Source organism: Primorskyibacter flagellatus, from assembly GCF_014638275.1.
In the GTDB taxonomy this organism is placed as follows: Bacteria; Pseudomonadota; Alphaproteobacteria; order Rhodobacterales; family Rhodobacteraceae; genus Pseudooceanicola; species Pseudooceanicola flagellatus_A.
In genome coordinates, this window is sequence record NZ_BMFJ01000001.1 from 2316425 (window position 1) to 2431767 (window position 115343).

General features: G+C 67.0%; 100 protein-coding genes and 1 riboswitch (2 of these 101 running past the window's edge). Of the genes, 54 read left to right on the forward strand and 46 right to left on the reverse strand.

The genetic code is table 11. The features are described from left to right. From IEV87_RS11515 to proS, 3 genes are all read right to left on the reverse strand, one after another. Positions 1-380, reverse strand: partial view of a DUF2937 family protein gene (locus tag IEV87_RS11515; RefSeq protein WP_188477816.1) — the 5' portion only. Its footprint begins 220 nt before the window's first position; 380 of the gene's 600 nt are visible here — the first part of the coding sequence; its start codon is at positions 378-380; its stop codon lies off the left edge, out of view. A gap of 89 nt (positions 381-469) precedes the next feature. After that, complete coding sequence (locus IEV87_RS11520) at positions 470-1432, reverse strand: serine hydrolase domain-containing protein (protein WP_188477817.1); 963 nt, start codon at positions 1430-1432, stop codon at positions 470-472. Beyond that, a complete protein-coding gene (proS, locus tag IEV87_RS11525; protein ID WP_188477818.1) occupies positions 1432-2769 on the reverse strand; it encodes a proline--tRNA ligase in 1338 nt (445 codons plus the stop codon). The genes IEV87_RS11520 and proS overlap by 1 nt, the downstream gene beginning before the upstream one ends. A gap of 465 nt (positions 2770-3234) precedes the next feature. Between proS and IEV87_RS11530 the strand changes: the two genes are divergently transcribed. The 4 genes from IEV87_RS11530 to IEV87_RS11545 all read left to right on the forward strand — a co-directional run bounded on the left by IEV87_RS11530 (position 3235) and on the right by IEV87_RS11545 (position 7803). Then, positions 3235-4308 (forward strand): AI-2E family transporter, encoded by a 1074-nt coding sequence (locus tag IEV87_RS11530; protein WP_188477819.1) that lies wholly within the window; start codon positions 3235-3237, stop codon positions 4306-4308. A 3-nt stretch (positions 4309-4311) separates the two neighbouring features. Then, positions 4312-4992 (forward strand): HdaA/DnaA family protein, encoded by a 681-nt coding sequence (locus IEV87_RS11535; RefSeq protein WP_188477820.1) that lies wholly within the window; start codon positions 4312-4314, stop codon positions 4990-4992. 58 nt (positions 4993-5050) lie between these two features. Next, positions 5051-7225 carry an RNA degradosome polyphosphate kinase gene (locus IEV87_RS11540; RefSeq protein ID WP_188477821.1) on the forward strand — a complete coding sequence of 725 codons (2175 nt, stop codon included), beginning with the start codon at positions 5051-5053 and terminating at the stop codon, positions 7223-7225. Between the two features lie 137 nt (positions 7226-7362). Beyond that, on the forward strand, positions 7363-7803 hold the full coding sequence (locus IEV87_RS11545; protein WP_188477822.1) for a GFA family protein: 441 nt from the start codon (positions 7363-7365) through the stop codon (positions 7801-7803). A 12-nt stretch (positions 7804-7815) separates the two neighbouring features. Here IEV87_RS11545 and IEV87_RS11550 read toward each other — a convergent pair whose 3' ends face one another. Beyond that, positions 7816-8244, reverse strand: coding sequence for a VOC family protein (locus tag IEV87_RS11550; RefSeq protein WP_188477823.1), 429 nt, complete (start codon positions 8242-8244; stop codon positions 7816-7818). A 156-nt stretch (positions 8245-8400) separates the two neighbouring features. Between IEV87_RS11550 and IEV87_RS11555 the strand changes: the two genes are divergently transcribed. Continuing rightward, entirely contained in the window at positions 8401-9954 is a 1554-nt protein-coding gene (locus tag IEV87_RS11555) for a Ppx/GppA family phosphatase (RefSeq protein WP_188477824.1), read from the forward strand. Here IEV87_RS11555 and IEV87_RS11560 read toward each other — a convergent pair. The 6 genes from IEV87_RS11560 to IEV87_RS11585 form a co-directional block, all read right to left on the reverse strand. Further along, positions 9951-10325, reverse strand: a complete 375-nt coding sequence (locus IEV87_RS11560) for a hypothetical protein (RefSeq protein ID WP_188477825.1) — start codon at positions 10323-10325, stop codon at positions 9951-9953. The genes IEV87_RS11555 and IEV87_RS11560 overlap by 4 nt on opposite strands. 36 nt (positions 10326-10361) lie before the next feature. Continuing rightward, the gene (locus tag IEV87_RS11565) at positions 10362-11372 is read right to left on the reverse strand and encodes an endonuclease/exonuclease/phosphatase family protein (RefSeq protein WP_188477826.1); all 1011 of its coding nucleotides are present in this window, start codon (positions 11370-11372) and stop codon (positions 10362-10364) included. A 12-nt stretch (positions 11373-11384) separates the two neighbouring features. Next, complete coding sequence (locus tag IEV87_RS11570; RefSeq protein WP_188477827.1) at positions 11385-12086, reverse strand: molecular chaperone DjiA; 702 nt, start codon at positions 12084-12086, stop codon at positions 11385-11387. Positions 12087-12117: 31 nt separating this feature from the next. Continuing rightward, on the reverse strand, positions 12118-12603 hold the full coding sequence (locus IEV87_RS11575; protein ID WP_188477828.1) for a GNAT family N-acetyltransferase: 486 nt from the start codon (positions 12601-12603) through the stop codon (positions 12118-12120). A 164-nt stretch (positions 12604-12767) separates the two neighbouring features. Beyond that, a complete protein-coding gene (gene scpA / locus IEV87_RS11580; protein ID WP_188477829.1) occupies positions 12768-14900 on the reverse strand; it encodes a methylmalonyl-CoA mutase in 2133 nt (710 codons plus the stop codon). Beyond that, a complete protein-coding gene (locus IEV87_RS11585) occupies positions 14863-15873 on the reverse strand; it encodes a hypothetical protein (RefSeq protein WP_229737542.1) in 1011 nt (336 codons plus the stop codon). Before IEV87_RS11585 ends, scpA begins: the two co-directional genes overlap by 38 nt. Before the next feature lie 120 nt (positions 15874-15993). Here IEV87_RS11585 and IEV87_RS11590 point away from each other — a divergent pair, with 120 nt between their 5' ends. After that, positions 15994-16494 carry a DUF4174 domain-containing protein gene (locus IEV87_RS11590; protein WP_188477830.1) on the forward strand — a complete coding sequence of 167 codons (501 nt, stop codon included), beginning with the start codon at positions 15994-15996 and terminating at the stop codon, positions 16492-16494. A 106-nt stretch (positions 16495-16600) separates the two neighbouring features. Here IEV87_RS11590 and IEV87_RS11595 read toward each other — a convergent pair whose 3' ends face one another. From IEV87_RS11595 to IEV87_RS11625, 7 genes are all read right to left on the reverse strand, one after another. Next, the gene (locus tag IEV87_RS11595; RefSeq protein WP_188477831.1) at positions 16601-17266 is read right to left on the reverse strand and encodes a hypothetical protein; all 666 of its coding nucleotides are present in this window, start codon (positions 17264-17266) and stop codon (positions 16601-16603) included. A gap of 4 nt (positions 17267-17270) precedes the next feature. Then, positions 17271-19316, reverse strand: coding sequence for an acetyl-CoA carboxylase biotin carboxylase subunit (locus IEV87_RS11600; RefSeq protein ID WP_188477832.1), 2046 nt, complete (start codon positions 19314-19316; stop codon positions 17271-17273). Positions 19317-19459: 143 nt separating this feature from the next. Beyond that, complete coding sequence (locus tag IEV87_RS11605) at positions 19460-19678, reverse strand: hypothetical protein (RefSeq protein WP_188477833.1); 219 nt, start codon at positions 19676-19678, stop codon at positions 19460-19462. Positions 19679-20066: 388 nt separating this feature from the next. Beyond that, entirely contained in the window at positions 20067-20462 is a 396-nt protein-coding gene (locus IEV87_RS11610) for a hypothetical protein (RefSeq protein WP_188477834.1), read from the reverse strand. A gap of 81 nt (positions 20463-20543) precedes the next feature. After that, positions 20544-20684, reverse strand: coding sequence for a hypothetical protein (locus tag IEV87_RS11615; RefSeq protein WP_188477835.1), 141 nt, complete (start codon positions 20682-20684; stop codon positions 20544-20546). 211 nt (positions 20685-20895) lie between these two features. Then, a complete protein-coding gene (locus IEV87_RS11620) occupies positions 20896-21636 on the reverse strand; it encodes a DUF6497 family protein (RefSeq protein WP_188477836.1) in 741 nt (246 codons plus the stop codon). Between the two features lie 7 nt (positions 21637-21643). Beyond that, positions 21644-23176 (reverse strand): acyl-CoA carboxylase subunit beta, encoded by a 1533-nt coding sequence (locus IEV87_RS11625; RefSeq protein ID WP_188477837.1) that lies wholly within the window; start codon positions 23174-23176, stop codon positions 21644-21646. Between the two features lie 273 nt (positions 23177-23449). Here IEV87_RS11625 and IEV87_RS11630 point away from each other — a divergent pair, with 273 nt between their 5' ends. Further along, positions 23450-24661, forward strand: a complete 1212-nt coding sequence (locus tag IEV87_RS11630; RefSeq protein ID WP_229737543.1) for a multidrug effflux MFS transporter — start codon at positions 23450-23452, stop codon at positions 24659-24661. 86 nt (positions 24662-24747) lie between these two features. Continuing rightward, the gene (locus tag IEV87_RS11635; protein ID WP_188477839.1) at positions 24748-26148 is read left to right on the forward strand and encodes a helix-turn-helix domain-containing protein; all 1401 of its coding nucleotides are present in this window, start codon (positions 24748-24750) and stop codon (positions 26146-26148) included. On the opposite strand, the gene IEV87_RS11640 is transcribed toward IEV87_RS11635, so the two are convergent. Continuing rightward, positions 26133-26384, reverse strand: a complete 252-nt coding sequence (locus IEV87_RS11640; RefSeq protein WP_188477840.1) for a YdcH family protein — start codon at positions 26382-26384, stop codon at positions 26133-26135. The genes IEV87_RS11635 and IEV87_RS11640 overlap by 16 nt on opposite strands. Positions 26385-26556: 172 nt before the next feature. Further along, positions 26557-26659: riboswitch (guanidine-I (ykkC/yxkD leader) on the forward strand. Between the two features lie 92 nt (positions 26660-26751). Between IEV87_RS11640 and IEV87_RS11645 the strand changes: the two genes are divergently transcribed. From IEV87_RS11645 to IEV87_RS11665, 5 genes are all read left to right on the forward strand, one after another. Beyond that, the gene (locus tag IEV87_RS11645; RefSeq protein WP_188477841.1) at positions 26752-27810 is read left to right on the forward strand and encodes a putative urea ABC transporter substrate-binding protein; all 1059 of its coding nucleotides are present in this window, start codon (positions 26752-26754) and stop codon (positions 27808-27810) included. 50 nt (positions 27811-27860) lie between these two features. Continuing rightward, the gene (locus tag IEV87_RS11650) at positions 27861-28673 is read left to right on the forward strand and encodes an ABC transporter permease (protein WP_188477842.1); all 813 of its coding nucleotides are present in this window, start codon (positions 27861-27863) and stop codon (positions 28671-28673) included. Between the two features lie 142 nt (positions 28674-28815). Beyond that, positions 28816-29661 (forward strand): ATP-binding cassette domain-containing protein, encoded by an 846-nt coding sequence (locus tag IEV87_RS11655; protein WP_188477843.1) that lies wholly within the window; start codon positions 28816-28818, stop codon positions 29659-29661. A gap of 9 nt (positions 29662-29670) precedes the next feature. After that, positions 29671-30915, forward strand: coding sequence for an agmatinase family protein (locus IEV87_RS11660; protein WP_188477844.1), 1245 nt, complete (start codon positions 29671-29673; stop codon positions 30913-30915). Between the two features lie 101 nt (positions 30916-31016). After that, complete coding sequence (locus IEV87_RS11665) at positions 31017-31454, forward strand: hypothetical protein (RefSeq protein ID WP_188477845.1); 438 nt, start codon at positions 31017-31019, stop codon at positions 31452-31454. 322 nt (positions 31455-31776) lie between these two features. Here IEV87_RS11665 and IEV87_RS11670 read toward each other — a convergent pair whose 3' ends face one another. Continuing rightward, entirely contained in the window at positions 31777-32538 is a 762-nt protein-coding gene (locus tag IEV87_RS11670; RefSeq protein ID WP_188477846.1) for a DeoR/GlpR family DNA-binding transcription regulator, read from the reverse strand. A 193-nt stretch (positions 32539-32731) separates the two neighbouring features. Between IEV87_RS11670 and glpD the strand changes: the two genes are divergently transcribed. From glpD to IEV87_RS11735, 13 genes are all read left to right on the forward strand, one after another. Beyond that, on the forward strand, positions 32732-34360 hold the full coding sequence (glpD, locus tag IEV87_RS11675) for a glycerol-3-phosphate dehydrogenase (protein WP_188477847.1): 1629 nt from the start codon (positions 32732-32734) through the stop codon (positions 34358-34360). Then, positions 34357-35448 (forward strand): ABC transporter ATP-binding protein, encoded by a 1092-nt coding sequence (locus tag IEV87_RS11680; RefSeq protein ID WP_188477848.1) that lies wholly within the window; start codon positions 34357-34359, stop codon positions 35446-35448. Before glpD ends, IEV87_RS11680 begins: the two co-directional genes overlap by 4 nt. Positions 35449-35457: 9 nt before the next feature. Then, a complete protein-coding gene (locus IEV87_RS11685) occupies positions 35458-36540 on the forward strand; it encodes an ABC transporter ATP-binding protein (RefSeq protein WP_188477849.1) in 1083 nt (360 codons plus the stop codon). A gap of 490 nt (positions 36541-37030) precedes the next feature. Then, positions 37031-37903, forward strand: a complete 873-nt coding sequence (locus tag IEV87_RS11690; protein ID WP_188477850.1) for a carbohydrate ABC transporter permease — start codon at positions 37031-37033, stop codon at positions 37901-37903. Positions 37904-37917: 14 nt separating this feature from the next. Further along, entirely contained in the window at positions 37918-38775 is an 858-nt protein-coding gene (locus IEV87_RS11695) for a carbohydrate ABC transporter permease (RefSeq protein ID WP_373284053.1), read from the forward strand. A gap of 159 nt (positions 38776-38934) precedes the next feature. Next, positions 38935-39240, forward strand: a complete 306-nt coding sequence (locus tag IEV87_RS11700; protein ID WP_188477852.1) for a GIY-YIG nuclease family protein — start codon at positions 38935-38937, stop codon at positions 39238-39240. A 187-nt stretch (positions 39241-39427) separates the two neighbouring features. Continuing rightward, entirely contained in the window at positions 39428-39700 is a 273-nt protein-coding gene (locus IEV87_RS11705) for a DUF2160 domain-containing protein (RefSeq protein WP_188477853.1), read from the forward strand. Between the two features lie 58 nt (positions 39701-39758). Further along, entirely contained in the window at positions 39759-41477 is a 1719-nt protein-coding gene (locus IEV87_RS11710) for an ABC transporter substrate-binding protein (RefSeq protein WP_188477854.1), read from the forward strand. 134 nt (positions 41478-41611) lie between these two features. Next, positions 41612-43102, forward strand: coding sequence for a glycerol kinase GlpK (gene glpK, locus IEV87_RS11715; RefSeq protein ID WP_188477855.1), 1491 nt, complete (start codon positions 41612-41614; stop codon positions 43100-43102). 3 nt (positions 43103-43105) lie between these two features. Continuing rightward, positions 43106-44236, forward strand: a complete 1131-nt coding sequence (locus tag IEV87_RS11720) for an iron-containing alcohol dehydrogenase (protein WP_188477856.1) — start codon at positions 43106-43108, stop codon at positions 44234-44236. A 68-nt stretch (positions 44237-44304) separates the two neighbouring features. After that, a complete protein-coding gene (locus IEV87_RS11725) occupies positions 44305-45096 on the forward strand; it encodes an SDR family oxidoreductase (protein ID WP_188477857.1) in 792 nt (263 codons plus the stop codon). A 154-nt stretch (positions 45097-45250) separates the two neighbouring features. Then, entirely contained in the window at positions 45251-45949 is a 699-nt protein-coding gene (locus tag IEV87_RS11730) for a dimethylsulfonioproprionate lyase family protein (protein WP_188478422.1), read from the forward strand. 47 nt (positions 45950-45996) lie between these two features. Then, complete coding sequence (locus IEV87_RS11735) at positions 45997-46710, forward strand: hypothetical protein (protein WP_188477858.1); 714 nt, start codon at positions 45997-45999, stop codon at positions 46708-46710. On the opposite strand, the gene IEV87_RS11740 is transcribed toward IEV87_RS11735, so the two are convergent. After that, positions 46707-47399, reverse strand: coding sequence for a helix-turn-helix transcriptional regulator (locus tag IEV87_RS11740; protein ID WP_188477859.1), 693 nt, complete (start codon positions 47397-47399; stop codon positions 46707-46709). The two genes, IEV87_RS11735 and IEV87_RS11740, sit on opposite strands and share 4 nt — an antisense overlap. A gap of 69 nt (positions 47400-47468) precedes the next feature. On the opposite strand from IEV87_RS11740, the gene IEV87_RS11745 reads away from it, so the two are divergent. Continuing rightward, positions 47469-48071, forward strand: a complete 603-nt coding sequence (locus IEV87_RS11745; RefSeq protein ID WP_188477860.1) for a glutathione S-transferase family protein — start codon at positions 47469-47471, stop codon at positions 48069-48071. Positions 48072-48088: 17 nt separating this feature from the next. Here IEV87_RS11745 and IEV87_RS11750 read toward each other — a convergent pair whose 3' ends face one another. The 3 genes from IEV87_RS11750 to IEV87_RS11760 form a co-directional block, all read right to left on the reverse strand. Then, positions 48089-48670 carry a hemerythrin domain-containing protein gene (locus tag IEV87_RS11750; RefSeq protein ID WP_229737544.1) on the reverse strand — a complete coding sequence of 194 codons (582 nt, stop codon included), beginning with the start codon at positions 48668-48670 and terminating at the stop codon, positions 48089-48091. Positions 48671-48690: 20 nt separating this feature from the next. Further along, positions 48691-49599 (reverse strand): DMT family transporter, encoded by a 909-nt coding sequence (locus tag IEV87_RS11755; protein WP_188477861.1) that lies wholly within the window; start codon positions 49597-49599, stop codon positions 48691-48693. 71 nt (positions 49600-49670) lie between these two features. Next, positions 49671-50279 carry a LysE/ArgO family amino acid transporter gene (locus IEV87_RS11760; RefSeq protein WP_188477862.1) on the reverse strand — a complete coding sequence of 203 codons (609 nt, stop codon included), beginning with the start codon at positions 50277-50279 and terminating at the stop codon, positions 49671-49673. An 83-nt stretch (positions 50280-50362) separates the two neighbouring features. Here IEV87_RS11760 and IEV87_RS11765 point away from each other — a divergent pair, with 83 nt between their 5' ends. Continuing rightward, positions 50363-51244 (forward strand): LysR family transcriptional regulator ArgP, encoded by an 882-nt coding sequence (locus tag IEV87_RS11765; protein ID WP_373284054.1) that lies wholly within the window; start codon positions 50363-50365, stop codon positions 51242-51244. 76 nt (positions 51245-51320) lie between these two features. Then, the gene (locus tag IEV87_RS11770) at positions 51321-52028 is read left to right on the forward strand and encodes a dienelactone hydrolase family protein (protein ID WP_188477864.1); all 708 of its coding nucleotides are present in this window, start codon (positions 51321-51323) and stop codon (positions 52026-52028) included. A 200-nt stretch (positions 52029-52228) separates the two neighbouring features. Here IEV87_RS11770 and IEV87_RS11775 read toward each other — a convergent pair whose 3' ends face one another. Continuing rightward, positions 52229-52969 carry a YebC/PmpR family DNA-binding transcriptional regulator gene (locus tag IEV87_RS11775; RefSeq protein WP_188477865.1) on the reverse strand — a complete coding sequence of 247 codons (741 nt, stop codon included), beginning with the start codon at positions 52967-52969 and terminating at the stop codon, positions 52229-52231. A gap of 205 nt (positions 52970-53174) precedes the next feature. On the opposite strand from IEV87_RS11775, the gene IEV87_RS11780 reads away from it, so the two are divergent. Both IEV87_RS11780 and IEV87_RS11785 read left to right on the forward strand, forming a co-directional pair. Beyond that, positions 53175-53780 (forward strand): MarC family protein, encoded by a 606-nt coding sequence (locus IEV87_RS11780; protein WP_188477866.1) that lies wholly within the window; start codon positions 53175-53177, stop codon positions 53778-53780. Positions 53781-53825: 45 nt separating this feature from the next. Then, entirely contained in the window at positions 53826-55598 is a 1773-nt protein-coding gene (locus IEV87_RS11785) for an SLC13 family permease (RefSeq protein ID WP_188477867.1), read from the forward strand. A gap of 132 nt (positions 55599-55730) precedes the next feature. Here IEV87_RS11785 and IEV87_RS11790 read toward each other — a convergent pair whose 3' ends face one another. The 5 genes from IEV87_RS11790 to IEV87_RS11810 form a co-directional block, all read right to left on the reverse strand. After that, positions 55731-57476 (reverse strand): SLC13 family permease, encoded by a 1746-nt coding sequence (locus tag IEV87_RS11790; protein WP_373284055.1) that lies wholly within the window; start codon positions 57474-57476, stop codon positions 55731-55733. A gap of 83 nt (positions 57477-57559) precedes the next feature. Next, complete coding sequence (locus IEV87_RS11795) at positions 57560-58492, reverse strand: DMT family transporter (protein ID WP_188477868.1); 933 nt, start codon at positions 58490-58492, stop codon at positions 57560-57562. Between the two features lie 10 nt (positions 58493-58502). After that, the gene (locus IEV87_RS11800) at positions 58503-59324 is read right to left on the reverse strand and encodes a TIGR00282 family metallophosphoesterase (RefSeq protein WP_188477869.1); all 822 of its coding nucleotides are present in this window, start codon (positions 59322-59324) and stop codon (positions 58503-58505) included. A gap of 290 nt (positions 59325-59614) precedes the next feature. After that, positions 59615-60415 carry an SseB family protein gene (locus IEV87_RS11805; protein WP_188477870.1) on the reverse strand — a complete coding sequence of 267 codons (801 nt, stop codon included), beginning with the start codon at positions 60413-60415 and terminating at the stop codon, positions 59615-59617. Then, entirely contained in the window at positions 60408-60995 is a 588-nt protein-coding gene (locus IEV87_RS11810; RefSeq protein WP_188477871.1) for a uracil-DNA glycosylase family protein, read from the reverse strand. The genes IEV87_RS11805 and IEV87_RS11810 overlap by 8 nt, the downstream gene beginning before the upstream one ends. A gap of 105 nt (positions 60996-61100) precedes the next feature. Between IEV87_RS11810 and IEV87_RS11815 the strand changes: the two genes are divergently transcribed. From IEV87_RS11815 to IEV87_RS11845, 7 genes are all read left to right on the forward strand, one after another. Next, a complete protein-coding gene (locus IEV87_RS11815) occupies positions 61101-61451 on the forward strand; it encodes an ArsR/SmtB family transcription factor (protein WP_188477872.1) in 351 nt (116 codons plus the stop codon). Continuing rightward, on the forward strand, positions 61444-62490 hold the full coding sequence (locus IEV87_RS11820; protein ID WP_188477873.1) for a permease: 1047 nt from the start codon (positions 61444-61446) through the stop codon (positions 62488-62490). The genes IEV87_RS11815 and IEV87_RS11820 overlap by 8 nt, the downstream gene beginning before the upstream one ends. A 71-nt stretch (positions 62491-62561) precedes the next feature. Further along, positions 62562-63719, forward strand: a complete 1158-nt coding sequence (locus tag IEV87_RS11825) for a Hint domain-containing protein (RefSeq protein ID WP_188477874.1) — start codon at positions 62562-62564, stop codon at positions 63717-63719. Between the two features lie 64 nt (positions 63720-63783). Beyond that, entirely contained in the window at positions 63784-65031 is a 1248-nt protein-coding gene (locus tag IEV87_RS11830; RefSeq protein WP_188477875.1) for a Na+/H+ antiporter NhaA, read from the forward strand. 183 nt (positions 65032-65214) lie between these two features. Continuing rightward, complete coding sequence (locus tag IEV87_RS11835) at positions 65215-65874, forward strand: ABC transporter ATP-binding protein (RefSeq protein WP_188477876.1); 660 nt, start codon at positions 65215-65217, stop codon at positions 65872-65874. Then, the gene (locus IEV87_RS11840; protein ID WP_188477877.1) at positions 65852-67651 is read left to right on the forward strand and encodes a capsule biosynthesis protein; all 1800 of its coding nucleotides are present in this window, start codon (positions 65852-65854) and stop codon (positions 67649-67651) included. The genes IEV87_RS11835 and IEV87_RS11840 overlap by 23 nt, the downstream gene beginning before the upstream one ends. Positions 67652-67888: 237 nt before the next feature. Then, entirely contained in the window at positions 67889-69328 is a 1440-nt protein-coding gene (locus tag IEV87_RS11845; protein ID WP_373284056.1) for a phosphomannomutase/phosphoglucomutase, read from the forward strand. Positions 69329-69442: 114 nt separating this feature from the next. On the opposite strand, the gene IEV87_RS11850 is transcribed toward IEV87_RS11845, so the two are convergent. Further along, positions 69443-69892: a nucleoside deaminase gene (locus tag IEV87_RS11850; protein WP_188477879.1), complete on the reverse strand. Its 450-nt coding sequence runs from the start codon at positions 69890-69892 to the stop codon at positions 69443-69445. A 63-nt stretch (positions 69893-69955) separates the two neighbouring features. Between IEV87_RS11850 and IEV87_RS11855 the strand changes: the two genes are divergently transcribed. The 10 genes from IEV87_RS11855 to IEV87_RS11900 all read left to right on the forward strand — a co-directional run bounded on the left by IEV87_RS11855 (position 69956) and on the right by IEV87_RS11900 (position 78849). Further along, positions 69956-70915, forward strand: a complete 960-nt coding sequence (locus IEV87_RS11855; RefSeq protein WP_188477880.1) for a pseudouridine synthase — start codon at positions 69956-69958, stop codon at positions 70913-70915. 159 nt (positions 70916-71074) lie between these two features. Then, entirely contained in the window at positions 71075-71962 is an 888-nt protein-coding gene (locus tag IEV87_RS11860) for a 5-bromo-4-chloroindolyl phosphate hydrolysis family protein (RefSeq protein ID WP_188477881.1), read from the forward strand. Between the two features lie 26 nt (positions 71963-71988). Continuing rightward, entirely contained in the window at positions 71989-73188 is a 1200-nt protein-coding gene (locus IEV87_RS11865) for a toxic anion resistance protein (RefSeq protein ID WP_188477882.1), read from the forward strand. 24 nt (positions 73189-73212) lie between these two features. Further along, on the forward strand, positions 73213-74169 hold the full coding sequence (locus IEV87_RS11870; protein WP_188477883.1) for a DUF2927 domain-containing protein: 957 nt from the start codon (positions 73213-73215) through the stop codon (positions 74167-74169). 28 nt (positions 74170-74197) lie between these two features. Beyond that, positions 74198-75328: an SPFH domain-containing protein gene (locus tag IEV87_RS11875; RefSeq protein ID WP_188477884.1), complete on the forward strand. Its 1131-nt coding sequence runs from the start codon at positions 74198-74200 to the stop codon at positions 75326-75328. Continuing rightward, positions 75325-75708 carry a nuclear transport factor 2 family protein gene (locus IEV87_RS11880; RefSeq protein WP_188477885.1) on the forward strand — a complete coding sequence of 128 codons (384 nt, stop codon included), beginning with the start codon at positions 75325-75327 and terminating at the stop codon, positions 75706-75708. Before IEV87_RS11875 ends, IEV87_RS11880 begins: the two co-directional genes overlap by 4 nt. A 229-nt stretch (positions 75709-75937) precedes the next feature. Next, positions 75938-77023: a TFIIB-type zinc finger domain-containing protein gene (locus IEV87_RS11885; protein ID WP_188477886.1), complete on the forward strand. Its 1086-nt coding sequence runs from the start codon at positions 75938-75940 to the stop codon at positions 77021-77023. Positions 77024-77030: 7 nt separating this feature from the next. Next, the gene (locus tag IEV87_RS11890; RefSeq protein WP_188477887.1) at positions 77031-77702 is read left to right on the forward strand and encodes a nitroreductase; all 672 of its coding nucleotides are present in this window, start codon (positions 77031-77033) and stop codon (positions 77700-77702) included. After that, positions 77702-78148 (forward strand): D-aminoacyl-tRNA deacylase, encoded by a 447-nt coding sequence (dtd, locus tag IEV87_RS11895; protein ID WP_188477888.1) that lies wholly within the window; start codon positions 77702-77704, stop codon positions 78146-78148. The genes IEV87_RS11890 and dtd overlap by 1 nt, the downstream gene beginning before the upstream one ends. 152 nt (positions 78149-78300) lie before the next feature. Further along, the gene (locus IEV87_RS11900; RefSeq protein ID WP_188477889.1) at positions 78301-78849 is read left to right on the forward strand and encodes a VPLPA-CTERM sorting domain-containing protein; all 549 of its coding nucleotides are present in this window, start codon (positions 78301-78303) and stop codon (positions 78847-78849) included. Positions 78850-79481: 632 nt separating this feature from the next. Here IEV87_RS11900 and urtE read toward each other — a convergent pair. The 6 genes from urtE to IEV87_RS11930 form a co-directional block, all read right to left on the reverse strand. Then, the gene (gene urtE, locus IEV87_RS11905; RefSeq protein WP_188477890.1) at positions 79482-80177 is read right to left on the reverse strand and encodes an urea ABC transporter ATP-binding subunit UrtE; all 696 of its coding nucleotides are present in this window, start codon (positions 80175-80177) and stop codon (positions 79482-79484) included. 3 nt (positions 80178-80180) lie between these two features. Next, complete coding sequence (gene urtD, locus IEV87_RS11910; RefSeq protein WP_188477891.1) at positions 80181-80921, reverse strand: urea ABC transporter ATP-binding protein UrtD; 741 nt, start codon at positions 80919-80921, stop codon at positions 80181-80183. Continuing rightward, positions 80921-82147 carry an urea ABC transporter permease subunit UrtC gene (gene urtC, locus IEV87_RS11915; RefSeq protein ID WP_188477892.1) on the reverse strand — a complete coding sequence of 409 codons (1227 nt, stop codon included), beginning with the start codon at positions 82145-82147 and terminating at the stop codon, positions 80921-80923. Before urtC ends, urtD begins: the two co-directional genes overlap by 1 nt. A gap of 214 nt (positions 82148-82361) precedes the next feature. Then, complete coding sequence (urtB, locus tag IEV87_RS11920) at positions 82362-84320, reverse strand: urea ABC transporter permease subunit UrtB (RefSeq protein WP_188477893.1); 1959 nt, start codon at positions 84318-84320, stop codon at positions 82362-82364. A gap of 83 nt (positions 84321-84403) precedes the next feature. Then, positions 84404-85663: an urea ABC transporter substrate-binding protein gene (urtA, locus tag IEV87_RS11925; protein ID WP_229737627.1), complete on the reverse strand. Its 1260-nt coding sequence runs from the start codon at positions 85661-85663 to the stop codon at positions 84404-84406. Positions 85664-86028: 365 nt separating this feature from the next. Beyond that, a complete protein-coding gene (locus IEV87_RS11930) occupies positions 86029-86958 on the reverse strand; it encodes an alpha/beta hydrolase (RefSeq protein ID WP_188477895.1) in 930 nt (309 codons plus the stop codon). Between the two features lie 221 nt (positions 86959-87179). On the opposite strand from IEV87_RS11930, the gene IEV87_RS11935 reads away from it, so the two are divergent. Together IEV87_RS11935 and IEV87_RS11940 are read left to right on the forward strand one after the other, a co-directional pair. Then, a complete protein-coding gene (locus tag IEV87_RS11935; protein ID WP_188477896.1) occupies positions 87180-88484 on the forward strand; it encodes a M24 family metallopeptidase in 1305 nt (434 codons plus the stop codon). Then, the gene (locus IEV87_RS11940; RefSeq protein ID WP_229737545.1) at positions 88468-89163 is read left to right on the forward strand and encodes an isochorismatase family protein; all 696 of its coding nucleotides are present in this window, start codon (positions 88468-88470) and stop codon (positions 89161-89163) included. Before IEV87_RS11935 ends, IEV87_RS11940 begins: the two co-directional genes overlap by 17 nt. 25 nt (positions 89164-89188) lie before the next feature. Here the strand turns inward: IEV87_RS11940 and IEV87_RS11945 are convergent, their stop codons facing one another. After that, positions 89189-89650 (reverse strand): SRPBCC domain-containing protein, encoded by a 462-nt coding sequence (locus IEV87_RS11945; protein ID WP_188477897.1) that lies wholly within the window; start codon positions 89648-89650, stop codon positions 89189-89191. 168 nt (positions 89651-89818) lie between these two features. On the opposite strand from IEV87_RS11945, the gene IEV87_RS11950 reads away from it, so the two are divergent. Then, a complete protein-coding gene (locus tag IEV87_RS11950) occupies positions 89819-91051 on the forward strand; it encodes a ferredoxin reductase family protein (protein ID WP_188477898.1) in 1233 nt (410 codons plus the stop codon). 137 nt (positions 91052-91188) lie between these two features. Here the strand turns inward: IEV87_RS11950 and IEV87_RS11955 are convergent, their stop codons facing one another. From IEV87_RS11955 to IEV87_RS11970, 4 genes are read right to left on the reverse strand one after another with little or no spacing between them, the layout of a single operon-like run. After that, the gene (locus IEV87_RS11955; RefSeq protein WP_188477899.1) at positions 91189-92496 is read right to left on the reverse strand and encodes a hypothetical protein; all 1308 of its coding nucleotides are present in this window, start codon (positions 92494-92496) and stop codon (positions 91189-91191) included. Between the two features lie 20 nt (positions 92497-92516). Beyond that, positions 92517-95093: a caspase family protein gene (locus IEV87_RS11960; protein WP_188477900.1), complete on the reverse strand. Its 2577-nt coding sequence runs from the start codon at positions 95091-95093 to the stop codon at positions 92517-92519. A gap of 34 nt (positions 95094-95127) precedes the next feature. Further along, positions 95128-97407 carry a caspase family protein gene (locus IEV87_RS11965; RefSeq protein WP_188477901.1) on the reverse strand — a complete coding sequence of 760 codons (2280 nt, stop codon included), beginning with the start codon at positions 97405-97407 and terminating at the stop codon, positions 95128-95130. 9 nt (positions 97408-97416) lie between these two features. Beyond that, a complete protein-coding gene (locus IEV87_RS11970) occupies positions 97417-100737 on the reverse strand; it encodes a c-type cytochrome (protein WP_188477902.1) in 3321 nt (1106 codons plus the stop codon). Positions 100738-100975: 238 nt separating this feature from the next. Between IEV87_RS11970 and IEV87_RS11975 the strand changes: the two genes are divergently transcribed. Then, positions 100976-102769 carry an autotransporter assembly complex protein TamA gene (locus IEV87_RS11975; protein WP_188477903.1) on the forward strand — a complete coding sequence of 598 codons (1794 nt, stop codon included), beginning with the start codon at positions 100976-100978 and terminating at the stop codon, positions 102767-102769. Further along, the gene (locus IEV87_RS11980; protein WP_188477904.1) at positions 102766-106872 is read left to right on the forward strand and encodes a translocation/assembly module TamB domain-containing protein; all 4107 of its coding nucleotides are present in this window, start codon (positions 102766-102768) and stop codon (positions 106870-106872) included. Before IEV87_RS11975 ends, IEV87_RS11980 begins: the two co-directional genes overlap by 4 nt. 8 nt (positions 106873-106880) lie before the next feature. Here the strand turns inward: IEV87_RS11980 and IEV87_RS11985 are convergent, their stop codons facing one another. Next, the gene (locus IEV87_RS11985) at positions 106881-108293 is read right to left on the reverse strand and encodes an amidase (RefSeq protein WP_188477905.1); all 1413 of its coding nucleotides are present in this window, start codon (positions 108291-108293) and stop codon (positions 106881-106883) included. Positions 108294-108533: 240 nt separating this feature from the next. On the opposite strand from IEV87_RS11985, the gene IEV87_RS11990 reads away from it, so the two are divergent. After that, on the forward strand, positions 108534-109328 hold the full coding sequence (locus IEV87_RS11990) for a lytic murein transglycosylase (protein WP_188477906.1): 795 nt from the start codon (positions 108534-108536) through the stop codon (positions 109326-109328). 21 nt (positions 109329-109349) lie between these two features. Here the strand turns inward: IEV87_RS11990 and IEV87_RS11995 are convergent, their stop codons facing one another. The 4 genes from IEV87_RS11995 to IEV87_RS12010 all read right to left on the reverse strand — a co-directional run. Beyond that, the gene (locus IEV87_RS11995) at positions 109350-111344 is read right to left on the reverse strand and encodes a TRAP transporter permease (RefSeq protein ID WP_188477907.1); all 1995 of its coding nucleotides are present in this window, start codon (positions 111342-111344) and stop codon (positions 109350-109352) included. Positions 111345-111464: 120 nt separating this feature from the next. Next, positions 111465-112619: a TAXI family TRAP transporter solute-binding subunit gene (locus tag IEV87_RS12000; RefSeq protein WP_229737546.1), complete on the reverse strand. Its 1155-nt coding sequence runs from the start codon at positions 112617-112619 to the stop codon at positions 111465-111467. Between the two features lie 96 nt (positions 112620-112715). Continuing rightward, positions 112716-113840 (reverse strand): peptide chain release factor 2, encoded by a 1125-nt coding sequence (gene prfB / locus IEV87_RS12005; protein ID WP_188477909.1) that lies wholly within the window; start codon positions 113838-113840, stop codon positions 112716-112718. A gap of 128 nt (positions 113841-113968) precedes the next feature. Continuing rightward, positions 113969-115343, reverse strand: partial view of a penicillin-binding protein 1A gene (locus tag IEV87_RS12010; protein ID WP_188477910.1) — the 3' portion only. It continues 1142 nt past the right edge of the window; only the last 1375 of its 2517 coding nucleotides appear in the window; the start codon falls outside the window, past its right edge; the stop codon is at positions 113969-113971.

Sequence of the window (115343 nt, forward strand, 5' to 3'; positions counted from 1 at the left end):
GGCAGGGCGGGCCGGAAATCCGCGGCGGTGGCCTGCAGCAGGTCCGCATCGCCGAAACGCGCGGGATGCAGCGCGCGGGTGAAGGGACCGGCGGCGCGCAGGGCGGCGAGGTCGGCCTCAAGCCGGGCATGACGGGCGATGGTGCGGGCCATGTCGCCGCGGCGCCGGTCGACAAAGGCGGTGCCGGTCATCTCGGCCAGGGCGGCATCGCGGGTCAGCCCTTCGGCCGCGGCGGAGGCGTCGAAATCCGCCACCACCCGCGCCAGTTCGTCCACCGCCCCGCCGAGGCGCTGCGTGTATTGCTGTGAGAATTCCGGGAACTGGGACAGACCCGCCGCGCCGGTCAGCGCCCCGGCCAGGGTCAGCATGCGTGCGATCATCGCGCACCTTTCGTTGTCTGCTCTGCCGGACAGTCTAGCCGATCCGGCGCGCGGAACCTAGCGGGAGCTGATCACGAGAGGGACACCGGTCATTCCGGCGCATAGGCGACGCGAACCATGGCCTGATCCAGTGCGATCATCCCCGCCCCTTCAAGGCAGGCGTCGTACCAGGCGGTCACGGTCCAGCCGATCCGCCAGTGAACCGCGTAGGTGCCAAAGTTCGGACCGTCCTCGAAACAGAGCGATCCGAAATGCCAGACGTTCACCCCCGGTGACATGTCGCGCTGCACCATGCCGAGCCCGTAATGCACCGGTCCTTCGATCCTGACGCGCGGCAGGTGGCGCAGGCGGCCGCCAAGCACCCCGTCGTTGCCGTAGTAGTGGTCCAGGAACCCGGCGTAATCCGCCATGGTCATCCGCCAGCCGCCCCAGGGCAGGTAGGCCGCGAAGGACGGATCCGCCGTCGCGCGCACCCCTGCCGGGGTCAGAACCCGGTCCCGGCAGGCGGTTGCGTAGTCCTGCCCGGTGACCCTTTCGATGACGGAGCCGAGAACGGCGTAGTTTTCGTTGGAATAATAGTATTCCGCCGCGCCGGTCGTCATTCGGGCGGGGTCGAGCGCGGCCTCTGTCAGTTCCGGCCAGCGCGGCGTCGGATCGTCCCGCCACCAGGACATCGCGCCCTGCGTACGGTCATGTTCAAGGCCCGTTGCGTGGTTCAGCAGGGCGGCCACGGTAACGGGCGCTGCGGCAGGCAGGCCAAGGACATCGCGTGCCTCCGTGTCATAGGTCAGCGCGCCGCTGCGGATCAGTTCGGATACGCAGACAGCCGTGATCGCCTTGGACAGCGAGGCGAGGGGCAGCGCCGCGTCCCCGGCCACGCCGGTGGACCAGACCGACACCGGCACGCCGTCGCGCCGGATCGCCAGTACGCCGCGGGTCGCGCCGCGGTCCTTCAGCCAGTCGGCAAAGGCGGCGCGGAAGCGTTCCGGCTTGGTGCCCTCCGCCGCCACCGGCAGGGCCAGGAGGCAGAGCAGGAGGACCAGCAGCCGCATCAGAGAGACGCGTAGATTGCCGCGACCTTCTTCACGGCATCCTCGGGCGGCAGTTCCTCGCTTTCGCCGGTACGGCGGGAGGTCAGTTCGACCACACCGTTCTTCAGGCCGCGCGGCCCGACGGTGATCCGCCAGGGCAGGCCGATCAGGTCCATCGTGGCGAACTTGCCCCCTGCCCGTTCGTCCCGGTCGTCGTAGAGCGGGTCGAGGCCAAGCGCGACAAAGCTGTCGTGCAGGGCGTCACAGGCCGCGTCGGCCTCCGCATCGCCCTGCTTGAGGTTGACGATGCCGACGTGGAACGGGGTCACGCCCTCGGGCCAGATGATGCCCTTGTCGTCATGAGAGGCCTCGATGATCGCGCCAAGCAGGCGGGACACGCCGATGCCATGCGATCCCATATGGACCGGGACCTGCGCGCCCTCGGCATTCTGGACCGTCGCGCCCATGGGTTCGGAATACTTGGTGCCGAAATAGAAGATCTGGCCGACTTCGATGCCACGGGCGGAGCGGCGGCGCTCCTCGGGGATCTGGTTGAACAGCGCCTCGTCGTGCGTTTCGTCGGTGCGCGCGTAGCGGGAGGTGAACTCCTCGAGCACGGCCTGGCACTGTTCGACGGAATCATAGTCGATCTCGCGGTCGCCGAACTTCAGGTCGGTGATCTCGCTGTCGTAGAATACCTCCGACTCGCCGGTGTCGGCCAGCACGAGGAATTCATGCGTGTCGTCGCCGCCGATCGGGCCGGAGTCCGCGCGCATCGGGATCGCCTGAAGCCCCATGCGTTCGTAGGTCCGCAGGTAGCTGACGAGGTGGCGGTTGTAGGCGTGCAGCGCGTCCTCTTTCGTGAGGTCGAAGTTGTAGCCGTCCTTCATCAGGAATTCGCGGCCCCGCATCACGCCAAAGCGCGGGCGCATCTCGTCCCGGAACTTCCACTGGATGTGGTAGAGCGTCAGCGGCAGGTCCTTGTAGCTGCGGATATAGGACCGGAAGATGTCGGTAATCATGTCCTCGTTCGTCGGACCGTAAAGCATTTCGCGCCCCTGACGGTCCTTGATGCGCAGCATTTCGTCCCCGTAGGCGTCGTAGCGGCCGGATTCGCGCCAGAGGTCGGCGGACTGGATCGTCGGCATCAGCAGCGGGATGTGACCCGCGCGCTGCTGTTCCTCGTGCACGATGGTCTCGATCTTCTTCAGCACCTTGTAGCCGAGCGGCAGCCAGGAATAGATCCCGGCGGAGGCCTGCTTGATCATCCCGGCCCGCAGCATGTAGCGGTGGCTGACGATCTGGGCTTCGGCGGGGGTTTCCCGGAGAATGGGCAGGAAATAGCGGCTGAGGCGCATGTCGGGTCCTTCGGAAGGGCGTTCCCGAAGCGGTTTACTGGCGTGGCCGGGGCGAGACAAGAGCAGGTCGCTGGCCGCGCCTGCTTCGGCGGCGGCAGTCCGGCCTGACACGCGCGAAACGACGGGATTCACGGGAAAAAGGCCTGCGCCGCCCCGTAGGTTGGGGATGAGGGCGGCGCAGGTGGCCGCGCTGCATCGGGACAGACGCATGCGGCGGGACACTCACCCGACGCGGTCCGCAAATGCCGGGACGCCGGGGGCGTTGCACGCTCCGCCGGGCCAAGCCCCGCGGCCGGGACGGACCCGGACAGCAGCAACGCTTTCAGATAGCCGCGGGACGCAGGGTCGCGACAGTCAGGAATTCCCTACCTGAAAGTATAGGGCGCTGGCAAGGCTGCGCCGCGTACCCCACTTGAAGAACACCGCAAGAACAGGGACACTGCCGCCCGCAGACAGGAGAACGCCATGGCCCTGCCCGTACGGGAACAGCTGAAATACTGGGGCATCGCCACGGCGGTGTTCCTGATCGCGCTCTGGTGGCTGGGCGACGTGATCCTGCCTTTCGTGCTGGGCGGAGCGGTGGCGTATTTCCTGGACCCGGTGGCCGACCGGCTCGAATCCATGGGGGCAAGCCGGGCGCTGGCCACGGCCGTGATCACATTGGTGGCGATCCTGATCTTCGTGCTGCTGGCGCTGCTGGTGATCCCGACGCTCATCAACCAGACAGTTGCCCTGTTCGATGTGGCGCCGAAGGTGTTTCAGAACCTTCAGACATTCCTGACAAGCCGGTTTCCCGACCTGCTGGACCAGGATTCCACGCTGCGCCAGTCGCTGACGGCCGTCGGTGAGACGATTCAGTCCAAGGGCGGGCAACTGCTGCAGACGGCGCTGACCTCGGTCGGGTCGATCCTGAACGTGGTGGTGCTGTTCGTCATCGTGCCGGTGGTCGCCTTCTACCTGCTTTACGACTGGGACCGCATGGTGGCAGAGGTGGACAGCCTGCTGCCCCGCGAACACGCACCGACGATCCGCCGGCTCGCGCGTGAGATCGACGCGACGCTGGCCGCCTTCATCCGGGGCATGGGCACGGTCTGCCTGATCCTCGGGACCTATTACGCCGTGGCGCTGATGCTGGTCGGGCTGCAGTTCGGGCTGGTGGTCGGGGCCTTCGCGGGGCTTATCACCTTCATTCCCTACGTCGGCGCGCTGCTTGGCGGGGCGCTGGCGATCGGGCTGGCGCTGTTCCAGTTCTGGGGTGACTGGGTCTCCATCGGGCTGGTCGCGGGCATCTTCGTGCTGGGACAGGTGGTGGAAGGCAACGCGCTCACGCCCAAGCTGGTCGGGGATTCCGTCGGGCTGCACCCGGTCTGGCTGATCTTCGCGCTGTCGGTCTTCGGGTCGCTCTTCGGATTCGTCGGGATGCTGGTCGCGGTGCCGGTCGCGGCGGCCATCGGGGTGCTGATGCGCTTTGTCGTGTCGCGCTACCGGGACAGCCGGCTGTATCGCGGAACAGACACCGACGCCGCAGGCCGGCGCTGATCCATGTCCGCCCCGCTGCCGCTCGACCATCCCCGGAAAGAGGGACTGAGCCGCGATGATTTCGTCGTCGCGCCCGGCAATGCGGTGGCGCTGGCCATGATCGAGGGTTGGCGTGCCTGGCCGGACGGGAAGCTGGTGCTCACCGGTCCCTCGGGGTCGGGCAAGACGCATCTGGCGCATGTCTGGGCCGGGATGACGGGCGGGCGGATCGTTTCTGCCCGCGATCTTTCCGGGGCCGACATACCCGCGCTGGCCGCCGCGCCACTGGCCGTGGAGGACGTGGACCGTATCGCCGCGCGTGAGACCGAGGACGCGCTGTTCCACCTGCACAACCTCATGCGGGCGGAACGCCTGCCGCTGCTTCTGACCGGCGCGCGGGTCGTCGCCGCCTGGCCGCTGACGCTGCCGGACCTGAGAAGCCGGTTGCAGGGCGCACAGTCGGCGGTGCTGGAAAGCCCGGACGACACACTGCTCGTGGCGCTTCTGGTCAAGCTGTTCGCAGAGCGCCAGCTGCAGGTCGCGCCGCAGGTGATCGACTATCTCGTAAAGCGCATGGACCGGTCGTTTTCCGCCGCCCGGAAGGTCGTGGCGGATCTGGATGCGGCAAGTCTGGCGGAACGGCGCGCGATCACGGTGCGGCTGGCGGCCGAGGTTCTGGACAAGTTTCCGGCCCCCGGGTCATAAAAGCTTCTTACTTCCCGCCTAGCCCTCACCCACCCTCAGCCCCCGCGTGGACCCGTAAATGACCAGTGCCGATTTTCTCCATTCCGACATTCCAGAAGCGCAGGACCTGCCCGGAACGGACCTGACCGGCCCCGGCCGCTTCGTGAACCGGGAACTCAGCTGGCTCGGCTTCAACTGGCGGGTGCTGGAGGAGGCGGACAATCCCCGGGTTCCCCTGCTGGAACGGCTGCGGTTCCTGTCCATCAGTGCCGCCAACCTCGACGAATTCTACACGGTGCGGGTCGCCGGCCTGCGCGAACTGACGCGCGAGGGGCATACCTCGCCTGCGGCGGACGGGCTGACGCCTTCGGAACAGCTGGCGCTGATCGACGCGGATGCGCGCAAGCTGATGACGCAACAGCAGGACGCGCTGGACCGGCTCATCGCCGAGATGCGGGCGGCGGGGATCATCGTGCTGGGCCGCGACGACCTGACAGAGGCGGACCGGACCCATCTGGCGGATGTGTTTCTCTACAAGGTGTTCCCGGTGCTCTCTCCGCTGGCCATCGACCCGGCGCATCCCTTCCCCTTCATCCCGAACATGGGCTTTTCCTTCGCGCTGATGCTGGAACGTCGCCGGGACAGCCGGATGCTGCAGGCGCTTCTGCCGATCCCCCAGCAGATCCCGCGGTTCATCCCCTTGCCCGGCCCCGCGGGGGAACACCGCTTCCTGCCGCTGGAAGACCTGCTCCTGCTCAACATCGACCAGCTGTTCCCGGGCTATCGCACCGTGGGGTCCTGCACCTTCCGCGTGCTGCGCGACAGCGACCTTGAGGTGGAGGAAGAAGCCGAGGATCTGGTGCGGGAATTCGAAACCGCGCTGAAGCGGCGGCGGCGAGGGGAGGTCGTGCGGATGAAGATCTCCGCCGACGCGCCCCCCGCCCTCCGGTCGGTCATCATGCGAGAATTGCGCGTGAACCCGGACGAGGTGATCGAGGTCGACGGGCTGATCGGCCTGTCGGACCTGCGCGAACTGGTGATCGACGCGCGGCCCGACCTGCTCTGGCCGGTGTTCACGCCGCGGGTGCCGGAACGGGTGCAGGACCACGACGGCGACATGTTCGCGGCGATCCGGCAGAAGGACATGCTGCTGCACCATCCCTACGAGACCTTCGACATGGTGGTGCGGTTCCTCGAACAGGCGGCGCATGATCCGGACGTGGTGGCGATCAAGCAGACGCTCTACCGGACGTCCAAGAACTCTCCGATCGTGGAGGCGCTGTGCGACGCGGCAGAGGACGGGAAATCGGTCACGGCTCTGGTGGAGTTGAAGGCGCGCTTCGACGAGGCCGCGAACATCCGCCAGTCCCGCCGGCTCGAACGCGCCGGGGCGCATGTCGTCTATGGCTTCGTCGACTGGAAGACCCATGCCAAGATCTCAACCGTCGTGCGGCGGGAGGGCGACGCGCTGGTGACCTATACGCATTACGGCACGGGGAACTACCATCCGATCACGGCGCGGATCTACACCGACCTGAGTTTCTTTACCTGCGACGCGGCGCTCGGGCGGGACGCGACCAAGGTGTTCAACTACCTCTCGGGCTACGCCCAGCCCGAGACGCTGGAGAACCTCAAGATCAGCCCGCACCGGATGAAGGATTTCCTGCTGGAGCAGTTCGAGGCGGAGGCCGCCCATGCCCGCGCCGGCCGCCCCGCCCGCATCTGGGCGAAGATGAATTCGCTGATCGAACCGGACGTGATTGACGGGCTTTACCGCGCCTCCCAGGCGGGGGTGAAGATCGATCTGGTGATCCGCGGCATCTGCGGCATCCGGCCCGGCGTGAAGGGCCTGTCGGAGAATATCCGCGTGAAGTCTGTCGTGGGGCGGTTCCTGGAGCACAGCCGGATCGTCTGTTTCGGCAACGGGCACGGGCTGCCGTCCAAGGGATCGCGGGTCTTCATCTCCTCCGCAGACTGGATGGGGCGCAACCTGAACCGCCGGGTGGAAACGCTGGTGGAGATCACCAACGCCACCGTCAAGGCGCAGATCGTCAGCCAGATCATGGCGGCGAACCTCGCCGACCTCGCGCAGAGCTGGGTGATGCAGCCGGACGGGCATTTCCTGCGGGCGGAGCTTCCCGCCGGTCAGCTGGCCTTCAACTGCCACCGCTTCTTCATGGAAAACCCCTCCCTGTCGGGCCGGGGGTCCGCAGGGGCGAAGGACGTGCCGGTGCTGACCCACGAGGCGGAGTGAGGCCGGACGGGGGCGGGCGCCTCCGGCGGGGATATTTGGTGCAAGATGAACGGGGATGGCGGCGCGCGTGCGGCGTGCGGTTGAAGTGTGGCGGGGCCCGTGAGAGACTTGCCAGCGACAGAGTAACGAGTGCGCCCATGAAACTATCAGGGACATGCCTGTGCGGCGGCGTCGGGTTCCGGTCGGAAGGCTGGGTCAGCCCGATCCAGGCCTGCCACGCGACGCGGTGCCGGAAGGCCACCGGGGGACTGTTTTCGCCGGAAGTGGCGGCGTCCGCAGCCGCCTTCGAATGGACAGGCGACCCGGGGTTGATAGCCTCCTACGAAGCGCCGATCCTGCACGAACCGCCGGCCTACCGGCGGAACTTCTGCCGACGCTGCGGATCGCCCTTGCCCGTGGTGATCGCAGAAGCTGGAGTCGCGCTGCTGCACGCTGGACTTCTGGACGAAGGGGTCGAGCTTCCGGTCTTTCGCCACGCCTTTGTCGCGCAGAAATCCGGCTGTTGCGAAATCACCGACGGCAAGCCGCAGTACGAAGGGCAGCCTCCGCCGCCGGACATGTCCGTCCTGTTCGACTGATCCCCTGCCCGTTCAGCCCGCCCCTTCCATCTGCACCATCCATCGCGTGCCGTAGCGGTCCGTGAGCATTCCGAACAGGCCGGCCCAGGACATCGGGGTGAGCGGCATGCGGACCTCTCCGCCCTCGGCGAGGGCGTCGAAGACGCGGCGCGTCTCGGCCTCTGTCGGGAAGGCGAGGGAGATGTTGACCCCGGCCATCGGCGGTGCGCCGCCGGGGGTCGGGTCGTCGGAGGCGTAGAGCCAGCCGTCGCCGATCGGCAGGGCGGCATGCATGATCGCGTCGGGCATGGCCTCGGGCATGCCGTCGGGGCGGTTGCCGTCCGGGAACATGTCGACCACGGTGAGGATCTGCAGCCGGTCCTCCGCGCCGAAGACGCGGGCGTAGAAGGACATCGCTTCCCGGCAGGTGCCGGAGAAGAAACGGTATGGGACGGGCTGCATCGACGGGATCCTCGGTTTCCGGTTCCGCCCCAGTCTGGCACCGGGCGCGCCGGAAGAACAGCCGCAAGGGAAAGCCGCGCCGCACAAAGCAGTTGGTTGACGGGCGGGTCCAGCGCTGCAATGTAGCGTGCGATGACGGACAGCAGGCCCGATCCCATGGATGCACGTTCTGACCCCGGAACCGGAGACGATCCGGAATGGGGGCCTTTCCAGCGACCGCTGTTTGCCGACCCCTCGGTCCGCCACCTCAGCAGGGTCGGGGTGGTCGACGTCGGGTCGAACTCCGTCCGGCTGGTGGTGTTCGACGGAGCGGCGCGGTCGCCGGCCTATTTCTACAACGAAAAGATCATGTGTGCGCTTGGCGCCGGGCTGTCCGAAACCGGTCGGCTGAACCCCGAGGGGCGCAAGCGGGCGCTGGCCGCGCTGCACCGGTTCCAGCTGCTGGCGCATGGCATGGACGCCGGACCGCTGACCGCCGTGGCCACAGCGGCGGTGCGCGATGCGGAGGACGGGCAGGCCTTTGTCGACGAGGTTGAGCGCGAGACCGGGCTGAAGATCAACATCATCCCGGGGACGGAAGAGGCGCGGCTGTCCGCGCAGGGCGTCATGCTGGGCTGGCCCGGCAGCTACGGTCTGGTCTGCGACATCGGCGGGTCGTCGATGGAGCTGGCCGAGATCAAGGGCGGGCAGGTCGGACGGCGCATGACCTCGCCGCTCGGGCCGCTGAAGCTGCGCGAGGTGCCCGGCGGGCGCAAGGGACGGCGGGCCTATATCAAAGCCGAGGTCGACAAGATGGCGGAAACGCTCGGCTCTCAGCGCGACCGGCTGTTCCTGGTCGGCGGGTCGTGGCGAGCGATCGCGCGGATCGACATGGATCGGCAGAATTACCCGCTGCACGTGCTGCACGAATACCGCATGTCGACTTCCGCCGTGCGCAAGACCGCCGACTATATCCGCGACAGCGATCTTGAGGCGCTGCGGTCGCGCTGTTCCATATCCTCCGCGCGGATGGACCTAGTGCCGCTGGCGTCGGAGGTTCTGATGGAGGTGGTGCGCGCCTTTCATCCCCATGACATCGCGGTGTCGAGCTACGGGATCCGCGAAGGCCTGCTCTACCAGCAGATGCCGCAGGTGCTGCGCGACCGCGACCCGCTGATCGAGGCCTGCCGGTTCGCCGAAGCCAAGGATGCGCGCCTACCCGGCTTCGGACGCACACTCTACAATTTCATCCTGCCGATCTTCCGCGCCGCCCGGCCCGAGAAACAGCGCATCATCAAGGCAGCCTGCCTGCTGCACGACGTGACCTGGCGGGCGCATCCCGACTACCGGGCGGAGGTCTGTTTCGACAATGCGACCCGCGCCAACCTTGGCGGGCTGAAGCATTCCGAACGCATCTTCCTGGGCCTCGCCCTGCTGCACCGCTACCGGAACAAGCGCGAAGGGACGTCGTTCGAGAACCTCTACCAGTATCTTCCGCCGGAGGACCTGCTGCTGGCGGAAACCGTCGGCAAGGCGATGCGGTTCGGGGCGATGCTGTGGCTGGAAAAGGATTCGATCCCCGGCGAATTCCGCTGGTACCCCAAGAAGAAGGTGCTGGAACTGCGGCTGACCGAAGCCGCCTGGCCCCTGCTTGGGGAGGTCGCCATGGCGCGGCTCAAATCGCTCGCCACGGCGCTTTCGGCAGAGCTTGACGTTAAGATGACGGCCTAAAGCTCTATCTCGCCGTCGGGGGTCTCCGGCATGTCGCGCATCTCCTCCGGCGTTTTCCGGCGCAGGATGATATCGCCGTTCGGCAGCATCTCGGGGGGATGGTAGTTCGCGAAGTCGTCTACCCTCTCGACCAGGTCCTGAAGCGCCGGGCCCATTTCCCGCAGGAAGTTCTGCATCGCGGGTCCGGCGTCCTCGGCCAGATCGCGCAGGGATTCCAGCGCGGGATCCACATCCTCCATCAGGCCGCGGAAGAACATCCGCGCGCCACGCTCCATCAGCGAAGGACCCTCTTCTTCCGGTGCTGGAGCGGCATCCTGCGCGGTGGCAGGAAGTGGCATGGCAAGGGCGACAATCAGGACGATCCGTTTCATGATCGGGATATAGGGCACTGAAGGCGCTTCGCCAGATCAGAGGTCGATGTCCAGCACGACGGGAAAGTGATCGGAGGCGGTGATGAGCGCATCGCGCAGCTCTGGCCGCGACCAGCAGTCGGGGTCGTCGAAGGGGTGCCAGATGCGCCATCGCGGGTTCAGTTCCATCAGGTCCGGAGAGATCATCACGTAGTCGAGCAGCGCCTGAAGGAAGCGCTGTTCGGGCTTGATGTAGAACCGGGCGGAGGTCGGGGCGGCGGTCAGCTTGCGGCTCAGCGCCTGATGCGCGTGCGGGTCGAAAAGCTGCGGCGGTTCAGTGCCCATGACGATTTCCACCGAAGATCGTCCGAAAAGGTGTTCGTATTCGTCCAGTCCGGGGCCATCGTTCAGATCGCCCATGAGGATCAGGCTCTCGCCCCCGGCAAGGTGCTGGGCGACGCGCTGGCGCAGCCAGATCGCCTGTGCCAGCTGCTTGCGGCGGTTGGCGATGGACAGGCGCATCACCTGATCCCGGCCGGTCGCGCCATGGGGCGCCTTGGATTTCAGGTGCACGCCGATCATGCGCAGCACGCGCCCCGCCGCCGTCGTCACCGCCAGTTCCAGCGGCGGCTTGGAGAAGGTGATGTCGTCCTCCGTCGCGTCCACGTCGAGGTCGATGCGGAAATGTCCGTCAAAGCGGGGCGCATGCGGAGCGCCCGCCAGCCCCTGCGGATCGTGGCGCACATCCAGCACGGCGGGGTCGTACATCAGGGCGATTTCCTGCTGCGTCTGGTTCGGATAGCCGATGACGGCCCGGTCAGCGCGCAGGGCGAAGGCCTCTCCAAAGTTCTGCAGCGCGCGGATGGAGGAGCGGCGGGTGTTGGTGTCCGGCGCCTCGATCACCATGATCGCGTCGGCGTCGATGGCGGTCAGGACAAGGCCAAGCGCCTCGATCTGCATGGCGCGGGTCACGTCGCGGCGGGCGGACCAGCGATCGTCAATCAGCAGTTCGCCCGCGTCGTCGAACAGGGCGTCGAACCATTCGATGTTGTAGCTGACGATGCGCATGACGTCCGCCGGTCAGGCCACCGGCGCACCGGCGCGGCTGCGCTTGGCGGTGATCTCCTCCCACGCGCGGTTGAGGTCGATCATGCGTCGTTCGGCCATGCCCAGGGCTTCCTCCGGAAGGCCCCGCGCGGCCAGCCGGTCGGGGTGGCATTCGCGCACCGCGGCCTTCCAGGCGGCGCGGGCTTCCTCGTAGGTGGCACCGGGGGTGAGACCGAGGATGGCGTAGGGATCGGCCACGGCGTCCGGCACATGGCGGGCACGCAGGGTGCGGAACCGGCTCTCGTCCATGCCGAAGATCTTCGCGACTTCCAGCAGAAAGGCGTCCTCGGCCGGGTGATAGCCGCCGTCGGCCATGGCGATATGGAACAGCCCGTCCATGATGTCGCAAAGCGTCTCGCTGCGGGGGCCGAACATGGAGGCGATGCGCTGCGCGTAAAGGTCGTACCCCGCGACGTCCTGCCGGGCGAGGTTGAAGACCTTGGCCGCCTCCGCCTCGTCCTTGTCGGCGATGCGGAAGACTTCGCGGAAGGCCGTCACCTCGTCCCGCGTCACCTGGCCGTCGGCCTTGGCCATCTTTGCGCCAAGCGCGATGACGGCGATGGTGAAGGCGACAGAGCGTTCGGGCGGGGTCCGCAGCCCGTCGAAGACCGAGGCAAGGCTTTCCCCCCGCGCCAGCGCGGCAATGGCTTCGGATATGCGGGACCAGATCGACATGACACCAGTTTAACCGGGAGCGCGGGGCGTGTCAGAGAATTTTCTGCATCAGCACAAGGTCCAGCCAGCGGCCGAACTTGCGCCCCGACTGCGGCAGGCGTCCGCAATGGTCGTAGCCTATGGCGGCGTGAAAGGCGATGCCGGCCGCGTTCTCTCCGCTGATGCCGGCCACCATGGTATGCGCCCCGGCGGCGCGGGCGTGATCCTCCACCGCCTGCATGAGAGCGCGGCCCATGCCCCGCCCGCGCGCCTGCGGGCCAAGGACGATGGAATGCTCCATCGCCTGCGCATACCCGTTGCCTGCGCGAAACTGGTCGTAGCTGGCGAACCCGGCGACGGTCCCCTCCGCCTCAGCGACAAAGACTTCGCGTCCGCGGGCCTGCCGGTCAGCGATCCAGTCCGCGATGTCCCCGGCAGAGCGTTCGAGGGTGGAGAAGGTAACCGTCGTGTCCCGGATCACCGGGGTCCAGATGGTGTGGACGGCGACGGCATCGGCAGCGGTGGCGGGGCGGATCATGGCGGAACCTCCGGGCAGGGCAGAGGATCATCCGATGCTGCGCTGCGGAAGGCAAGGGGCCGCGCCAGCAGCCCCCTTCTTTGGTTTCAAAAGTATCCTCGGGGGGGGCCGCATCGCGGCGGGGGGCAGACAGCCCCCCTCCCCCCTCGCCTTCGGCCGCGCGATCAGGCTGCCCGCGCCGCCCGGATCAGGCCGAGGATGTCCTGTGCGGCAGAGGGGATGTTGGTCCCCGGACCGAAGATCGCCTTCACCCCGGCCTTCTTGAGGAAATCGTAATCCTGCTGCGGGATCACCCCGCCGCAGATCACGATGATGTCGCCGGCGTCCTTTTCCTTCAGCGCCTCGATCAGCTGCGGCGCGAGCGTCTTGTGCCCTGCCGCCTGGCTCGAGATCCCGACGACATGCACGTCGTTGTCGATGGCGTCCTGCGCGGCCTCCTCCGGGGTCTGGAACAGCGGACCAACGTCGACGTCGAAGCCGATGTCGGCAAAGGCGGTGGCGATGACCTTGGCGCCGCGGTCGTGGCCGTCCTGGCCCATCTTGACGACCAGAAGGCGGGGGCGGCGGCCCTCTTCCTCGGCAAAGGTCTCGATATCCTTCTGGATGGCGGCAAAGCCCTCGTCGCCTTCATAGGCCGCGCCGTAGACCCCGGCGAGCGTCTTGACCTCCGCCCGGTGGCGGCCGAATTCCTTTTCCATCGCCATGCTGATCTCTCCTACCGTGGCCCTTGCGCGGGCGGCCTCTACCGCCGCCTCGAGCAGATTGCCGCCCTCTTTCGCGCGGCGCGTCAGTTCGTTGAGCGCGGCGGTGCAGGCGGCCTCGTCGCGGGAGGCACGGATGCGCTCAAGCCGTTCGACCTGCGATTTGCGCACCGCGACGTTGTCGACGTCGAGGATGTCGATCGGATCCTCCTTGTCCTTGCGGTACTTGTTGACGCCGACGATGACCTCTTCGCCGCGGTCGATCATGGCCTGACGGCGCGCCGCCGATTCCTCGATCCTCAGCTTGGGCATGCCGGAGGCGACGGCCTTGGTCATGCCGCCCATCTCCCGCACCTCCTCCATCAGCGCCCAGGCCTTCTGGATCAGCTCGTCCGTCAGGCTTTCCACGTAGTAGGAGCCGGCGAGCGGGTCGATGACCTTGGTCACCCCCGTCTCCTCCTGCAGGACCAGCTGCGTGTTGCGCGCGATGCGGGCGGAGAAGTCGGTCGGCAGCGCAATCGCCTCGTCCAGCGCGTTGGTGTGCAGGGACTGGGTGCCGCCGAGCACAGCGCTCATCGCCTCGTAGGCGGTGCGGATGACGTTGTTGTAGGGGTCCTGCTCTTGAAGCGACACGCCGGAGGTCTGGCAGTGAGTCCGCAGCATCTTGGAGCCCTCCTTCTGCGCCCCGAACTCTTCCATCACCCGGTGCCAGAGCGTGCGGGCGGCGCGCAGCTTGGCGATTTCCATGAAGAAGTTCATGCCGATGGCGAAGAAGAACGACAGGCGACCGGCGAACTTGTCGACGTCCATCCCGGCGTCGATGGCGGCCTGCACGTATTCGCGCCCGTCGGCGAGGGTGTAGGCCAGCTCCTGCACCAGGTTCGCACCCGCCTCCTGCATGTGGTAGCCGGAGATGGAGATGGAGTTGAACTTGGGCATCTCGTTCGAGGTGTATTCGATGATGTCGGAGATGATCCGCATCGAGGGCTGGGGCGGATAGATATAGGTGTTCCGCACCATGAATTCCTTGAGGATGTCGTTCTGGATCGTGCCGGACAGGACCGACTTGTCATGGCCCTGCTCTTCCCCGGTGACGATGAAGTTCGCAAGCACCGGGATCACCGCGCCGTTCATGGTCATGGAGACCGACACCTGATCCAGCGGGATGCCGTCGAAGAGGATCTTCATGTCCTCGACGGAGTCGATGGCCACCCCCGCCTTGCCGACGTCGCCGACCACGCGCGGATGGTCGCTGTCATAGCCGCGGTGCGTGGCGAGGTCGAAGGCGACCGACACGCCCTGCTGCCCGGCAGCAAGGTTGCGGCGGTAGAAGGCGTTGGATTCCTCCGCCGTGGAAAAGCCCGCGTATTGCCGGATCGTCCAGGGCCGGCCGGCATACATCGTGGCGCGCGGGCCGCGGGTGAAGGGCGCCATGCCGGGGAGCGACCCCATGTGGTCCAGCCCCTCCGTATCCTCTTGGGTGTAGAGCGGGCGGACCTCGATCCCCTCCAGCGTGTGCCAGGTCAGGGAGGAGAGCGGCTTGCCGCGCAGTTCCTTTTCAGCGCGAGCCGACCAGTCGTCTTTCTTCGATGCCATGTGGGTGTCCTCTTCCTAACAGGCCCGGCGGCAGGTGTCTCCCCGCGCTGTCGGGCTGAAATCCTCGGGCCGGTGCGGCCCTGTCGTCATGGGTGTGATAACGGGCGATGCCGTCGGCCCCGGCGCTCAGCCAGAACAGGTCGTCCTGCCAGGCCTCCCGCAGCATGGCCGACTGATCGGGGTCGAAGGGCTGCCAGGGGCCGTCGCCCGCCGGTATCGTCTCCGGGTCGATGTCGCGCCCGGCGAGCACGCGGCGCAGTTCGGCACGGTCGGGGGCAGCGTTCAGGTGGTGGTCCGCATGGTCCCGCAGCGGCGTGCAGTCCTGTCCGGTCATGTGCGACAACTTTTCCGGCGGGGCGAGGTCGTGGTCCATCGCGATGACCGCCGCGCCGGGGGTCGCTGCGGCAACATCGCGGATCACGTCCTGCCAGCGCCTGTGACTGCCTGCCACCGCATCGAGGTCCCGTGTACCGGGGGGAAGCAGGCCGCGCCCGACCGCGTAGGCCATGGCCGAGGGCCAGTAGCCGTCCTGCCGCCGCAGGGACAACGCGATCCGGACCGGATGCCCTGCAAAAGCACGGGCGACGCGCGCCATCCGTGCGGCGCATTCGGGATAGAGCGCACGGGCCCGCAGGTTACCGGCGGGAGAGCCAAGCAGGTTCTCGTCGCTGACGACAAGGTGGCCGACCCCGGCGTCCCTTGCGCGCTCAAGAGCGGCGGCGATCCGGCGGCAGGCCCCGTCGACCCCGGCGTCGCCCGGGGCCATCAGCCCGTCGAACAGCCCGGCGCGGGTGCGCAATGGTCCCCAGAAGCCGATCCCCCTGCGCCCCAGCCCCCGCGTGTTCTGGCGCATGTACTGCTGGAAGGAGGTGGAGGCGCTGCGATGCGCGCCGGCGTGAATCGTGATCTGCATGGCCGGGGTCCCTGTCTGCCGCGCCCGGCGGGCCGGGCGGATGTGGATGGTGCGGCGCATCATGCCCTCCCACCACTGACAAAGGTCTTAACGCTGGTCGGGACGCGGGTTTTCGCGCCGGCAACGGTGACGTGGGGCGGCAAAGCGCCTATATCGGGAACAGGGAGGACCTGACACACGATGCGCAAAGCCCTGATCTGCCTGATGGTTCTGGCCTCGGCCCCTTTGATGGCGCAGGAGGCATCCTCAGCCGCGACGCCCCCGGAAACCCCTGCCGAAACCACGGCAGAGGCCACGGACGGCATCTTCCTCGACACCGCGCCGGAGTCGCTGGAGGCGCTGCGCTGGCAGAAACGGATCGTCGCGGTCTTTGCCGACAGCCCCGAAGATCCGCAGTTCCGCCGCCAGATGGAATCGCTGCAGCGCGATCCGCAGGCGCTGGCATATCGCGACGTGGTGGTGCTGACCGACACTGACCCGGCCGCGCAGTCGGCGCTGCGGGAAACCTTCCGACCACGCGGGTTCATGATGGTTCTGGTCGGCAAGGACGGGCAGATCAAGCTGCGCAAGCCCCTGCCCTGGGACGTGCGGGAGATTTCCCGCGCCATCGACAAGACCCCGCTCCGCCAGCAGGAACTGCGGGATCTGGGGCAGCGGGGCGGCGTCGCGCTCGGGCGGTAGAGATTGCGCAGACCAGCGCGAAACCCTATATTAAGGGCAGGACGGGCACGGTGCCCGGACGCAAGGCGCGGAAGGTGACATATGGAACGTGATCCGAACATTCCCCTCACTCCGATCCCCGTGACGGGCCGGACGGGCCCGAAGCCGGGGTACTGAGCGCTTTCTGGCGCTGTACCGTTTCGCGGTGCCGCTCCTCCTCCACCGCCTTCGCGGCCGGTTTGCCCCCCTTTGAATAGGCGTCGATGATGCGCAGGGCGTGATGCCCGAAGGCGGAGGCCTGCTTCTTCATAGCGATGTAGTCGCGGTAGATCGCCGCCCGCCGCTGCGGTGACAGCGCTGCGAAGCCAGGCCCCCGCATATCCCCGACCAGCGTGGCGATGGCGCGGATCTGGCTGTAGTAGGCGACCACCGGGTCGATGGAACTGCGCGGCAGTATGTGGATCTGGTCGATCGCCGCCTCGAACACGCGATCGTTGTGTTCGACCGGGATGAAGGGCACGAAATCTGCTTCCGACTCGATCCGGGCGGCCATTTCCGACCCGTAGCGGTCCAGTTCGTCGGCGGTGTCCAGCGTGGCGAGATGCGCGCCGATCTCTGCAAACAACGCGCGGTGCATGTCGCGCAGGCGTTCGGCGCGCAGCGTGGCGTCCCGGCGGCGGTTCTGCCAGCCGTTGACCATCCAGCCAAGCGCCACGAAGGCCCCGGCGATGACAGCCTGCCAGATCCGCGCGTCCAGCGCGGAGAGCCAGGATATCGGCGCCGGGGCCTCCATCGCCCTATTCGAACTCCATGATGACTTCGTCCACCGCAAGGCTGTCGCCCGGACCGGCGTTGATCTTGGCGACCACGCCCTTCCGTTCGGCGCGCAGGATGTTTTCCATCTTCATCGCCTCGATCGTGCAGAGCGCCTGCCCCTCCTGGACCTCCTGCCCCTCTTCCACGTCGATCTTCACCACCAGACCCGGCATCGGGCAGAGCAGCAGTTTGGAGGTGTCGGGCGGCACCTTCTCGGGCATCAGGCGGGCCAGTTCGGCGTGGCGCGGGCTGCGCACATGCACCTTCAGGTCGGCACCGCGAGACCGGATGCGGAAGCCGCCGGAGATCTTGGCAACCTTCAGAACCAGCGGCGCGCCGTCGACCGTCATCTCGGCCAGCTGATCGCCGGGCGTCCAGTCACCCTCCACCTTCAGTGCGGTGCCGTCCGCGAAGCTGACCGTCGCGCCGCCGGTGTAGGCGGAAACGGTCGTCTCGAACTCCTGTCCCTGCAGGGCGACATTCCAGGCGTCGCCGACCTTGCGTTCGTGGTTGTCCATGCGGCCCGAGACGCGGGTGCGCCGGATCTCGGCCACGCGGTTCATCGCGGCGCAGGCAGCGGCGATACGCTTCAGCGCGGGTTCTTCCAGGGTCACGCCTTCGAAACCGTCGGGATATTCCTCGGCAATAAAGGCGGTGGTCATGGCGCCGTCGATGAACTTGGGATGATCCATCACGGCGGCGACGAAGGGCAGGTTGTGGCCGATCCCCTCCACCTCGAAACTGTCGAGAGCGACACGCATCGCCTCGATCGCCGCCTCGCGGGTCGGGCCCCAGGTGCAGAGCTTGGCGATCATCGGGTCGTAGTACATGGAGATCTCGCCGCCCTCGTAGACGCCGGTATCGTTGCGGACCGCGGTTTCACCCGTCGGGGCCTCACCCTGCCACTTCTTATTCTGAAGCAGCGGGCCGGCCGCGACCTCCGCCGGCGGGCGGTAGCGGGTCAGGCGGCCGATGGAGGGGAGGAAACCGCGATAGGGATCCTCCGCATAGAGCCGGTTTTCGATGGCCCAGCCCGTCAGCTTCACGTCGTCCTGCGTCATGGTCAGCTTTTCGCCGTTGGCGACGCGGATCATCTGTTCGACCAGATCGACACCGGTGATCAGTTCGGTCACCGGATGTTCCACCTGCAGGCGCGTGTTCATTTCGAGGAAGTAGAAGTTCCGCTCTCCGTCGACGATGAATTCAACGGTGCCTGCGGAGGCATAGCCGACCGCCTTGGCCAACGCGACGGCCTGTTCGCCCATGGCCTTGCGGGTCGCCTCGTCAAGGAACGGCGACGGCGCTTCCTCGACAACCTTCTGGTTCCGTCGCTGGATCGAACATTCCCGCTCGCCCAGGTAGATGCCGTTGCCGTGGCCGTCGCACAGAACCTGAATTTCGATGTGGCGCGGCTGGGTCACGAACTTCTCGATGAAGATGCGGTCATCGCCAAAGCTGTTTGCCGCCTCGTTCTTGGAGGACTGGAAACCCTCGCGCGCCTCCGTCTCGTTCCAGGCGATGCGCATGCCCTTGCCGCCGCCGCCGGCAGAGGCCTTGATCATGACGGGATAACCGATCTCGCCCGAGATCTTCACCGCCTCGTCCGCGTCTGCGATCAACCCCATGTAGCCGGGGACGGTGCTGACTCCGGCCTCCTGCGCGATCTTCTTGGAGGTGATCTTGTCGCCCATGGCCTCGATCGCCTTGACCGGGGGGCCGATGAAGGCAACGCCGGCCTTTTCAAGCGCCTCGGCGAACTTGGGGTTTTCGGACAGAAAGCCGTAGCCCGGGTGAACCGCCTGCGCGCCGGTTTCCCTGATCGCGGCCATCACCTTGTCGATGACGATATAGGACTGGTTGGCGGGCGGCGGGCCGATGTGGACGGCTTCGTCCGCCATCGCCACGTGCAGCGCGTTCTTGTCCGCGTCCGAATAGATCGCCACGGTCTTGATGCCCATCTTGCGCGCCGTCTTGATGACGCGGCAGGCGATCTCCCCCCGGTTGGCGATCAGGATTTTATCGAACATGTCAGTCCCTTCCCGGTTCCTGGCCGCGGGCGTTCCGCGGCGGTCGTGCATGCAAAAACCCCGCGGCAGCGCAGGCTGCTACGGGGTTCGTCGTTTTCGGTGCGGCCGGGGACTGGCCCCGGCGCGCGGTGTTCAGCGTAAAATCAGTTGAGGCTCGGGCATGCGCTCGGGTTGGTCTGGCAGTACGCGATGTTTGCACCTGCCCCGACCAGCGCGCCGGTGCCGACATTGCCGCCCGTGAGTGCTGCCGCGGCAGCGCCCGTACCACCGCCTGCGAGGGCCTGTTCCCCGACGGTGTCTCCGCAAGCCGCGAGCCCTGCAAAACCTGCAAAGGCGACGGCGATGATTTTTGCTCTGCGCATTGTTCCGTTACTCCTCGAAATTTGCGTATCCGGGAGATAACACGCCGCGCGCGGAAAAGTTCCCGCGATGTTTCGACGCGAGCAGGAAATCGCCGAGTCCCCGCGGGGCGGAGCCGGGCGCTTTGACAGTGGTCCGGAAAAAGGGCGGGCGGTCTGACCTTGGGGACATCAGACCGCCCTGTTAGGGAAGGGTAACGGTAGTGACATGCCGCGTTCCGGACCGGGACAGGCCCGAAGGCGACCAGACGGATGCTGCATCCGATTCCCGGTGCGGAAAAGTGCCGTGCGAAATCGTCGACTTCTTGGGCCGGAATCTGCCTGAATTCGCCGGGGCTTGGCAAAAACCTGCTCAACTTGGGGCTGAGACGCGGGGCGGGGGCGATCCGGATCACCAGTCCTCCTCCCTGTCGTCCTCTTCTTCCGCGTCGTCCCACTCCGTCGGTTCGAAGGCCTGCGGGAAAGACCGGCGGGCAACCGCCTCGTCTATCCTGAGAAGCGCGTCGTAATCGGCGGGGTCGAACGGGTCCTCTGCCGGGACGACCTCGCGCCCGAACAGCCAGGACAGGCGGCCGGCGTCGAGGTTGCCGCGTTCGAAAGGGTCGGTCCCGAAATGGTCCCAGAGCGCGGTCAAAAAGACCTCGTCCGCCTTGCGGTCGATGGCCTTGCGGTCACGGAACCGTTCGCGCCGGATGATCGGCGTGACACCGCGCGGGTTGGCGCGGCGGATGGTGAACTGGAAATCCGATCCCGGCAGACGGCCGGGGAACCCGCGATGCTTCAGCATGGCGCCCTCCGGATCACGGACGGGATCAAGGGCGCGCAGGCGGGGAACGGGGCGGGCCGTGAGGCCGCGCCCCGGTAGTGCTTACTTGTACTTGCCGGTGTAGACCGGTTCGGACGAGATCGGCTCGGGTGCGACCTGAACGTACTCGGGCTCCGGCTGGGCACAAGCGGCGCCGAGGGCGACGAGACCCAGGGCGAAAACGATTTTGATGCTCTTGGACATCTGGTTCTCCTGTTCAAACTGCCAACCGAACGGAGGCCGGGAAATTCCCCGCTCCGTCGGATTGTGGGCGCGTCTTGGGAAACGCCTGACCCAAACATAGCCCAAATCAAAACGGTTTCATACGGGGCGCGCGGGGGTCGCGAATCCTGTGACGGGAAAGTCGCAGCGACACAGGCAGTCCGGACGATGATCCCCAGATTTTGTATGGGCATCAGAATTCCTCCCAAACGCATGTGTCATTCTCGATCCGGAAGGCTTCGAAGACCTGCATCACGCCGGGCGCCGTGGTGGCGAAATCGACCGGGGCGGAGGCGATCGAGATCACCGCCTGAGCGGGTTTTTGCCCGTCCGTCGTGGGGTATCCAAGGGCCTGCGTCGCGCAGAGCGCGGCAAAGTCGTCAGCTACCGCGGCATAGCCACCCGTCGCCAGATCCGGCGCCACATAGCGCAGCCGCAGCCAGAGCGTACCGTCGGGCTGCAGCTCCTCTCGCGCCTCCTGAAGCGTCATCGGCAGACCGGATGGCACGGCCGGGGTCTCCTCCTGACCCCGGACCGTGGTCGCGGCGGTGCAGGGCACCCCCATGGCCGCGACGATAACCAGTGCCTGCGCCCGCCGGCCCGCGTGGGCCAGCCAGCGTCGGCGATTGTCCGGATCCTCCAGCACCGCGCGCAGGTCCTCCCCTGCGCGGGCGGGGGCGCGGCGCTCCGTCCGCCCCCCGGCTTCCACCAGGATCGTGTCCATTTCATGGCTGACACGCACCGCCGGTGCAAAACCGCCCATCCGGCGCAGCGCACGCCAGACGTCCTGCCGCACCTGCTGCGCCAGCCGGGTCAGCGACACCGCCCCCGCGGGCAGCCGCGTCGTCTCGCGCAGGTCGAAGCGAACGGGCAGGACCCGCGCCACCGTGACCGCGCGATCCGCGCGCAGGATATGCCAGTTGTTGCGCGTCATCAGACCTTCAGAGCGGAATGTTGTCGTGCTTTTTCCAGGGGTTCTGCAGCTTCTTGCCCCGCAGAGAGGCAAAGGCGCGGGCGACCCGGCGGCGGGTCGAACGCGGCTGGATGACCTCGTCGATGAAGCCTTTCTCGGCCGCGACGAAGGGGTTGGCGAAGCGGTCCTCGTAGTTCTTCGTGCGCTCGGCGATCTTCTCCTTGTCGGAGAGTTCGGAGCGATAGAGGATCTCCACCGCGCCTTTCGCGCCCATCACGGCGATCTCTGCCGTCGGCCAGGCGTAGTTGAAGTCGCCGCGCAGGTGTTTCGACGCCATCACGTCATAGGCGCCGCCATAGGCCTTGCGGGTGATGACGGTGACCTTGGGGACCGTTGCCTCACCATAGGCGAACAGCAGTTTCGCACCATGCTTGATGACCCCGCCATATTCCTGCCCCGTCCCGGGCAGGAAGCCGGGGACGTCGACGAAGGTGAGGATCGGGATCTCGAACGCATCGCAGAAGCGGACGAAGCGCGCGGCCTTGCGGGAGCTGTCGATATCCAGACACCCGGCCAGCACCATCGGCTGGTTCGCGACCACGCCGACCGTCTGGCCTTCGAGCCGGATGAAGCCGGTGATGATGTTCTTCGCGAAATCCTCCTGGATCTCGTAGAAATCGCCCTCGTCCGCGACCTTCAGGATCAGTTCCTTCATGTCGTAGGGGGAGTTCGCGTTCTCCGGGATCAGCGTGTCGAGAGAGGTCTCGATCCGGCCCGGTTCGTCGAAGAAGGGGCGGACCGGGGGCTTTTCGCGGTTGTTGAGGGGAAGGAAGTCGACAAGGCGGCGGACCTCGGCCAGCGCCTCGACATCGTTCTCGAACGCGCCGTCAGCGACGGAGGATTTCTTCGTGTGGGTGGAGGCACCGCCCAGTTCCTCGGCGGTCACGACCTCGTTCGTCACGGTCTTCACCACGTCGGGGCCGGTGACGAACATGTAGGAGCTGTCCTTCACCATGAAGATGAAGTCGGTCATCGCCGGGGAATAGACCGCGCCGCCGGCGCAGGGCCCCATGATGACGGAAATCTGTGGTACCACGCCGGAGGCCATGATGTTGCGCTGGAACACGTCGGCATACCCGGCGAGAGAGGCAACGCCCTCCTGGATCCGTGCCCCGCCGGAATCGTTCAACCCGATGACCGGCGCGCCGTTCTGGATCGCCATGTCCATGATCTTGCATATCTTCTGGGCATGGGTTTCAGAGAGTGAGCCGCCGAAGACGGTGAAATCCTGCGAAAAGACATAGACCATGCGGCCGTTGATCGTGCCCCATCCCGTGACGACGCCGTCGCCGTAGGGACGCTGCTCCTCCATCCCGAAATCGGTGCAGCGATGCGCGACGAACATGTCGAACTCCTCGAAACTGTCCGCGTCGAGCAGCAGTTCGATCCGTTCGCGTGCGGTCAGCTTGCCCTTGGCGTGCTGCGCGTCGATCCGCTTCTGGCCGCCGCCCAGACGGGCCGACTCCCGGCGCTCCTGCAATTCCTGAAGAATGTCCTTCATGAGTGGCTCCCTTTCGCTCCGGTCCGTTGCGGCATGCGCGGGACCATATTCCCAGTTGTCGCTTGAACAAAGGGGCGATTTGGCAAATTTGCAAAGCCTTGCAACGATCAGTGAGGAAAACTGCAAATCAGCTAACCGCTGCGGCCCGCGGCGCGGCCGTGCAAAAACACCACCCCCGGAGGTGCAAAAGGATCCGACCGCCACATCTTGCACATCCCGGCGGCAGGGGACATGGTGTCCGGCGCTGCCCGTCAGGGCCCGAAAGCCCGAGACATGCCCGACATCCGCTCAGAAAACCGCACCCCGCCGCATCTGGTGACGCTGATCCTTTTGGCGTCGATGACCGCGCTTGCGATGAACATCTTCCTGCCGTCGCTGCCCAGCATGACCGAACATTTCGGCACCGAATACCGCTACGTGCAGCTGTCCGTCGCGGTGTTCCTTGCGGTGAACGGAGTCCTGCAGCTGTTCGTCGGACCGATCGCGGACAAGTACGGGCGGCGTCCGGTGATCCTGTGGGGGCTGGCGGTGTTCTGCGTCGCGACACTCGGCTGCCTCTACGCGCCAGACATCACCACCTTCCTGATCTTCCGCTGCCTGCAGGCCACCGTCGCCGTGGCCATGGTGCTGTCGCGGGCGATCGTGCGGGACATGAACAGCGCGGAAAAGGCGGCCTCCATGCTGGGTTACGTGGTCATGGGCATGTCGGTCGTGCCCATGGTCGCCCCGGCCATCGGCGGGTTGCTGGATCAGGCCTTCGGCTGGAAATCGACCTTCTGGGTGCTGCTCGCCTTCGGCGCGGCTGTCTTCGTCATCGTCTGGGTCGACCTCGGCGAAACCGGGACGCCAAGCGACCGGTCGCTCTGGGGCCAGTTCGCGGAATATCCCGAGTTGCTGACCTCCCCCCGCTTCTGGGGCTACTGCCTTGCGACGGCCTTTTCCTCGGGCGCGTTCTTCGCCTTCCTCGGCGGCGCGCCCTACGTGGCCTCCAATGTCTTCGGGATGACCCCGGCGCAGTTCGGATACTTCACCGGGGCGCCGGCGATCGGGTATTTCCTCGGCAACTGGCTGACCGGCCTCTACGCAACGCGGGTCGGGGTGAACCGGATGATTCTCGCCGGCACGCTGATCGTCGGGATCGGCCTCGCGTCGGCGCTGGCGCTGTCCTACGGCGGCCTGTCGTCCCCCTTCGTCTTCTTCGGCTTCATGACCTTCGTCGGGCTTGGCAACGGGCTGGTGATCCCCTCGGGCACGTCGGGGATGCTGTCGGTGCGACCGCATCTGGCGGGCACGGCGTCTGGGCTGGGCGGGTCGATCCAGATCCTCGGCGGCGCGGCGCTTTCGGCGCTGGCGGGGGCCATGCTGACACCGGGCAGTGGAGAGTTCCCCCTGCTGTGGATCATGTTCCTGACCGTGGTCGCGGGGCTGGGGTCGATCCTGCTGGTGATCTGGCGGGAACGGCAGCTTGGCCTGCGGATGATGTAGTCCCCGCCGGGGCACGTTAACCGCTTGTCCACCGATCTTTGCAAAGCTAGCCTCGCTAATCAGCAAACTGCAAATCCGGGATGGGCATGGCGACCAAGAAACTCTACGCCGGGGCAAAGCTTCGCGAAACGCGGCAACGGCTCGGGCTGACGCAGAAGGATTTCGCCGGGAAGCTCGGCGTGTCCCTTCCCTATCTCAACCAGATGGAAAACAACAACCGTCCGGTGTCGACCACCGTGGTGCTGGCCCTGGCGCAGGAATTCGGGTTCGACGTCACCGAACTGTCCACCGGGGACAGCGAACGGCTGGTGTCCGACATGCGCGAGGCGATGGCGGATCCGATCCTGGCCGATGTCGCCCCGCCTCTGCCGGACCTGCGGCTCACCGCATCGAACGCTCCCGCCCTTGCCCGCGCCTTCCTGCACCTGCACCGCGCCTACCGGCAGACGCACGAACGTCTCGCCTCCCTGGACGAGGCACTGGGGCGGGAAGACGCGCGCACCCTGCCCTCCCCCTGGGACGAGGTGCGGGATTTCTTCCACTACTGCGACAACTACATCGACGCGGTCGATCGCGCGGCGGAAAGCTTTGCCACCCCGGCCCAGCCCGACCGCAACATCCGGGTGCGCGCGGTGTCCCGGCTTGGCAACAGCGGGATCACCGTCGCCTTTGCCGACACGCCCGCGCTGCGCAGCTACGATCCCGACACCAAGCGGCTGACCCTGTCGCGCCGCGCCGCGCCGGAAACCCAGACGTTCCAGCTGCTGCTGCAGCTGGCGCTGCTGGAATATGACAAGCTGATCGAGGCGACGCTGGATTTCGCCCGCTTCCAGTCCGACGCCGCGCGGGCCATCGCGAAGATCGGGCTGGCCAACTACTTCGCCGGGGCGGCGCTGATGCCCTATGGCCCGTTCCTCGACGCCGCGCGCGAGGTAAGGCATGACGTGGAAATCCTCGCCCTGCGGTTCGGCGCCTCCATCGAGCAGGTGGCCCATCGGCTCTCCACCCTGCAACGGCCCGGCGCGAAGGGAATCCCCTTCTTCTTCGTGCGGGTCGATCAGGCGGGCACGATCACCAAGCGGCATTCGGCCACGCGGCTGCAGTTCGCGCGGTTCGGCGGGGCCTGTCCGCTATGGAACGTACACCGCGCCTTCGAGACGCCGGGCCGGTTTCTGCGCCAGTTGGCGGAAACGCCGGACGGGGTGCGCTACATTTCCATCGCGCGGGACGTGAGCAAGCCGGGCGGAAGCTGGGGCGCACCGGACCGGCGGTTCGCCATTGCCCTTGGATGCGAGGTCAGCCATGCCTCTGCCCTTGTCTACGCGGACGATCTGGACCTGACCCGGCCGGAAACCTTCGAACCGATCGGAATCTCCTGCCGGATCTGCGAGCGGGAGCATTGCCACCAGCGGTCGGTGCCGCCGCTGGAACGGCGGCTGACCATAAACGTCAACGCCCGCGGCACCCTGCCCTACGAGGTCGGCTGAACAGAACGCAGCATGGCGTAGATGCTGTCCTTCAGCGTCCCGCGTTCCTTGCGAAGGCCGATCATGGTGAGGTCGTCCATCGGCTCCACATTCGTCTCGGCCCGGTGAATCTGGCGATTCAGCGCGTGGTAGCGGTCGGCCATGCGGTCGAAATGCGCATCGACCTGTTTCAGCATGGTGATGCGGTCGGCGAGGTCGGGGAATTCGTCGTGCAGTTCATGGGGCGTGTTCGACATGGGCTTGGTCCTTTTCTCTGTGCCGGGAGCAGAGGATACCGATTCCTCACGCGCGGCCTTGATCGGGATCAAACCGGCGGAGACTGCCCAATCTTTCGGCAGGATCCGGTGCGGGCGGCGCGCGAACGATCATGGCGCTTTACTTGAACCGGCGCGCTGTGCTGCCCTGGGGAGGCAGGGTGTCTAGGGTTCCGCCAAATTTGGGTCAGGTCCGAGAGATGCCGCCGGGCGGCAAACTCCGCCCCGGTACACGGCGGGGCAAAATCCCGGGAGAGAACTGCGTCGGGTCGCCCGCGCCAGCTTTCCATGTTCCGCCTGCGGTCGGCCTTTCACATAATTTGCGGAACGCACGACGGGGAATTTTATCATGCTGAAACAAAAGCTTGCCGCCGCCGCGCTGGCCACTCTCGCGGCCCTGCCCGCCGCGGCGCAGGAAAGGACCGAGTTCAAGCTGGCCTGGACGATCTACGCCGGGTGGATGCCCTGGGGCTACATCGAAAGCTCCGGCATCATGGACAAGTGGGCCGAGAAATACGGAATCGACGTCGAGATCGTGCAGATCAACGACTACATCGAGTCGATCAACCAGTTCACCGCCGGCGCCTTCGACGGCGTGTCGGCCACCAACATGGACGCGCTGTCGATCCCGGCGGGGTCGGGCGTGGATTCTACCGCGTTGATCGTAGGGGATTATTCCAACGGCAATGACGCGATCATCCTGAAGGGCGAAGGCGATCTCGGCTCGCTCAAGGGGAAGCCGGTGAACCTGGTGGAACTGTCGGTGTCGCATTACCTGCTGGCCCGCGCGCTGGACCAGGTCGGGATGAGCGAGGCGGATCTCGGCGGGGTGATCAACACCTCGGACGCGGACATGATCGCGGCGTTTGAAACGGACGACGTGGAGGCCGTCGTGACCTGGAACCCACTGGTCGAAACGATCATGGAAAAACCAGAGGCGACAAAGCTTTACGATAGTTCCGACATTCCCGGAGAAATCATCGACATCATGTTCGTGAACACCGAGGTGCTGGCTGCCAATCCCGATTTCGGCAAGGCGGTGACGGGCGCGTGGTTCGAGACGATGGCGCTCATGTCCTCGGGCTCGGCAGAGGGCGACGCCGCCCTGACGGAGATGGCAGAGGCCGCGGGCACGGACCTTGAGGGTTACAAGCGCCAGCTGGCGGCGACGGCGATGTTCTACACACCTGAATCCATGAAGGAATTTGTCGAAACCTCGGACCTGCCGGGCACCATGACCACGGTGGCGGAGTTCCTGTTCGACAAGGGCATCCTTGGGGAAGGCGCGCCCTCGGCCGATTTCGTCGGGGTGGAATATGTCGGCGGGGACACCTCGGGCGATGCGGGGAACGTGAAGTTCCGCTTCACCACCGAATTCGCCGACATGGCGATTGCGGGCGAACTGTGAAAAAATGACCAGATGACCAAATCCGGTCATCTGGTCATTTCTCGTCCGCCATGCGCCTGATCAATCGACATCCCGGCCGTGTCCTGGCTCTCGTGCTCGCCGCGCTGCCCTTCCTTGCGGCGCTGGTCGCCTATTCGGTGAGCTCCGAGATCCGGCTGGCGGCGAACCCGCAGGACCGGCTGCTGCCGTCACTGACGAAGATCGCGGAGACGGCGGGGCGGCTGTTCACCGAGGGCGACCGGCGGACGGGGGCGATCCTGCTGTGGCATGACACCGGCGCGTCGCTGCGGCGACTGGCGCTTGGCGTGGGGATCGCGGCGCTGGTGTCGCTGGTCGCGGGCATCGGGATCGGGCTGCTTCCACACGTGCGCAAAACCTTCTCGGGCTTCGTCGCGGTGGTGTCGATGGTGCCGCCGCTGGCGGTGCTGCCGATCCTGTTCATCGTCTTCGGCCTGGGCGAGGTGTCCAAGGTCGTGCTGATCGTGGTCGGCATCACCCCGGTGATGATCCGCGACCTTGCGGGGCGCACGATGGAGATCCCGCGGGAGATGATCGTGAAGGCGGAAACGCTCGGCGCGTCGTCCCGGGTGATCGCCAGCCGGGTGGTGCTGCCGCAGGTGATGCCGCGGCTGATCCAGTGCATCCGGCTGGCGCTTGGCCCCGCCTGGCTGTTTCTGATCGCGGCAGAGGCGATCGCATCGGAGGTCGGGCTTGGCTACCGGATTTTCCTTGTGCGGCGGTATCTCGCGATGGATGTGATCCTGACCTACGTGATCTGGATCACGGCGCTGGCCTTCGTGATGGACTGGCTGCTGCGGCTTCTGGCGCGGCGGGCGTTTCCGTGGACGGGGGCGGGGTTGTGAGGGCGGTGGTGCGCCCCCTCCCCGGCCCTCCCCCTGTCAGGGGGAGGGGGACCCGCGCCTGTGGTGCCAGTATGCGCATTGATCCGACAGCTGTGCTTCCCTCCCCCCGGCGGGGGGAGGGAGAGGGAGGGGGTGTCCGCAGATGACCTTCGTCTCCGTCCGCAACATCTTCCAGAGCTACGGGGACCGGCCGATCCTCGAACGGGTGAACCTCGACGTGGCGGAGGGGGAGTTCGTGTCCATCGTCGGCGCCTCGGGCTGCGGCAAGTCCACCTTCCTGCGGTTGCTGCTGGCAGAGGAGCGGCCCGTGAAGGGCGAAATCCGCATCGACGGCAATCCGCCCGCCGTCGAACCGGGGCGCGAGCGCGGGGTGGTGTTCCAGCGGTATTCGGTCTTTCCCCATATGACCGTGCGCGAGAATATCGTTGCCGGAGAAAGCTTTGAGCGGGCCTCGGGGCGATTCTTCGGCGCCGAACGCCGAGCGGCGCTGGCCCGCGCCGACGCGGTGCTGGCGCGGATCGGCCTGTCGCATGTCGCCGGGCAATATCCGGCGACGCTGTCGGGGGGCATGCAACAGCGCCTGGCCATCGGGCAGGCACTTGCCGCACGGCCGCGCATCCTGCTGCTGGACGAACCTTTCGGCGCGCTCGATCCTGGTACGCGGCTGCAGATGCATGACTTCCTGATGGAGCTGCGGGCCGAGACGGGCATGACCGTCTTCATGGTCACCCACGACCTGTCCGAGGGCTTCAAGCTGGGCGACCGTGTTCTGGTCTTTGACAAGACCAGATGGGACGCAGACTATCCCGACCGGTACGGTGCCACCGTGACCTACGATTTCGATGCACGGGATGGCGGGATGCCGTTCCAGCACCTTCTCGACCAGTTCCCCGGCCTCGCGCCGGAGTTCCCCCTCTCCGCGCTGCCGGGCTCCGCGGTCAGGGACCACCAAGGCCCGGAAGCCGCCCCGACGGGGCCAAGACTTTAGGAGACAGAGATGTTTTCCGACCGAACCCGTTCCCACCATCCGCGCGACCGGCATCTGCCCGACCGCCGCGCGCATCATCCGGACCTGACCAAGCTGCTTGGCTGGAAGGCCATGCAGGCGGAGAAGGACATCCCCGGCGATCGTTGGGAGGAAGAGCGGAGATGGGCCCTGCGCATGGGCCTGACCGGCGCCGAGTCGATCGAGGACAAGTCGATCCCGACCTTCGCGCGCGGAGAGCTGCCGCATTACGCGGGGATCAACACCTTCCTGAAGGCGCCCTATGCGGAGGACGTGCTGGAGGTGGCGAATTACGACGCCACCGTTCTGGGGATACCGTTCGACGGCGGCACGACCTACCGGCCGGGCACACGGTTCGGGCCGCAGGGGGTGCGCAAGATCTCTGCCTTGTACACGCCTTACAATTACGAGATCGGGGTCGACCTGCGGGAGCAGATGACGCTGTGCGATGCGGGGGACGTGTTCACCATCCCGGCGAACCTCGAAAAGAGTTTCGACCAGATTTCGCGGGCGGTGAGCCATGTGTTCTCCTCGGGTTCCCTGCCGATCATGATCGGGGGGGATCACTCCATCGGCTTTCCCTGTGTGCGGGGGATCGCCGAGTGCACCTCCAAGAAGATCGGGATCGTGCATTTCGACCGGCATGCCGACATCCAGGAGAAGGATCTGGACGAGCGGATGCACACCACGCCGTGGTTCCATTCGACCAACCTGCCGAACGTGCCAGCCAAGAACCTCGTGCAGGTCGGCATCGGCGGCTGGCAGGTCCCGCGCGAGGCGGTGAAGGTCGCGCGCGAACGCCAGACCAACATCATCACCATGTCGGACATGGAGAAGATGGGCATCGACAAGACCGCAGAAATGGCGCTGGAGATGGCCTGGGACGGGGTGGACATGGTCTACATGTCCTTCGACATCGACAGTATCGACTGCGGTTTCGTGCCCGGCACCGGCTGGCCGGAACCGGGCGGGTTCCTGCCGCGCGAGGCCCTGGCGCTGGCGTCCAAGGTCGCGGCGCAGGGGATCTGCGGGATGGAACTGGTCGAGGTCTCGCCGCCCTACGACACCTCGGACATCACGGCGTTGATGGGGACGCGGGTGATCGTGGACGTCCTGGGGGCGATGGTGGCGCATGGCACGCTCGGCAAGCACAAGCAGCATATCGACAAGCCGGTGAGCATTCCGCACGGGGAGTTCTCGGGGAAGCGTTGGTCGAATGATGCGCCGCATTTCTGAAGCCGCAGTGATGGAGATGGCGGGAGCGAGGGGCCTGCCCCTCGCGCTCCCCGGGATATTTCCGGCAAGACGAAACGTTGGATGGCAGGGAGGAACCCGGCATGCCGCATGATCATCACCATGACCATCACGACCACCATCATCCGCACGATCACAATCATCCGCAGGACGCGGATCACCTGCATTCGCATCTGCACCATCACGACGACGCGGCCGACCTGCAGGTGCTGGCGACCCAGTTCATAGACGGTTTCGTGAAGGCCGCCGACAAGGCGGCCTACCTGCGGCTGGCCGGGGTGCCGCTGGAACGGCCCGGGACCGGCGGGGCAACCGCCCTGAAGCTGGTGGACGTGGAGCTGACGACGGAATGGCAGGTCGGCACGGCCTCGCCTTCGTTCGGATCGCGGGAGCTCAGCTACCTGCCCTATCCGGGCGAGATGGTGCGGGAACGGACGAACATGGCGCTTGTCTATGTCTCGATGGACGAGAAGGACCGGCTGGATATCCGGACATTTCTGAGAGGGAAGCTGAAGGGGTAACGGCGGCTTCGGGGCCTCTCGCACTTGCCGACGCCCCCCTCACCCCGGCCCTCTCCCCCGTGGGGAGAGGGAGTGACGTTGCGCGCGGGGTGGCGGGAGGGCGTCATAGTCGGACTTGATCCGAGGTCTTCACCCCGCGGCACAGCACCCCGTCATGCTCGGGTCAGGCCCCGGATCTTCTCCCGCCCGATCCATCCCTCAAGGTCCCCGGATCAAGTCCGGGGACCGGGTGAGAGGCGGCGGAGGGATCCTCGGGTCGGGCCCGAGGATGACGGGGTGAGGGGTGGAAGCCGGGGGCCGGTCCCTTGCGCGGGCGGGTGCGTTACGCCGCGACCGTTACCGTCGTGCCCCATTCCGCGCAGAGCGCGTCGAGCCGTTCGGGAAGGGGGGCGTCGGTGAAGACCGTGTCGACCTCGGACAGGGAGCCGAGGACAACCGGCGCGGTGCGGGTCAGCTTGGACGCGTCGGTCACGAGGAAGGTGCGGCGGGCCTGGCGCAGGATCATCCGGCTGACCCGGACCTCGGCGAGGTCGTAGTCGAGCATGTCGCCCTCCTCGTCCAGCGCCGACGTGCCGATCACCGCGAAATCCGCCTTGAACTGGGTGAACAGATCCGCCGTCAGGTGGCCGACCAGACCGCCGTCGGAGCGGCGCAGGTTGCCGCCGGCGACGATGATGTCGCAGCTTTCGTTGGCGAGCAGGATGTTGGCGACGTTGATGTTGTTGGTGACCACGGTGATGTTGCGGTGGCCGAGCAGTTCGCGCGCCACCGCCTCGGTCGTGGTGCCGAGGTTGAGGATGACGGAGCTGTTGTCGGGGATCGCACGAGCGCAGGCGCGGCCGATGGCGGCCTTCGCGTCCTCGTGCATGCGGCGGCGTTCCTCGTAGGCGTAGTTGACCACGCCGGTGCGCATAACCGCGCCGCCGTGCACCCGATCCAGGTGGCCCGCATCGGCGAGGTCCGACAGGTCGCGGCGGATGGTCTGGAGGGAGACGGAGAAACGCTCGGCCAGCGCCTCCACCCCGACGCGGCCCTCGTTGCGGGCGATTTCCAGGATCTCGGTCTGCCGGATGTTGAGCGCCATTGTGGTCCTCCGGATTTCAGCATTGCCACAGGTCGCGGGGCCTGTCAGCAGCGACTTTCGCTGCACCTGCGAAATACTGTGTTCATGCGCGCTTTTGCGTTCGATACGGTAAAAACGCGCAAAAACGAAAATTTCCCTTTGACATGGCCGGCAGACTCGCTGTCTTTTCGGGCACGAGCGAGGGAGGCGCGACGTGACGACCGGACAGGGCCAGACAGAGCCCGTCGATCTGTTCATCATCGGTGGAGGGATCAACGGATGCGGGATCGCGCGGGACGCGGCCGGTCGCGGCCTGTCCGTGGCGCTGGCGGAGATGGGCGATCTCGGACAGGCAACCTCCTCAGCCTCGACCAAGCTGTTTCACGGCGGGCTGCGCTATCTCGAGTATTTCGAATTCCGGCTGGTCCGCGAGGCGCTGAAGGAGCGCGAGGTGCTGCTGTCGGCCATGCCGCATATCAGCTGGCCGATGCGGTTCGTTCTGCCGATCCACCGGGACATGCGGTTCGAGAACGACACGCCGACCTCGCGCCTGCTGTCGCTGGTCATGCCCTGGATGAAGGGGCGGCGTCCGGCCTGGCTGATCCGGCTTGGCCTTGTCCTGTACGACACCCTTGGCGGGCGGAAGGTGCTGCCGGGCACGCGGCGGGTCGACCTCGGCTCCGACGCGGCGGGGGTGGCGCTGAACGACCGCTTTGCCTTTGCCTATGAATATTCCGATTGCTGGGTGCAGGACGCGCGACTGGTCGTGCTGAACGCGCGGGACGCGGAGGCGCGCGGGGCCGAGGTCATGGTGCGTACGAAGGTCACCGAAGCGGTGCGGGACGGTGCGCTGTGGCGGATCACGACGGAGGGGCCGGAGGGTTCGCGGATCCACATGGCGCGGGCGCTGGTCAACGCGGGCGGGCCCTGGGTAGACGATGTGCTGCGGCAGACCGTGCGGATGAACGACCGGGCGCATGTGCGGCTGGTGCGCGGCAGCCATATCGTGACGCGGCGGCTGTTCGATCATGACCGCTGCTATTTCTTCCAGGGCACGGACGGGCGGATCATCTTCGCCATCCCCTACGAACAGGACTTCACCCTGATCGGCACCACGGATCAGGATCACGACGGCGCGCCGTCCGAGGCGGTCTGCACGGATGCGGAGAAGGATTACCTCTGCGCCTTCGCATCGCAGTATTTCGACCGGCCGGTGACGCGCGAGGATATCGTCTGGACCTATTCCGGGGTGCGGCCGCTTTACAATGACGGGGCGAGTTCGGCCACGGCTGCGACGCGGGATTACGTGCTGACGGTGGCGGACAGCGACGGGGCGGTGCCCCTGCTGAACGTCTTCGGCGGCAAGATCACCACCTACCGGCGGCTGGCGGAAAGCGCTCTGGCGAAGCTTGCCCCCTATTTTCCCGCGGCGGGCGGCGACTGGACCGCCGGGGTCACGCTGCCGGGCGGGGATTTCGCGGTGACGGAGACCGGCCGGGTCACGGAAGGGCTGGCGCGCGACTATCCCTTCCTTGGCGAGAAGTGGGCAGAGCGGATGATCCGGCATTACGGCACGGAAGCGCGGCAGATCCTTGGCGCGGCGCGGGATGCGGGCGGGCTGGGGCGCGACTTCGGCGCGACGCTGAGCGAGGCGGAGGTCGGCTGGCTGATGGACCGGGAATGGGCGCGCACGGCGGAGGATGTCGTCTGGCGGCGCACCAAGCTGGGGCTGCGGATGACCAAGGCGCAGATCGAGGCGCTTGGCACCTACATGGCGGACCGCCTGCGCGGCGCACCGGCAGTGCCGGGTGTCAGCGTGGCAGCACAGGGAGGCGCGGCATGACGCTGGAGCTGAAAGGCGTGAGCCGGGTGGTCGGGGGCCGAACGCATATCCATCCGACCGACCTGACGCTGCAGAAGGGCACGATGAACGTACTGCTCGGGCCGACGCTGTCGGGCAAGACGTCACTGATGCGGCTGATGGCGGGGCTGGACCAGCCGACCGAGGGGCGGGTGTTCTGGGACGGGCAGGACGTGACGGGCATGCGCGTGCAGGACCGGCGCGTCGCCATGGTCTATCAGCAGTTCATCAATTATCCGGCGATGACGGTCTACGACAACATCGCGTCCCCCCTGCGGCTGATGAAGGTCGGCAGGGCCGAGGTCGACGCCCGTGTGCGCGAAACGGCGGAGCTGATGAAGCTGACGCCGATGCTGGACCGGAAACCGCTTGAGCTTTCGGGCGGGCAGCAGCAGCGCTGCGCGCTGGCCCGGGCGCTGGTGAAGGACGCGGGGCTGGTGCTGCTGGACGAACCGCTCGCCAACCTCGATTACAAGCTGCGCGAGGAGCTTCGGGTGGAGATTCCGCGCATCTTCGAGGCCTCGGGCGCGATCTTCGTCTATGCCACGACCGAACCGGAGGAGGCGCTGCTTCTGGGCGGCAACACCGCCGCGCTCTGGGAGGGCCGGGTGACGCAGTTCGGCTCGACGTCGGAGGTCTACCGCAAGCCCGGGGACCGGGTGACGGCGCGGGTGTTTTCCGATCCGCCGATGAACTTCATCGCGCTTGAGAAATCGGGGCATCGGCTGTCCTTCGGGTCGGCGGTGAACGCCCCGGCGGCGGGCGCGCTGGCCGATCTGCCGGACGGACGTTACATCGCCGGGTTCCGGCCCAACCACGTTGAGATGGAGGGGCACAACACCGGCGAGGCCGTGGTCTTCGACTGCACGCTGTCGGGGATCGAGATCACCGGGTCGGAGACCTTCCTGCATCTCGACCATGCCGGGGCGAAGTGGGTCGGCCTGGTGGAAGGCGTGCATGCGCCGGAGGTCGGCGCGCCGATCCGGGTCTGTGTCGATCCGGCCTTCGTCTACCTGTTCACCGAGGACGGGGCGCTTGCCGCGCCCGCGCCCTACGCGGCAGCGGCCTGAGGGGGGACTATGGCACGGATCACGCTCGACAATCTCGCCCACAGCTACCTGCCCGCGCCGAAGGGCGAGGCGGATTACGCTCTCAAGCAGATGGACCATGTCTGGGAGGACGGCGGGGCCTATGCGCTGCTCGGCCCCTCGGGCTGCGGGAAGTCGACGCTGCTAAACATCATCTCGGGGCTGCTGATCCCGTCGCAGGGCCGCGTGCTGTTCGGCGATCAAGACGTGACCCGCGCGCCGACGGCGGCGCGCAACATCGCGCAGGTGTTCCAGTTTCCGGTGGTCTACGACACGATGACGGTGCGCGAGAACCTTGCCTTCCCGCTGCGGAACCGGGGGATGGACGCGGGCTATGTGACCCGCCGGGTCGGCGAGATTGCCGAGATGATCGGCATGGCGGATGTGCTGGACCGCAAGGCGCGCGGACTGACGGCAGATGCGAAGCAGAAGATCTCGCTTGGACGGGGGATGGTGCGGGAGGACGTGAACGCGATCCTCTTCGACGAACCGCTGACGGTGATCGACCCGCACATGAAGTTCGAGCTGAGGACCCAGTTGAAGGCACTGCACCGGCAGTTCGCGCATACGATGATCTACGTGACCCACGACCAGACGGAGGCGCTGACCTTCGCCGACAAGGTGGTGGTGATGTACGACGGGCGGGTGGTCCAGATGGGCACCCCGCAGGAGCTGTTCGACACGCCGGAGCATACGTTCGTCGGCTATTTCATCGGCTCTCCGGGCATGAACATTCTGGATGCGGAGGTGTCCGGGGCGATGGCGCGGGTGAAGGGGGCGGAGGTTCCGCTTGGCCTTGGATACGACGCGCTGACGGGTCGGGTGCAGATCGGCGTGCGACCGGAGTTCTGTTCGCTGACCAGCGGTGCCGGGCTGCCGATCCGGGTGACGCGGGTCGAGGACGTCGGGCGGCATCGCATCGTGCGCGGCGAGACGGAGGCCGGGGCGGTGAACATCACCCTGCCCGAGGGCATGGCCGTGGAGGCCGGTGCGGACCGGGTGGTCTTTGCGCCGGAGCGGGTGAATGTCTACGCCGACGACTGGCGGGTGCGCCCCGCGCGGGGGGTGGCGTGATGGGTGCGGTCTCGGTTGCGTGTGCGCGGGGTACTGATTCCTTCGTGGAAGGCGGTTTGCGCCTTGTGCGGGGTGGTTTCCCCCTCACAAAGGGCGCTTCCCCCCTCACAAAGGGCGCTTTCCCCCTCACCCCTGCCCTCTCCCCCGTGGGGGAGAGGGAGTCCTGTCGCGCGGGCGGGGGCGGTTTGAGTCGTGACCCCCTCCCCGGCCCTCCCCCTGTCAGGGGGAGGGAGCGGCGTTGCGATGGCATCGGCGTCATCCTCGGACTTGGTCCGAGGACCTCATGGGGCGCGATGTGCGTGGTGACAGAAGTTCCTCGGCGCGAGCCCGACGACGACTGGCCAGCGGGCGCCGCTGCAACGCTACGGGTCGTGCTCGAGGATGACGAGGTACCACCGGTCAAACCCGCGGGCGACGGGTCACGCGGCACAACGGGAGACCTGCGGATCACATCCGGGGGTGACGGAATGAGCGGACGGAGGGCAGCCTGATGGAGAAGACACAGAACAACCGGGCGTGGTTCCTCGTTCTGCCGGTGCTGGTGCTGGTGGCCTTTTCGGCGGTGATCCCGCTGATGACCGTCGTGAACTATTCCGTGCAGGACACCTTCGGGAACAACCAGTTCTTCTGGGCGGGGCTGGAGTGGTTCGAGGAGATGCTGTCCTCGGACCGGATGTGGAACGCGCTTGGCCGGCAGGCGATCTTTTCGCTGGTGATCCTCGCCATCGAGGTGCCGCTTGGCATCTACGTGGCGCTGAACATGCCGAAGAAAGGTGTCTGGGCCTCTGTCTGTCTGGTCCTGATGGCGCTGCCGCTGCTGATCCCGTTCAACGTCGTCGGCACCATCTGGCAGATCTTCGGGCGGGTGGACATCGGGCTGCTTGGCCGGACGGTGAGCGCGCTCGGGCTGGACTACAACTATACCTCGGACCCCTTCGCGGCGTGGATCACGGTGATCGTGATGGATGTCTGGCACTGGACGTCGCTGGTCGCGCTGCTGGCCTATGCCGGGCTGCAGTCGATCCCGGAGGCCTATTACCAGGCCGCGCGCATCGACCAGGCGTCGAGATGGGCGGTGTTCCGCTATATCGAGCTTCCGAAGATGCAGGGGGTGCTGCTGATCGCCGTGCTGCTGCGCTTCATGGACAGCTTCATGATCTACACGGAGCCCTTCGTGGTCACCGGCGGCGGGCCGGGCAATACGACGACCTTCCTGTCGATCGACCTCGTCAAGATGGCGATCGGGCAGTTCGACCTTGGACCCGCGGCGGCCTTCTCGATCATGTATTTCCTGGTGATCCTGCTGATTTCCTGGGTGTTCTACACGGTCATGACCAACCTCGACAAAAGGGACGGTGTCTGATGGCCGAGACCAGCATGAGCACCGCCGGACAGGCCGCGGGAACCCGCCCGAAAAGCGCGCTGGCGCGGCTGCGGCCAAACGGGTCGGCGGTGGTGATGACGCTCTACCTCGTCTTCCTGCTGCTGCCGATCTACTGGCTGCTGAACATGAGCCTGAAGACCAACAACGAGATCCTCGGGGCCTTCTCGCTCTGGCCGCGCGACCTGACGCTGGACAACTACCGGGTGATCCTCACCGACCCGTCCTGGTACATGGGTTACGTCAATTCGCTGATCTACGTGGTGATGAACACGGTGATCTCGGTCGCGGTGGCGCTGCCGGCGGCCTACGCGTTTTCGCGCTACAGCTTCATGGGCGACAAGCACCTGTTCTTCTGGCTGCTGACCAACCGGATGGCACCGCCCGCGGTCTTCGCGCTGCCCTTCTTCCAGCTGTATTCCTCGGTCGGGCTTTTCGACACGCATATCGCGGTGGCGCTGGCGCACTGCCTGTTCAACGTGCCGCTGGCGGTCTGGATCCTTGAGGGGTTCATGCGCGGCGTACCGAAGGAGATCGACGAGACCGCCTATATCGACGGCTACGGTTTCGGGCGGTTCTTCCTGCGGATCTTCACCCCGCTGATCGCGTCCGGCATCGGGGTCGCGGCCTTCTTCTGCTTCATGTTCTCCTGGGTGGAGCTGCTGCTGTCGCGGACGCTGACCACTGTGGACGCCAAGCCGATCGCGGCGATCATGACCCGGACGCAGGGGGCCTCGGGCGTGGACTGGGGCGTGCTGGCGGCGGCGGGCGTGCTGACCATCGTGCCGGGGGCCTTGGTCATCTATTTCGTGCGCAACTACATCGCCAAGGGCTTCGCCCTGGGGAGGGTGTGATGGAAGGGGTTGTTAACCTTTCCCATGTCATCCTCGGACTTGATCCGAGGATCTCCCTTCATGTGTCGCGGCCTGCGGCAGGAGAGTCTCGGGTCGTGCCCGAGGAAGGCGGCGCGTGCTTGGGCCTGCCGCCGGCAGATCCTCGGATCAAGTCCGAGGATGACGATCACTTTGAAACCGATGTCGGTCTACATGATGTCCAACAGGCCGGGCGGGGTGCTTTACATCGGTGTCACCGGAGACCTGATGCGTCGGGTCTGGCAGCATCGCACGCATTCGGTTCCCGGATTCACCGATCGCTACAACCTGGTGCGGCTGGTGTGGTTCGAGATGCACGAGACTGCTTCGGAGGCGATAAGGCGGGAGAAGGCGCTGAAACGCTGGAACCGGGACTGGAAGACCGGGCTGATCGAAGAGGTCAATCCGATGTGGCGGGATTTGTGGCCGGAGATTTCGGCGCCCTGACGCCTGCCATTGCCACCCCACGCTGCGTCATCCTCGGGCTTGACCCGAGGATCTCCGGCTGGCCGTCGCACCCTGCGGCGGGAGATCCTCGGGTCGAGCCCGAGGATGACGTGTCGCGACCGGAGGGAAGGCGTCCGATCAGGGTCGAGGATGACAACACACTGACAGCAATCCGGAGGACCCGCTGATGGCATGGATGGCATGGACCTGGCCGACGGCGGTCTTCTTCGGGGTCATCGCGGCGCTTCTCATCACCTTCACGATCCTCGCGATCCGCTTCCCGGAAACCCCGCGCACCGGGGTGCTGGGGATCGAGACGACGCGGGGGGACCGGCTCTTCATCACGCTTCTCGGCGCGGCCTTCATCAATCTCGCGTGGCTCGGTCTGACCGACGCGGCGCAGTGGTGGGGACTGGGCCTGTCATTGGTCTATGGCGCGGCGGTGTTCCGCTTCGTCTAGGCCCAATCCACCCGGCCGCGTTCCGGCCGGACACCTCAAAGTTCCAAGGGAGGAAAACATGAGGATCTCACTGAAGAGTAGCACGGCGCTGGTTTTCGCGCTGGCGATGAGCGGCCCCGCCTGGGCCGACATGGACGCCGCCAAGGCGTTCCTGGACGCGGAGATCGGCGATCTGTCGACGCTCTCCCGTGCCGATCAGGAAGCGGAGATGCAGTGGTTCATCGACGCCGCCGCCCCCTTTGCCGGCATGGACATCAAGGTGGTGTCGGAAACCATCACCACGCATGAATACGAGAGCCAGGTGCTGGCCAAGGCGTTTTCCGAGATCACGGGAATCAATGTCACCCACGACCTGATCGGCGAGGGCGACGTGGTCGAGAAGCTGCAGACGCAGATGCAGTCCGGCCAGAACGTCTATGACGCCTATGTCAACGATTCCGACCTGATCGGGACGCACTGGCGCTATCAGCAGGCGCGCAGCCTGACGCAGTGGATGGCGAACGAGGGCAAGGACGTGACCAACCCCGGTCTCGACCTCGACGACTTCATCGGGACCCAGTTCACCACCGGCCCGGACGGAGAGCTGTACCAGCTGCCCGACCAGCAGTTCGCCAACCTTTACTGGTTCCGCTACGACTGGTTCAACGACGAGAAGAACAAGGCGGATTTCAAGGAGAAGTACGGCTACGACCTCGGCGTGCCGATCAACTGGTCGGCCTATGAGGACATCGCGGAGTTCTTCACCGGCCGCGACCTGAGCCACATGGGCGTGACCGGCGACATCTATGGCAACATGGACTACGGCAAGAAGGACCCGTCGCTCGGCTGGCGTTACACCGATGCGTGGATGTCCATGGCCGGGATGGGCGACAAGGGTGAGCCGAACGGCCTGCCGGTCGACGAATGGGGCATCCGGGTGAACGAGAAGTCGCAGCCCGTCGGGTCCTGCATGGCGCGGGGCGGGGCGACGAACTCTCCGGCGGCCGTCTATGCGGTGACCAAGGCGATCGAATGGCTTCAGAAGTATTCGCCCCCGGCTGCCGCGGGCATGACCTTCGGCGAAGCGGGTCCGATCCCGGCGCAGGGCAACGTGGCCCAGCAGATGTTCTGGTACACGGTGTTCACCGCGGACACGGTCAAGCCGGGCCTGCCGGTGATGAACGAGGACGGCACGCCGAAGTGGCGCATGGCCCCCTCGCCGCACGGCGCCTACTGGTCGGAAGGGACGAAGATCGGCTATCAGGACGTGGGTTCCTGGACGATCCTGAAGTCCACGCCGGATGACCGGGCGAAGGCGGCCTGGCTCTATGCGCAGTTCGTGACCTCCAAGACGGTGGACGTGAAGAAGGCGCATGTGGGTCTGACCTTCATCCGCGAGTCGACCATCCAGGACAAGAGCTTCACCGAGCGCGCCGACAAGCTGGGCGGCCTGGTGGAATTCTACCGTTCCCCGGCCCGCGTGGCCTGGTCGCCGACGGGCACCAACATCCCCGACTACCCCAAGCTGGCGCAGCTGTGGTGGCAAAACATCGGCGATGCGATGTCCGGCGCGAAGACCCCGCAGGAGGCGCTGGATGCGCTTTGCGCGGAGCAGGAGAAGGTGCTGGAGCGGCTTGAGCGCGCAGGCGTTCAGGGCGAGCTTGGTCCGAAGATGAACGAGGAGCAGGATCCGCAGTACTGGCTGGACCAGCCCGGTTCTCCGAAGCCCAAGCTGGAGAACGAGGACGAGGAGCCGAAGACCATCTCCTATGACGAGCTGATCAAGTCCTGGAACTGATCCGGGGCCGGTGACATGAGACGGGGCCCTGCGGGGCCCCGTTTTCCTTAGGGGGTGCAGGGGCTTTGCCCCTCTTGAGCCGGCGGCTCAATTCACCCCAGGATATTTCGGGCAAGATGAAGGAGCGGGGGAGCATGGGATACGTTCTGGCAGTGGATCAGGGCACGACGTCGAGCCGGGCGGTGGTGTTCGACGCGGCGCTGAAGGTCGTGGCCTCGGCGCAGGAAGAATTCCGGCAGATCTTCCCGCGCTCGGGCTGGGTGGAGCATGACCCGGCGGATATCTGGGCGACGGTGGCCGCGACCTCGCGCGCGGCGATCGAGCGGGCGCGGGTGGACGTGGCGGAGATTGCCGCGATCGGAATCACCAACCAGCGGGAGACGACGCTGGTCTGGGACCGGGCAAGCGGCGAGCCGGTCGGCAACGCCATCGTCTGGCAGGACCGGCGCACGGCAGAGGTCTGCGCGCGGCTGAAAGCCGAGGGCGCGGAGGCGGATGTGACGGCGCGCACGGGGCTGCTGCTGGATCCCTATTTCTCGGCCACCAAGCTGGGGTGGATCCTTGCGAATGTCGAAGGCGCACGGGCACGGGCCGAGGCGGGAGAGCTGCTGTTCGGGACCGTCGACTGCTATCTGATCTGGAAGCTGACCGGCGGGCGGGTACATGCGACGGATGCGACCAACGCGGCGCGCACGATGCTGTATGATATCGGCAGGGGCGTGTGGTCGGACGAGCTTTGCGCGCTGTTCGGCGTGCCCATGGGAATGCTGCCGGAGGTCCGGGATTCGAACGGCGATTTCGGGGTGACACGGGCCGATCTGTTCGGGCGGGAGATCCCGATCCTCGGCGTGGCCGGGGACCAGCAGGCGGCGACCATAGGGCAGGCCTGTTTCACACCGGGGATGATGAAATCGACCTACGGGACCGGGTGCTTTGCCCTGCTCAACACCGGGGTAGAGATGGTGCGGTCGCAGACGCGGATGCTGACGACCGTGGCTTACCAATTCGACGGCACGCCGACCTATGCGCTGGAGGGATCGATCTTCATCGCCGGGGCGGTCGTGCAATGGCTGCGGGACGGGCTGAAGATCATCCGCGAGGCCGGGGAGACTCAGCCGCTGGCGGAAAAGGCGGACGCCGCGCAGGACGTGGTGCTGGTCCCGGCGTTCACCGGGCTTGGCGCGCCTTACTGGAATGCGGAGTGCCGGGGGGCGGTGTTCGGGCTGACCCGCGCGACCGGACCGGCGGAGATGGCGAAGGCGGCGCTGGAAAGCGTCGGGTTCCAGACCCGCGACCTGCTGGAAGCGATGCAGGCCGACTGGGACGGGGCCGGGGGCGGCACGGTGCTGCGGGTCGACGGGGGGATGACGGCCTCGGACTTTGCCATGCAGTTCCTTGCCGACATCCTCGGCGCGCCGGTGGATCGGCCGGAGGTTCTGGAGACCACGGCCAAGGGCGTGGCCTGGGTTGCCGGGTGGCGGGCGGGAGTCTGTCCGGGGCCGGAGGATTTCGCGAAGGACTGGGCGCTGGAGCGGCGGTTCAAACCGGCGATGGATGCGGCGGAGCGCGACAGGCGGCACGCCCGCTGGCGGGCCGCCGTGCAGGCGACGATGGCGGTGGTCTAGGCCATGGCGCTGCGGTTGCCGGGGCGGGTGCTGACGGGCCGGGGCTGCCGGGCGCAGGCGGCGGCGGGAATCGTCAGGCTCGGGCGGCGGGTGCTGCTGGTCCGTTCAGCCTCCGTCGGGTGGTCGGACGTGCTGGCGGAGGAGCTGCGGGGCTTGGGCGCTGAGGTGTCGCTCTGGCAGTCGCGGGGGGAACCGGACCTTGGGCAATTGCTGACGGCGCGGGCCCATGCAGCGGCGTTTGGACCGGAGGTGGTGGTGGCGGTCGGGGGCGGATCGGCGATCGACCTCGGCAAGGCGCTGGCGGCGCTGATCCCGGCGGCGGGCGATCCGGTGGTGCATTTCGAGGTGGTGGGCGAGGGCCGCGCGCTGGAGGCGGACCCCCTGCCCTTCGTCGCGGTGCCCTCGACCTCCGGCACCGGGGCGGAGGCGACGAAGAACGCGGTCATCGCGATGCCGGGGCATGGGGTGAAGGTATCGCTGCGGGACGACCGGATGCTGGCGGCGCTGGCCGTGGTGGACCCGGCGCTGACGGATGGGTGTCCGCGCGGGGTGACGCTGGCTTCGGGGCTCGACGCGGTGGTGCAGGTGATCGAGCCTTACCTCAGCAGCCGGGCGACGGCGGAGACGGATGCGATCTGCCGGGAGGCGATCCCCATGGGTCTGGCGGCGCTGGCGCGGCTGATGGAGGGCGAGTCGGCCCCGGCGCGGGACGACATGGCCCATGTGTCGCTGTCGGGCGGCATCGCGTTGGCCAATGCGGGGCTGGGCGCGGTGCACGGGCTGGCCGGGGTGCTGGGCGGCATGACGGGGGCGGCGCACGGGATGCTGTGCGGACGGCTGATGCCGGGGGTGCTGCGCGCCAACCGGGCGGCGGCGGAGGCGGCGGGGATGGACCTGCGGCGCTTTGCCGAAGTGGCGGGGTGGATCAACGCGGCCTATGGCGCGGGCGATGCGGCGGCGGTCCTGGAGGCGCGGATAGATGGCTGGGGTCTGGCGCGGCTGGGCTCCACCGGGCTGGTCAGGGCGCAGTTCGCGGAAGTGGCGGCGGGCGCGGCGCGGTCGTCGTCAATGAAGGCGAACCCGGTGGTGCTGTCAGAGGCGGCGCTGACAGAGATCCTGGCCGGGGCGATGTAACCGGGCTTTCGGCTTGACCCCCGGCCCGTGTCGTGCGGAATTGTGTTTCGCATAACGGGAGGAACATCATGGATATCAGCACGCTCTTTTCGCTTGAGGGCAAGGTCGCGGTCATCACCGGCGGGTCGCGCGGGATCGGCAAGCATTTCGCACGGGCGTTCATCGACGCGGGGTGTTCGAAGGTCTACATCACCGCGCGCAAGGCGCAGGCCTGTATCGAGACGGCGGAGGAGCTTGGGGAGAAATGCGTCGCCCTGCCCCATGACCTGTCCACCATGGAAGGGATCGACGGTTTTGTCGCCGACCTGAAGAGCCACGAGAGCCATGTCGACATCCTGATCAACAACGCCGGGGCGGCCTGGGGACAGGATTACCTGGAGTTCAGCGAGTCGGGCTGGGACAAGACGATGGACCTGAACCTGAAATCGCCGTTCTTCCTGACGCAGAAGATGCACGGGCTGCTGACCGCGAAGGCCACGGCGGAGGAGCCGTCCAAGGTCATCAACATCGCCTCCATCGACGGGCTGCGACTGAATCCGTGGGAGACCTATGCCTATCACGCGTCGAAGTCGGGGCTGATCTACCTGACGCGGCGGGTGGCGGCGCGGCTGCTGGAGGACAACGTGCTGGTGAACTGCATCGCACCGGGGGCCTTCGCGTCGGACATGAACCGGGCGGCGCGGGATCACGGGGACGAGGTGGCCAAGCGGATTCCGCTGAAGCGGATCGGCAATGGCGAGGACATCTCGGCCTGCGCGATCTATCTGGCGGCGCGGTCGGGGAACTACGTGGTGGGGCAGACCATCGCCGTGGACGGCGGGCTTGTCTGGGCGACCATCGGGTCGTCGATCGACGCCTGATCGCCGGCGGCGACCGGAGGGCTCTGCCCTCCGGATCTCCCGGGATATTTCCGGCAAGATGAATGGCATGTCGCCGGTGAACCGGGTCGGGGCGGAAACCGGCGAGTGCGGGACCGTCTGTGGCGGCAGGCTGGCGGCAGGCTGCGGGGGAAAGATGATGGACGGACATCGGGAAAGCGCGCCGCTCCGGCTGATGGCATGCCCGGACTGGGTCTATCTGTTGCGGGAGTTCGACATCCTTTACCGCGACGGGTCGGACGGTGGCTCCAGGGCAATCCGGTCGCATCGCAAACGGGTGCGGGACGCGCTGGCGCGGGTGGTCGAGGGCAATCCGGACATGGCGGGGCGGCAGGCGGCGGCGAAGCCCGTCACCGCGCATCTGGGCCGGGCGCTGGACATCGGCGAACGCGGCGCGGTTCAGGGCCTGGCGCGGGCGCTGAGCCGGGTGTCCGGGCAGCTGACATGGGAATACGGCTACGAGAAGGTACCGAAGGCGCTGGCGGAGAAATATGCGTACTGCGAGGTGCTGGGTCCGCGCGGTCCCGTGCTGTCGGAGCGGCTGATCCTCGGCTTCGTGCTGTTCGCGCCGAAGACCACCTATCCGCAGCATTCGCATCGGGAGATCGAGGAGAGCTATGTCTCGGTCTCCGGGTCCTGGTCGGAGAATGACGCGGCGGTCTATGCGCCCGGTTCGCTGATCCTGAACCGGCCGGGTCACGAGCACCGGATCACCACCGCCGACCTTGCGCCCTGCCTGCTGGCCTATGCATGGGTCGGGCCGCCGGACATGCTGAGCACGCCGGGGATGAAGCTGACAGCGCCGCGCCGGGCCCGCATGGCCGAGGGGATCTGAGCCGGTGCGGCGGCGCGCGGTTGTTTTCGGACTGTCGGGGCTTGGGCTTGCGGGGCTTGCGCTGGCGGGATCCGCGCAGTCTGCGTCGGACGGTTTCCGGACGCCGGTCGCGGTCGGCGCGGAGGAGATCGCGGCTGCGGGAGACAACCCGGGTCATCTGGCACGACGGGCTGAACGGTGCGCCCCTGGTCGACAGCGCGTGGGCCGGGGCGGAGCCGGCGGAGTTCGAGCGGGCGTTCCTGGCGCTGGCCTTGCACGGGACCTTTGGGGCCGGGACCTGTCGGGTGCAGGCGGAGCGGTATGACAGCGCCGGGCCGCGCCCCCTGCCCGCGCGCTTCACGGTAACGGAAGATCACCGACGGCTGCTGCAACTGGCCTGGTGGCGCCCCTCGGGGATCGATCCGAAGTATCCGTTCGGAACGCGGGAGGACTATCCGATCGACATGGCGCTTGGTCTCGGTCGGGCGGTCGGGCCGGGTTACCGGATTTCGGAAGTGCTCAGGTCGGAGATGGAGGGCCTTTACCGGGATCTCTGGATCGTCGTCGGGCTTTGGCTGGACGCGGTCGCGCTGACGCCCGGACGGTACCAGTTGCCGTGGCGGGGCGTGCGGGCGAACTGGGGGCTGCGGCAGACTCCTCCGCCGGCCGCAGAGGTGGCGGACTATCAGGCGAAGGTGCCGCGGATCGAGGCGGCAGCCCATGCGGGCGACCCTGTGGTGGACCGGCTGAATGCCGAGGGGCGGCTGTTCGGGAAGATCTAGCCCCCCTGCCCCGGCAGGCTGTTGACGAAGTCGCGCAGCAGGGCGGCGCGGCGGGGGCGGAAGCTGGTCTCGCCCGGGGCTGCGGAAATCATCCGGGAGATGTGGAAGCGCCGGTAGTCCATGCGCAGGCGGCAATGGGCCAGCAGCATCAGCGTGTATTCGGTGTAGGAGAGGGAGAGCGGCCAGACCTCGCGCTCCGTCACCGCGTCGGAGAGGTCGCGGTAGCAGATCAGCAGGCTCCGTTCCTCCCAGCAGGCGGCGCGGATGAGGTCCATGTCGACGGCGATCTCGGGCCTCGTGTCGGGCACGCGCCAGCTGTGCATGACGTGGTGCATGGCCTGGCGCGCCTGACGGTCCGGCAGGGTGGCGAGGATGCGGGCCATGGCGGTGCGCCCCGCCGCCGTCATCACCGGGTCGCCGATCTGTTCCAGCGTGGCGGTGGCGAGCATCAGCGCCTCGATCTCAAGGCGGTCGAAGCTTTGCGGGGGAAGCGCGGGGTCCTCCGTCAGGGTGTAGCCGAGGCCGGGCGCGCCGTCGATCAGCGCCCCGCCCGCACGCAGGGTGGCAATGTCGCGATAGAGCTGGCGGAGGGAGACGCCGGATTCCCCGGCCAGCCGCGCGGCCGTCACCGGCGGCGGCAGGCGGCGCAGCACGTCCATCAGGCGCATCAGGCGGTCGGTGCGGGCCACGGGGATCCTGCCGTAAACTGTCAGTATGCGCAGCGTAGTCTGACGGGGTCAGAAACGAAAGGACATGTCATGACGACGCTTTATCATTCTCCGAATTCGCGGTCCTCGGCCGTGGCGGCGCTGGTGCGCGAGTTGGAGGCCGAGGTGGAGATCCGCGTGGTCTCCATCCCGCGCATCGACGGCACGGGCGGGGCGGATGCGGCCAATCCGCATTTCGAGAAGAAGGTGCCCTATCTGGTCGACGGGGCGGAGGAGGTGCACGAGCGGGGCGCGATCATGGCTTATCTCACCGACCGGTTCCCCGCCGGAGGGCTCGGCCCGCTGCCGGGTGAGGCGGGGCGCGGGGCCTACCTGTCCTGGCTCAGCTATTACCAGGGGGTGATGGAGCCGGTGTTCCTGATGCACTACGCCGGGGTCACGCATCCGGCGGTGCATGCCGCGATAAGGAATTTCGACGCGATGATGGAGCGGCTGAACACGACGCTGTCGCGCGGCCCCTGGCTGCTCGGGGAGCGGTATTCGGCGGCGGACCTGCTCTGCTCCTCCCCGTTCCTGTGGTTCACGGAGATGGCAGAGGACTGGCCGGTGGTGAAGGACTGGGTGGCGCGATGCGCAGCACGGCCCGGCGTGGTGGCGACGCAGGCAGCGGACCGGGAGGCGATGGCAGCCTGATCCGGAACGGCGCGGCGTCAGGACAGCGCCGCGCCGTATTCCAGGATGACGGGGACGACGAGATCCTCCTCATCCTCCAGATGACGGTGCAGGAAGCTGCGGAAGGCGCGCTGCCGGTCGAGAAGGGCGCGGGCCTCGGCCTCGTCGTCCTCTCCGGCGGCGATGCGGCGCAGGACGGCGTTGGTGCCTTCGGCGAGCGCGTGAATGTGACCGTCGAGCGCGTGGTGGTCGCGGTCGAGGATCTCGAACCCCTGCGCCAGACGCGAATCCAGCGGGATGAACTGGGGGAAGTAGTGGTCGTCCTCGATCCGATGATGGCCGTGCAGCTGGTTGAGGAACATGGAGGTGTAGTGCTGAAGTTCTCTCCCGTAGCGGGGGTTGGCGCGGTCGAGGCGTTTTTCGGACCCCTCCACCAGCAGGTCGTTCAGCTGGCGGAACATGCCGTGACGCTCAAGCCAGAAGGCGGTGAGGTCGTTGAAATTGGGATGCCCGCGCCAGTCGGTGCGGGGATACATGTCGGCCAGCACGCGCAGGTGTTCCGGCAGGCCCTTGCGGGCGTCGAGGGAGAGGGGATCGGTCATGTCGTGGATGTAGGCCAACCGGGCATCGGGACCAAGGGTCAGAGCATCTTCTGCGCCGGCAAGGGCGGGGTTACGGCGCGTTTCTTGATGACGTGTTCGCGCCAGGTGATGTAGCTGATCGCGCCGATGATCATCAGCCCCCCGGCAATGACAAAGGGATCCACGGGTTCGTGGAACAGGATCGCGCCGAGGGACACGGCCCAGACCAGTTGCAGGAAGGTGACCGGCTGCGTGACGGTGATCGGCGCGGCCCTGAAGCCCAGTGTCATGAGATAGTGCCCGACTGTCGCGAAGGTGGCGGTGACGAACAGGATGCCAAGCTGGAACCAGGTCGGCGTGACCCAGACCGGCGCGGCGATCGGGATCAGCCCGATGGTGACCCAGACCGACAGCATGGTGACCACGGCGACCGGGTCGGTTTCGTCGGTCAGGTGCTTGGCCAGCAGGTAGGACCCGGCGAAGACGATAGCGGCGACCAGCATGGCGTAGTGGCCCGGCCCGATCTCGCGGAAGCCGGGGCGGAGGATCACGACCGCTCCGACCAGGCCGACGACGATGGCGAGGATGCGGCGCATCGCCAGCCGTTCGCCCATAAAGAGCGCCGCGCCGATGGTGACGTAGATCGGCGAGAGGTAGTTCATCGCCGTCACGTCGGCGAGCGGGATCGTCGCCATGGCGTAGAACCAGAGCGCGACCCCGACCGAATGCAGGGCTCCGCGCAGGATGAACAGGCCCCACTGGCGGCGGGTCAGGCGCAGACGCATAATCTGGCGGATCGCCGGAACCAGCAGGACGAGGCCGAGCGCGTAGCGGAGGAAGGCCATTTCGGGCGCGGGCATGACCGGGCCGAGGTATTTCACCAGCACGTTGACCATCACGAAGAGGATTCCGGCGCCGAAGGTCCAGAGGATCCCCTCCACGGGGCGGATATTAGCTGCCGGCATCATGTATTCTGGTTGGCACGTCCGGCGGCGGGCCACAAGAGGCAACGGGCCGTGGCCGCCCCGCACGCGGTTGGTCAGGTCACCAGAGTTGCGGCCAGTGCAATCATCACCGCCCCGACGGCGAGGTCGAGCACGCGCCACGCGCCGGGCCGGGCGAAGACCGGGGCGAGCAGGCGCGCGCCGTATCCGAGGGCGGTGAAGAAGGCGGCCGAGGCGGTGGCGCCGCCCAGAGCAAAGGCCGTCTTGTGGGCATATTGCGCCGACACTGCCCCCATGAGCGCCAGCGTGTCGAGGTAGACATGCGGGTTGCCCCAGGTCAGCAGGAGGCAGATGGCGAGCGTGCGGCGCAGCGGCGTGGCAGTGCCCCCGGTCTGGTCGAGGCTCTGGCCGCCGCGCCAGGCGCTGCGGAGGGCCATGAGCCCGTAGACCAGCAGGAAGGCCGCGCCGCCGTAGCGCATCACCGTGCCGAGGGCGGGCAGCCGTTCGGCCAGCGTCCCGAAGCCCGCCACCCCGGCGACGATCAGCAGGGCATCCGAGATCGCGCAGGTCAGCACGACCGCCGCCACGTGTTCCCGGCGCAGGCCCTGTCGCAGCACGAAGGTGTTCTGCGCGCCGATGGCGACGATCAGCGACAGGCCCAGCCCGAAGGCGGCGGCAAAGGTGGACAGGGTGGTCTGGTCCATGCGGGGTCCTCTTGTTCCGGGACGGGAATAGGGGCAGGGTTCGGATAAGTGAAACGACTTCTGCTGTTGTAAGATTAGAGAAACTGATGCTGGACTATGCACAGCTTGAAACCCTTGCGACGATCCTGCGGCTTGGTTCCTTCGAGGCGGCGGCGGCGGAACTGGGGGTCACGCAGTCGGCGGTGTCTCAGCGCATCCGGGTGCTGGAGGACCGTGTCGGCCAGCCGCTGATCCGGCGCGGGCCGCCTTGCACGGGAACGGAGCTGGGCCTGCGGCTGGCGCATCACGCGGAGGAGGTGGCGCTGATGGAGCGCGGGCTGGACCCGGCGCTTGTCGGCGCGGCCACCCCGCGCCGGGTGCGGATCGCGGTGAACGCCGACAGCCTCGCCGCGTGGATCGTGCCTGCGCTGGCGGCGGCGCGGGCCGCCCTGCCGGGGCTGCTGTTCGAGGCCGTGGTGGACGATCAGGACCATTCCGCCGACTGGCTGCGGCGCGGGGAGGTGACGGCGGCGGTCACGGCGACCGCGCAGCCCCCGGCGGGGTGCGACAGCCACCCGCTCGGCGCGCTGCGCTATCTGGCGACCTGTTCGCCGGCTTTCCTTGCAGAGGGGCGCGGGACGGAAGGCGCGCCGGCGCTGCGGCGGATGGCCATGATGACCTTCGACCGGAAGGACCGGCTGCAGCTGCGATGGCTGGACCGGGAGGCGGGGCCGGGTCCTGCGCCGCCGACGCATCTTCTGCCCTCGACCCAGGCCTTCATCGACGGCGCATTGGCGGGGCTGGGATGGGGCATGAACCCCGAACCGCTGATCCGGTCGCATCTGGCAGAGGGGCGGCTGGTGGAACTGCTGCCCGGCCGCCCGCTTGACGTGCCCTTGTTCTGGCAGGTGTCGCGGCGCATGGCGCCGGTTGTCGCGCCGCTGACACGGGCGGTGCGCGACGCTGCACGGGCCGCCTTGCATTGATCCTTTTGCATTGTCCCACTGGCATTGACGCGGGCGGCGGGGCGCGACAGGCTCCGCCGCAAAGGGGAGGTGCCGCATGAGCCGTTCAGAGACGTTTTCCTATCGGGCCGGAGGGGCGGACTGCCACGGCTATCTTTCGGTGCCGGAGGGCGACGCCTCCTGCCCCGGCGTGCTGGTCGCTCCGGCCTTCGGCGGGCTCGGCCCGCTGGAAAGAGGCACCTGTGACCGGCTGGCCGCGCTTGGCTATGTCGCGCTTGGCGTCGACTACTATTCCGGCGGTCGGCACACGACCGACCGGGCGGAGGCCGCACAGTGGATGGCGGCGCTGCAGGACGACCGGCCCCTGCTGGCCGACCGGATGACCGGGGCGCTGGCGGCGCTGGCCGGGCTGGACCGGGCGGCGGGGCAGAAGCTGGGGGCCATGGGCTACTGTTTCGGCGGCAAGGCCGTGCTGGACCTGGCGCGGTCGGGGGCGGTGTTCGCGGCGGGCGTGACCCTGCACGGGGTCTATGACGCGCCGCCGTCGGGGTCGATGGCAATGAAGGCGGCGCTGCTGATCTGCGACGGCTGGGACGACAGTCTCTGCCCGCCGGCGGTGAAGGTCGCGCTGGCCGCGGAACTGTCGGAGCATTGCCCGGACTGGCAGATGCTGTCCTTCGGGCACACGGGTCACGCGTTCACCAACCCGAAGGCGGCGCCGAACAAGGGGTTCGGCTATTCGGAAGCGGCGGAGGCGCGGTCGTGGCGGGCGCTGACGGGGTTCTTCGAGGAGATGCTGGCGTAGGGAGTACGGTCTTTACGGAGAGCCGCGCCCGATCCTGGGTCGGGCGTTTGAAACGGATCTGCGGGTGCGCTTTATCGCGTCTGGAAGTCGTACAGCCGTCGTGGGCGGGCGGATGACAAACGCCCGATCCGGGGGAGGATCGGGCGTGGCTCGGGCTGGTCGCCCGAGCTGACTCCTGTTCGGCTCGGCAGAGTGCCGCCTCAGAGTTGCTCCATCACTTCGTCCGGCGCTTCGAAGTTCGCGGTGACGCGCTGCACGTCGTCGTCGTCCTCGAGTGCGTCGATCAGCCTCATCAGCTTCTGCATGCCGTCGAGATCAAGCTCGGTCGTCGTGGTCGGTTTCCAGATCAGCTTGGTCGACTCGGATTCGCCAAGCTCAGCCTCAAGCGCCGTCGCGACCTCGTTCAGGTCGGTATCGGCGCAGTAGATGTAGTGGCCCTCCTCGGAGCTTTCGACATCTTCCGCGCCGGCCTCGATCGCGGCCATCATCACCGTGTCCGCGTCGCCGGCATCGGCGAGATAGGCGATCTCCCCTTTCCGTTCGAACATGAAACCGACGGAGCCGGTCTCGCCCAGGTTGCCGCCGTTCTTGGTGAAGGTGGAGCGCACGTTGGACGCCGTACGGTTGCGGTTGTCGGTCATCGCCTCGACGATGACGGCGACGCCGTTCGGGCCGTAGCCCTCGTAGCGGATTTCCTCGTAGTCATCGCCCTCGCCCGCCTGGGACTTCTTGATGGCGCGGTCGATCACGTCCTTGGGGACGGAGTTCGACTTGGCTTCCTTCACCGCCAGACGCAGGCGCGGGTTCTTGTCGGGGTCGGGGTCGCCCATCTTCGCGGCGACGGTGATTTCCTTGGAAAGCTTGGAGAACAGCTTGGACCGCGCGGCGTCCTGGCGCCCCTTGCGGTGCTGGATGTTTGCCCATTTTGAATGGCCGGCCATGGGGACCTCTTTCGTCTTGTGCGTGCCCGGGATCAGATCCGCGCCTCTATAGTGCAGCCGTGGTGTCGCAGGCAAGCGGTTAGCGGTTGCGGTACGCGCGGCAGGCCTTATGTGAAAAGAGCGGTCTGCCGCATCTCCGCCCCCTTCCCCGCCCCTGCCGGACCGCCTGCCTGCGGCCCGGCCAGACCCGAGAGCCGCGCCGCCCGTGATCTTCGAACAGTTCGTCATTCTCTGGGTCGTTATCGACCCGATCGGAACCATCCCCGTCTTCGTCGCCGTGACCGCCGGCATGGCGCCGGCATCTCTAAGACGCACGGCGTTCCAGGCGGCGGGGGTGGCGGCGCTGGTGCTGGGGTTCTTCCTGGTGTTCGGGCAGTTCCTGATCGACGCGCTCGGCATCTCGCTCCCCGCATTCCAGATCGCGGGCGGGCTGATCCTGTTCCTCTTCGCGCTGTCGATGATCTTCGGGCAGGCGATGAACGGGGCGGGCGCGATGACGGAGCGCGGCGACGGGATGCCGGCGATCTTTCCGCTGGCGGTGCCCTCGCTCGCCTCTCCCGGCGCGATGCTGGCGATCGTGCTGCTGACCGACAACCACCGCTTTTCGATCCCGGAACAGGCGGTAACGGCGCTGGTCATGCTGGCGGTCCTGGGCGCGGCGCTGGTGATGATGCTGCTGGCCGGTCCGATCCTGCGGGTGATCCGGCGGTCGGGTGCGGCAATCGTGAGCCGGGTGATGGGCATGGTGCTGGCCGCTGTGGCCGTGGACAACGTGATCGAGGCGGTGCGGGCGCTGATCGAAGCCTGGTGAGCGAAGGCTCTTTGCAGCGCCGCATGACGTGCTAGACACGGGCGCATGTCCACCGAACAGATCGTCCTATTCACCATCTTCATCGCCGTCTTCGCCCTGCTGCTCTGGGGGCGGTGGCGCTATGATCTCGTCGCCTTCTCCGCGCTGATGGCCGGGGTGGTCTTCGGCGCGGTAGAGGTCGAGGAGGCCTTTACGGGCTTCGGGCACGAAGCGACGCTGATCGTCGCGCTGGTGCTGATCGTGTCGGCGGGGCTGGTGCGGTCCGGCGCGGTCTACCTCATCACGCGGACGCTGGTGGACAGTTCGCGATCGCTCGGGGCGCATATCGCGCTCATGGGCGGGATCGGCGGGGTGCTGTCGGCCTTCATGAACAACGTGGCGGCCCTGGCGCTGCTGATGCCGGTGGACATCCAGACCGCGCGCAAGGCGGGGCGGGTACCGGGGCTGTCGCTGATGCCGCTGTCCTTTGCCACCATCCTCGGCGGGATGGCGACGCTGATCGGGACGCCGCCCAATATCATCATAGCCTCGATCCGGGCCGAGAACCTGGGCGAAGGTTACCGGATGTTCGACTTCGCCCCCGTGGGCGGGGTCGCCGCCATTGCGGGGCTGGCCTTTGTCGCGCTGATCGGCTGGCGGCTGATCCCCGTGCGCGAGGATGCGGCGGTGCGCGCCTCGGACATGGCGAACTACGTGGCGGAACTGACCGTGCCGGAGGGCAGCAAGCAGATCGGCACCCGGGTCGGCGCGCTGTCGGAGGTGGCGGAGAAGGCCGACGTGGCCATCATCGGCGTGATCCGGGACGACAAGCGGCTTTACGGCAACGCGCGCAACACGGTGCTGCGCGCGGGCGACGCGCTCGTGCTGGAGGCCACGCCCGAGGCGCTGGACGAATTCCGCTCTGCCCTGTCGCTGGCGTTTTCGGACGACCGGCGCGAGGAACTGCTGAAGGCGGACAGCGAGGGGCTCGACGTCATCGAAGTGGTGATCAAGCCCGACAGCCGCATGGCGGGCCGGACGGCGCAGTCGATCGGGCTGTCCTGGAGGCAGCGGGCGGTTGTGCTGGGCATCTCCCGGAAGGGCCGGAGGATCGCCAGCCAGGTGCGCCGGACCGAGATCGAGCCGGGCGATATCCTGCTGATCCTCGTGCAGAAGGACACCGGCAGCGACGTGGCGGAGTGGATCGGCGGGCTGCCGCTGGCCGACCGCGGGCTGGCGGTGACGCAGGATTCCAAGACCTGGGCGGCGATTGCGCTGTTCGGTGGTGCGGTGCTGGCGGCGAGCGTCGGGCTGATCGCGCTGCCGATCGCGCTTGGCCTGGTGGTGATCGCCTATGTGCTGCTGCGGATCATCCCGTTGCAGGAACTGTACACCCACGTTGAATGGCCGGTGGTGGTGCTGCTTGGCTCCATGATCCCGCTCGGGCAGGCGCTGGAGACCTCGGGCGGCACGTCGCTGATCGCCGACTCGCTGATCTGGGCCACCGACGGCTGGCCGGCCTGGGCGATCCTGACGGCACTGATGGTGGTGACGATGACCCTGTCGGACGTACTGAACAACACGGCGACGGCCATCGTCGCGGCACCGATCGGGATCCAGATGGCGAAGGGACTGGACGTGTCGCCGGACCCCTTCCTGATGGCGGTGGCGGTGGCGGCTTCGGCCGCGTTCCTGACGCCGATCGGGCACAAGAACAACACGCTGATCCTTGGCCCCGGCGGATACCGGTTCGGGGATTACTGGCGCATGGGACTGCCGCTGGAATTGCTGATCATCGCGGTGTCCATTCCGTCGATCCTGCTGTTCTGGCCGCTCTGAAGGGGGCGCTGCCCCCGGCCCTCCGGGCCTCCCCCGGGATATTTTCGAAACCAAAGAGAAACGGGAATTCTCTCTGGTCTTCCGGATCTCCCGGGTGGTCCGGCGCGCGGCTCCCCTCGGCGGTACGAAGATTCAGAGCGGCCAGATGAAGGGAATCACGGCAGAGACGATCAGGCCCATGGAGAGGTTCAGGGGGATGCCGATCCGCATGAAGTCGGTGAAGCGGTAGCCGCCGGGGCCGTAGACCATCATGTTGGTCTGGTAGCCGATCGGAGTGGCAAAGCTGGCGGAGGCCGCGACCATCACCGCCACCACGAGCGGGCGCGGGTCGATGCCGACCGACTGCGCGAGGCCGATGGCGATCGGGGTGACCACCACGGCAACCGCGTTGTTGGAGACGAGCTCTGTCAGGACCGAGGTCAGCAGGTAGACCGCCCAGACCACGAAGAAGGGCGGCAGCTCTCCGAGCGCGGGGGCGATGGCGTTGACGATCAGTTCGACCGCGCCGGAATGCTCCAGCCCCGCACCGACCGCGAGCATGGCGAAGATCATCGTCAGCAGGCGGCCGTCGACGAAGGAGAAGGCCTCGTCCGCGTCGATGCATCGGGTCAGCAGGACCGCCGCGACGGACAGCACCGAGAGCAGGAAGATCGGCGCGACCCCGATCCCCGCGAGGCCGACGATGGAAAACAGCGCGACCACGGCAATTGGCGCGTGGCTGCGGCGGAAGGCGCGGGCCGTGGGCTGGGTCACGTCGACCATGTCCATTTCGGTCGAGAGGCGGCGGATGTCCTCGGGCGCGCCTTCGAGCAGGAGCGTGTCGCCGACGCGGACCACGGTTTCGTCCAGCTGGCGGCCGATGTTCTGGTTCCGGCGGTGCACCGCCAGCACGTAGACCCCGAAACGGCGGCGCAGGCGGAGCGAGCCGAGCTGGCGGCCCACCATCTTGCAACCGGGGGTGATGAGGGCCTCGACCGTCGTGGTTTCGACGGCCGAGATCTGGTCGACACGCTTGAGGCTCTTGGTCTGCTGGAGGCTCAGCAGTTCGGTGATCTGCGAGCGCAGTACCACGATGTCACCGACCTGCAGCACGACGTCCTTGAGGTTGCGGCGCAACGATTCATCCCCGCGGACCACGTCGATCAGCCGCACGCCCTCGCGCTTGAACAGCTGGACTGAGAGGACCTCGCGGCCGATGAGGTTGGAGTCGGGCGGGATCACCGCCTCCGTGAAGAACTTCATCTTGGTGCGGTCAGAGAGCATGTCGGCCATGCTGTCGCGGTCGGGCAGCAGCCAGCGCCCCACCACCGTGAGGTAGAGCATGCCCCAGCCCACCACGACCAGTCCGATCGGCGTGACCTCGAAGATCGAGAAGGGTTCCAGACCGCGGGTGCGCGCGACGCCGTCCACCAGCAGGTTGGTGGAGGTGCCGATGAGCGTCAGCATCCCGCCCATGATCGCCGCGTAGGACAGCGGGATCAGCAGGCGGGAGGCATTGACGCCGAGCTTGCGGGCCAGCTGCACGAAGACCGGGATCATCACCACGACAACCGGCGTGTTGGCGACGACGGCGGAGGCGAGCAGGACAAAGCCCATGAGCGCGGCGATTGCCACCCTGGGCCTGCTGGCGTTGCGTTCGGCCATCTGGGTGAAGGCGTCGAGCGCGCCGGTCCGGACCAGGGCGCCCATGACGATGAACATCGCGGCGATGGTCCAGGGGGCAGGGTTCGAGAGGACCGGCAGCGCCTCGTCATAGGGCAGCAGGCCGAGGATCAGCATGATCGCGACACCGCCCAGGGCCACGACCTCGGCCGGGTAGGATTCACGCAGGAAGAGCAGGAACATGCCTCCGACCACGGCGAGGGTCATGATGGCCATGCCGGTCTGGGAGATGTCGAAATACTGGATCAATTGCCGTCCTGCCTCAAATCTGCCGGTCCGCGCCGGTGCTTCGCGCCTTTCTAGGCGTCCGGTGCCGCGTCGGGCAAGGGCGGCGTTGCGGTTTCGCGCGGACGTGGCTGGACCAGTGCCATGCCGATCAGCATCAGCAGCAGCGATGCCCAGATCGACGGCGCATACCGTTCGCCGAGCAGGACCATGGACCAGAGCACGCCGAAGATGGTGACGAGGTAGCTGACCTGCACCGCGAAGAGCGGACCGGCGCGGCCGACCATCCAGACGTAGCCGGAATAGACCAGCGCGTGGATGGCGGAGGAGAGGATCAGCGCGCCCTCCGCCCGGCCGATGCCAGCCGGGACCACGAATTCCCCGGTGGCGAGCGAGAGCGGCAGGGCAATGGCCGCGCCGACGAGAGAGGCGAGGCAGAGCGTCTGGACCGCGTCCATTCCGGCGGTGCCGAAACGGGCGACGAGGTTGCCTTCGAGCGCGTAGAGCAGCGGGGCGACGAGGGCGATCGGGATCCAGGCGAACATGGCCGGGTCGGGCAGGCTGGCCTCCGGAAGGACGATGAGCAGGACCGCGATCATCCCGGTCGCAAGGCCCGCCAGGCGGCGGAGCGAGAAGCTGTCGGATGCCATGAGCAGCGCCATCGGGAAGGAGATCATCGGGATCAGCGACAGCAGGATGGAGATGATGCCGGCGGGCAGATGAGTCGCCGCGCGGTAGGAAAAGGCGTTCGGGACAAGCGTGCCGGTCAGGGCGATCATCAGCGCGATGGCCCATTGCGCACGGGTCGGGCGAAAGCGCGTGCCGGTGGCCAGGAGGATCAGGCCGAGGAAGCCCGCGCCGATCAGCGTTTGCCAGAAGATGAGTCCCATGGCCTGATGACCCGTGCTCACCGCGATCTTGGACAGCGGCACGGTCATGGCCCAGCCCGCCCCGATCACCGTCAGCGCGGCGGTCAGGATCAGGGCGTGACGGCGTGCGGACGGCATGAGGCTGGCGTCAGACCGGCGCGGGACCGGAGGGCGAGAGACAGCCGCCGTGGCGCACCATCTCGACCCGCGTGGCCTTTCCGGTTCGGTCGTCGGTTTCGACGTAGATTCCTGACAGGGTCGCCTCTCCCTCCGCCGGCTGGAAGCGGCCCTTGGACATGCCGGTTACGAAACGGCGCAGCGGTTCGGCCTTGTCCATGCCGATGACCGAATTGTAGTCGCCGCACATGCCGGCGTCGGACTGGAAGGCGGTGCCTCCGCCGAGGATCTGCGCATCCGCCGTGGCGACATGGGTGTGGGTGCCGACGACGAGAGAGGCCTTGCCGTCGCACCAGTGGCCCATGGCCATCTTTTCCGAGGTCGCTTCGCAGTGCACGTCGATGATGGAGGCCTGCACAAGACCGCCGGCCGGATGGGACTTCAGTACCGTCTCGATGGCGGAAAAGGGATCGTCGTAGGGGCGAGACATGAAGACCTGGCCGAGCACCTGCGCGACCAGCACCTTGCGCCCGCCGGGCGCGTCGAAGATGCGGTAGCCGCGTCCGGGGGCGGTCTTCGCGTAGTTGATCGGGCGGATGATGCGCGGCTCGCTTTCTATATGGGTCATCATGTCCTTCTGGTCGAAGGCATGATCGCCAAGGGTCAGCACGTCGGCCCCGGCGTCGAGAAGCTGTTTCGCGTGTTCGCCCGAGAGGCCGGCGCCATTGGTCGCGTTCTCTCCGTTCACGACGACGAAGTCGAGCTTCCAGGCCGCGCGCAGGCGGGGCAGGTTTTCAATCACCGCCGTCCGGCCGGAGCGGCCGACGACATCGCCGAGGAACAGGAGTTTCATGGGGGATGGCGTATGCGGCGGCGCGGAAAAGGGCAAGGGGGTGCGGGGGCACCCTGTGGTTGACCTCATCCTTCGTCTCAAAGGAGGTGGAGGCCGCGGATCCGGGCCGGGGTGTCTTCGGGAGCGCAGGTGCGCGTGTCGGTCGGTGTGCCCCCTCACCCTGACCCTCTGCCCCACGGGGAGAGGGAAATGCATGGGGTGTCACAGGAGCGCTGTTGTCCCGAAGTCTCGAACGTGGACCCGTTCGCGTCCCCTCTCCCCCGGGGGGATAGGGTCAGGGTGAGGGCCCCCTATCGCAGGATCGGCGGGCGGTCGGGGTCGCTGCCCGGCGCGGCGCGCTGTTCGCGGTCGGGCGCGGCCGGTTCGGGCAAATCGAAGCGCAGGCCGTGGCGGGCGAGGGCCGCGGCCGCCGTGTCCGTCGCGGCAAAGAAACCGACGTCCAGCACCCCTGCGTCGAGGCCGGAGAAGGTAAGCGCCTCTCCGGCGGCCTTGGCGAGCGCGGGCTCCGCCCCCGGCCTGGCGTCGATGAAGGCCAGGAGGTGGCCGCGGGACCCGCTTTCGGACACCGTGCCGACGAGGTAGGCGGAGCGGGCGAGCGCCCCGGCCATCGCCAGCTTGGTGTCCAGCGCGGCGAGAAGCGTCTCGGGCAGTACGCCGGGGCGGGTGAATTCGGCGATGCGCTCTTCCACCTCCGACGGCGATTCCGCCAGCGTGGCGGCGAGCCAGTCGACCGCCGGCGGGGGGATCAGGATCGAGGAGGGCGCGACCTCCAGGTTCAGGCCAAGGCCGACCCCCTGCCCCGCCAGCATGCTCGCGATCGCCCGGCCGGACAGGGCGGCGTAGGGCACCGGGCGGGTGGCGAAGGCCGACAGCCGCTCCGCCCGGTCGAAGACCAGCGCGTAGGTCGCGTCCGGCAAGCTGAAGAGGTCGGGAGAAACGCTTTCGCCCTTCGCCTCCTCTGTCAGCATCAGGAAGAGTTCGCTGTCGGCGAGGCGTTCATAGAAGCGCAGGCGTGCGGAGTCGTCCTCGGGCGCGGCCTCCATCGCGGCATGGGCGGTATCGAGCGGGGTCGTTTCTGACGGGTCAGGCATCCAACGCCTCCTTCACCTGTTCGCGCAGCACGGGCAGCAGGTCGGTTTCGAACCAGGGGTTTTTCCTCAGCCACCCGGTATTGCGCCAGGAGGGATGAGGCAAGGGGATCGTCCCCGGCAGATGGTCGCGGAAGGCGCGCACGGTTTCGGTCATGGAGTTCCTGGTGCCGAGGTGCCAGCGCTGTGCATGGGCCCCGATCACGACCCGCAGGCGCAGGTCGGGCAGGGTGGCGAAGACCCTGTCATGCCAGGTGGCGGCGCATATCGGCGGCGGCGGCAGGTCCGATCCCGTCGCGTCGTAACCGGGGAAGCAGAAGGCCATGGGGACCACGGCGATACGGTCGAGATCGTAGAACGTGTCGCGGTCGACGCCGAGCCAGTCGCGCAGCCGGTCGCCGGAGCGGTCGTCGAAGGGACGGCCCTTTTCGTGCACCTGCAGGCCGGGCGCCTGACCGGCGATCAGCAGGCGGGCAGAGGGGCGGAACCAGGGAACCGGCCGCGGGGCGTGGCGCGTCGCGGTGGCGGCGAAGCGCGGCGCGCAGAGGCGGCAGGCGCGGATGTGATCGGTGAGGTCGGTCATCGCGAGAGATGATGCACCGGGCACGCGCGGGGTAAAGGGCCGGATATTTCGATAGTTCTGAAAATAAATCTTGCTTCACCCGAAAGATTCGATATTTCTAGAATCATGAAAATGACACCCGACTCCGACCTACGTCTCGAACGCGCCGCCTCGACCTTCGCGGCGCTTGGTAGCGAACAGCGCCTGACCGTCCTGCGCACCCTCGTGCGCGCCGGGCCGGAGGGGCTGAGCATCGGCGATCTCGGTGCCCGCACGGGCATTACCGGATCGACGCTGACGCACCACATGAAGATCCTCGCCCAGGCGGGGCTGGTGGTGCAGGAAAAGAAGGGCCGCAGCATCATCTGTGCCGCGGTCGCCTATGACGAGTTGAGGGACCTTGCCGGGTTCCTCGTCCGCGAATGCTGCGCCGATGCGGCGCCCGACATCCACCCCGAAGGACATGACCATGGCTGAGACACATTCCCATCTTCCCTCCCGCGCCGCGACGTTCTGGTCGCGCATCGAGTGGGCCTGGGTCATCACCCCGGTGATCTTCGTGCTGGTCGCGCTGTTCGACCCGCCGCAGGTGGACGACAGCATCCTGTTCACCGCGCGCGCCCTGCTGAACACCGCGCCGATGATCCTGTTCGCGGTTCTGTCGGTCGGATACCTCAAGGCCAGCGGGGCCGAGACGATGATCGCGCGGGCCTTCACGGGCCGTGAGACCCGGATGATCGTGATGGCGGCGCTGGTCGGGGGGCTGTCGCCCTTCTGCTCCTGCGAGGTCATCCCCTTTGTCGCCGCTATGCTGGCGCTTGGCGTACCCCTGTCGGCGGTGATGGCGTTCTGGCTGGCCTCGCCGATCATGGACCCGCCGATGTTCCTGATTACCGCCGGGACGCTCGGGTTCGACTTTGCGGTGGCCAAGACGCTGGTGGCGGTCGGGGCCGGCCTTGGCGGAGGGCTGGTGACCATGGCGCTGAAATCCTCGCCCGTCTTTGCCGATCCGCTGCGCACGAAGCCGCAGGTCGGGGGCTGCTGCGGCGTCAAGAAGCCGTTCCAGGGGCAACCGGTCTGGCGCTTCTGGACCGACCCCGCCCGGCGGGAGACCTTCCGTACCGCGACGCTGGAAAACGCCGTGTTCCTGGCAAAGTGGCTGCTGCTGGCCTATGCGCTGGAATCTGTGATGCTGACCTATGTGCCGGCGGAATGGATCGCCGGAGTTCTCGGCGGCACGGGGATCGGCCCGATCCTTCTGGGCGCGCTGCTCGGCGCTCCGGCCTATCTGAACGGCTATGCGGCGGTGCCACTGGTCGGGGGCCTGCTGGAACAGGGCATGTCCCCCGGCGCGGCGATGTCCTTCATCATCGCGGGCGGCATGACCTGCATCCCGGCGGCGGTGGCGGTCTGGGCGCTGGTGAAGCCGCGGGTGTTCGCCGCATATGCCGGATTTGCGGTGGCGGCGGCGGTGCTGGCCGGGGTGGCTTGGTCGGTGGCGGCCCCGCTGATCTGACACCCTGCGATTAACGTCAACTTCAGGGCTTTGCCCTTAGGGTCCCGGTCGGATACGCCGGGACCCTTTCCATGCCCTCGACCACCATCAACGCCTTTTACGGGGGCTTTCAGTCGGATTATGACCCGTTCGAGAGTTCGCTGTCGCAGACGGCGGAGAACGCCTCGGCCGCCGTCGGGCTGGTGCTGGGATCCCCGGCGGCGCCGCTGTGGGACAATGCGATATCGCTGACGCTGAACGACAGCAATTCGGACGGGGCGGTGGACAGCAACCGGCTGTTCTCCTCCGGTGAGACGATCACCTATGCCGGAACCTCTCAGCAGCTGGACACTGCGCTCACCTACACGGCAGAATTCACCTATCACGACAGCACGACCGCGACCGGGGACGTGGTGCTGCTGCAGGACACGGCGGGGCGGGTGTTCGTCACGCCCTGGAACGAAGGCGCGGCGGAGAACGACGTCTTCACGGCGAAAGCCATCGAAAGCATCGAACTGACCGCGGTCGCGGGCGACACCTACACCGGCGTCACGTCGAACCTGGCGATGATCGACTTCACATGCTTTGCCGGGGGCACACGGATCCTGACGCCAGCCGGGCCCATGGCGGCGGCGCGACTTAAGGCGGGCGATCTGGTGGTGACGCGGGACCATGGGGCGCAGCCTCTGGTCTGGATCGGGGCGCAGGTGGTCCCGGCGGCGCAGATGACCGGGGCGAAACGCCCGGTGCGTCTGGCCAAAGGTGCGTTCGGGCGGGGAAGGCCGGGGCGCGCGCTGATGCTGTCGGCCCAGCACCGGGTGTTGCTGTCGTCGAATCTGGTGGAGCAGGCGACGGGGCGTCACACCGCCCTGGTGGCGGCGCGGAACCTGCTGGAAATGCCGGGCATCCGCCGCCGCGCCCCGCCGGAGCGGGTGAAGTGGGTGCATCTGCTGTTCGACCGGCACGAGGTCATCTGGGCGGAGGGGCTGGCAGTCGAAAGCCTGTTCCTTGGCCCGCAGGCCCGGCGTGCCCTCGGTCCACGCGCCCTGGCGGACATCGCCGCCCTGCCCCGCAGACCGGACGGCATGGCGCGGGCCGGGGTTCCGGCGCATCCGATTCCGCCCGGACGGCAGGCGCGCGACCTCGTAGCGCTGCATCGCAGGGCGGATGAGCCGCTCTGCCCGGAAGCGCCACCTTTGCAGGTGATGCGCCGCAGGCCAATCCCCCCGGTCCGGCGCGTGACGATCTAGTCAGTTGTCGCCCCCAGCCAAATCGCCTAGACCCGGTTCAACTACGGAGCCAAGAGGGGTCGGCATGTATCGCGTCTGGAACTTCATCAACAATTATTCGCTGCTGCTGATCCTCGGGGCCGTGCTGGCGCTGATCTGGGCGAATATCGACGCCGACAGCTATCACCATTTCGTCGAATTCGTGATCTGGGACCATGCGCCGATCGGGCATCTGCATGACGGCCACAGGACGCTGACGCTGCACTACCTCATCAACGACGTGCTCATGGCCTTCTTCTTCGCCATCGCCGCGAAAGAGGTGTGGGAGGCCGTGATCCTGGAAGAGGGATCGCTGCGCGGCAAGAAGGCCGCGACGCCGCTGTTCGCGACGCTTGGCGGGATGCTGGGCCCGATTGCCGTCTACCTCGGTCTCGCCGCCTTCATGGGGTCCGAGACCTATTCCGCCGTGGCCAATGGCTGGGCGATCCCGACCGCCACGGACATCGCGTTCTCCTACCTCGTCGGGCGCATCGTCTTTGGCGCGGGCCACCCCGCGGTGCGTTTCCTGCTGCTGCTGGCCATCGCGGATGACGCGGCGGGGCTGATTATCCTGGCGATCTTCTACCCGTCGGGTGAGCTCGCCCCGGAATGGCTGCTGCTGTCGCTTGGCGCGGCGGTCGCCGTGTTCCTGCTGGCCAACTGGCTGCCGCGCCGGATGGACGCGGGCAACCAGGACCGGCCGAATTCGACCTGGGTGCGGCAGAAACTGTCGTTCTGGCCCTACCTGATCGCCGCCTGCGCATCCTGGTACGGGTTCCAGGAGGCCGGGATTCACCCCGCCCTCGGCCTGCTGCCGATCGTGCCGACGATCCCGCATGCCGACCGCGCCTTCGGCATCTTCTCGGAGGCCGAACAGTATCTGACCGACCTGCTGAACCACATCGAACATGCGCTCAAGCATCCGGTGGAGATCGTGCTTTTCTTCTTCGGCCTCTGCAACGCGGGGGTGGAGTTCAACTCCATCGGCAACCCGACCTGGCTGGTGCTGGCGGGGCTGCTGATCGGCAAGCCCGTGGGCATCCTGTTCTTCGGCTGGCTTGGCGCGCGTCCGCTCAAGCTGGGCCTGCCCGAGGGGATGCGGATCATCGACCTCGTTGTGATCGGCTGCGTCGCGGCGATCGGGTTTACCGTGTCTCTGTTCATCGCCTCCGTCGCCTTCGACGCCGGGCCGGTGCAGGATGCGGCGAAGATGGGTGCGCTGTTCTCCTTCGCAGCGGCGATCATTTCGATCATCGCGGGCAAGGTCACGCGGGTTCAGAAGGTGTCGAACTGACGCGGCAGATCGGCGCAGATCGCGGTTTCCGGCCACTCGGGGCCGGAAACCATTCAATTTCGCCACATTCTCGACGACTTGACTTGGCATTGCGGGGGGAAATCCGGCATATTGGCGCTAATGCCAAGACGCCGTTAACCAAAACCCGCTAAGGCGTGCGGATGAGCAGATCCGGAGCGAGTGATGCTCGAGTTCGAGAATGTCAGCAAGTCCTTCTGGACGGGCTCGCAGCGCAAGGTGATCCTGGACAAGGTCTCCTTCCGGGTGGAGCTTGGCCGGTCGCTTGGCATTCTGGCGCCGAACGGTACCGGGAAAACCACGCTCATCAACATGATGGCGGGACTGGAAAAGCCGGACGAGGGCGAAATCCGCCGGGGCTGCCGCATCTCCTTCCCGCTTGGCTTCATGGGCGGGGTGGTGACGAAACATTCGGCGATGGAGAATTCGCGTTACATCGCGCGGATTTACGGTCTGGACCCGGATTACGTGGAATCCTATTGCCGCTGGCTCTGCGGGCTGGGAGAGTATTTCGACCAGCCGCTCGGGACCTATTCGGCGGGGATGAAGTCGCGCTTTTCCTTCGCGCTGATGCTGGCGCTCGATTTCGACATCTACCTGATCGACGAGGGCATGCCGTCCTCCACCGACGTGGAATTCAACCGCAAGGCCGGAGAGATCCTGCGGGAACGCCTGCGCACGACAACGGTGGTGATCGTGTCCCACCAGGCCGACGTGCTTGAGAAATTCGCGAGCGAGGCCGCCGTCCTGACCGGCGGCCAGCTGCACATGTTCGATACCTTGGAAGAAGCGAAAGAGCTGTATGACTACGAAACCCAGGGCTAGGAAATTCCGGATCAAGCGCACGTCGGACGGCGCAGGGTCCGCTGCGGAGGCCGTCACGCCCGACGACGACGCCGAAGACGATGCGCCCGAAACGGCCCCTGCCGCGCCCTCCATGGCCGACGTGGCCAAGCGACGCGCCGCCGCGCTGGCTGCCCTGAAGGACGGCTCTCTCGACCGTGCGGCACCGGCGGAGGCATCGGAGACACCGCGACAGGCCACACAGGCCCCTGGCCCCGCCCCTGCCCCGGCCACCGCCGCGCGGGATGGCGAGGTCAGCTCTGCCGCCGAGGCGCGCAGCGACAATGACATCGATTCGATCCGGCAGGAGGGGCTGACCGGCCGGCAACTGCGCATGGCGCGGCGCGTGGCGCAGAAATACGGGCTGGCACCGACCTCGGATTTCGACGCGGTGCGGCAGCTGCGGGCGCAGGGCATCGACCCGTTCAAGCCGACCAACATGCTGGAACTTGTGGTGCCCGCCGCCGGTCAGGGCGGCGGTGGCGATGTGCCCCCCGGAGGGTCGGCCCCGGCCGGGCAGCCGCAGCTTCCGGCACGGCGCCCGCAGTCGCTGCCCAAGACGATCCCGCTCGACGGGGCCAACCTGCCCTCGACCGAGGTCAATCCCGCCGACCGGCGCGCGCGAGAGATCATCGCGATCCAGCGCGACATCGCCCGCCGCCGCCGCAAGCGGCTGGCGCTGCTGTTCACCCGGCTGGCCTTCTTCGTCTTCGCGCCGACCCTGCTGGCGGCCTATTATTTCTATGCGGTGGCGACGCCGATGTACGCCTCCAAGGCCGAATTCCTGATCCTGCAGGCCGACAACGCGGGCGGGTCCGGGATCGGCGGGCTGCTGCAGGGCACCCAGTTCGCCACCAATCAGGACGCCATCGCGGTGCAGAGCTACCTGCAGTCCAAGGACGCCATGGTCCGGCTGGACGAGGATCTGGGCTTCAAGGCGCATTTCGAACAGGACTGGATCGACCCGATCCAGCGGCTTGGCCGGGATCCGTCGAACGAGGAAGCCTACAAGCTTTACAAGAAGTACGTGAAGATCAGCTACGACCCGTCCGAAGGCGTGATCCGGATGGAAGTCTCCGCCGCCGATCCCGAGATTTCGGCGCGGTTCGCCAGCCATCTCATCGGCTTTGCCGAGGAGCGGGTCGACGAACTGTCCCGCCGCAAGCGGGAGGATGGCATGGCCACGGCGCGCGAAAGCCTCGAGAAGGCGAAAGCGGAACGCCGCGTCGCGCAGGAGGAACTGGTGCGACTGCAGGAAGGCACCTTCATCGACCCCGAAGGCTACATCGGTTCGCTGCGCACCCAGATCGCCAATTACGAGACGCAGTTGCAGGAAAAGCAGCTGCAGCTTCAGGCGCTGCTCGACAACCGCCGCCCGAACGAGGCGAAGGTGGACGGCGCGCGGGGCGACGTCCGGCGGCTGGAGGCGCTGCTGGCAGAGCTGAACGGCAAGATGACGGATGCGACGACCGGAGAGACCTCGCTGGCCGAAAAGGCCGCGCGGATCCAGATGGCGCAGGCGGACCTTGCCACGGCGGACCTGTTCCTGCAGTCGGCCCTGCAGAACGAAAAGCAGACGGAGCTGGAGGCGAACCGGCAGGTGCGTTACCTGACCACCTCGGTCAATCCCGTCGCAGCGCAGGATCCGACCTACCCCCGGAAGTTCGAGAACACCATCCTCGCCTTCCTCATCCTGTCGGGGGTCTACCTGATGATTTCGCTCACCGCCTCCATCCTGCGCGAACAGGTGTCGCACTGATCCGGGGGCCGGAGTGATTAATCGTTCGGCAGCGCTGCGCCCCGCGGCGCTGCCGGTGGCGCCGGGACGCCGAATTCCCGTGATTTCTCCATCGCTTCGTTACAAGCGTGCGCCAGATTGACTAAAGAGGAGCGGGGATTGCCCCGCCGCAAGACAAGAAGTGAGATTGACGTGACCAAACCGATTGCCCCCCTGGCCGACGTGACCCCGAACACTTGGGAATTCCTGCGCGACCCGATGATCAAGCCGACGGGATTCCGGGAATACGACGCCCGCTGGAAATACCCCGAGGAGATCAACCTGCCCGGCATGACCGCCCTTGGGCTCGGCCTCGGCACCCAGATGATGAAGCGGGGGATCAAGCCGGTGATCGCGGTTGGCAACGACTATCGCGACTATTCACTGACCATCAAGAACGCCCTGATCCTCGGCCTGATGCGGGCGGGGATCCAGGTCAAGGACATCGGCCCCTGCATCACGCCGATGGCCTATTTCTCCTCGTTCCACCTTGGCGGCTGCGCGGTGGCGATGGTCACCGCCTCGCACAATCCGAACGGCTGGACCGGGGTGAAAATGGGCTTCGACATGCCGCTGACCCACGGCCCGGACGAGATGAGCGAGCTGAAGGACATCGTGCTGGCGGGCAAGGGCGAAGACCGCGAGGGCGGGTCCTACGAATTCGTCGACGGGGTGTGGGACGCCTACATGGCCGATCTGGTAGGTGACTTCAAAATGTCCCGCAAGCTGAAGGTCGTCTGCGCCACCGGAAACGGCACCGCCTGCGCCTTCGCGCCCGATCTGTTCCGCCGCATCGGGGTAGAGGTGGTCGAAAGCCACAACACGCTCGACTACACCTTCCCGAACTACAACCCGAACCCCGAGGCGATGGAGATGCTGCATGACATGTCGCATTCCGTGAAAGCTTCCGGTGCCGACTTCGCACTTGGCTTCGATGGCGACGGTGACCGTTGCGGCGTGGTGGACGACGAGGGAGAGGAGATCTTCGCGGACAAGGTCGGGGTCATCATGGCGCGGGACCTGTCCAAGATTTACCCCGGCTCGACCTTCGTGGCGGACGTGAAATCGACCGGGCTGTTTGCGTCGGATCCGGAGCTGAAGGCGAATGGCGTAAAGGCCGATTACTGGAAGACCGGGCATTCCCACATGAAGCGCCGGGTGCACGAACTGGGCGCGCTGGCGGGGTTCGAGAAATCGGGCCACTACTTCATGGCCTCCCCCGTGGGGCGCGGCTACGACGACGGGATGCGCGTTGCGGTCGAGATCTGCAAACTGATGGACCGCAACCCGGACATGAAGATGTCCGACCTGCGCAAGGCCCTTCCCAAGACCTGGTCGACTCCGACCATGTCGCCCTATGCGGCGGATACGGAAAAATACGACATCCTCGAGCGGCTGGTCGAAAAGCTGGTCGCCAAGGCCGAAGCCGGGGACAGCTTTGCCGGCCGCCCGATCAAGGAGGTCGTGACGGTGAACGGTGCGCGGGTGATCCTCGACAACGGCTCCTGGGGGCTGGTGCGGGCGTCGTCGAACACGCCGAACCTCGTCGTGGTTTGCGAAAGCTCCGAGTCGGAGGCGGAACTGCGCGCGATCTTCAAGGAGATCGACGACGTCATCCGCACCGAACCCGGCGTCGGGGACTACGACCAGACGTTCTGAGGGGGGCGCTGCCCCCCGCCCTGCGGGCTCCCCCCGGGATATTTTCGAAACCAAAGAAACGGCGGCTCCTCTTTGGTTTTCCAAATATCCCGGGGTCGGGGGCAGAGCCCCCGCCTACCGGCGTGTCGCGAAGAAGGTTTTCAGGAGCGTCTCGGCTTCCACGGCGCCAATGCCGTCCAGAACCTCGGGCACATGGTGCGCCTGAGGGTGTGAAAACACCTTCGCCCCATGCGCCACGCCGCCGGACTTCGGATCGGAAGCGCCATAGCAAAGCCGCGCGATGCGGGCGGCGGCGATGACCGCGGCGCACATGGCGCAGGGTTCCAGCGTGACGTAGAGCGTGTGTCCCGGCAGGCGCTCCGACCCGGTTGCGGCGCAGGCGGCACGGATCACCAGCATCTCCGCATGGGCCGAGGGATCGGCGCGTTCGCGGCTGCGGTTGCCGTCGCGGGCGATCACCTCTCCGGCGGGGGAGATCAGCACGGCGCCGACGGGCACCTCGCCGCGCGCGGCGGCGGCGCGGGCTTCCGCGAGCGCGAGATCCATGTGGGACGTGAACACCATCCCCTTTCGTTGCCCGAGGATCCCGGCTTTCGCAAGCATCCGAAAGCGGGTAATCCGGAGGGCATGAGCGACACGCCCCCGAAATCCCCGTCCAAGTCCCCGCCCGGCGACCGCATCGCCAAGGTGCTGGCCCGCGCCGGTGTCGCCTCGCGCCGGGAGGCGGAGAAGATGATCGGGGAAGGCCGCGTCGCGGTGAACGGCAAGGTGATCGAGAGCCCGGCGCTGAACGTCACCGCGCGCGACCGGGTGGAGGTCGACGGGCGGGCGCTGGACGCGCCGGAACCGGCCCGGCTCTGGCTCTACCACAAGCCGCCGGGGCTGGTGACGACCAGCAAGGACGAACAGGGGCGGGCGACGATCTATGACGATCTGCCGGCCGAGATGCCGCGGGTGATGTCCGTCGGGCGGCTTGACCTCAACTCAGAGGGGTTGCTGCTGCTGACCAATGACGGCGGCCTGAAGCGGCGGCTGGAGCTGCCTTCGACCGGATGGCTGCGCAAGTACCGCGTGCGGGTGAAGGGCAATCCGACCGACGCGACGCTTGAGCCGCTGCGCGAGGGCGTGGTGGTGGATCGCGAGACCTTCCAGCCGATGCAGGTGGCCATCGACCGGCAGCAGGGGGCAAATGCCTGGCTGACCGTCGGCCTGCGCGAGGGCAAGAACCGCGAGATCCGGCGCGCGATGGAAAGCATCGGGCTGGTGGTGAACCGGCTGATCCGTGTGTCCTACGGGCCCTTCCAGCTTGGCCCGCTGGCGCCGGGCGCGGTGGAGGAGGTCAGGCGGCGGGTGCTGCGCGACCAGCTCGGGTTGGACGGTGAAGAGGGGCCCGCGAAGCCCAGGCCGGTGCGTAGCCGTGGCGGCAAGCCCGATGGTGCCGGCCCGAAGACCGCCCCTGCGAAGGCCGCCAAACCGGCCCGCGCCGGTACCGGCAAACCCGCCCGCCGGGGTAAACCGGCGCAGGAGGCCCCCTGGGAGACCGGGCCCAAACCGAAGCTGACCCGCCGGCGCCCGAAAAAGAACTGAGGCTAGGCAGAGGGATACCATTCGTGTATTCGGTCCCCATATGTACCGGGACGCCAAGATGACGGGGGTGGCATGACCGGCAGCGGTTTACAGAAACTGGCCTTCTTTCTGCTGATGGCCCTGATCCTCTACGCAACCCTCACCGCGTCGGGGGCCTGAATGGCACAGCGGTTCGGCGGAGAGTTCAGCCCCCAGGGCAAATCGCGGGATGATGCGCCGAATCCGCCTGCCGGGTCCTTTCGGGGGGCGCGACGGGCGCGGGCGGGGTTGCGTGTCAACCTGCTGTTTCTCGTTCCATTTCCCCTGATCTGGACGGCCTTCGTATCGTCCCCCGCGGCTATGGCGATGTACCTGGTCGCCTTCGGTCTTCTGATCCTCGCCGCCTGGCTGACCCGGGAAGGTATCCGCGCGGAAGAGGCGTACGAGGCGCGCAAGGTCGCCCGCCGCCCCGCCCTGCCCCGCAAGATGCTGGCAAGCGTGCTGACCGGGCTCGGGCTTGGCGTGGTCGGATTTGCCGGGCATGGCATGGCGGAGGCCGGGATCTTCGCGGTGCTCGGCGCGGTGCTGCACGGCTTTTCCTTCGGGGTGGACCCGCTGCGGAACAAGGGGATGGAGGGCGTCGACCTGCACCAGACGGATCGCGTTGCCCGCGCCGTCGACGTGGCAGAGGCGCATCTGGCCGCGATGTCCGACGCCATCAGGCGGGCACAGGACCGGGGGCTGGAAGCGCGGGTCGCGCAGTTCCAGCTGGTCGCGCGCGATCTGTTCCGCACGGTGGAAAACGATCCCCGCGACCTGACCGCCGCGCGTAAGTATCTGGGCATCTATCTGCAGGGCGCGCGGGATGCGACGGTGAAGTTCGCCGATCTCTACGCCCGGACCCGCAGCGCCTCGGCGAAGGCCGATTACGAGGCGCTTCTTGTTGATCTTGAGCAGAATTTCGCCGCCCGGACGCAGAAACTGTTGTCCGACGATGCCGGCGACGTGACCGTTGAAATCGAAGTGCTGCGGGAAAGGCTGCAGCGCGAGGGCGTGCGCCCCGAATAGCGCCCGGAATGAGTGGAGAGTAACCGATGTCCGAAAACATTCGCGCCAAGGCGGCAGAAACCCTGAAAGAGGTTGAGCAGGTGACGGCCGTCGTGCTGCCCGAGCCGAAGCCGCATGACGCCCTTGTTCCCCTGGCCGAGGCAGACGCGCCGACCAGCGCGGAGATCGAGAAGCGGATTGGTGAGCTCGACATGACCGATACCGGGTCGATCGTGCGGTTCGGATCGGGTGCGCAGGCAGAACTGCAGACGATTTCCCAGGCCATGCTGCAGGATGTGCGTAACAAGGATGTCGGGCCGGCGGGGGACTCGCTGCGGTCCATCGTGACGACGATCCGGGGGTTCTCGGTCTCTGAGCTGGATGTCCGGCGCGAGCGGTCCTTCTGGGAGAAGCTGCTTGGCCGTGCCGCGCCCTTCGCCAAGTTCACCGCGAAGTTCGAAGAGGTGCAGGACCAGATCGACCGGGTGACCGAGGACCTGCTGAAGCACGAGCATACGCTGCTCAAGGACATCAAGTCGCTCGACCTGCTTTATGAAAAGACGCTGAATTTCTACGACGAGCTGGCGATCTACATCGCCGCCGGGGAAGAGAAGCTGAAGCGTCTGGACCAAACGGAGATCCCGGCGAAGGAGGCGGAGGTCAGCGCCGCGCCCGAGGCCGAGCAGGTGATGAAGGCGCAGGAACTGCGCGATGTCCGTGCGGCGCGCGACGACCTTGAGCGCCGGGTGCATGACCTGAAGCTGACGCGGCAGGTGACGATGCAGTCGCTGCCCTCGATCCGGCTGGTGCAGGAGAACGACAAGTCGCTGGTGACGAAGATCAATTCCACGTTGGTCAACACCGTGCCGCTGTGGGAGACGCAGCTGGCGCAGGCGGTCACCATCCAGCGCTCGGCCGAGGCGGCGGCGGCGGTGCGTGACGCAAATGACCTGACGAACGAACTGCTGACCGCGAACGCCAAGAACCTGCGCGAGAGCAACAAGATGATCCGCACCGAAATGGAGCGCGGGGTCTTCGATATCGAGGCGGTCAAGCAGGCCAATGCCGACCTGATCGGCACCATCGAGGAAAGCCTGCAGATCGCCGACGAAGGCAAGCGCAAGCGGGCCGAGGCGGAGGCCGATCTCAGGAAGATGGAGGCGGAACTGCGCGACACGCTGGCCTCGGCCAAGGCGCGGGCGACCGGGTCGGGCGACACGATGGCCACGTCGGTTCCGCGGGGCTGACCGGGTGCGGGCGGGGGCGCGGGCATGACGTCTTTCCTGCGGGGGCTTGGCACGCTGCTGGTGGCCGGTGCAATGGCAGGCTGCCAGATGGCGGAGCCGCAGGTGTCGCTGAAACCGCCAGAGGCGCGGCCTGTGCCCGCGGTCCTGCGCCCGCCCGAAACCCTTGCCCCGTCGGCAGAGAGTGAAGCGCTGCGCAAGTACTACGCCGCCTTTCAGGCCGACTTGCTGACGCAGGGGCTGCTGCGGACCGATGGCGGCGGTGTGGATACCCCCTTCACCGCGCGGGAGCTGGCGCGGAATTTCGAACAGATCGTGTTCTACGATGAATACGCCCGTGGCGGCGGGCTGCGGGGCAGCGGCGGCGCGCAGGCGTCGCTGCGGCGCTGGCCGGGGCCGGTGCGGATCGACGTGGAATTCGGCAAGTCGGTGCCGCAGGCGATCCGCGACGCGGATACGGCCACGGTGCGCAACTACACCTCCCGGCTGGCGCGGCTGACGGGGCATCCGATCAGCTATGTGAATTCGGGCGGCAACTTCCACGTGCTGGTGATGGGCGAAGACGACCGCGCCGATGCCGTGGCACGGGTCAGGCAGATCGTGCCGGACATCACGGCGACCTCGCTAGGCATCTTCCGCAACCTTCCACGGGCGATCCACTGCTTCGTCGTGGCTTTCTCCAAGGATGACGGGACGGAGGGCTATGGACAGGCCATCGCCTTCGTCCGCGCCGAACACCCCGACCTGATCCGCAAGAGCTGTTATCACGAGGAAATGGCGCAGGGGCTTGGCCTCGCCAACGATTCACCGCAGGCGCGGCCTTCGATCTTCAACGATGACGACGAATTCGCGCTGCTGACTTCGCACGACGAGCTGCTACTGAAGATGCTTTACGACCCCCGGCTGCGTCCGGGCATGAGCGCCGAGGAGGCGCGACCGACCGTCATGGAAATGGCCATCGCCCTGACCGGCGGGGACAGCTAGGGCGACAGTTAGGACAAGGAGATTTCCCATGGGCATTCTAGATTTCCTCAGCGGGCAGTTCATCGACGTCATCCACTGGACCGACGACACCCGCGACACGCTGGTCTGGCGGTTCGAGCGGGAGGGGCACGAGATCAAGTACGGCGCCAAGCTGACGGTCCGCGAAGGGCAGGCGGCGGTCTTCGTTCACGAAGGGCAGCTGGCGGATGTGTTCACGCCGGGGCTCTACATGCTCGAGACGAACAACATGCCGATCATGACCTCGCTCCAGCACTGGGATCACGGGTTCAAGTCGCCGTTCAAGTCCGAGATCTACTTTGTCTCGACCAACCGGTTCACCGATCTCAAATGGGGGACCAAGAACCCGATCATGGCGCGGGACCCGGAGTTCGGGGCGGTGCGGCTGCGGGCCTTCGGGACTTATTCGATCCGCGTCACCGACCCGGGACGCTTCCTGACCGAGATCGTGGGCACCGACGGCGAATTCACGATGGACGAGATCAGCTTCCAGATCCGCAACATCATCGTGCAGGAGTTTTCCCGCGTGATCGCCGGATCGGGCATTCCGGTGCTCGACATGGCGGCCAATACCGGCGAATTCGGCAAGCTGGTCGCGAAGGAAATCAGCGGGACCATCGCGGAATACGGGCTGACCCTGCCCGAGCTGTATATCGAGAACATCTCCCTGCCCCCGGCGGTGGAGGAGGTACTGGACAAACGGACCTCCATGGGGATCGTCGGCGATCTCAACAAGTTCACCCAGTATGCGGCGGCGGAGGCGATGACCAAGGCGGCTTCGAACCCCGGCGGGGACGGCGGCATGGGTGCGGGGCTTGGCATGGGCATGGGCATGGCCATGGCGAACCAGATGGCGCAGAGCGGACCCTGGGGCGCGCGCCCGCAGGCGGCGCCCGCCCCGGCGGCTGCCCCTGCCCCGCCGCCACCTCCGGTCGAACATGTCTGGCACATCGCGGAGAACGGACAGACCCACGGCCCCTACTCCAAGGCGCGGCTCGGGCGGATGGTGACGGAGGGCGGACTGACGCGCGACAGCATGGTCTGGACCGCCGGACAGGACGGCTGGAAACGGGCGGAGGACGTGGCGGAACTGGCGCAGCTTTTCACCGTCATGCCGCCGCCCCCGCCGCCGCCCGCGTGACGCCGGAGCCGGAGGTCGAGGCCTCACCTGACTGCGGCAACTCTCCCAAGAACGCGCGGGCGCAGGACATCGCGCTCGCGCTCATGGGGGCGGGGTCGCTGGACGCCGGGCTTCTGGCCGAAGGCGCGGTATGGGAGCGGCCGGAAGGCGCCATTTCGGGGCGGGCGGCCATTCTGAAAGCGCTGAAATCCGTGGCGCCCCCCGCGCGCATCGAGGTGTCGCAGGTCGCCACCCATGGCAAGAGCGGGTCGGTGCTGGGGCGGTACCGGACCGGACCGGGAGAGGCGCGGCTGTTCTGCCACGTGCTGCGGTTCACCTCGGCCGCCTGCCGGGAGATCGCGCAGATCGTAAGTTTCGAACATGCGGAACGGCGTTGGTAAGGAATAATGGTCCCGACCGAAGCCGTCATCCTCGGGCTTGACCCGAGGATCTCCCCGGCACGAGTTCTTCGGGTCGAGCCCGAGGATGACAGCGGCGCGGGGTGGCAGGAGATCCTCGTATCAAGTCCGGGGTTGACGTGTTCCGATATCCGGTGTGTTTCAATCGGAATTCCGGTTTCCCTGCTCCGCCCGGCGGTCTAGCCTGCGCCCGAAAACCAGCGGGTGCCCCATGACCGAAGACCATAGATTTCCCTGCCCGCAGTGTGGTGCGGACTACCGCTATGCCCCGGCGGAGGGGATGCTGATCTGCGATCACTGCGGGCATTCCGAACCGCTGGCCGACGCCGGGCCGTGGGGCAACGCGATCCCCGAACTCGACTTCCGCGCCGCCATCGAGGCCCGCCTGCCGGAGATGGAGATCGAGGAGACCCGGGTTTCCCAGTGCCCGAATTGCGGGGCGCAGGTGGAATTCGACGCCGACACCCATGCGAAGGAATGCCCCTTCTGCGCGACCCCGGTCGTCACCGGCACTGGTACGCATCGCCACATCAAGCCGCGCGGCGTGCTGCCCTTCGGTCTTAGCGAGCGCGAGGCGCAGAAGGCCATGGCTGACTGGCTCGGTCAGCTGTGGTTCGCGCCGAACGGTCTGCAGGAATATGCGCGCAAGGGGCGAAAGCTGGACGGGATCTACGTGCCCTACTGGACGTTCGACGCGGATACGAAGTCGCAGTATTCCGGGCAGCGCGGCACGATCTACTATGTCACCGAAACCGTGATGCGGGACGGCAAGCCGACACAGGTGCAGGTGCAGAAGATCCGGTGGACCCCGGTGTCGGGCCGGGTGCAGCGGTTCTTCGACGACATCCTCGTGCTGGCGTCCAGGTCGCTGCCGAAGAAGTACACCGACGCGCTGGAACCCTGGGACCTGTCGGAACTGAAACCCTATGCGCCGGAATTCCTTGCCGGGTTCCGGGCGGAGGCCTACCAGGTCGAATTGGCCGACGGCTATACGGAGGCGCGCGGCATCATGGATCGCACCATCGACCGCGACGTGCGTTTCGACATAGGCGGGGACCGGCAGCAGGTGCACGACATCCGCACGCAGGTCAGCGACGTGACCTTCAAGCATATCCTTCTGCCGGTCTGGATGGCGGCGTACAAGTTCCGCGGCAAGACCTACCGCTTCGTGGTCAACGGACGCACGGGCCGGGTGCAGGGGGAACGGCCGTGGTCGGTGTGGAAGATCATGCTGGCGGTCATCGCCGGGCTGATCGTGGCCGGGGTGGTCGGCTATTTCATGGCGCAGAACCAGTGAGGACCGAATGACAGACTACGACACGCTTGTGCGGCTGCTGACGGACCGCCACTCCTGCCGGGGATTTCTGGACCAGCCGGTATCGGAGGACCTGATCGCGCGCGTCGTGGCCGCCGCGGGACGAGCGCCGTCCTGGTGCAATGCCCAGCCCTGGCACCTGATCGTGACCAAGCACGCGGAGACGGAGCGTCTGCGCGAGGCGCTGGTCGCGGCGGCCCTGTCGCAACCCGAGGCGCCCGACGTTCCGGGGCCGGAGGGTTACACGGGCGCGCATCAGCAGCGGCGGCGCACCTGCGGCTGGCAGCTTTACGAGGCGGTCGGCGTCACGAAGGGCGACCGCGAGGGGTCGGCACGGCAGGCGCTTGAGAACTTCCGCCTGTTCGGGGCGCCGCACACGGCCATCCTGACCTCAGGTCGGGAACTGGGAACATACGGCGCGCTCGATTCCGGCGGGTTTCTCATGGCGTTCTGCCTCGCCGCGCAGGCGCTTGGCCTTGCGACGGTGCCGCAGGCGGCGGTGGCGTTCCAGTCTCCGGTGGTGCGGGAGGTGCTGGGTGTGCCGGAGGACCGGCTGATCCTCTGCGCGATCTCCTTCGGCTACGAGGACCCGGCGCACCCGGCCAACGGCTTCCGGACCGACCGCGCCGCGCTGGACGAGATCATGGAGATCCGCGGCTGATGCGGGTCCTGCTGCAACGGGTGAGCGAGGCCAGAGTCCGCGTCGACGGAGCGGTGGTCGGGCAATGCCGTGCGGGGCTCCTGATCCTCGTCTGTGCCATGCAGGGCGATACGGAAGCCCAGGCAGAGGCGCTGGCCGCCAAGGTCGCGAAGTGCCGGATCTTCCAGGACGATCAGGGCAAGATGAACCGGTCGGTGCTGGACATCGGCGGGTCGATCCTTGTGGTGTCGCAGTTCACGCTGGCGGCGGACACGCGGTCGGGTAACCGCCCCGGGTTTTCCTCTGCCGCCGCGCCCGAGGACGGGCGGCGTCTCTATGAACATTTTGCCGGTGCGCTGAGCGGACTGGGACTGCCGGTGGAGACGGGGCGGTTTGGTGCGGACATGAAGGTGTCGCTGGTCAACGACGGTCCGGTGACAATCTGGATGGACACCGGCGCGGCCTGATCCCCGGTCGGGTCTGGTGAATTTCGGGCAGATACGACCTGAACCCGAGTGCTGGCTACGCGAAGGACCGGATTCGGCGTGTCGTGACCGGCGGTAATATGGTATGTATCGGGCCGGGTATTTTTCCCGATGACCATTTAAGGATTATTCATATGAAAGCTTTCCTGGCTCCACTCGCAGCCTGTGCTGCCCTTTCCCCTGCCGCCCCTGCCATCGCCGCCCCGGTGACCTTTTCCGGTAACGGCCACTCCTACGAACTGGTCCTGAGCCTTCCGGTTACGTGGGACTACGCCAAGACCGAAGCGGAGACCCGCGGCGGATATCTGGCCACCGTGACATCGCAGGAAGAATGGGATTTCATCGTCGCGCTCAACTCCGGCAACATGCGGGCGTGGCTCGGCGGGACCGACTCGACCGATTACGGCACGACGGAGGGCAACTGGATCTGGGCGACCGGACCGGAGACCGGACAGGCCATCACATTCAACGCATGGGGCGCGGGGGAACCGAACAACAGCGGCGGCAACGAGCATTTCCTTGAAGGCTGGTGGAACCCGTACTGGAACGACGTTCCGGGCGCCACCATGCTTGAGGCGTATATCGTCGAATACGCCCCTGCCGTTCCGCTGCCCGCCAGCGCGCCGCTGATCCTGGCGGGCCTGGGCGCGTTCGGCGTCTTCCACCGGCGCCGGCAGGGCTGAGCCCGGAAACATCTGACACGAGACGCCTGATTTCCGGGGCCGGCTGCCGGCCCCGGACCCCACGGGGTGCGCCTATGCCCCGTGTCCCCGTTCGCGACAGCGTGAAACCGATGGCCCGCTGAGGCGTTTGTCCGGTGAACAAGCAAACGGAGAACACCATGAACAGCATCATCTACCTCGTCGGCCTCGTGGTCGTGGTCATTGCGCTGCTGAGCTTTGTCGGCCTTGCCTGAGGCCCTGCGGCGGTAACCTGCAACCGAAACGCGGTCTCAGGCGTTCACCCCCATGAACACATAGAAGGGATAGTACACGTGAACCGCATCATCTACATCGTCGGACTTGTCGTTATCGTCATCGCCATTCTGAGCTTTGTCGGTCTTGGCTGACGCCTGGCGCGTTTGACACATCGCTCAGGCGGTAACGGGCATCTCTTGTGCGAGCCTTACTGCCAGTTGCGAAAGTCCGGATCGCCCGCATACGTCATCCTCGGGTTTGACCCAGGGTCCCCGGTCGCAGGGAGATCCTCGGGTCAAACCCGAGGATGACGTAGTTCTTTGTGGTCAGCGAAACGGCACAATGAAATTACTCCAAGGCGCAGCCAATTCCCGCCACGGCCCAATGCATCCGACGAATTACACTGACACTTCGGCCATGAGCTGATCCTTCGTCAGATCAGCCTTGGTCCCCGAGGCGGTCACCGCCCCGCGCCGCATCACGTAGAACTTGTCCGCCAGCCCGTAGGCGAATTCGAAGTACTGTTCCACCAGGATGATCGCCATGTCGCCCCGGTCGCGCAGGTATTCGATGACCCGGCCAATCTGCTGGATGATGTTGGGCTGGATGCCCTCCGTCGGTTCGTCCAGCAGCAGAAGCTTGGGCTTGGTCAGCATCGCCCGCGCGATGGCCAATTGCTGCTGCTGGCCGCCGGAGAGGTCTCCGCCACGGCGGTGCAGGAATTCCTTCAGGATCGGGAACAGCTCATAGATCTCGTCCGGGATGTGATGCTCGGACTTCGGCAGGCAGGCGTAGGCGGTCTCCATGTTCTCGAGTACTGTCAGCAGCGGGAAGATCATCCGCCCCTGCGGCACGTAACCGATGCCTTTATGGGCCAGCTGGTGCGCGGGCATGCGGCCCAGATCCTCACCATCCAGCGCCATGTCGCCGCCCGAACGGGGATGTGTGCCCGAGATCGCCTTGAGAAGGGAGGTCTTGCCGACCCCGTTGGTCCCCATGATGCAGGTGACCTTGCCCTTGTCGGCGGACAGGTCGATGCCATGCAGGATCTGGCTTTGTCCGTAGTGGAGGGTCAACCCTTTGACATCAAGCATGTTTCACCGCCCCAGATAGACTTCGATGACCTGCGGATTGGCCGTGACGTGGTCCAGCGAGCCCTCGGCCAGGACTGACCCTTCGTGCAGGACCGTTACCTTGCACTCCAGCCGTCGCACGAATTCCATGTCATGCTCAACAACGACGACGGCGCGGGTCTTGGCGGCCTCTTTCAGCAGGTCGGTCGTGTGTTCGCGTTCGGCCAGCGTCATGCCGGCGGCGGGTTCGTCGACCAGCAGAAGACGCGGTTCCTGTGCCAGCAGCATGCCGATTTCCAGCCACTGCTTCTGCCCGTGCGACAGCTCTCCGGACTTTCGGTCCAGCTCATCCGACAGCCCGATTTCCGAGGCGAGCTGTTCGACGCGGCCACGGTCCTTGAACGTGGGCTTGTAGAACAGGCAGGCGAAGGAGCCGCGCGGGTTCTTCACCGCCATCAGGAGATTGGCGAAGACGGTCTGATCCTCGAACACCGTGGGGCGCTGGAACTTGCGGCCGATCCCGGCCTGGGCGATCTTCGCCTCGTTCATCTTCAGCAGGTTGACGGATTTCTCGCCCCAGATGACGCGCCCTTCGTCAGGCTTCGTCTTGCCGGTCACGATGTCCATGAAGGTGGTCTTTCCCGCGCCGTTCGGGCCGATGATCGCGCGCATCTCCGCCTCGCCGATCTGGAAGGACAGATTGCGGATGGCGCGGTAGCCGTCGAAGGTGACGGAGACGCCGGAAACCTCGAGCAGCGTGGCCATCAGCGTCCCTCCTCTTCCATCAGCGACCCCTTGTCCGGGCCGTAGTCGGCGCCGTGGCGGTCCGGGGCGAACCGGCCCGAGACGAGGTCGAACAGACCGCCGATCCCCTTGGGCGCGAAGAGCGTGACCAGAACGAAGGACAGACCAAGCAGGACGAGCCACCAGTCCACCCAGTCGATCCGGTAGAAGCCGAGATTGATGGAGGGCACCTGCCCGCCGGTGAACCAGGTCGAAACAAGGGAAACCACGGCCGCCCCGATGACCGCCCCGTAGAGCCTGCCCCGCCCGCCGATGGCGACCCAGACGGCGAGGTAGATCGAGGCGATCGGCGCAACCTCACCGGGGTTGATGATGCCCGCCTGCGGGTAGTAGAGCGCCCCGGCAATGGCGGCGATGATCGCGGTGAAGGTGAAGATGAAGAGCTTGTAGCCCTCGACGGAGTAGCCGAGGAAGCGTACCCGCGCCTCGTCGTCGCGAATGCCGCGGATGACCGAGCCGAACTTGCCCGAGACGACCCAGGCGCAGAGCACGTATCCGACCCCGAGCGCGAGGGCGGAGGCCCAGAGGAACCAGATCGAAACCACCGCCTGCGACGCTGAGACTCCGGGCAGGTTCTGCAGGCCCGACAGGCCGTTGTTGCCGCGCAATCCGCTTTCGTTCTGGAACAGGTAGAGCGACAGGGCCAGTGTCATCGCCTGGGTCAGGATCGACAGGTAGACGCCGGTCACGCGGGACCGGAAGGCCAGCCAGCCGAAGACCAGGGCCAGCAGCCCGGGCACCAGCACCACCAGCAGAAGCTGCGCCGGGAGAGAGGAGGCGAAGTACCAGATCGGCGGGAATTCCGACGATCCGACGACGCCGAAGATCTGGGTGCCGATGGCGTTGACGACCTCCTGATCGGTCGGCGGGATGGCGGCGTTGGCCATCGAGGAGGCGACGATGATCTCGGTGCGGGCATACATCAGCCACATCCCGATCATGTAGCCGCCCAGCCCGAAGAAGGCGAAATGCCCGAGGGAGAGAATACCGCAGTAGCCCCAGACCAGGTCCATCGCCAGCGCGACGAGGCAGAGGCAGAGCGTCTTTCCGAGCGTCTTCACAAAGGAGGTGGAGATCATGTCGGCGCCGAAGGCTTCCGACATCAGCGTCACCGCGAGGGTGAATGCGGCGAGGCAGGCGAGAAAGATCAGGATCGACGGGTTGCGCAGGATGAAGGGGCGGCTCATGCGGGGACCTCCGCTGTCCGGCGGTGCGGATAGGCCCCCTCACCCCGGCCCTCTCCCCCGCGGGGAGAGGGAGGCGCGGGATGGCGGGCGACACGCCAGTCAGCCCTAACGGCCGTGAGGTTGGCGGGCGTCGGGCCGGGTCGCTTCCCTCCCCCCGGCAGGGGGAGGGAAAGGAAGGGGGTTAACGGGCTGAGGACGGGCACACGATACATGGTCAGTCCCCTGCCGCACGTCCGCGCAGGGCGATGATGCCCCTTGGGCGGAACTGGATGAAGATGATGATGAAGATGATCATGTAGGTCTGCGCCGCGAGCGTGTTGGATGGGTTGAACCACTCGATTCCCTTCTGCAGGAAGCCGATCATCGTCGCGCCAAGCAGCGTGCCCCAGATGTTGCCGACACCGCCGACGACCACGGTCATGAAGCTTTGGACGATGTAGTCCGCGCCAAGTTCGGACGTCACCTTGGCGTAGAGCCCGATGGCCACCCCGGCGATCCCCGCGATGCCGGAGCCGAGCCCGAAGGTCAGCATGTTCACGCGGTCGGGGTTGATGCCCATGGAGGCCGCCATCTTGGGGTTCTGCGTGACCGCGCGGGTTTCCAGGCCAAGCCGGGTCTTCTTCATCAGGAAGATGAAGAATCCGAGGAAGATCAGGGCGAGGACGAAGATCGCGATGCGGATGTTGGAGATCCCGACGATGTCGTTGATCTGCCACTGCCCGTCCAGCCAGGCCGGAGACGTCAGCGGCCGCGCCTGCGTGCCGAAGATGTTCTTTGCCAACTGTTGCAGCGCGATCGAGATGCCGAAGGTGGCCAGCAGGGTTTCCAGCGGGCGGGAGTAGAGCCAGCGGATCACCAGCCGCTCCATCGCGACGCCGGCGGCGAAGGTGACGGCGAAGGCCAGCGGGATGGCGAGGATGATCGACAGGGTATAGTTCGGCACGACCTGCTGAACGACGTAACCGGTGTAGGCACCCATCATGATGAATTCGCCATGGGCCATGTTGATGACACCCATGACCCCGAAGGTGATGGCGAGCCCGATGGCGGCGAGGAAGTAGATCGAGGCCAGCGACAGCGCATCGAGAGAGAGGTCGAGGAACTGGTTGGTCGCCAGCTTCAGTTCGATCGAGGCCAGCGTGTCGGCGGCGGCCTCCGTCACCTCGGCGTCGGGTTCGGCGTAGGTTTCGAAGAAGGCGTGGGTGTCGAGCGCCTCTGCCACCTCCTCCGACGTTGCGGCGGGCTGGGCGAGTCCGGCGGTGACGAGGTTTTCGTAGGCGCGGTTGCGCTCTGCCATCGTGTTCAGATCGGCCACTGGGACGCCGCCGACCATGCCGTCGGCGATGTTGTCCTGAAGGGTCTGGCGCTGCACATCGTCGGTCAGCCGGGCGGGGGCGAGGCTGGCGGAGACAAGAAGGTCGTAAGCCTCGGCCTCCGTCAGGTCGCGACCCGGTTTCAGTTCGCGCGCGATGTTCATGTCGGCCGGCAGGGTCGCGGCGGCGCGGCGGGTGGTGGCGAGGATCGGGTTCAGCGCGGCGCGCACGTCGACGCCAAGGTCGCCGCGCACCGCCTCCATCGCCTCGATCCTGTCGGCCGGGGTCTCCCCGTATGCGATCGTCAGCAGGCGTTCGATGCGCTGCTTGCGCAGCTTGATCGCGACGTCTTTTTCGGTGTCGATGCTTTCGCGCAGCACCGGCAGGTGGCTGGCATTGCCGTTGCGCGACAGGGCGTCGAGCGCACCGATGCGGGTGGCGCGGTCCTCTGAGTTCAGCTGGAACTTCACAAGCGCGGAGGAGATCAGCGCCTGGATGCCGGAGTTCGGCTTGATCTGGTCGAAATCGGCGGAGGGGGCCTCTCCGACCGGCTCCCCGGTGGCGAAGTCGGAAATCGTCAGGCTGCCCGATCCGGCCTTGGTGGCGTAGACGAAGATTCCATCGGACTTGCGGACCCACATGTCGCGGGCGACCCACTGTTCCAGCACACGCTGCGCTTCGGGCAGGTCGCTGTCGCGGATCGCGGCGATGGCGGGTTCGATGGTGCGGCGGGAGCTCTGGACGATCAGCTCCGACTGCTCCTGCAGCAGTTGCTGGATCGGGGCGTCGGCGTCCTGCGCAAGGACGGGCAGGCCAAGCACCAGCGACAGCAGAAGGGCCGGGATAAGACGAATGTGCATTGGGGCCGGGAGTCCTGGGTGGGGCGTCTTCGGCCGTGGCGGGCGCACCCGCCACGGCCGGTCTTTCACTGTCCGTCAGTTGATCAGTAGTTCGACTTCATCTGCACGCAGGTCTTGGTCGAAGTGTTGTACATGCCGCAGCCAAGGTCTTTCCAGTCGGACTCCAGCACTGCGGATTCCGGCAGGAAGTCGGTCCATGCGTCGCCCGGAACCGGGTCGGTCTGCGAGATGATGTCGAACTGGCCGTCCGCCTTGATCTCGCCAATCAGCACCGGCTTGGTCAGGTGGTGGTTCGCCAGCATCTCGGCCTCGCCGCCCGTCAGGTTCGGGAACTTCTGGCCGATCATCGCGGCGGACACGGCATCGACATCGGTGGTGCCGGCCGCTTCGACCGCGTTCACCCACATGTTGAAGCCGATGTAATGAGCTTCCATCGGGTCGTTGGTCACGCGGTTCTCACCGGCGAAGGCTTTCCACTGGGCGATGAATTCGCCGTTGGCTTCGCTGTCGGCGGACTGGAAGTAGTTCCAGGCGGCCAGGTGCCCGACGAGATTGGAGGTGTCGAGGCCGGAGAGCTCTTCCTCACCCACGGAGAATGCGACCACGGGGATGTCGTCGGCAGAGATGCCGGCGGCGGCGAGTTCCTTGTAGAAGCCGATGTTGGCGTCGCCGTTGATGGTGGAGATCACGCCGACCTTCTTGCCGTCCGCGCCAAGCGCGACGACGTCAGCCACGATCTTGGACCAGTCGGAATGACCGAAGGGGGTGTAGTTGACGAAGATGTCCTCAGCCGCGACACCCTTGGATTTCAGGTAGGATTCCAGGATGTTGTTCGTGGTGCGCGGGTAGACGTAGTCGGTGCCGAGCAGGGCGAACTTTTCGACCCCGAGTTCGTCGAGGAAATAGTCGGTCGCCGGGATCGCCTGCTGGTTCGGGGCGGCGCCGGTGTAAAAGACGTTCTTGGAGGATTCTTCGCCCTCGTACTGCACCGGATAGAACAGCAGGCCGTTCAGTTCCTCGATCACCGGCAGGACGGATTTGCGCGACACCGATGTCCAGCAGCCGAACATGACGTCGACATTGGACACGGTCAGCAGTTCGCGCGCCTTTTCCGCAAAGAGCGGCCAGTCGGAGGCCGGGTCGACGACGACGGCTTCAAGCTGCTTGCCCAGGACACCGCCCTTCTTGTTCTGCTCCTCGATGAGCATCAGCATGGTGTCCTTGAGCGTGGTTTCCGAGATCGCCATCGTCCCGGAGAGCGAATGCAGGACGCCGACCTTGATCGTGTCCTGCGCAATGGCCGTGGAGCCGAGCAGCAGCGTTCCCGCGGCAGCGCCCAGCATGGTTTTCAGAAATTGCGACATGAATTGTTCCCCTCTGTCGGTGCCCGGCCGGCCGTCGGAAAAACGGCCTGATCTTCCGGCGCGGGCCACCTGTTTGTTGTTGTCCGGGCCGCTGGCGGGAAATTTCCCGGCCCCGCAATCCGGACCTGTCCTCCGCCCCTCGGGGCGCGCGACCACGAAAACCAAACGCCGTTCGATTGGGAACGCTGCTGTGTGCAGGTGGTGCGTGAGCACGCGTTAATCGGGGCAACTGCCCAATTTCGCAGCATCAAGCGACCCAAATGCCTGATATTTGCGCTCAGTTACCTTGCGTCACGTCGCGGTTCGGCCGGCAAACGCCGGTTTCAAGGGGTGCCGGGAGGTGGTTAGGCGCGGCTGAGCGCGGTGCGCAACGCCTCAGCATAGGCAGATTCGAACCGCTTCGTGACCGGGCTGTCCGGCGCCTGACGCTGGAAGGCGTGATAAGCGCCGGGCAGCACCATGACTTCGCAGGGCACGACGGCACCGATCAGACGGCTGGCGTAGGCCAGGTTCTCGGCTGCGAAGAGGTCGATGTCGCCCGTGCCGATCCACGTCGGCGGCAGGCCGGACAGGTCAGTGGCGCGGGCGGGGGCGGCCAGCGGGGGCACGTCGTCTCCACCCGGTTCGCGGCCCAGGTAGCTGCGCCAGGCGAAGGCGTTGCTGCGGTCCGTCCAGACATGGGGGCGCGGGCCGGTCCAGGGACGGGTGGTGGCGGTGCGGTCGTCGATCATCGGGTAGATCAGCGCCTGAAAGACCGGCTGCACCGCGCTTTCGTCCCGCAGCGCCAGTGCCAGCGCCGCCGCCAGACCGCCTCCCGCGCTTTCGCCGATCAGCGCGATGCGAGCGGTATCGATCCCGTGCGAACCTGCGCTGGCCAGCAGCCAGCCCCATGCGGCGCGCATGTCGTCCAGCGCGGCGGGATAGGGATTCTCAGGGGCCTTGCGGTAATCCACGCTGACCACAACGGCGCCAAGCGAACGGCACAGCATGGCGTTGCGGCGATGGCTCGCCTCGGGACGGCCGAACATGTAGCCGCCGCCGTGGGAATGAAGGATGGCCGGCCGCGCGCCCTTTCCGCGGGTTGGCGTGTAGACCAGCATCCGGGGCAAGCCCGGACCCGTCACCTCCTGCATTCTTACGCCCCTGACCCGCGCGATCGGCAGGTAGAGACGGGGCTCATCGGCCCGGATCAGCGGCACGAGCGCGGCATCGATGTCACCGACGCGGGCCGCCTTCAGGCCCTCCGCCAGCGTCGGATCCACGTGGAATTCCATGATCGGGCCCCTCCCCTTTGACAGGCGGGACAGTCGATCCGGCGGCGTGCGGCGTCAATCCCCGCGCTTGAGGCTCCTGACACCGCCCGAGCGCCGCGTGATTGGGCGAAACCCGGCAGAGGACGATTCCATGCCTCCCGCTGTCGCAAAATGCGCTGGATCGGGGCGCAGGATCCGGTACTGACTCGACAGGTTTTTCCGATCGGCAAGGAGCTTTTGCCATGAGTATCGTCGTTTTCGATCCCGACTCCACCTCCGATGTCGACTGGCGCGACCGCATGCGTCACCCGGCGGCGGGCGATCCGGAGGCGGGCATGTGGCTGTCCGATACGGAGCCCTCGTTCATCGACGTCCGCAAGCTCTGCCGCGAACGGATGGACCGGCTGCGGGCGTGGATGCGGAAGGACGGGTTCGGCGGCGTGCTGCTGTTCGACCCCTACAACCAGCGTTACGCCACCGGGACACGCAACATGTTCGGGTATTTCCTGCGCAACTCCACCCGGTACTTCTTTATCCCGGTCGAAGGCCCGGTGATCCTGTTCGACTACCCGCAGAGCTACCACACCTCGGACACAGAGATGGTGGACGAAATCCGTCCGTCCAAGATCGTCTGGTCGTCGGTCTCCGGCGCGGACGAGGAGACGTCGTCGCCCTTCGCCAACGAGGTGGCGGAGGTATTGAAGGAGCACGGTCAGGGTTCCATGAAGCTGGGCATGGACCGCTGCTCGCACATCCAGGCGCTGATGCTGGAACAGGCCGGGGTGGAGGTGCGCGACGTCGCGGGCGACATCCTGACCAAGGTGCGTGCGGTCAAGACGGAGGAAGAGGTGAAGTGCCTCGTCGCCTCCATGGCCGGAGCGGAGGCCGCGGTTTCGGCGGTGCGCGAGGCGATCAGGCCGGGGATTTCGGAAAATGAGCTGTTCGCGGTGATGTATGGCGAGGTCATCCGCCAGGGCGGGGAGTTCATCGAGACCCGTCTCGTTACCTCCGGCCAGCGCACGAACCCGTGGTTCCAGGAAACCTCCGGCCGCAAGATCCGGCCGGGTGAACTGGTGGCGCTGGATACCGACACCATCGGCTGCTTCGGATACTATTCCGACTTCTCGCGCACCTTCCGCTGCGGACCGGGCAAGCCGACGAAGGAACAGAAGACGCTCTACCGCATGGCCTGGGAACAGGTGCAGCACAACATGTCGATTCTCAAGCCCGGCATGACCTTCCGCGAGGTGGCCGAGGCGGCCTGGAAGATCCCCGAGAAATATGTCGCGCGCCGTTACACCTCGGTCATGCACGGTGTGGGCATGCATGGGGAAACACCGTTCATCGCGCATATGATGGATTACAACACCTATGGCCGGATCGGCGTGATCGAACCCGGCATGTGCCTGTCCATCGAAAGCTACATCGGCGAGGAAGGTGGCGCGGAGGGCGTGAAGCTGGAGGACGAGGTCCTCATCACCGAGACCGGGATCAAGCTGCTGTCGCGCTTCCCCTACGAGGAAGATTTCCTTGACGGCGAAATCTGAGTTCCACGTTCCCTTCTCCCTCCCCCTTGCCGGGACCGTCGTCCTGCCGATCGACCTGCAGGAGGAGCACCGGCGGGATCCGCGTTACCTCGTCCACGGCTACGACAGGGTGCTGGCGAACGCGGCAGCCGTGATCGGGGCAGCGCGGGCGAACGGGGTCAGGGTCTGCCACGCGGGGTTCCGGCGCGACTTCTCCGTCGCACCGCCGCGCCCGTTCGAACCGCTCGGTCCCGACGGGGAGCCGGCGTTTTCCGACCCCGACAATCCGGACGTCGCGATCTGTCCGGAGGTCGCGCCGCTGCCGGGCGAGGATGTGCTCTGGAAAAACGACCTGTCCTGTTTTTCCGAAGCCGCCTTTCCGCCGATGCTGAGCGGTCCCGAGTGGCTGGTCATATGCGGAGTCTGGGCAGAAGCCTGTGTCGCCGCCACCATCCGCGATGCCGTGGCGCGCGGCATCCGGGTGCTGCTGGTCAAGGACGCCGTCGGGTCGGGCACGGAAGAGATGTCGCAGACCGCCGTCATCAACCTCGCGAACCGGCTCTACGGCGGGGCGGTCTGCGACACGGCGACGGCTGTGGCCCTCCTCGGCGGGGCGGAGGAGACGGTCTGGCGGCTGACCGGTTCAACCCCGTTGCGGTTCAGGGCGGCGGATATCGGGGCGGTATTCGGGACGCTCTGACAAGGGCCCCGGCCAGACGGTCGGATCAGGCGGCAGAAGGCAGGCGCAGGCTGTCGGCATGGGCGCCTGTCGCCGCGCCACGTTCCAGCAGCGCCTTGAGGTCGGACAGCATCAGTGCCGCCGCACCCGATGCCATTGCCATCTCCGACCCGCGGTCGCCGGGGCCGAAACCGCACTGGAAATAATGTACCACCGTGCCGCCCTCCTCGAAACGGTCCAGTGTAAGCATGATCTTCACGCCGTTGGACAGGGACAGGCGGATCAGACGGTCAGGGATCATCTCCGCGCATTCGACGGTCACGGGATCGGCGGTCTCATGCATCCGCCACTCGGTGACGGTACCCTGCTCCAGCGGTTCGGTGCCGGCGCAGTGCGGCCAGAAGCGGCTCAGCATGTCGGGGTCGGTGAAAGCCAGGAATACCTCGCGGCGCGGACGCCGGATCGGCAGGCTGACGCGCGCAACGGAAACAGGCATGGCGTGGATCATTCTCGGACTCTCCCCAAAGTCTCGCCCCAGGTCTGGCGGTCAACGCGCAACACCCCCCGCGGTTCCCGCAATTCCGCATCCCGTCGCGATTGCCTCATTCCTGTCCGCCCCATAGGCTGACGTGCGGAGCGGGGCGGCGACCCCGGACGGGACGGACAGGAGAGAGTGATGGCCACATTCCGGCGCTGGTTGCCGCAGATCGCGCTGATGGTCGCGGTCTTCCTGATGCTGCTGGTTTCCAACCCGCGCGAGGACCTGCCGACGGTCGGTGCGATCTATGCCGGGATGCTGGCCTTCTCCGCCATGTCGCTGAACCTGCTGCTCGGCGCGCGGCTGCGCCCGGTGGAACGACTGTTCGGCGGCATGGACAAGATGTTCCTGCAGCACCGGCAGTTCGGCTACCTCGCCCTGGCCGCCGCTGTGGCACACTGGCTGTCCCCGCCCTCTTTCCCGCAGTTCCTGGCGGCCTGCGACGATCTCTGCAAATCCGCCATCGAAGCCGGTGAGATCGCGTTCAACACGCTGGCGATACTCGGCGTCTTTTCCATCGTGAGGCGCTGGACCTTCCGCGGCTGGCGCATTCCCTACCAGTGGTGGAAATGGTCGCATTACCTGCTGCTCATCGCGTGGTGGCTCGCCTTCTTCCACCTGATGCAGAACCGCAAGATGCCCGCGGTCTATCAGCAGATGGCGGAAATTCTCGGCCTGATCGGTGCGGCCTGCTTTCTGCTCTACCTTTTGGGCTGGGTGCTTCGGATGATGCGCACGAAGGCCTATGTGGTCGAAACCGTGACCCGCGATCAGGGCGTCACCGGCATCCGCGCGCATCCCAGGGGCAAGGGCATCCGCCACCGCGCCGGGCAGTTCGCCTTCATCCGGGCCAGGAAACCGGGCCTGCGCGAGGCGCACCCCTTCACCATCTCGGGTGGAGAGGACCGGGACGGCGTGGTTCAGTTCAACATCAAGGGCCTCGGCGATTACACGAAACGCCTTCATGCCGACCTAAAGGAAGGGGATACCCTGGTGGTCGAGGGCCCCTATGGCGATTTCCGTTACCCCGATCGCGAAGGGCGGCAGGTCTGGGTCGCCGCCGGGATCGGTATCACGCCCTTCCTGTCCTTCGTACGTTCTATGCCTGACCAGATCAGGGGAAAGGTGGAGATGGTCTACCTCGTCAAGACCGCCGAAGAGGCAGTCGCGCTGGAGGAGTTCGAGGCCGCCGCCGCCCGTGTCGACAACTTCCGCTTCACCCTGCACCCCTCGGCGGAGAAAGGGCGCTGGCCCGGCGTCACCCCGGGTCCCGACCTCAAGGCGGTGCTGTTCTGCGGGCCGCCGGTGCTGCGGGACATGCTGAAGAAGCAGTTCGGCCGAAAACTGCATTTCGAATATTTCGAATTCTGATGCGGCGGGCCGAAGCCCGCCCTACGCCCTAGCCGGACCGGACGACCACCGACACGCGGACCGCCCCGCCCTTTCACTTTGCCCAAAATATCCCCGCCGGAGGCTCCCGCAGGCGCCACCCCCGCGCCGCCGGGCTGTCAGCGCACCGGCTTCACGCCGAGATAGGCCATCAGCACATCAAGGATGGCCTTCTGTTCGGCAACCCGGCCATGCTCCACCTCGATGTTGTAGTAATCGCCAAGGCCGTTGAGCTTCACGTGGAAGGAGAAGGAGCAGTCGTTCCTCTCCGGCCGGACGTGTTCGTAGATCATGTTGATGCCACGCGCGCCCAGATAGCCGGCCAGCTTCTGCGCCTTCGCGTCAGCCTCGAAGGGTTTCAGCCCGGCGGTCAGCACGGCGTTGTCCTCGTCCGAAAGCCCGCCCTGCGGGTTGGAGGCCATGATTCCCTTCATGGTCGCGGAGGAGCGCGCGGCCGAGATGTGTCCGCGCCCGCCGTTGCCGACATGGCCGTTCTCGTTGGAATGCATCGTCAGCACCGGATAGCGGCGGGAGAAGTGGAGGTTCAGCGCCTCGGTAAAGGCCGGGGCGGGCTTGGCGGTCATGTCGCGGCAGGGGGCCGTGATGGAGCGGGTGGCGCCGAAGTTGCGGTTCGGGTCCTGGGAGCGGAAGCTGCGGCCCTCTCCGGTTTCCAGCGCGACCATCTTGCCGCCGTATCGCGACACGGAATAGAGCCCGGCGTCGAAGGCGGAATCCTCGTTGTCATGCAGGATCGCCCAGACCGGCCCGCGCTTGTGGCGGGTGTTGGAGATGACGGTCAGTTTCCAGCTGACGCCGTTCTCCGACACCAGTTCCTCGGTCACGCAGAGCGACGGGTCGGCGGCAAAGCTGCGGGCGTTGCGCGCGACGTCCTGGTCGCCGACGCCGTTCGGGTCGAGGCAGTTGGCGGCCACCTCCTCGGGGGCGAGGGTCAGGGCCTCGGGGCGCTGGCGCGGACGCAGGACGGGCAGGAGTTCGGCAGAGGCGAGGGTGGTCCGTTCCGCCTGCTCAGGGGCGGGCTCCGTGCCCCCGGTTCCGGCCTGAGGTTCCGTGACGGTCGCAGTCTGTTCGGCGGCCTCGGGCGTGGCGTCCTCTGTCACCGGCGTTTCCGGTGCGGTCGCGGGCGCCGGGACGGCGGCGATGACGGGTGCGGGTTCGGGTGCGGGTTCGGGTGCACGTTCGGCCACTGGCGCGGGGTCCGGCGCGGGCGACGGGGCCTCGATGCCGACGGCGATGCCCGCCGCCGCGTCCAGGTCGCCCTGCGGAAACAGGCTGGCCGCGGCCGATCCCTGCCCCGCCGATTCCGCGGGCCGGGGGGTTGCGCCGAACAGGCCAGGAGAGGTCTGGGCGGCAACCGGCGCGGCCAGCAGGATCAGGGCCAGGGCCGCGGGAAAGGGTCTTGGGGTCATGGTCTTCGTCCTCGGGCCGGTCAGAGCTGCAGCCGGAAATAGCCGTTGCCGCAATAGCCGGAATACATCCGCGCCTCGGTCAGCGGGCCTTCGATGGTGAAGGGCGTCTTTGAGCGGGGGCTCAGCCCGGTGCGGTCGATGCTCACGATTCCGCCCGCATCCACCGTACCGGTAAAGGTGCGCCCGTCGGACCAGAAGCGGATCGTTCCGTCGGTGATCTCGGCGGTGAAGCTGTAGGTCCTGAGGCATTCGCGCGACGGAGAGCGCCGGCCCGCGTCGGTGTACCCGCGCCAGCCCTTGAAGCTGCCGTTGTAACGCGCCGCCGGGTGTCCCTGCGGCGCGGGCGTGGCCATCACGGCGGGGGCTGCGGTGTCCGACCCGCCGTAACCGGCAAGTTCGGCGCGGATGTCGGCAAGGTATTCCTCCGCGTCGGCGCGGCCCGGATCCTCCATGGAGGCGCGGCCCAGGTAGCCGGTCAGGCAGACCTCGCTCTCGTCGAGGCGGCGGCGCGGGGACAGTTGGCGTTCCGCCTGGTCGATGCAGGACAGCAGCAGGTCGTAGGTATCCGCCCCGCCGGCTGCCGCGACAGGTGCCGCCCCGCCCGTGCTGGCACCGGTCAGCCGGGCCGCCGCCGGGGCATAGCCCAGCTTCTGCGCCCGTTCGAACCACTGCTGCGCCTTCAGGGCATTGGGGACGCCATGCGCGCCGCCTTCCCAGGCCTCGCCGATCTGGAAGGCGGTTTCGCCGTCGTTCCACTTGGTGAAGACAAGGTCGTAGATGTCGTCGGGCTGGACACGGCCCTGCTGGCCTTCAGGCAGGGTGCGGGCATGCTCCATCAGGTCGGCGGGGCTGCGGTCGATCTGCACGATCCGGCGGTAGGCATCCGTCGCCAGATGCGGCGAGCCGAGTTCGTTATAAAGCCCGGCGACGCGGTACAGGCTCGACACCATGTCGGGGGCCGAGATGGTGTTCATCTTGGTCGCGCGCTCGTACCAGGTCAGCGCCTGGTTGAGGTCGCGGGTCAGGAAGCCCGCGTTGTCGCTGGAGTAGTAGTCGCCCAGACGGATCGCGGCCTTGGGGTAGTCGGAAATCGCGGCGTTCGACAGAAGTTCGACCGCCTGTTGCCAGTCCTCGTCCTGACCGGTGGCCAGCAGCAGCTCGGCCCGCTTGAACCCCAGTTCGTAATCCGTAGGCCGCGCGTTGGACGCCGCCTTGCAGCTTTCCGTCGCAGCGGCGAGGTCGCCGGCGGGGATGTTGGTGTTGCCGAAGCTGAGCTGACGGTAGACGCTTTCGCAGATGCCGATGTGGTGGGCCAGTTCGGCGGGGGAGAGGACCTTGCAGGCCTCGGCCTCCTTCATCTGGGCGGTTGCGGCGTGGATCGATCCGGGGAAATTGCGCAGGTAGCTGCGGTAGGCGTCGCAGCTGTCGGCGGCCTGCGTGCTGTCCCAGTTCAGGGTGGCGATGCGGGCGTCGATGGCGGTGCGCAGCGCGGGGCAGCGGAAATAGGTGTCGCGATCGCGGCGCAGCTGGCTGAGATCGGTGGCGGATGCCAGCGTGCCCTGGACCGGCGCGTTCTCGCAGAAGCCCTCGGCCACCGCCGCGCCGCCACCGGTTTCGGGCTGCAGCCCCTCGCGCCCGGTGCAACGGGCCTGGCCGCCAATGATGACGGAGGCGAGGCAGAATTCCTTGTTCTCGGAGTTGGAGTAGTCGAGCTTGTCCTCGTAGACCGGTTTCTGGCTATGTCCCCCGGCGCGGGTGCGGGCGAGCGTCGTGACTTCCCCCTGCACCTGAGAATGCAGGTCGGACAGGCGGATGGAGGGATTCTTCGACAGCTGGCTGACCAGCACCCGGGTGTAGAGCGACAGCTGCACCTCGTCCTGCGGTCCAAGGGTGGCGAGCGATGTCTGCCCGGTGGAGGCGGAATAGAACATCGCCGTGCCCTCGATCTTGGCCGGGACAAAGCTGTCGTTGCGCCCGACTGACTTGGTCCCATCCCCCGTCGCCACCGGAGAGTTGCGGCAGGCGTCGTAAAAGACCACCACGCCCTTGGGTCCGGCGGTCTTGATGACGCCGAGGATGTCCTTGTTGAAGTTGACCGACCGGCGCTTGAACAGCAGTTCCTTCGCCTGCGCGTTCGGGGCGGACACCTGCGGGTCCATGTCCACCGGAACGATGTAGTTCGACGGATCGTCGTCGAAGCTGATGCCGTGGCCGGAGTAGTAGATCACGACCGAACTGTCGCGCGTCAGGGTGGAGGCGAAGAACAGCACCTGTTCCTCGAGCGTATCCTTGTCGCCGTTGGCGATGACCTTGATGTTTTCAGAGGGGTAGCCCATCCCCTCGAACAGTTTCTGAACCGCCATGGCGTCGTTGGCGGTGACAGGCAGGTCGGTGATGCCGTCGTTTTCGTAGTCGGCGTTGTAGATGATGAGCGCGTGGTTCTCTCCGCTCAGCTCGCGCGCGATCGGGCCGGTCACCTGCACTTCGGAAAAATTCTTGAACAGCACGTCCTGAGCCGCGGTCGGGGCGGTCAGGCCGGACGCCAGCAGGGTGAGCGCGACAAGGGCGGCGGTGGCAAGGGATCGGATCGCGGTCATCTGGTCTTCCTTCGGGTCGTCGGTCTTCCGGGGGTCACTGCGGTTTCTGGCCCCATTGATTTGCAAGGTACTGGCCATAGGCCCATCCTGCCGCGCCGGAGGCATGGCGGACGGTGCACCAGCGCAGCTTCCACCCCTTCACCTTCTGGCAGTCGCCGACCTCCACCGCCGTGGCGTCCGGGGCCAGTTCACCCACGACGGCAAAGTCCGTACCGGGTCCGGCGCGCACGTTCAACATCTCCGTCATCGGGTGGTCGGTGACGTGGTAGCTGCCGGTAAAGGTCGCGGCCTGCCGGGTGCCGCCGCGGCCTAGGTACTGCCCGAAGGCCCAGCCCGTGACGCAGCCGTGGCTGATCCGGCACCAGCCGTCATTCTGGCAGCCATGCACCGTGACGCCGGTGTCGTTGAAAGCCAGCGCACCGACCGCCTTGGCCGACCCGCTGCCGGAGGCCCGCACGTTCAGCCAGTCGCCGGTGGACACGCCCTGCACCTGCCACGGCCCGTCGGCGCGCGCGCAGGCAGGATAGCGGGAGGACGGGACCTGCGGCGCGGCAAAACCCGCGTTCTGCAGCCAGGCGACGCGGGCGGCGGTGACCTGTGCCACGCAGGCGGGGTTCGCCCCGCAGGCGTCGCGCTGCCCGGTCCGCCATCCCGCCTGATCCGCATTGTCGGTGCGTCCGCGGGCCCGGGCGGTCACGAAGGCCTCGTTCAGCTGCTGGTCGAGCCTGCCGAGTTCATAGTTGTCGCAGATCGCACGCTCTGTCGCGTTCAGCGCCGCCGCACCCCGGCACCAGCTTGGCTGGTATAGCGCCTGCATCCGCGACAGGTGCTGACGGGCGGCCGAGGCGAACTCACCCGCCGGATGCTGCATCAGGTAGGTCTGGTAGGCGGCCTGCGTGTCGGTCGACTGCGCGGCGGAATAGGCCTGCACGGCGGCGGCCTGCTGCGCACTGACGGCGGCGGTTTCAAGCTGGGCGATGCGGGCCTCCGCCAGCGGGCGGAACTGGCCGTCGGGGTATTGCCGGATGTACAGCCGGACCATCTCCGCGTCGTCCATGTCCTTGACGGAATTCCAGAAGGCGGCCTCCGCGGCGGTCTGGTCCCGGGCGGCCTGTTCTGCGGCGGCGGCTTCGGCCATCTTGCCGATCCTCAGGCGCGCGATCGGGGCGAAGAAGCCCTGCGGGTAGAGGTCGAGATAGCTTTGCACCTCGCGCGGGTCGTCGCTGTCCTTGACGCTGTCCCAGTACAGCCGTTCAGTGTCCGCCTTGCCACCCGCAACGACCCCGGCGGTGCCGGGCACGGCGCCGGTGTCGGTGATCGCGACGGGCTGCACGGATACGCCGAGGTCCGCGCGCAGGATTTCATCCCGGCCGGTGCAGCGGGCGGTGCCGTCAACGTCGACCGTGGCAAGACAAAATTCGTTGTGGTCGGAGCGGGAATAGTCCAGCTCGTCCTCGAAGACTGGCTGCTGGCGGTGCCCCCCGGCCCGTTCCCGCGCCAGCCGCGACACGTCGGACTGGACCACCGCGTGCAGATCCGACAGCCGCATCGTCGGGTTCTCTGCCAGCTTGGACACCAGCACGCGGGTGTAGACCGACAGGTTCGCGTCCGCCTCCCCGTCCAGCGCGGCGAGAGAGGTTTCCCCGGCGCGGGCCGAATAGAACATCGCGGTGCCCTGGATCTTGGCGGGGACAAAGCTCGCCTCCGTCCCGACGGCCTTGGTCGCATCGTCGCCCGCCACCGGAGAGTTGCGGCAGGCGTCATAGAAGACCACGACGCCCTTGGGTCCGGCCAGCTTGATCGTTCCCAGAACATCGTCATTGAAGTTGACCGCGCGGTCCTTGAACATCCGTTCGCGCAGCTGTTTCGCTCCGCCTGTCACCTCGGGGTCGAGGTCGACGGGCACGATGTAATTGCGGCTGTCACCCTGAAAGCTGATGCCATGGCCTGAATAATAGATGACCACCGTGCTTTCGGTATCGAGCCGCGCGGTGAAGTCGAAGATCGCCCGCTTGAGGTCCTCTTTCGGAGCGTTCTCGATCAGCGCGATGTTGGTTTCCGGATAGCCCATCCCGGTGAACAGCCGCCGCACCGCCTGCGCATCGTTGGCGGTCACCGGCAGGTCGGTGATGCCGGGGTGGCTGTAGTCGGAATTGGTGATGATGAGCGCATGGGACTGCGCACTCGCCGCCGTCGTGACCGCGCCCGTCACCTGCACTTCGGAGAAGTTCTTGAACAGCCGCTCCTGCGCCGCGACGGGTCCGGTCAGGGCCAGAAGGGCAAGGGTGGTCAGGGTCGGGCGCAGGCGGATCATCGGCTTACCTCATCTGCACTGTCCGTTCGAATCGAGCCGCGAGGCGTCCTCGGTTATCGAAAAGCGGACAGTGGCGGTCACCGGGGCCTGCGTGCCGGTGGCGGCCTGTGTCGGGGTCTCGTTCCGGGCGAAGGTCTGCTCTGTCACGTCCGAAACGACTTCGGAGAAATTCTTGGTCCGGCCTTTGCTGTAGTCCTCAAGCGTCTTCAGCAGATCGGTGCCAAGCTGCGAATAATCGGTCAGACCGGGGTAGCAGTTGATCGCGATGTCCACGCCGACAGTCGGGGTGTGGGACTGCAGTTCGCGGCCCGGCTGCGGGATCTGGCGTGTCTCGCCGGGTTGCAGGACCGGGTTGCCGATGGCGGCGGGCGAGAGCCGGAAGAAGGTACCGGCCCGCGTATCCGGATAGATCACGTCCAGCAGGCAGGCGCGGTCGGTCTGCACGGTGAAGCGCGCGCCCTCACAGACCTTCAGGTGCGGATTTTCCACCCGCACTGTCAGGCCGTGGCGCTGCGGGGCGGCGGCACCGGGCGGCACGTCCAGCGTGCGGGGCGCGGCATGGACCTCTGCCGCAGCCGGGACGGGGGCAGAGGAGGTATAGGGCAGCGCCGCGACATGGGTGGGCGTATAAGAAGCGGTAGCCGGAACGGTCGACCCGATCATCGGGCGCGGAGTCGTCAGGAACAGCGCGGCCGCGATCAACTGATAGCTTTCCTCGACCTCGTAGCGTTCGACCAGACCGCGCCCCTCTATATCCGCGAACCAAGATTGCAACCGGTCCTTGGCCGGAGAGAAGGGAAGCGACTTCGCTTTTTCCTGAAGCTCATCGAAGGTCAGGCCGAATTCGGCGGCCAGCAGGTCCTTGTCCAGTTCGTCGAAATACTTCGCGATGGTGTTGGTGACGGGTTCGTGGTGATAGCGCCCCGGTCCGTCCGGCAGCGAATAATCCCCGCCCGAGGCCGCGAGGGCGTCGAGATAGCGGTTGGTATCCTCCGCATAGGCGGCGCGCAGGGTATCGTCGCTGGCGTAGAGTTCGCGCATCGCCTCCATGGTCACGCGGTCTGTGCCCTGGTTCTCTACCGCGGCGCGGATCTGGTCATAGCCTTCGATCGGGCCATTGACGTGGCAGGTCATGCAGGCCGACCCGTTGGAGATGGTCGCGCCCGAGACCGGGCTTTCGCCCTTGAAGAACACGACCGATGTCGGGCCGTCGGGGATGAAATGACCCGGACCGTCGGTCAGGAAGTAGCCCTGCATCCCGTTCGGCAGGGAAAAGATCATCTCCCCCCCGTCGGACTCGAAGACCTTCTGCGAGGCGGGGAATGCCTCGTGCGGGCCAAGGGGACGTTCCTTCAGCCTCCGGTCGGCGGATACGGCGCGGTCGAAGTCGTAGGAGACCCAGTAGTAGCCGCCCGTCGGCTGTTCGATCCGCTCGATCAGGCGGTTGTTCTGACTGACGCCCGAACCGCCCTCGAGAAACCCGGCACGCAGCACGTCGCGACGCATGATCGCGCCGGGCCGGTCGAGCCTGAGGAGCGTGTGTTCGAACTCCTGCGCCGTGTCGGGAAGGTTCAGCATGAACTTGTAATAGAACGGTTCACCCACCACCGCGACGAACCAGTCACCCCGCATCACCGGGACCGAGGTGCCGGTGATTTGCGCCACCTGATTCAGGTTCTCGTCCCGCCCCGCACCGAAGGGATCCATCCCGTAGGGATAGGGCTGCGCCTCTTTCAGGCCGGGGATCCGGCCGCCGATCAGCGCCTCCCACTGGCGGGTGGTCCAGCCATAGTCGCGGATGTCGATCGCATAGATGGCCATGCCCTCGGCAATCGGTTCGACCTGTTTGACCTTCGGTTCCCACGAGAGGGAGTTCACCAGCTTGTTCAGACCGGCGACATAGCCCGCAAGGTGCTGTTCCTCGAAATCCTGCATCGACTGGCAGGGCAGCTGGCCGTTCTGGAGGTGGCGGAAGGTGAAGTAGCGCGTGAAGGGCCGGTCGCGGTCGTCAAGCGACACGAGGTGCTCCTGGATTGCCCGGTTCTGCGCGGCGATGTCCATGAACATGCGGCTGTCGTCGCGCGGCGGGTCGATCTTTTCCGCCGTCAGGAAGGCCTTGTCGACAGCGAGGCCGGCGATCCAATCCTCTACCAGCTTGCGGTCGGAGTCCGAGGCCGCATTGCCCGGCGGCATGGTCGAAAGCGACCGGTACAGCGCGGAGGCCGCAGGGTCCCCCGGCATCACCAGAGAGGAATCCGACGCCACGCGGGAGGCCGAGGCAAGCACCGCCTTCGATGCAGCCGAGGCCCCGCGCACATGGCAGGACTTGCACTGCGCCGCGAAGAAGCCGTCCACCGCCGCCGTCAGCTCCGGCGCGGGTTCGGAGACGGGGGAGCGCGGTGCCTCGCAGGTCATCTCGACCACCGTCCTGGGCAGCTCCTTCAGGTCGGCGAGGTACTGGTAGATCGAGGTCCGGTCGGTCTCATCGGCGGCGGCCAGCTGCGCGGCGACGGCGGCCATGGTGCCCTGCAGCTTCGTGCTGCCGTCCAGCCCGGTTCCGGCGGCCATGGCGGCGTGGAACCCATCCAGCCCGAGGGGGGAGATCGTGTCGCGGGAAATGTCCCCGGCGACCTCTCCCATGGGGGAAATCCCGCCCCGGTGCACCTGGTCGGACTGCAGGATGAAGGCGGAATTCCGCGGCGTGTGGCAGGCCCCGCAGGCGGCGACGGAGTCGGTCAGGTACTTGCCCCAGGCCAGGGCGTCGCGTTCATTGTCCCCCGCGCCGCTGTAGGTCGCCGGTTCGAAGGAGAACCGCCAGGGGTTCTTTCCGAAGATGCGGCGGGTCAGCAGCATGGAATGCGGCTCCGACGCGCGGTCGGACCTGGGGGCGGTCTGCTTGATGTATTCGAACAGGTCCACAGCGTGCTCGGGCTTCATCCCGGCGTAAAATTCATAGGGAAACAACGGCATGTACTGTCCGCCGTCCGGCGAAACGCCGTGCAGCATGGCGTTCAGGAAGTCGCCCCTGCTCCATTCCCCGATCCCGGCGGCTGAGCCGGTGATGTTGGGGACGCGGACGGTGCCGTAGGTCGGGCTGTCGATCTCCATCCCGCCGCCGAGCAGGGGGGCGGACGGGTCCAGCGCCGCGCCGGTTTCCTGATGGCAAGAGGCGCAGGCGCCGACGTGGAACAGCCGTTCGCCCCGCGCGAGGTCCGGCGCGTAGGTGGCAAAGCTGCTGTCGTCGAAGACCTGGGCGCGTGCGGGGGAAACGGAAACTGGCGAAACAAACGAAAATGCCGCCAGCGCGGCCAGCCTGAGCAGGAATGTCATAATCAATCCGTCGTCTTTTTCCGGGTATCCTCCTGAAGTTGGGTCTTTCACGCAAGAATAATCAGCCCGTTGCCAGGCAGGTACGGACAATCCGTCCGATTATAATGGATTGTCGCACCCGGATTTTGGCGGGCGGTTTGCCGCAAGCGAGGTCGCCGGGTCCGGATTCCGCTGGAAACCCCCGCCCCCGGCATTAGGTTGGCACGGGAGCTTTGACCGACTCCGGATTGATCTGCCCATGACCGTTTTTCTCCGCGCGATGCCGCCCCTGCGCCGTCTCGCCGGACTTGCCCTTCTTGGCCTGCTGCCCGCGCCCCTGTGGGCGGCGGAACTCGCCGTGCGCGCCCCGTCCGAGCTGGAAGAGTCGATCCGCGCGGCCTCGCTCAGCCAGGCGGCGGTGAACGAAGACCGGACCGATCCGCAGGACCTGGTGGCCGCCGCACAGTCGGATTACCGCCGCGTGCTCGCCGCGCTTTACGAACAGGGCTATTTTGGTGCCGAGGTGCACGTGCTGGTCGACGGGCGCGAAGCCGCGAACCTGTCGCCCCTGCGCCCCCCCGCCCGCGTCGACCGGATCGAGATCGTTGCAACCGCCGGTCCCGGTTTCCTGTTCTCGCGGGCCGAGGTCACGCCGCTGCCGCCGGGCACGCCGCCGGTTGAAGGCTTCGCACCCGGCCAGCCCGCCGGCACCGCGATCATGACCGAAGCGGTGAGCGAGGGCGTGGAGGCCTGGCGCAACACCGGCCACGCCAAGGCGGAGGCGACCTCGCAGGACATCGTGGCCGATCATGCGCGGCGCACCGTAGCGGCGCGTTTCGGCATTGCGCCGGGGCCTCGGCTGACCTTCGGGCGCGCCCGGATCGCGGCGGAGAGCGCGGACAGCAAGGTCCGCCCCGAGCGTATCCTCGCCATCGCCGGCATCCCCGAGGGCAAGGTCTACTCCCCCGAAGCAATCGAGACGGCCGAGCGGCGGCTGCGGCGCACCGGCGCCTTCCGCGCCGCCAACGTGACAGAGGACGAGGCGATCGGTCCGGGCAACACGCTTGGCACCGAGATCGCCGTCGAAGACGCCAAGCCACGCCGGTTCGGTGTCGGCGCGGAGGTGTCGACCATCGAGGGTCTCCGGCTCACCGGGTTCTGGCTGCACCGCAACGCCTTTGGCGGGGCGGAGCGGCTGCGTTTCGACGCAGAGATCGCGGGGATCGGCGGGTCGACCGGCGGCATCGACTATTCGCTGGCCGTGCAGCTGACCCGCCCGGCCTTCCGCCATCCGGACGCGCAGCTGACGTTCCGCGCCGCGCTGGAGCGGGAGGACGAACCGACCTACCTGTCCGACAATTTCGAAATCGCCGTCGGCGTGGAGCGGATCCTGAACGACAACCTGACCCTGACCAGCGAGGTGGGGCTGCGGGTGGCGCGTACGGACGACGTGTTCGGCGTGCGCGACTTCCGCCACATCCTCATCAGCGGCGGGGCGATCTGGGACAACCGGGACAACAGCACCGATCCCCGCAAGGGGGCCTATGCCGAGGTCGAGGTGCAGCCCTTCGTCGGTTTCTCCGGTTCCTCCTCCGGCATCCGCACCACCGCCGACATCCGTGGCTACCGCGCAATCGGCGAGCGTCTGGTGATCGCCGGACGGGTGCAGCTCGGCTCCGTCGTGGGACCGTCGATCGCGCAGACGCCGCCGGACTTCCTGTTCTTCTCGGGCGGGGGCGGAACGGTGCGCGGACAGGGCTACCAGTCGCTTGGCGTCGGCACCGGTCCGACGCGGACCGGCGGACGCTCCTTCGCCGGGTTCAGCGCGGAAATCAGGGCTGACGTGACCGAAAAGATCGGCGCGGTGGCCTTCTTCGACTACGGCTATGTCTCCGCCTCCAGCAGTTTCGAGGGCGGCGGCGATCACGCGGGCGCGGGCATCGGCGTTCGTTACAAGACCGGCATCGGGCCGATCCGTGCCGACCTTGCCGTGCCGGTGACAGGGAACAGCCGCAGCGTCAGCCTCTACGTCGGGATCGGACAAGCGTTTTGATACGGATTTTTGCTCTTCTCCTCCTTCTTCTGGTCAGCGCCCTGCCCCGCAGCGGTGTGGCGCAGGACGACGACGGCAAGGGGTTCCTGACCCGGTTGCTGCAGGATTCGCTCTCCGGGGCCGGGCGGGACGTTCAGATCGACGGCTTCCGCGGCGCGCTGTCCTCGCGCGCGTCGCTCGACCGGATGACCATCGCGGACGAGGACGGGGTATGGCTGGAGCTGACCGGGGCCGAACTGGACTGGAACCGCTCCGCCCTGCTGCGCGGGCGGCTCGAGGTCACGGCGCTGACGGCGGAGTCGCTGGAACTGGTGCGTCTGCCCAAGAGCGAGGAATCCTCGGCCGAGGCATCGGGCTTTGCCATTCCGGACCTGCCGGTGTCGGTGGATGTCGGACGGGTGGCGGTCAACGACCTGCGCATCGGGCGCATGGTCATGGGCGAACCGGCGCAGTTCACCTTCGAGGGCAACGCGCAGCTGGACGGGCAGGCGCTGGCGGCGACGCTGTCGCTGGTGCGGCGCGACCGGGAGGGGCAGATCGGGCTGGTGCTCGACCTGCGCCCGGACGAGAACCAGCTGGTGCTGGACCTGAACGCCGACGAACCGGCGGGGGGGATCGCGGCGCGGCTGCTGGACCTGCCCGGCCAGCCCGCGCTGTCGCTGAGCGTGGACGGCGAGGGGCCGCTTGACGATTTCACCGCCAATGTCGCGCTGTCTTCGGACGGGGAAGACCGGCTGGCGGGCACCGTCACCCTGCGCGGACAGGCGGACGGGGCGCAGGCCTTTGCCGCCGACCTAGGCGGCGACCTGACCGCCCTGCTGCTGCCGCAGGCGCGTGAATTCCTTGGTCAGGACATCCGGCTGGTGGTGGACGGCCAGCGCACGGCCGAGGGCACGCTGGCGCTGGACCAGCTGTCGGTCGACTCCGCCTCGCTGAAGCTCGACGGTTCGCTCGCCACCGCGCCCGATGGCCGCCCCGCCCGGTTCGACCTGACCGGAGAGATCGCCGCGCCAGACGGAACGCCCGTTGTGCTGCCCTTCGGCGACCAGATCGCCGTGCGGCAGGCGACGGTTTCGGCGCGCTTCGACGCCGCCGAAGGCGACGGGGTGACGGCAGAGATCGCGATGACCGATTTCTCCCGGCCCGGCATCGCCATCGGCACCGGCGCCCTGACGCTGAGCGGGACCATCGCGACGGAAGGCACACCCTCGGTCGATCTGGTGCTGGACGCCGGCCTGTCGGGCGTGGCGTTCGAGGATGCCGGACTGCAGCAGGCGCTCGGACCCGAGTTCACTGCCGATGCGGGCATCCGCTGGACCAGCGGCGCCGACCTGACCGTGACCGGGCTGGACCTGCGCGGTACCGGCTATGGCGTGACGGCGGATGCGACGCTGACACCGGGCGGCGGGACCTCGATCCTGACCGCTGACGGGCGCGCGGCCTTTGAGGACCTGTCGCGGCTGGCCACGCTTTCGGGCACGCAGATCCGAGGGGCGGCTGATGTGGCGTTCGACGTCTCTGCCGACCTGCTCGGCGGCAGCTTCGCCCTGTCGGCAGAGGGCGGAACGACCGACCTCGCGCTTGGCATCGAAAGGCTGGACCCGGTGATCGGCGGGGATTCACAGCTGGTGCTGAACGTCGCGCGCGGACCCGAGGGGATCGCGCTGGACGGCGTGCGGCTCAGCAACGACCAGATCCGGCTGGAGGCGTCGGGACAGGTCGGCAGCGACACAGGGCGGATCGACTATGCCGCGAACCTCCGGAACTCCGGCGCGTTCATGGGCGTGGACGGCGGGCCCGTGGACCTGACCGGCACGGTGGTGCGCGACGCCGAAACCTTCACCATCACGCTGGACGGCGGCGGGCGCGACATCGCCGTCGGGATCGCGCAGGCGGATGCACTGCTGAAGGGGCAGACGGAGGTGTCCGCGCAGCTGACGCTGAACGACCGGATCCTGCTGGACCGCGCGGCGGTGGTCACCCCCGCCATGGACATCCGGGCGGAGGGCGAGCTGACCGAAGGCGCGCGGCAGGTGCGCGTGACGGGTCGGCTGAACGACAGCGGGCTGCTCACGGGTGCCGAAAGCGGGCCGGTCGATCTGGTGCTGACGGCTCGCCAGGACGGCGCGGATTACATCGTCGACCTCGACGGCACGGCGCGCGATCTCGCCATCGGGGTGGCGCAGGTGGACGGGCTGCTGGCGGGGGAAACCAGGGTCACCGCCTCCGCCAGCATCGGAGAGCGCATCCTGCTGGAACGCGCCACCGTCGCCAACCCCGCGCTCACCGCCGAGGCGGAGGGAGAGTTGACCGAGGGGCGGCGCGACGTCCGGCTGTCGGCCCGGCTTGCCGACAGCGGCAGGCCGCTCGGCGGGTCCGGCGGTCCGCTCACGGTCGACCTGCGTGCGGTGCAGGACGGTGCGGGCTACCGGCTGACGCTGGACGGCACGGGCGAAAATATCGGCACCGGGCAGGCGCTGGCGGATTCCGTTCTGGCCGGGACGACGACCATCGCCGCGCGCGGGCGGGTGGAGGGATCGCGGCTCGACCTCGACTCCGCCAGCGTGGAGGGGCGTTCGATCACCGCGCAGGCCAGCGGGGTGGTGGCCTCGGGGGCGACATCGCTCGATTTCTCGGCACGGCTGGCATCGCTGTCCTCGGTCGTGCCGCAGGCGCCCGCGGGGCCGTTGTCGGCCTCGGGCCGGGTGCGGCAGGGCGCGGACGGGGCGCTGGACCTCGCCGTGACGGCTGAGGGGCCGGGCGGCACGACGGCGCGGATCGACGGGCGCGCGCTGCTGCCGGGCGGGGCGGTGGACCTTGCGATCGCGGGCACGGCCCCGCTGGCGCTGGCCAATCCCTACATCACCCCGCGCTCCGTCACCGGCACGGCGCAGTTCGACCTGACCCTGTCGGGTCAGCCCGGACCCGACGCGCTGCGCGGCCGGGTCACGCTGTCCGGCGGACGGTTCTCCGAACCCGCGGTCGGGCTGGCGGTGGAGGACATCGCCGGAGCCATCGACCTGACCGGCGGCGCGGCGCGGCTGGACCTGCGGGCGGCGGTGAACGGCGGCGCGATCACCCTCAGCGGGCCGGTCGGGCTCTCCGCCCCCTATTCCGCCGACCTGACGGCGGCGCTGAACAACGTACCCTTCGAACAGCCGGGGCTGGTGACAACCCGTGTGAACGGCCAGATCGCCGTGCGCGGCGGGCTGACGGGCGGCGGCACGGTCAGCGGCCGTGTCGGACTGACGGATACCGAAATGCGCATCCCCGATGGCGGCTTCGGCGGGGTCGAACCGATCCCCGACATGCGCCATGTCAACGAAACCGCCGCCAGCCGGACCACGCGGGCGCGGGCCGGGCTGACCGGAGAGACCGCGGGCAGCGGCGGCTCCGGCGGGGGCGGTGCGCTCGGCCTCAACGTCCAGGTGGTGGCGGACAGCCCGATCTTCGTGCGCGGGCGCGGCGTCGATGCGGAGCTGCGCGGCGGGCTGGTGCTTGAGGGCACGACAAGCGATGTGCGTCCGATCGGCCAGTTCGACCTGGTGCGCGGGCGGATCGACATCCTGACCAAGCGGCTCGACCTGACGGACGGTCAGATCCGGCTGGCCGGGGGCTTTGACCCGATCATCCGTCTGGTGGCGGAAAGTGCCTCGGGTGAGTACGTGATCCAGATCGCGCTGGAAGGTCCGGCGGCGCAGCCCACGGTGGTCTTCTCCTCCCGCCCAGAACTGCCCGAGGACGAGGTGCTGGCGCAGCTGTTCTTCGAACGCGACATCGGATCGCTCACCCCGTTTCAGGCGGCGCGGCTGGCGCTGGCGGTGGCGGAACTGACGGGCCGGGGCAACGGCGGGATCGTCGGCAAGATCCGCGAAGGCGCGGGGCTGGACGATCTCGACGTCAGCACCACGGCGGAGGGCGAGACGGCGCTGAGCGCGGGCAAATACATCAGCGAAAACGTCTATACGGAGGTGGAGGCGACCAGCGGCGGCAAGACCAGCCTTTCGATCAACCTCGACGTGACGCGCAACCTGACCGCCAAGGGGCGGGTCGGATCGGACGGGGATTCCAGCCTCGGCCTGTTCTTCGAAAAGGATTACTAGCCCCGCGGTCAGGCCCGCATCGCCGGGCGCTTCTGCGGCCAGCCGGTTGCGCGGTGCCAGCCCTCGGCCAGTTGCAGGACGGCGAGGTCCCCGCGCGCCGGGCCGATGATCTGCAGCCCGAACGGCAGCCCTGCGTCGCCGAACCCGGCCGGGACGGAGACGGCGGGCAGGCCGATCAGCGAGGCCGGGATCACGCATTCCATCCAGCGGTGGTAGGTGTCCATCTTCCGGCCCGCGATCTCCTTCGGGTGCGCCCAGTCCACCGGGAAGGGCCAGACCTGCGCGGTCGGGGCGACAAGGGCGTCCACGGTATCGAACAGGGCGGCGGCACGACGGAACCACGCAGAGCGGATCGCGCTCGCACGCTGGATTTGCGGGGCTGTCATGGCACGGCCGCGCTCCACCTCCCATATCGCATCCTCGCGGATACGGGGGCGGTGCGCGTCGTTGTCGTAGAGGGTAGCGAGGCTGGCCGCGACGGCGAAGGAGCGGAGGTCGATCCAGGCCTGCCAGATCTCGTCCGCCGGCATGGGCGGGTCCAGCGCGACGACTTCGCAGCCCAGGTCGGTGAAGGTGGCAAGCGCCGCCTCGCTCGCTGCCAGCAGCCCGTCATCCATCGCCCAGGCCCCGCCCCAGTCGGCCAGCCAGCCGATGCGGCGACCGGCGAGGTCGGCGCCGAGTGCGCCGTGAAAGCGCGGTCCGTCGTGGGACAGCGGCACCCGCGGATCACGCCCCGCCTGGATGTCGAGCAGGGCCGCCATGTCGTCCGGGCAGCGCCCCATGGGTCCATTGGTGGAGAGCGGGTGCAGGAAGAGGTCGCGCTCCGGATCGCCGGGGACGAGGCCGTAGCTGGGACGAAAACCGTAGACATTGTTCCAACCGGCAGGGTTGCGCAGGCTGCCCATCATGTCGGACCCGTCGCAGACCCACTGCATCCCCGTCGCCAGCGCCACCCCTGCCCCGCCCGACGATCCTCCGGCGGAGCGCGTGGTGTCGTAGGGGTTGCGCGTCGCGCCGTAGACCGGATTGACGGAGTGGGAGCCGAGCCCGAATTCCGGCGCGTTGGTCTTGCCGATGAAGATCGCCCCCGCCGCCCGCATCCGCGCCACGAAGAGGTCGTCGTTCTTCGGCACGAAGTCCCGCAGCACCGGAGAGCCGAGAGTCGTGCGCAGCCCGGCGGTATTGGCCAGGTCCTTCACCGCGACAGGTACCCCGTGCAGCCAGCCTCTGCGGGGTGCGGCATCGGCGGCGCGGGCCTCGGCCAACAGGGTGTCGGGATCGCGCAGTGCGACGATGGCGTTGACGGAGGGGTTCACCGCGCCGATCCGGTCGAGACAGGCGCGCATGGCCTCTTCGGCCGAAACCTCGCGGGCGGTGAGTCGGGCGACAAGGTCGCCGGCGTCGAGCTCTGTCAGGTCCATCGGATCCTCCTGTCCCGCCAGAGTAGCGGCCGGCGGCGCGGGTACCAGAGGAAAAGGCGTGTGTTGAAGGGGGAGGAGGGGCGCTGCCCCCGTCGCACCGTCGCTGCGACTGGTGGACAAAGGGGGCTCTGCCCCCGTCGCGTGACGCGACTCCCCTGGGATATTTCGGGCAAGATGAAGCTTGGGTCGGCGGGGCCGGGAGGCTATCCTTTCGGGGAGTATCAGCCGAGAGGATCGACCATGACCCGCCGCCTGCCTGCCCTGATCGTCGCCTGCCTGCTGCCCGTCGCGGCGATGGCAGCGCCCTGTGGCAATACCGCCCAGGGATTCGAGGCCTGGAAAGCCGCCTTCGCGCGGGAGGCGCAGGCGGCCGGGGTCGGGCAGCGCGGGCTGAACGCGCTGACCGGGGTGAGCTATTCCAACGGCACCATCGCGGCGGACCGCAACCAGAAGGGGGTGAAATATTCGCTCAACGATTTCCTGCGGATCCGCGGGGTGGATGCCATCGTCGCGGGCGGGCGCAAGCGCAAGGCCGCGAACCGGGCATTCTACGACGTGGTAGAGCGGATCTACGGCGTTCCGGCGGGGATCCTGCTGGCGATCCACGGGATGGAAAGCGGCTTCGGATCGGGCTTCGGCAAGTACAACGTGCTGAGCTCGAATGCCACCGTGGCCTATGACTGCCGCCGGTCGGAGTTCTTTACCGGGCACCTCGTCGCGGCGCTGAAGCTGGTGGACCGCGGCTGGCTGGACCCGAATGCCCGCGGCGCGGCGCATGGCGAGATCGGGCATACGCAGTTCCTTGCCGGGAACGTGCTGGCCTATGGCGCGGACGGCGATGGCGACGGACGGGTGGATCTGTACGGGTTGTCGGACGCCATGGCCTCGACCGCGAACTTCTTCCGCCAGAAGGGATGGCAACCGGGGCAGCCCTATGCCGAGGGCACGCGGAACTTTGCCGTCATCCGGGAATGGAACGCCGCCAAGGTCTATCAGCAGGCGATTGCGATTGCGGCGGCCCGGATTGACGGCTGAGGCGGTCGTCCGGCCGGGCGTCTAGGCCGGACGCGTCACCGGCCCCTCCCCCGCCCGCCAGGCCAGTGCGAGCGGCAGGGCCGCCAGCGCGAAGCCGAGCACCGTGGTCATGGTGTGGCTGAGCCCTCCGAGCCCGCCCATGGGGGCCGCGATCAGCAGACCGGCGAAGAACAGCAGCACCCGAAGGGCCGCCCCGGTCGCGCCGGAACCGAGCGAGCCGATCAGGCTGACATGCCCCTGCAGCGCGGCGGATATGAACCAGATCCCGGCGATGGCGCAGGCGAGGACGAAGAGCACCTCTCCGGTGCCGGCCTGTCCTATCAGGGCGGGGTTCAGCACGAAGAAGAAGGGCGTTATGTAGATCACTCCGCCAAGGCGCATTGCCTCCAGCCCCGTCTTCATCGGGTCCGCACCCGCCATGGAGGCGGCGGCGAAGGCACCCAGGGCGACCGGCGGGGTGATGTAGCTGACCATGCCCCAGTAAAGGATGAACAGGTGCACGGCGAGCTCGTTCAGCCCCGCCTGCACCAGCGCGGGTGCAAGGATCACGGCGAGGAAGATGTAGCAGGCCGTCACCGTCATCCCCATGCCGAAGATGAAGGCCGTCACCGCCCCCATGATGAGCAGCAGCGCGACGGAGTTGCCCGCCAGCGCCACCAGTTCCCCCGCCAGCGGTCCGGTGAGGCCGGTGGCCTGGAACGCGCCGACGATCATCCCGATGCCAAGCAGGACGGCGACCAGTTCCGCGAGGATCCGCCCGACGGAGGCGATCATGTCGAAGAACCCCCGGACGGAGAAGCGGTCAGGCCCCATCACCTGGTTGATCACCAGCAGCAGCAGGATGGCGTAGAAGGGCGCGGTGCGTTCCCATCTGTAGGCGACCATCAGGTAGATCAGCAGGGCGAAGACAAAGATGTAGATCCAGCCTGACCGGAAGGTCGCGCCAAGCTGGGGCAGGATCTCCTTCGCCATGCCACGCAGGCCGCGCCGGGCGGAATAGGCGTCGATCTGCGCGAAGAGCCCGAAATAGTAGAGCAGCGAGGGGATGGCCGCCGCCAGCATGATCTCCGTGTAGGGCAGGCCGAGCCACGAGGCCATGACGAAGGCCGTCGCGCCCATGATCGGCGGCATCAGCACGCCCCCGGTTGAGGCGCAGGCCTCGGTCGCCGCCGCGTAGCGGGCAGAGAAACCGGCCTGCCGCATGGCGGGGATCGACACCGCGCCGGTGGTCAGCACGTTGGAGATTACCGACCCGGACATGGAGCCCATGAAGCCGGAGGCAAAGATCGCCACCTTGGCCGACCCGCCCCGGTAGCGTCCGACCAGGGCCAGGGCGAGATCGTTGAAGAAGCGGCCCCCGCCGGTGTACTGGAGCACGGCCCCGAACAGGATGAAGCCGATGACCAGCGTTCCGAAGGCCTGCATCGGGATGCCGAAAGACCCCTCGGCCGAATACATGAAGAAGGGCACCACATCCCGGAAGGGCTGGGTGAAACCGGACAGCGGGTCGGGCACCTTGTCGGCAAAGGTCGGGTAGAGCGAGAACAGCAGCACCACCCCGAACAGCACGTTGCCGCCGGTGCGGCGGGTGCCTTCGAGGATGAGCAGGTAGAAGACAATGGCCGCCCAGACCCCGTGGTCGGGCGCGGCGTATTCCCAGCCGTAGGTGGCGGCGGTTTCGGCGTTGAAGGCCATGTATCCGCCGGTTGCGACGGCGGCGGCGAAGAGGATCCAGTCGTACCACGGAACCCTTGCGGTATGGGGCGCGCGGGCGCGGAAGGTCAGGAACGCGAGACACAGGAAAATGCCCGCCAGCAGGTTCAGATAGACCCCGTCGAGGATCGCGCTGCCGGTGAGTTTCAGGTTGAACAGCTGATTCACGGTCAGCGCGATGGCGAAGAGCGTGAAGGCGACGATTATGATGCGCGGCAGCCCGGTGAAGCGGAGCTTTTCGCTGGCCGCCTCGGCCTCGATCAGGGCCGCGCCACGGCCGGTTGCTGCATCCTTGTCGGTCATCTCTTGTTCCCCCGTGCGGCCCCCGTCAGGCCCCGTGCGGCGTCTGCGGCCGCCTGTCCTGTCGCGCGTGTCAGCAAAAAGGGCGGGCCGCTGCGGCCCGCCCTCATGACAATGGTCGGCTTACATCGGCGCCGGCATGCCCGCCGCGCCGAGGGCTTCCTTGCGCTTGGCCGCCCAGGCCTCGGCCCAGTCGCCGTCGGGGTTGGCGGCGGTCAGCTCTTCCCACGCTGCTGCCAGCACGTTCTGGCGTTCGATAAGCATGTCGTTATGGCTCTGCGCCTCGTCGGTCCAGACACCGGCTTCCTGGTAGTACTTCACCGCGCCCTCGTGGAACGGCACCACCCAGTCGAAGACCTGGTTGCCAAGCGCCCAGCCATTGGCGCCCGGCGCGTTGCCCTCGTACTTGTCGAACAGTTCCACCATGGCCTTGGTCATGTTGTAGACAAGGTCGGCGTCCTGCGTGTCGTAGGCCATCAGGATCGGATAGGGATAGGTGCCGAGCGTCTTGCCCTCGGTCCCGTCAAGCTCCGCGCCGAGGGTGGCCTTGGTCATCACGTAGTAGGGCGCGACAGCCTTGAGCCGGTCGAAGGCCTCCTTGTCGTCGGGATCGACCGGGGGCCAGAAGATGCCGTGCGGGCTGGACGCGGTTTCATAGGCGTTGCCTGCCGTGGTGATCGCGAAGGCGGCGTCGGTCGATCCGTCGACCATGCCGGTCCAGGATGCGCCATAGCCGCCGAATTCGACCACGTTCACGTCGTCCCAGGTCAGGCCGCCATAGGCCAGCCAGGCCTCCGCATTGGTGTTCAGCGCCGGCGCGCCCTTGATGTAGGAGACGTTCAGCCCCTTCATGTCGGCATGGGTGAAGCCCTCGCAGCCCGGCTTTCCCGCCTTCTCGCAGCCGGTCTTCGTGACGGCGAGCACAAGCGCGGAGCCTGAGCCGACGTTGTTCATCAGAAGACGGACCTTCTGCGGCCCCCAGGCCTTGTCGCCGAATTCGAAGACGCCTTCCTGCGCCATGTAGGTGCCGACCCCGTTGGCCGAGAACTGGACCTTGCCCTGACGGACCGGTTCAAGCCGGCTGAGGTCGTTCTTGCCGGGCAGGATCCGCAGGTTCGTGCCCGAAGCCTCCTGCATGGCGGCCCCGATGGCCACCGCCTGGTTGTAGCCCGAAGAGCCGGTGTCATAGGCCGTCCAGGTGACAGTGTCGGGCAGTCCTTCGGCGGCAACGGACGTCGCCGCCAGCGCCAGAACGGCGCCAAGCGTGATGGTACGCATGATTTCTCCTCCCATTCGGCGGTCTCCCGTCCGCCGGTGGAGGGAGGATTGCATGGCCGGGAGGTGTTCTCAAAGGAAAAATTTCCGCAGGGCGGATCAGTCTTCCGCCGTCGCCTCGGCCCGGCTCTTGCCGCTGACGTCCATGGCCAGCGTCGCCGCCATGAAGTCGTCGAGATCCCCGTCCAGCACACCCTGGGTGTCCGAGGTCTCGTGGCTTGTGCGCAGGTCCTTCACCATCTGGTAGGGCTGCAGGACGTAGGAGCGGATCTGGTTGCCCCAGCCCGCCGACCCCTTGCTTTCATGTGCCTCGTTGATCGCCGCGTTCCGCTTGTCGAGCTCCAGCTGGTAAAGCCGCGACTTCAGCGCCTTCATGGCGATGTCCCGGTTCTGGTGCTGCGACTTCTCGGAACTGGTGACGACGATCCCTGTGGGATGGTGGGTGATCCGGACGGCGGAGTCGGTGGTGTTCACGTGCTGCCCGCCCGCACCGGACGACCGGTAGGTGTCGATCCGGATGTCCGCCGGATTGACCTCGATCTCGATATTGTCGTCGACGACCGGGTAGACCCAGACGGACGCGAAAGAGGTCTCGCGCGTGCCCTTGCCGAAGGGGCTGATACGAACCAGACGGTGCACGCCGGATTCGGACTTCAGCCAGCCATAGGCGTTGAGCCCGCTGATCTTGTAGGCGCAGGACTTGATCCCGGCCTCCGCGCCCGCTTCCTCGGACTGGAGTTCGACCTTGTAGCCACGCTTGTCGGCCCATCTGACGTACATCCGCTGGAGCATCTGCGCCCAGTCGCAGGCCTCCGTCCCCCCTGCCCCGGCGTTGATCTCGAGGAAGGTGTCGTTGCTGTCGGCTTCACCGTTCAGCAGCGCCTCGAGCTCCTTCTCGGCGGCGCGGGCACGCAGGGCCTTCAGGGCGGCCTCGGCTTCGGCCACGACCTCCGCGTCGTCCTCCATCTCGCCCAGCTCGATCAGGTCGACATTGTCGGTGAGGTCCTGCTTGATCCCGTCATGCACCGCGATGCGGTCCACCAGCATCTGCCGGTCGCGCATCAGGGCCTGCGCCTTCTCGGGATCGTCCCAGAGATTGGGGTCCTCCACCCGCGCGTTGAATTCCTCCAGCCGGTGCTGCGCGGTCGTCCAGTCCATCCGCTGGCGCAGAAGCTCCAGCGAATTCTCGATTTCGGAGACGATGGTCTGGGTCTCGGCGCGCATGTCGGATCCGTTCGGTTGGTGAGTGTCGCGTGATAGCGCGGGCGGGGCGAAGGGGCAAGGCGGCGGAGCGCCGGGCCGAAGCCCGGCATACGCACAGGCCGGGCTTCAGCCCGGCATACCCTGCATCGTCAATAGAGCCCGCCCGAGGACAATGTCCCGAAGCTCGCCTTCGGCCCGACAACCGCCTTCTTGCCCGACGAGGTCGTGACCTGCCGCGCGCCGCTGCCGCCGGCCTCGTCGAACAGCGGCAGGTCGGACCCCATGGCGAACCCGCCGTCGAAGCTGACGCCGAAGATCGGCTCCTCCCCGTCGCGGAAGTATTCGGCCACCACGTTTTCCCCGGTCGCCCCGTCGGGCAGGCGGGCGCCGGTGTAGCGGTCGATGTTGATGAAATGGCCGCCCGGCGGGATCTTGAACTTGCCGCCGCCGTATTCCTTGATCGCCTCGCTCATGAAGCGCTGGAACACCGGCCCGCAGAAGCCGCCACCCGACGCGCCCCGGCCAAGCGGCTGCGGGTCGTCGTAGCCGATGTAGCAGCCCGCCACCACGTTCGAGGTGAAGCCGATGAACCACACATCCTTGGCGTCGTTCGTCGTCCCCGTCTTGCCCGCCGTCGGCACCGGCAGGTTGACCGAATGCGAGGCCGTGCCGCGCTGCACCACGCCCTGCAGCATGGAGGTCAGCTGGTAGGCGGTGATCGCATCCATCACCCGCGCCCGGTCCGACACGATGCGCGGAGAGCGCGAGCGCGGGATCGACGGGTCGGTGCAGTCGGTGCAGGTGCGCTGGTCGTGGCGGTAGATCGTCTTGCCGTAGCGGTCCTGCACCCGGTCCACCAGCGTCGGCTCCACCCGCTCGCCGCCGTTGGCGAACATCGCGTAGGCCGACACCATCTTGTAAAGCGTCGTCTCCTCGGACCCGAGCGCGTTGGCGAGGTACTGGCCCATGTTGTCATAGACCCCGAAGCGCTCCGCATAGCCCGCCACGACATCCATCCCGACCTCCTGCGCAAGCCGGATGGTCATGACGTTGCGCGACCGCTCGATCCCGGTGCGCAGGGGGGTGGGGCCGTAGAACTGGTGGCTGGCGTTCATCGGACGCCACATGCCCTGCGGGGTGTTGATCTCGATCGGGGCGTCGATGACGATGGTCGCGGGGGTGTAGCCACTGTCCAGCGCCGCCGCATAGACAAACGGCTTGAACGAGGACCCCGGCTGCCGCCGCGCCTGCGTCGCGCGGTTGAAGACGGAGTTCTGATAGCTGAACCCGCCCTGCATCGCGATCACGCGGCCGGTGTTGACGTCCATCGCCATGAAGCCGCCCTGCACGTCGGGTACCTGGCGCAGGGTCCACCGGATGAACTGGTCGCCCTCGGTCATGCGGCGGACATGCACCACGTCGCCGACTTTGAAATTGTCGTGGAAATCGCCGCGCAGCCAGCCGATGTCCTTGCGGGGCACGACAAAGGGCTCGGCCTCCGTCTCCTCGACCCCCTCGATGCCA

Coding starts and splice junctions, on each gene's coding strand:
- IEV87_RS11565 (WP_188477826.1), bottom strand. CDS start 11,372: ATGCGCATCGTCAGCTACAACATCGAATGGTTCGACGCCCTGTTCGAC.
- IEV87_RS11610 (WP_188477834.1), bottom strand. CDS start 20,462: ATGCTGAAGCATCGCGGGTTCCCCGGCCGTCTGCCGGGATCGGATTTC.
- IEV87_RS11975 (WP_188477903.1), top strand. CDS start 100,976: ATGACCGTTTTTCTCCGCGCGATGCCGCCCCTGCGCCGTCTCGCCGGA.
- IEV87_RS11990 (WP_188477906.1), top strand. CDS start 108,534: ATGACCCGCCGCCTGCCTGCCCTGATCGTCGCCTGCCTGCTGCCCGTC.
- prfB (WP_188477909.1), bottom strand. CDS start 113,840: ATGCGCGCCGAGACCCAGACCATCGTCTCCGAAATCGAGAATTCGCTG.
- IEV87_RS11590 (WP_188477830.1), top strand. CDS start 15,994: ATGCGCAAAGCCCTGATCTGCCTGATGGTTCTGGCCTCGGCCCCTTTG.
- IEV87_RS11815 (WP_188477872.1), top strand. CDS start 61,101: ATGAAAATGACACCCGACTCCGACCTACGTCTCGAACGCGCCGCCTCG.
- proS (WP_188477818.1), bottom strand. CDS start 2,769: ATGCGCCTCAGCCGCTATTTCCTGCCCATTCTCCGGGAAACCCCCGCC.
- IEV87_RS11960 (WP_188477900.1), bottom strand. CDS start 95,093: ATGACCGCGATCCGATCCCTTGCCACCGCCGCCCTTGTCGCGCTCACC.
- IEV87_RS11585 (WP_229737542.1), bottom strand. CDS start 15,873: ATGCGCCGCACCATCCACATCCGCCCGGCCCGCCGGGCGCGGCAGACA.
- IEV87_RS11870 (WP_188477883.1), top strand. CDS start 73,213: ATGACGTCTTTCCTGCGGGGGCTTGGCACGCTGCTGGTGGCCGGTGCA.
- IEV87_RS11670 (WP_188477846.1), bottom strand. CDS start 32,538: ATGGCGCTCAACATCCGGCAGACCGAGATCCTGGAAATCGCCCGCAAC.
- urtE (WP_188477890.1), bottom strand. CDS start 80,177: ATGCTTGATGTCAAAGGGTTGACCCTCCACTACGGACAAAGCCAGATC.
- IEV87_RS11865 (WP_188477882.1), top strand. CDS start 71,989: ATGTCCGAAAACATTCGCGCCAAGGCGGCAGAAACCCTGAAAGAGGTT.
- IEV87_RS11570 (WP_188477827.1), bottom strand. CDS start 12,086: ATGTCGATCTGGTCCCGCATATCCGAAGCCATTGCCGCGCTGGCGCGG.
- IEV87_RS11705 (WP_188477853.1), top strand. CDS start 39,428: ATGGCATGGATGGCATGGACCTGGCCGACGGCGGTCTTCTTCGGGGTC.
- IEV87_RS11820 (WP_188477873.1), top strand. CDS start 61,444: ATGGCTGAGACACATTCCCATCTTCCCTCCCGCGCCGCGACGTTCTGG.
- IEV87_RS11875 (WP_188477884.1), top strand. CDS start 74,198: ATGGGCATTCTAGATTTCCTCAGCGGGCAGTTCATCGACGTCATCCAC.
- IEV87_RS11840 (WP_188477877.1), top strand. CDS start 65,852: ATGACTACGAAACCCAGGGCTAGGAAATTCCGGATCAAGCGCACGTCG.
- IEV87_RS11810 (WP_188477871.1), bottom strand. CDS start 60,995: ATGACCGACCTCACCGATCACATCCGCGCCTGCCGCCTCTGCGCGCCG.
- IEV87_RS11760 (WP_188477862.1), bottom strand. CDS start 50,279: ATGGACCAGACCACCCTGTCCACCTTTGCCGCCGCCTTCGGGCTGGGC.
- IEV87_RS11690 (WP_188477850.1), top strand. CDS start 37,031: ATGGAGAAGACACAGAACAACCGGGCGTGGTTCCTCGTTCTGCCGGTG.
- IEV87_RS11630 (WP_229737543.1), top strand. CDS start 23,450: ATGCCCGACATCCGCTCAGAAAACCGCACCCCGCCGCATCTGGTGACG.
- IEV87_RS11860 (WP_188477881.1), top strand. CDS start 71,075: ATGGCACAGCGGTTCGGCGGAGAGTTCAGCCCCCAGGGCAAATCGCGG.
- dtd (WP_188477888.1), top strand. CDS start 77,702: ATGCGGGTCCTGCTGCAACGGGTGAGCGAGGCCAGAGTCCGCGTCGAC.
- IEV87_RS11555 (WP_188477824.1), top strand. CDS start 8,401: ATGGATGCACGTTCTGACCCCGGAACCGGAGACGATCCGGAATGGGGG.
- IEV87_RS11595 (WP_188477831.1), bottom strand. CDS start 17,266: ATGGAGGCCCCGGCGCCGATATCCTGGCTCTCCGCGCTGGACGCGCGG.
- IEV87_RS11745 (WP_188477860.1), top strand. CDS start 47,469: ATGACGACGCTTTATCATTCTCCGAATTCGCGGTCCTCGGCCGTGGCG.
- IEV87_RS11645 (WP_188477841.1), top strand. CDS start 26,752: ATGCTGAAACAAAAGCTTGCCGCCGCCGCGCTGGCCACTCTCGCGGCC.
- IEV87_RS11660 (WP_188477844.1), top strand. CDS start 29,671: ATGTTTTCCGACCGAACCCGTTCCCACCATCCGCGCGACCGGCATCTG.
- IEV87_RS11855 (WP_188477880.1), top strand. CDS start 69,956: ATGAGCGACACGCCCCCGAAATCCCCGTCCAAGTCCCCGCCCGGCGAC.
- IEV87_RS11825 (WP_188477874.1), top strand. CDS start 62,562: ATGCCCTCGACCACCATCAACGCCTTTTACGGGGGCTTTCAGTCGGAT.
- IEV87_RS11520 (WP_188477817.1), bottom strand. CDS start 1,432: ATGCGGCTGCTGGTCCTCCTGCTCTGCCTCCTGGCCCTGCCGGTGGCG.
- IEV87_RS11685 (WP_188477849.1), top strand. CDS start 35,458: ATGGCACGGATCACGCTCGACAATCTCGCCCACAGCTACCTGCCCGCG.
- IEV87_RS11725 (WP_188477857.1), top strand. CDS start 44,305: ATGGATATCAGCACGCTCTTTTCGCTTGAGGGCAAGGTCGCGGTCATC.
- IEV87_RS11890 (WP_188477887.1), top strand. CDS start 77,031: ATGACAGACTACGACACGCTTGTGCGGCTGCTGACGGACCGCCACTCC.
- IEV87_RS11655 (WP_188477843.1), top strand. CDS start 28,816: ATGACCTTCGTCTCCGTCCGCAACATCTTCCAGAGCTACGGGGACCGG.
- IEV87_RS12000 (WP_229737546.1), bottom strand. CDS start 112,619: ATGCGTACCATCACGCTTGGCGCCGTTCTGGCGCTGGCGGCGACGTCC.
- urtA (WP_229737627.1), bottom strand. CDS start 85,663: ATGCTGGGCGCTGCCGCGGGAACGCTGCTGCTCGGCTCCACGGCCATT.
- IEV87_RS11795 (WP_188477868.1), bottom strand. CDS start 58,492: ATGCCGTCCGCACGCCGTCACGCCCTGATCCTGACCGCCGCGCTGACG.
- IEV87_RS11545 (WP_188477822.1), top strand. CDS start 7,363: ATGAAACTATCAGGGACATGCCTGTGCGGCGGCGTCGGGTTCCGGTCG.
- IEV87_RS11885 (WP_188477886.1), top strand. CDS start 75,938: ATGACCGAAGACCATAGATTTCCCTGCCCGCAGTGTGGTGCGGACTAC.
- IEV87_RS11800 (WP_188477869.1), bottom strand. CDS start 59,324: ATGAAACTCCTGTTCCTCGGCGATGTCGTCGGCCGCTCCGGCCGGACG.
- IEV87_RS11720 (WP_188477856.1), top strand. CDS start 43,106: ATGGCGCTGCGGTTGCCGGGGCGGGTGCTGACGGGCCGGGGCTGCCGG.
- IEV87_RS11900 (WP_188477889.1), top strand. CDS start 78,301: ATGAAAGCTTTCCTGGCTCCACTCGCAGCCTGTGCTGCCCTTTCCCCT.
- IEV87_RS11945 (WP_188477897.1), bottom strand. CDS start 89,650: ATGATCCACGCCATGCCTGTTTCCGTTGCGCGCGTCAGCCTGCCGATC.
- IEV87_RS11575 (WP_188477828.1), bottom strand. CDS start 12,603: ATGATCCGCCCCGCCACCGCTGCCGATGCCGTCGCCGTCCACACCATC.
- IEV87_RS11550 (WP_188477823.1), bottom strand. CDS start 8,244: ATGCAGCCCGTCCCATACCGTTTCTTCTCCGGCACCTGCCGGGAAGCG.
- IEV87_RS11700 (WP_188477852.1), top strand. CDS start 38,935: ATGACGATCACTTTGAAACCGATGTCGGTCTACATGATGTCCAACAGG.
- IEV87_RS11845 (WP_373284056.1), top strand. CDS start 67,889: ATGATCAAGCCGACGGGATTCCGGGAATACGACGCCCGCTGGAAATAC.
- IEV87_RS11775 (WP_188477865.1), bottom strand. CDS start 52,969: ATGGCCGGCCATTCAAAATGGGCAAACATCCAGCACCGCAAGGGGCGC.
- urtB (WP_188477893.1), bottom strand. CDS start 84,320: ATGCACATTCGTCTTATCCCGGCCCTTCTGCTGTCGCTGGTGCTTGGC.
- IEV87_RS11785 (WP_188477867.1), top strand. CDS start 53,826: ATGTCCACCGAACAGATCGTCCTATTCACCATCTTCATCGCCGTCTTC.
- IEV87_RS11770 (WP_188477864.1), top strand. CDS start 51,321: ATGAGCCGTTCAGAGACGTTTTCCTATCGGGCCGGAGGGGCGGACTGC.
- IEV87_RS11955 (WP_188477899.1), bottom strand. CDS start 92,496: ATGACCCCAAGACCCTTTCCCGCGGCCCTGGCCCTGATCCTGCTGGCC.
- IEV87_RS11970 (WP_188477902.1), bottom strand. CDS start 100,737: ATGACATTCCTGCTCAGGCTGGCCGCGCTGGCGGCATTTTCGTTTGTT.
- urtC (WP_188477892.1), bottom strand. CDS start 82,147: ATGAGCCGCCCCTTCATCCTGCGCAACCCGTCGATCCTGATCTTTCTC.
- IEV87_RS11680 (WP_188477848.1), top strand. CDS start 34,357: ATGACGCTGGAGCTGAAAGGCGTGAGCCGGGTGGTCGGGGGCCGAACG.
- IEV87_RS11930 (WP_188477895.1), bottom strand. CDS start 86,958: ATGGAATTCCACGTGGATCCGACGCTGGCGGAGGGCCTGAAGGCGGCC.
- IEV87_RS11755 (WP_188477861.1), bottom strand. CDS start 49,599: ATGATGCCGGCAGCTAATATCCGCCCCGTGGAGGGGATCCTCTGGACC.
- IEV87_RS11640 (WP_188477840.1), bottom strand. CDS start 26,384: ATGTCGAACACGCCCCATGAACTGCACGACGAATTCCCCGACCTCGCC.
- IEV87_RS11625 (WP_188477837.1), bottom strand. CDS start 23,176: ATGAAGGACATTCTTCAGGAATTGCAGGAGCGCCGGGAGTCGGCCCGT.
- IEV87_RS11665 (WP_188477845.1), top strand. CDS start 31,017: ATGCCGCATGATCATCACCATGACCATCACGACCACCATCATCCGCAC.
- IEV87_RS11620 (WP_188477836.1), bottom strand. CDS start 21,636: ATGACGCGCAACAACTGGCATATCCTGCGCGCGGATCGCGCGGTCACG.
- IEV87_RS11995 (WP_188477907.1), bottom strand. CDS start 111,344: ATGACCGACAAGGATGCAGCAACCGGCCGTGGCGCGGCCCTGATCGAG.
- IEV87_RS11560 (WP_188477825.1), bottom strand. CDS start 10,325: ATGAAACGGATCGTCCTGATTGTCGCCCTTGCCATGCCACTTCCTGCC.
- IEV87_RS11935 (WP_188477896.1), top strand. CDS start 87,180: ATGAGTATCGTCGTTTTCGATCCCGACTCCACCTCCGATGTCGACTGG.
- IEV87_RS11710 (WP_188477854.1), top strand. CDS start 39,759: ATGAGGATCTCACTGAAGAGTAGCACGGCGCTGGTTTTCGCGCTGGCG.
- IEV87_RS11850 (WP_188477879.1), bottom strand. CDS start 69,892: ATGGTGTTCACGTCCCACATGGATCTCGCGCTCGCGGAAGCCCGCGCC.
- IEV87_RS11965 (WP_188477901.1), bottom strand. CDS start 97,407: ATGATCCGCCTGCGCCCGACCCTGACCACCCTTGCCCTTCTGGCCCTG.
- IEV87_RS11950 (WP_188477898.1), top strand. CDS start 89,819: ATGGCCACATTCCGGCGCTGGTTGCCGCAGATCGCGCTGATGGTCGCG.
- IEV87_RS11650 (WP_188477842.1), top strand. CDS start 27,861: ATGCGCCTGATCAATCGACATCCCGGCCGTGTCCTGGCTCTCGTGCTC.
- scpA (WP_188477829.1), bottom strand. CDS start 14,900: ATGGCATCGAAGAAAGACGACTGGTCGGCTCGCGCTGAAAAGGAACTG.
- glpK (WP_188477855.1), top strand. CDS start 41,612: ATGGGATACGTTCTGGCAGTGGATCAGGGCACGACGTCGAGCCGGGCG.
- IEV87_RS11835 (WP_188477876.1), top strand. CDS start 65,215: ATGCTCGAGTTCGAGAATGTCAGCAAGTCCTTCTGGACGGGCTCGCAG.
- IEV87_RS11600 (WP_188477832.1), bottom strand. CDS start 19,316: ATGTTCGATAAAATCCTGATCGCCAACCGGGGGGAGATCGCCTGCCGC.
- IEV87_RS11605 (WP_188477833.1), bottom strand. CDS start 19,678: ATGCGCAGAGCAAAAATCATCGCCGTCGCCTTTGCAGGTTTTGCAGGG.
- IEV87_RS11530 (WP_188477819.1), top strand. CDS start 3,235: ATGGCCCTGCCCGTACGGGAACAGCTGAAATACTGGGGCATCGCCACG.
- IEV87_RS11805 (WP_188477870.1), bottom strand. CDS start 60,415: ATGCCTGACCCGTCAGAAACGACCCCGCTCGATACCGCCCATGCCGCG.
- IEV87_RS11985 (WP_188477905.1), bottom strand. CDS start 108,293: ATGGACCTGACAGAGCTCGACGCCGGCGACCTTGTCGCCCGACTCACC.
- urtD (WP_188477891.1), bottom strand. CDS start 80,921: ATGGCCACGCTGCTCGAGGTTTCCGGCGTCTCCGTCACCTTCGACGGC.
- IEV87_RS11830 (WP_188477875.1), top strand. CDS start 63,784: ATGTATCGCGTCTGGAACTTCATCAACAATTATTCGCTGCTGCTGATC.
- IEV87_RS11535 (WP_188477820.1), top strand. CDS start 4,312: ATGTCCGCCCCGCTGCCGCTCGACCATCCCCGGAAAGAGGGACTGAGC.
- IEV87_RS11695 (WP_373284053.1), top strand. CDS start 37,918: ATGAGCACCGCCGGACAGGCCGCGGGAACCCGCCCGAAAAGCGCGCTG.
- IEV87_RS11635 (WP_188477839.1), top strand. CDS start 24,748: ATGGCGACCAAGAAACTCTACGCCGGGGCAAAGCTTCGCGAAACGCGG.
- IEV87_RS11790 (WP_373284055.1), bottom strand. CDS start 57,476: ATGGCCATCATGACCCTCGCCGTGGTCGGAGGCATGTTCCTGCTCTTC.
- IEV87_RS11540 (WP_188477821.1), top strand. CDS start 5,051: ATGACCAGTGCCGATTTTCTCCATTCCGACATTCCAGAAGCGCAGGAC.
- IEV87_RS11615 (WP_188477835.1), bottom strand. CDS start 20,684: ATGTCCAAGAGCATCAAAATCGTTTTCGCCCTGGGTCTCGTCGCCCTC.
- IEV87_RS11730 (WP_188478422.1), top strand. CDS start 45,251: ATGATGGACGGACATCGGGAAAGCGCGCCGCTCCGGCTGATGGCATGC.